Raw genomic sequence first — 114,439 nt, forward strand, 5'->3', positions numbered from 1 at the left:
GCGCGAGGACCGCATCATCGCGGTCGACGCCAACCCGGACCGCGGCACGCTCTCCGAGCGCGTCCCCAAGCAGACCCGCGCCACGGTGCGCGACGTCGTGCACAAGGCGGCCAGCATCGGCGGCTTCACCGACTTCTCCGCGCTCGTGTCGCGGGACGAGACCCGGCTCGACATCCTGGCGTCCGACACCGACCCGCTGCTGTCGGAGGCGTTCGACGAGAACGACTACAACGTCGTCGCCGACCTCGCGGCCCGGTTCTACTCGATCGTGCTGACCGACTGCGGCACCGGCATCGTCCACTCGGTCATGCGGGCGACCCTGCAGCGCGCCGATGAGATCGTGATCGTCTCCGGTGGCAGCGTCGACGAGGCGCGGCTGGCGTCCGAGACGCTCACCTGGCTGGAGGCGAACGGCTACACGGACCTGGTCCGCAACGCCGTCGTCGCCCTCAACACCGCCACGCACGCGACCAACCTGGTGAAGCTCGAGGAGATCGAGTCGCACTTCCGCTCGCGCGTGCGCGAGATCGTCCGCATCCCGTACGACCCGCAGCTCGCCGCCGGCTCCGTGGTCAACTGGAAGGACCTCAAGCCCCTGACCAAGCTGTCCGCCCGGGCGCTCGCCGCGCTCGTGGTGGAGGGCCTGCCCGCCGAGCGCGCCTGAACCCGCTCCCGTCCCACCCCGCGCTCTAGGAGACCCCTGTGACCGAACGTCAGATCCGCCTGTTCGGCGACCCCGTCCTGAAGACCCCGTCCGAGCCCGTCGGCGACATCGACGAGGGCGTCCGCGGCCTGGTCGAGGACCTGATCGACAGCGTCATCCCGCCGGGGCGCGCGGGCGTCGCCGCCCCGCAGATCGGCGTCGGCCTGCGCGCGTTCAGCTACAACGTGGACGGCGAGGTCGGCTACATCATCAACCCCGAGCTGGTGGAGGTCTCCGGCGAGCCCGAGCTGGTGGACGAGGGCTGCCTGTCGGTGCCCGGCCTGTGGTTCAAGACCTCCCGCTACCCGTTCGCGCGGGTGCGCGGCGTCGACCTGGACGGCAACGAGATCGAGCTCTCCGGCACCGGCGTGATGGCGCAGGCGCTGCAGCACGAGACCGACCACCTCGACGGGAAGCTCTACCTCGACCGCCTGGACAACGACACCCGCCGCGAGGCGATGCGGCAGGTGCGGGAGAGCGACTGGTTCTGAGTCCGTAGACTCGGTGGCATGGACATCGCAGTCACCGGAGGATCCGGCAAGCTCGGGCGCACCGTCGTGCGCGAACTACGCGCGGCGGGCCACACCGTCATCAACCTGGACGCGACAGGGGAGCGCGGCCGCGGCTTCATCCGCGTCGACCTGACCGACTACGGCCAGACGCTCGACGCGATCCTCGGCGTGGACGACCTGCACGACGGCTTCGACGCCATCGTGCACCTGGCCGCCATCCCGGCGCCGGGCATCCTCCCCGACGTCGCCACCTTCCACAACAACATCCGCGTCACCTACAACGTCTTCCAGGCCGCGCGCCGCGCCGGCATCAAGAACATCGTCTACGCGTCCAGCGAGACGGTCCTCGGCTTGCCGTTCGACGTCCCGCCGCCCTACATCCCGGTGGACGAGGACTACCCGGCCCGCCCGGAGTCGACCTACTCGCTGGTCAAGCACCTCGAGGAGCAGATGGCGATCGAGCTGGTCCGCTGGGACCCGTCGCTGAAGATCGTGGCGCTGCGCTTCTCGAACGTGATGGAGCCGGCCGACTACGCGGCCTTCCCGTCTTACGACGCGGACGCGCGCGGCCGGAAGTGGAACCTCTGGGGCTACATCGACGCCCGCGACGGCGCCCAGGCCATCCAGAAGGCGCTGGAGTGGGACACCACCGGCTTCGACCGCTTCATCATCGCGGCCGCCGACACCGTGATGAGCCGCTCCAACGCCGAGCTCGTCGCCGAGGTCTTCCCCGGCGTCCCGCTGAAGCGCGACGACCTCGACAACAACGAGACCCTGCTGTCGATCGACAAGGCCCGCCGGGTGCTGGGCTACGACCCCCAGCACTCCTGGCGCGACGAGGTGTAGCCGCGGGGCGGCCCCACGATTCGTGCCGAATGTCGCGTCTCACGCGGCGATTCCCACGATTCGTCACGAATCTCGCGTTGGCGCGGCGGCGTCGACATTCGTCACGAATGTCGCATTTCGCGGGGCGATTCGCGCGATTCGTGACGAATCGTGCGGGCGCGCTGAGGTGTGGGGAACTCGGGTTGTCCACTGATTCGCTGCGCGCGCGACGTGCGGCACGCTCGACGCCTCGTGGCGGGTGGGAGACCATCTCGTCGGCGCGCGCAAGCCCCCCGCTCTCGCCATCATCGACGAACTCGTCGTCGCCGCAGATGAGCTTCGCCGCACGAAGGGGGCTCGGGCTCGTGCCTGGGCCCTCCCTCGTATCCGCCCCGGAGCGGATTCGCGTCCCGAGACGCTGCTGCGCCTGTTCCTGGAGTCTCGCGGCTATGGCGGGTTGGAGGTCAACCATCCGGTGCCGGTGGGTCGACGCGGCGTCGTGCTGCATCCGGACCTCTCCATCCCGGGCCGGCGGCTCGCGTTCGAGTACGAGGGCGACGGGCACCGCGTGGAACGTCGGCAGTGGCACGCGGACATCGAGCGCCGCGACCTCCTCGAGGCCGAAGGCTGGCGCGTCGCCCGGGTCACCGCGCACGACCTGTTCGGCGACCGCGATGCGTTCGCTGAACGCCACGAATCGTGGAGCGGCTAGTGCGCCAGCGAGATGCCCTGCGTGCTCGGGTTGTCGCTGTACACGCCGTCGATCACGTCGGCGAAGTCGGCGAGGATCACGTTGCGCTTGATGCTCAGCTTGGGCGTGAGGTGGCCGCTGGCCTCCGTCAGCTCCGTGGCGAGGATGACGAATTTGCGGATGCTCTCCGCGCGCGAGACTCCCTGGTTGGCCGCGTCGATCGCGCGCTGGATCTCGGCGTTCACCGCCGGGTTCACGGAGGCCTCGGCGAGCGTCATGTCCTTGTCCTCGCCGTTGTTCGCCAGCCAGGTCGGCAGCATCTCGGTGTCGAGGGTGACAAGTGCCGCGATGAACGGCTTCTGGTCGCCGACCACGATCACCTGGCCGACCAGCGGGTTGGCGCGGATCGGGTCCTCCAGCACCGCCGGGGAGACGTTCTTGCCGCCGGCGGTGACGATGATCTCCTTCTTGCGGCCTGTGATGGTCAGGTAGCCATCCTCGTCGAACGAGCCGAGGTCGCCGGTGCGGAACCAGCCGTCGTCGAACGCCGCGGCGGTCGCCTCCGGGTTCTTCCAGTACTCCTTGAAGACGTTCACGCCCCTGACCTGGATCTCACCGTCGGCCGCGAGGCGCAGGTCGACGCCGGGGAGGGCGGGGCCGACGGTGCCGATCTTGAACATGTCGGGACGGTTGACGGTGGCCGGCGCCGTGGTCTCGGTGAGGCCGTAGCCCTCCAGGATCTTGATGCCGAGGCTGTGGAAGAAGTGGCCCAGGTGCGCCCCGAGCGGGGCGGAGCCGGAGACGGCGTACTTCACCCGGCCTCCCATGGCGGCGCGCAGCCTCGAGAACACCAGCCGGTCGTAGAGGGCGAACTTGAGCTTGAGCCCGAACGGCACCGAGCCGGCCTCCACGGCCTTGGAGTGCTCGACGGCGACCTCGGCCGCCGCGCGGAAGATCTTGCCGCGCCCGCCGGCCTCGGCCTTCTGCTCAGCCGAGTTGTACACCTTCTCGAACACGCGCGGCACCGCGAGCAGGAAGGTGGGCTTGAAGCTCGCCAGCGCGGGCAGGAGCTGCTTGGTGTCGGACTGGTGCCCGACCTTGACGCCCGCGGTGACGCACAGCACGGCGATGAACCGGGCGAAGACGTGCGCCGTGGTGATGAAGAGCAGCGTGGAGGCGCCGCCCGGCTGCATCACGACCTCCTTCAGCGCCTCGGCGGAGTTGCGGGACAGCTCGACGAAGTTGGAGTGCGTGAGCACGCAGCCCTTGGGGCGGCCGGTCGAGCCGGAGGTGTAGATCAGGGTGCCGATGTCCTCGCCGCGGGCCAGGTTCCTGCGGCGCTCGATCTCGGCGTCGGGCACGTCGACGCCGGCGGCGACGAGCTTGTCCAGGTCGCCGAGGTGGAGCTGCCAGACATCCTCGATGAGCGGGAGGTCGGCGTGCACCTCGTCGAACCGGGAGAACATCTCCGCGGTCTCCAGGATGACGGCCTTCGCGCCCGAGTCGGACATGTTCCACTGCACCTGCGCGGGCGAGGACGTCTCGTAGATCGGAACGAGCACGGCGCCGGCGAACCAGGTGGCGAAGTCGATCAGCGTCCACTCGTAGCGGGTCTTGCACATCAGGCCGATCATGTCGCCCGGCTGGATGCCGGCGGCGACCAGGCCCTTGGCGAGCGCGATGACCTGACGGTAGAACTCCGCCGCGGTCACATCCCGCCAGCCGTCGCCGTCCGGGACGCTGAACAGGGCGGCGTCCGGGGTCGCGGCGACCCGCTGCACGAGCAGGTCGGTGGCGTTGGCCTCCGGGTCGGCGGGGACGACTGCGGGGGTTTCGAACTGGTTCAACGGTAGCTCCCTCGATACCGGGCGGGCAGGTAATCGGGCCGAATCGCTCCGGCTCGCAGTGGTTGATTACACTCTAGATGGTGCGGCGGGGAGTCTTCCGAGACGCCCTGGTCCGCTCTCTTCATCCTCGCCCGACTCTCACGCTCCCGGAAGGGGCCCGCCTGTGCACGCCATCGGAATCGACATCGGCGGGACCAAGATCGCCGGAGCGGTCGTCGACGAACTCGGCGCGATCGTCCGCGAGGACCGCGTGCCGACCGACGCGAGCCGCCCCGAGGAGATCGAGAACGCCGTCGTCGCGATGATCGAGCGACTGTCCGACGGGCCGGAGCAGATCGCGGGCGCGGGCGTCGCCGCGGCCGGCTTCATCGACGCGGCGCAGTCCACGGTGTACTACGCGCCGAACATCAACTGGCGGCACGAGCCGTTCCGGGAGAAGCTCGAGAAGCGCATCGACCTCCCCGTGCTCATCGAGAACGACGCCAACGCGGCGGGCTGGGCGGAGTTCCGCTACGGCGCCGGCCGCTTGGTCAGCGACATGGTCATCCTCACCATCGGCACGGGCGTCGGCGGCGCGATCGTCAGCAACGACCGGCTGTTCCGCGGCGGCTTCGGCGCTGGCGCGGAGATCGGCCACATGCGCGTGGTGCCGGGCGGCCTGCCCTGCGGCTGCGGCGCGCACGGCTGCATCGAGCAGTACGGCTCCGGCCGGGCGCTGCAGCGGATGGCGAACGAGCTCGCCGACGCGGGCGGCATCGGGCAGTCCCTCGCCGACATCCGCAGCCGGAAGGGCGAGCTGAGCGGCTCCGACATCTCGGGGCTCATCATGGCGGGGGACCCGGGCGCGCTCGCCGCGCTGCGCCAGCTCGGCGACTGGCTCGGCCAGGCCTGCGCGAGCCTCGGCGCCATCCTCGACCCGCAGCTGTTCGTCTTCGGCGGCGGCGTCGCGCAGGCGGGGGAGCTGCTGCTGGAGCCGATCCGGCAGGCGTACCTGGAGAACCTGCCGGCGCGCGGCTACCACCCGGAGCCTGAGTTCAGGATCGCCGAGCTGGTCAACGACGCCGGCGTGGTCGGCGCGGCCGACCTCGCACGCCTGCACGCGGCGCTCTGACCGGGGCCGCGCGTGAGGCGGTCCTCCCGGTGAGCGTGGCGGGGCACTAGGATTTCGATCGATGTTCTACTGGCTGATGAAGAACCTGATCGCGGGGCCGCTGCTCCGGGGGATCTTCCGTCCCTGGGTGGTGGGGCTGGAGAACGTCCCGGCGACCGGTGCGGTCATCCTCGCCAGCAACCACCTGTCGTTCATCGACTCGATCTTCCTGCCGATCGTCGTGGACCGGCACGTCTCCTTCCTCGCCAAGAGCGACTACTTCACCCGGCGCGGCCTGAAAGGCTGGGCGACCAGGGCCTTCATGAACGCCACCGGCCAGCTCCCCATCGACCGGTCGGGCGGCAAGGCCTCCGAGGCGTCGCTCAACACCGGGCTGGCCGTCCTCGCGCGCGGCGAGATCCTCGGCATCTACCCGGAGGGCACCCGCAGCCCCGACGGCAAGCTGTACCGCGGACGCACCGGCGTCGCGCGGATGATCCTGGAGGCGGGCGTCCCGGTCGTCCCGGTCGCGATGGTCGACACCGCGGAGGTCATGCCGATCGGCAAGCGGCTGCCGCGGATCGGGCGCATCGGCATCATCATCGGCGAGCCGCTCGACTTCAGCCGGTTCGAGGGAATGGAGGGCGACCGCTTCATCCTCCGCTCGGTCACCGACGAGATCATGTACGCGCTGCACGCTCTGGGCGAGCAGGAGTACGTCGACGTCTACGCCAGTACGGTCAAGGAGAAGCGTGCGGCGCTCGCCGCCGACGCCACACCGACCCCGCCGGCAGCCGCCCCGGTCGCGGTCCCGTCACAATCAGCTCCCACGACGCCGGAGGCCCGTCCGGCGCGATAGGCTCGGGTATCCCAATACACCCGACCGAGCGGAACCAGAACAGTGCTGCAGACCACAGATCCCGTCGTGAAACCTGACGACTCCGTGATCGAGGGCCTGGACTATTGGCGCACGCTCCCGATCAAGCAGCAGCCGCAGTGGCCCGACCCGGAGGCCGCCGCTGCGGCGTCCGCGGAGATCGCCACCCTGCCCCCGCTGGTTTTCGCCGGCGAGGTGGACCAGCTGCGCTCGCGGCTCGCCAGGGCGGCGCAGGGCAAGGCGTTCCTGCTCCAGGGCGGCGACTGCGCCGAGACGTTCGCGGGAGCGACGGCGGACCAGATCCGCAACCGCGTCAAGACTGTGCTGCAGATGGCCGTCGTGCTGACTTACGGCGCCTCCGTCCCCGTCATCAAGATGGGCCGGATGGCCGGGCAGTTCGCCAAGCCGCGCTCCAGCGACACCGAGACCCGGGGCGGCGTCACGCTGCCGGCCTACCGCGGCGACATCGTCAACGGCTACGACTTCACGCCGGAGTCGCGCGCGGCCGACCCGCGCCGGCTGATCCAGGGCTACCACACGGCGGCCTCGACGCTGAATCTCATCCGCGCGTTCACGCAGGGTGGCTTCGCCGACCTGCGCGAGGTGCACAGCTGGAACAAGGGCTTCGCCGCGAACCCGGCCAACCAGCGCTACGAGGGCCTGGCCCGCGAGATCGACCGCGCCATCAAGTTCATGGAGGCTGCTGGCGCGGACTTCGATGAGCTGACCCGCGTGGAGTTCTACAGCAGCCACGAGGCGCTCCTGATGGACTACGAGCGTCCGATGACGCGCATCGACTCCCGCACCGGTACGCCGTACAACACGTCGGCGCACTTCGTCTGGATCGGCGAGCGGACCCGCGACCTCGACGGCGCGCACGTGGACTTCCTGTCGCGCGTCCGCAACCCGATCGGCGTCAAGCTCGGCCCGACCACGACGGCCGACGACATGCGCCGGCTGATCGACGCGCTCGACCCGGAGCGCGAGCCCGGCCGCCTGACCTTCATCACGCGGATGGGCGCGGGCAAGATCCGCGACGCCCTGCCGCCGCTGCTGGAGGCCGTGAAGGTCTCCGACGCCAACCCGCTCTGGGTCACCGACCCGATGCACGGCAACGGCCTGACCACGCCGAACGGCTACAAGACGCGCCGCTTCGACGACGTGGTCGACGAGGTCAAGGGCTTCTTCGAGGCGCACCGCGCCGCGGGCACCCACCCGGGCGGCATCCACGTCGAGCTCACCGGCGACGACGTCACCGAGTGCCTGGGCGGCTCCGAGCACATCGACGAGGAGACCCTCGCCACCCGGTACGAGTCGCTGTGCGACCCGCGGCTCAACCACATGCAGTCGCTGGAGCTGGCCTTCCTGGTCGCCGAGGAGCTCAGCCGCGGCTGAGCCTCCCGCACGTGCGAAACGCCCTCGTCCCGTGTGGATGGGGGCGTTTCCCGTTCGCGCGTGCGCGGCTCAGAAGCCGGCGAAGTTGACGCTCACGGTCGATCCCTTGGGCGCCTCCGTGCCCGCGGAGGGGGACACCTTGGACACCACGAACCCGCCGGGCAGGAGGTCCGCGGCCGGACTGTAGTTGAGCTGGAAGCCGGCCGCCTGCAGCGCAGCCTTCGCCTTGTCCCAGGTCTGCCCGACCACGTCGGGCACCGGCACCGGAGCGGGGCCGCGGGACGTCTCGAGCGCGAGCGTGTCGCCCGGGCGCACCGGCTGTCCCTGCGGCTGGGCGGAGATCACGTCGCCCTTGTCGATCGTGTCGCTGTAGCTCTGCGGTCCCGCCGTCGCGTGCAGGCCGACCTTCTCGAGCGCGGCCGTCGCGCTGGAGACCGACTTGCCGGTGACGTCGGGGATGGGCCCGACCGACACGACGAGGTTCACCGCGGCCGCCTGGAAGTAGCCGCCACCTCCGGAGATGTCGCTGCCGTCCGAGGCGCGGGCCGCGGACATGACCGTATTCGCAGGAACCTTCGCGTCGAACTGCTGCGCGACGTCGCCGACTTTCGCTCCCGCGCCCGTGATCGCGGACTTCGCCGCGTCGAGGCTCGTCCCGGCGAGAGCGGGGATGGTGACCGGCTTCGGCCCCTGCGAGACGCGGATCGTCACCGTGCTCCCGCGATTGGCCGACGCGCCGGCCTTCGGGTCGGTGCTGGACACCCGTCCGGCGGGGATCGTGACGCTGTACTCCGGCGCCTGAGCCGTCTTGAAGCCCAGGTTCGTCAGCGTCGTGGAGGCCGCAGCCGGCGCCTGCGAGACGAGGTTCGGGACCGTCACGAACGAGCCGGGCCCCGAGCCGAAGTACCAGCCCGTGCCGCCGGCGACGGCCGCCAGCACCAGCACGAGCGCGAAGAGCCACCAGCCCTTGCCGCGGCGGCGCCGGGCTGCCCTGGTCAGCGTGTCCGCCGCCGTCGGCGTGCTGGAGGCGACCTGCTGGCGGATGGCCGGGTTGATGATCTGGGTGTCCCCGTCCGCGATGTCGAACGCGGGAGGCAGCACCATCGTGGACTGCATCACCACGTCGCCGCGGATCGACTTCTCGGCCTCGATGAGCCGGTCGAGCATCTCGCGCGCGTCGGAGGGCCGGCGGTCCGGGTCCTTCTCGGTCGCCCACAGCACGAGCTCGTCCAGCTCCGGCGGGACGGCCGGGTTGGCGCTGCTCGGCGCCGGGACGGGGTCGTTGGCGTGCTGGTACGCGATCTGCATCGGCTGCTCGCCGTGGAACGGCTGGGTGCCGGTCAGCATCTCGTACATCATGATGCCGAGCGCGTAGATGTCGCTGCGCGCGTCGGCGACGCCGCGGGTGACGAGCTCGGGGGAGAGGTAGGCGATCGTGCCGAGCAGCGCCTGCCCGGTCGCCGTGTTGGCGCTGGCGGCGCGCGCGAGGCCGAAGTCGCCGATCTTGATCCGGCCGTCGTCGGCGAGGAGGACGTTCTCGGGCTTGAGGTCGCGGTGCACGATGCCGGCCTTGTGCGCGGCGGCCAGGCCGCTGAGCACCGCCTCCATGATGTCGATGGTCTGCTCGGGCGTCAGCTTGCCGTAGTCCTTGAGCAGGTCGCGCAGCGTGATCCCGGGCAGGTACTCCATGACCAGGTAGGCCATGTCGGAGTCCTGGCCCTGGTCGAAGACGTTGACCACGTTGGGGTGGGCGAGCCGGGCCGCCGAGCGGGCCTCCTGCACGAAGCGGCTCTTGAAGGTGTTGTCGTCGGCGAGGTGGCCGTGCATGACCTTGATCGCGACGCGTCGTTCCAGCCGCAGATCGGTGGCCAGATACACCGTGGCCATGCCGCCCCGGGCGATCCGCGAGCGCACCTGATAACGGCCGTCGATGAGACGTCCGATCATCGGGTCTGTTTGGCTCGTGGTCACGGATCGAGTCTAGGGAACGAGGCGGCCGGGAAACCTGCAAAACACCGGTGTGCGGCGGGCCCGTGACCGGGCTGTGACCTTCGCAGGCGGCACGCCCGTCAGCCCAGCTGGGCCAGCCACGCGCGCGCCGACGTCTCCCACTTGGCGTAGGCGGTGGGGAAGGCCGAGATCTGCACCGCCTGGGCGGCCTGGGTGACGGTCATCGACGTCCAGCCGGGGATGTCGAGGAGGCCGCGCGTGTGGCCCTTGTTGGGGTTGTTCGCTCCGCCGTAGAAGGCCAGCGTCGCGCGCGCAGGATCGAGCACCTGGGCGGGGGTGCCCCAGCCGGTGCTCGGGCGCTGCTGGAACAGGCCGAGGGAGTCGCGGTCGCCGTAGCGCACGTTCCTCAGGCCGGACTCCTGGGCGGCGGCGGCGAGGGCGACTACGATGCCCTGGGTGGGCACGCCCTGCTGGCGTCCGATGCGGATGATGAGCTGCGCGTTGGCGCGCATCTCGTCGCTGAGCGCGACGACCTGACCCGGCTGGATGACCGGGGCCGGCGCGGGGGCGGGGGCGGTGACGATGGGGGCGGGCGCCGCGATCGGGGTGTTCACCGCTGCCGTGGTCATGCCGGGGATGCCGAGCTTCTGGCCCGGGTAGATGATGCTGGCCCCCGTGAGGCCGTTAGCGGCGAGGACGGCGGAGGTGTGCAGCCCGAACTTGGCCGCGATGCCGCTGACGGTGTCGCCGCGAGCGACGGTGTAGGTCATCCCTGCCCGAGCGGGAGCCGCGGCCGAGGCCGGCGCCGCGGGGGCGGCGGGTTTCGGCGCGGCGCACAGCGCCAGGACCTGGCCGGGGAAGATCAGACTCTTCCAGCTCAGCCCGTTGAGCGCGAGCACGGCGGCGGTGGACATCCCGAACCGGGCGGCGATGCCGGACACGGTGTCCCCGGTCTGCACCCGATAGCTGGCGGGAGCGGCCGTCACCTCGAGCCGGGCGGGGGAGGCCGTCGTGGCCTCCGGGGACACGGCGCTGCGGATGGTGTTCCGCGGCCCCGTCGCATCGCGCTTCGCTGGCATCCGGCTCTCCGGTGCCCGGTCGCGCACCTCACCGGTCGCGGCCTGCGCGGGGGCGAGGAGATTGAGCGTCACCGCGATGGAGCCGGCGATCGCGATCGGCACCGTCCCCAGCATCCGCCGGTTGGTGCTCTCGCTCAGAGACATGGTCGACCCCCTTATGCGTGACAAAGCCGTTGTCCACGCTGACACACTGTGAGTAAGGAGTCAACCAATGTGGCGGCTGTGACAACAGTTAACACAACCGTAACATTCGCCGGATCGTGTGATCGCCCGCCGGACGTGGCACGCTTGTCTGTGTGAACGAGCAGGTCCAGGCCACCGAGTGGCTCACCATCCCCGACCTCGTGGAGCAGCTCGGGCTCGGCGTCAGCCGGGTCCGCCGCCTCATCGAGGACCGTCATCTCGCTGCGAAGCGCATCGACGGGGTCCTCAAGGTCCCCGCCGTGTTCCTCCGAGACGGGGAGCCGCTCGGCGAGCTGCACGGCACGCTCATCGTGCTGGCGGACAACGGCTTCGACGACGACGAGGCCGTGGATTGGCTGCTCACCGAGGAGGACAGCCTCGGCGCCGCGCCCATCGAGGCGTTGCGCGCCGGCCGCAAGGCCGAGGTGCGCCGGGTCGCCCAAGCACTGGCCTGAGCCGGCGACTGCCTGAGCCGGCCGGTCAGGACGCCCGCCGGGTGACCGTCACGGCGAGCTCGCGGAGCTGAGCCCGGGCCGCCGGGCCGATCGTCGCCTCGTCGAGGGCCGCGACAGCGGCAGCGACGTTGTCCGCGATCATGCGCTCCACCTTCTCGACCGCGCCGGAGTCCCTGATCGTCATCTGCAGGGTCTGTACCTGCTGCGGCGTCAGGTCGGGGTCGCCGAGCAGCTCGTCCAGCGTCGCCCGCGCGCCGGCCGGGATGGCCTGCCGGGTGAGCGCGATGAGGACGGTGCGCTTGCCCTCGCGCAGGTCGTCGCCGCTCGGCTTGCCGGTGACCTCTGCGTCGCCGAAGACGCCGAGCAGGTCGTCGCGCAGCTGGTAGGCGATGCCGAGCGGGAGGCCGAAGCGGCGGAGCGCGTCGAGCTGGCCGACCGTTGCGCCGGCGAGGCTGGCGCCGATCAGCAGCGGCGACTCGATCGAGTACTTGGCCGACTTGTAGACGATGACGCGCTCGGCACGGGCGAGCTGGTCGGCGTCCGGCCGGCCGGCCCAGCCGATCTCCTCGAAGATGTCGAGATACTGGCCGGCGGTCACGTCCAGACGCATCCGGTTGAACTCGGCTCGCGCGGAACGCCGGGCCGATGAGCTGACGGTCTGGGTGAGGCCCTCGTCGAAGAGCTCATCGCTCAGGATGAGCAGATAGTCGCCGAGCAGCGTGGCCGCCCCGGTGCCGAACGTCGCGCCGGAGCCCTGCCAGCCCTCCTCGTCGTGCAGCCGCTCGAAGCGGCGGTGCGCCGACGGGGCGCCGCGGCGGGTGTCGGAGTTGTCGATGAGGTCGTCGTGCACGAGTGCGGCGGCGTGGAACAGCTCGAGCGCCGAGGCGACGCTGACGACCGCGTCGAGCGGTCCTCCCGCGGTCACCGCGGCGGTTTCGCCCGGCTCGTCGCCGGCCGTGCGCACCGCCTGCCATCCCCAGAAGCAGAACAGCGCCCTGAAGCGCTTGCCGCCGCTGAGAAAATCCCTCGAAAAAGCCGCGATCGGGGCGAGTTCGTCGGCGATGGAGGTGAGAATGGATGCACGCGCATCGAAGAATCCATCGATTCTTGACTGGATGAGGTCGACGAATCGGATGCTTTCTGACACACGTATAGCCTAGTCAGAGTGGTGCGGCTACAATCAGCCACACAACGCCTAGAACCCGCTAGAAAGAGGGGGATCCGGATGCCGCTTTCAGAACATGAGCAGCGCCTCCTCGAAGAGATGGAACGCAGTCTCTACCAGAACGACGCGGACTTCGTAGCGAAGGTCGGAGGCAAGCGGGCCCGCCCCGCGTATCGTTCGATCGTCCTCGGGATCCTCGTCGCCGTCATCGGCGTGGCGGTCCTCGTGACCGGCGTCTTCGTCCAGCTCCCCATCGTCGGGATCCTCGGATTCGTGGTGATGTTCGGCGGCGTGCTCCTGGCCATCGCGCCGGGCAAGCGCGTGGCGATCGATCCAGACGCAGCGGCTTCCGGCTCGTCCGGCAAGCCCACCCGGGGTCAGCCCGGCTTCATGGACCGCATGAACGACCGCTGGGACAAGCGGCAGGACGGGCAGCAGTAGCCCCTCCACCGCACTCCACCCCGCACCCAACGTGAGGGCCGATCTTCGGATCGGCCCTTTTTCGTGCGCTCGGCACTCCCTGGGGGTGTTCTCACCCTCCATTTCCCTCCACCGCGTTCTGCCGCGTGATTCCGCGGCACAAACCCCCCTAAACGGGCCAATATTCCCGATTCTGCTGATTTTGTGGATGAGAGTGGAGTAAAGTGGAGGTACACCGCAACCGTGGCCGGGAGAGTGGGGGTGGCACCGATGTTCCTCGGCACCTATGCCCCCAAGCTGGACGACAAGGGGCGCATCATCCTGCCGGCCAAATTCCGGGATGAGCTCGCGTCCGGACTCGTCCTGACCCGCGGTCAGGAGCACTGCGTCTACGTCTTCTCGCAGCGTGAGTTCGAATCGCTCCACGAGAAGATCCGGCAGGCGCCGGTGACCAGCAAGCAAGCTCGCGACTACCTGCGCGTCTTCCTCTCGGGGGCGAGCGCGGAGGTCCCGGACAAGCAGAACCGGGTCACCATCCCGACCTCGTTGCGGTCGTATGCGGGTCTCGACAGGGACCTGGTGGTGATCGGCGCGGGAAGCCGTGCCGAGATCTGGGACGCCGAGGCATGGGAGACCTACCTCGCCGAGCAGGAGGCAGCATTCGCGAACACGGAGGAGGAGGTGATCCCGGGACTGTTCTAGCGCCTGGCACCGGACTCCCAGCCATACGCCCTGAGACCACTTCCCCGGTGGCAGGTCGGAATGGATGGGGATCCGGAATCAGGAGCCGGTCCACCCGGATGCGGACATGACAGACGACATCCACACCCCGGTCCTCCTCGAGCGCTGCATCGAGCTGCTCGGCCCCGCCCTCCAGGAGCAGGGCGCCGTCTTCGTGGACGCGACCCTCGGCATGGGCGGCCACTCGGCCGGCGTGCTGGAGCGCTTCCCCGGCGTCACCCTGGTCGGGCTCGACCGCGACCCGGAGGCGCTGGCCATCGCCGGCGCCCGGCTAGCCCGCTTCGGCGACCGCGTGCACCTGGTGCACACCGTGTACGACGGCATCCGCGAGGCGCTCGACGGCCTCGGCATCGACACGATCGACGGTGTGCTGTTCGACCTCGGTGTCTCGTCGCTGCAGCTCGACCGCGTCGAGCGCGGCTTCTCGTACTCCAAGGACGCGCCGCTCGACATGCGGATGGACGGCACCAGCGAGCTCACCGCCGAGGTCGTGCTCGCCACCTACTCCGAGGCCGACCTGCGCCGGATCTTCCGCGACTACGGCGAGGAGAAGCTCGCCGCCCGCTACGCGCGCCGCATCGTGGAGGAGCGGCAGAACGCGCCGATCGTCCGCTCCGGCCAGCTCGTCGACATCCTGCAGAAGGCTACGCCCGCCGCGATCTCGCGGCAGGGGCACCCGGCCAAGCGCGTCTTCCAGGCGCTGCGCATCGAGGTGAACCAGGAGCTGGCCGTGCTGGAGCGCGCCATCCCGGCCGCCATCGACGCCCTGGCGGTGGGCGGCCGGATCGTCGTGGAGTCGTACCAGTCGCTGGAGGACCGCATCGTCAAGCGCGAGCTGCAGACGCGGTCCCGCTCCAGCGCGCCGGCGGGGCTTCCCGTCGAGCTGCCCGAGCACCGGCCGGAGCTGAAGCTCCTGATCCGGGGCGCGGAACTGGCGGACGACGAGGAGAAGGCCGCGAACCCGAGGGCGACCCCGGTGCGCCTGCGCGCGGCCGAACGAGTGAGGAGGGACTCGTGAGCAGCAACACGATGGCGACGGGGGTGCGCCGACGGCCCACGATGACCTGGCACGCGCCGGCGTCGACCGCGGCGACCGCGGCCAAGCTGGACGAGCCCGCGCCGCTACTTGACAGGCCGGAGCAGCCGGCCCGCGGACGGCGCTCCCACCTCGAGGTGGTCTCGACCCGCAGCCAGCGCCGGGCGCGTCCGCGCACCCTGTACGCCGTCACCGCGGTGTCCTCGTTGCTCGTGATCGTGGTCGCTCAGCTCCTGCTCAGCATCGGCGTCTCCCAGGGCGCCTACCAGCTCAGCTCGCTGCAGAGCCAGCAGACGCAGCTCCAGCGCAGCTACCAGGCCGCCTCGGAGGACCTCAACCGGCTGACGTCGCCGCAGAACCTCGCCGCCAACGCCAACGCGCTCGGGATGGTGAGCAACAGCAACCCCGCCTACCTGCGCCTCTCGGACGGCGCGGTCCTCGGCGCGCCCCTCGCGGCGACCGGAGCGGCGGGCACGGTGACGGGAGGCCAGGGCAACCTGGTCCCGAACTCGCAGCTCAGCGGTGTGCCCCTCGTGGCGGCGCCGGGACAGACCGTGACCGGCGCTCCGGCCGCCGCGGGCGCGGCCGCGCAAGCTGGGAGTTCCGCAAGCGCGGGTGCGGCGTCCACGCCTGCGGCCCAGCCGTCCGTACCGTTGCAGGGAGCGTTGCCCACACCGGTGACGCACTGACGACGGTTCGACGGGACGGGCGCTGCGCGTGATCAACAGGAAGATGCTGCGGAGGCGGACGGCCCTCACCGTCGTCGCCGTCGCGGCCTTCGTCGCCATCCTCGGCGGCAAGCTGGTCGACATCCAGGTGGTCCGCGCCGACGCCCTGCAGAAGCAGTCGGTGCACGCCAAGGAGGACTCGACCACCCTGTACGGCAACCGCGGGAACATCGTCGACGCGAGCGGCAAGATCCTGGCGACGACGATCTACACGTACACCGCGCAGGCCTCGCCGTCCGACGCGATCGCCGGCGGCCGCGACAAGATGGTGGAGGCCGCCGCCAAGATCGGCGCCATCACCGGCCAGGGCGGCGACGCCGTGGTCAAGCTCTTCGACGACGCGCTGAAGGCGAATCCGAAGTCCCAGTACGTGCTGATCAAGTCGGGCATGGACGTGGCGGCCTTCGACAAGCTCGACAAGCTGCCCTATCCGTGGCTCACCTTCAGCAAGACCCAGGCGCGCAGCTACCCGAACGGCGCCGTCGCCGGCAACCTGATCGGCTACGTCTCGCAGGGCGGCAACGGCGGCCTGGAGGAGAGCGAGAACGGCTGCCTGGCCGGCAAGAACGGTCTGGAGACCTACCAGCGCGGCGCGGACGGGGTCGCCATCCCCGGAAGCACGGTCGTGCAGCAGAAGGCGAAGGACGGCGGTACGCTCGAGCTCACCGTCGACAGCGACCTGCAGTGGTTCGCCGAGCAGACGCTGGCCCAGCAGGTCACGGCGACCGGGTCGAAGTTCGGCTTCGTCACCGTGGCCGAGGCGAAGACCGGCAGGATCAAGGCGATCGCGCAGTGGCCCGCGCTCGACCCGAACAACATCGACGCCACGGACCCGGGGTTCTGGCGGCTCCAGTCGCTCACCGACCCGCGCGAGCCGGGCTCGACGTTCAAGGCGCTCACGGCCGCGATGCTCATCGACCAGGGCAAGGCGACGCCCACCAGTCAGGTGCTGGCTCCGTACGAGTGGAAGTCCGGCAACGGCGCCGACCTGCACGACTCGGGCTACCACGCGCCGGAGCGGCTGACCCTCACTGGCGTCCTGATGAACTCGTCGAACACCGGCATGTCCCAGCTGGGCAGGGCGCTCACCGACCAGACCCGCTACGACTACCTGAAGAAGTTCGGCATCGGCGACTCCACCGGGCTCCCGTATCCCGGTGAGTCCTCCGGCATCCTGAACCCCGTCAAGAACTGGGACGACCAGACCAAGTACGCCACCATGTTCGGCCAGGGCGTCTCGGCGACCCAGCTGCAGATGGTCAGCGCCTACCAGGCGCTCGCCAACGGCGGCACCCGCATCCCGCTCTCGATGGTGGCCGGCTGCAAGCAGGCGGACGGCACCGTCACCGACGTCCCGAAGCCCGCCGCCGAGAAGGTCGTCTCCGCCGGCGCGGCCGGCACGACGCTCGCGATGCTGGAGTCCGTCACCACTCAGGGCGAGCTGTCGAAACAGCTCAAGATCCCCGGCTACAACGTCGCGGCGAAGACCGGAACGGCCCAGCAGCCAGACGGCAAGGGCGGCTATCTGCCGTCGTACTACGTATCGGTCATGGGCATCGCCCCGGTGGACGATCCGCAGTACGTCGTTTCGGTCAACCTCGGGTTCCCGACTACCATTACTTCGTCGGCTGCTGCCGCTCCGCTGTTCCACACGATCATGAGCCAGGTGCTGAAGACCTACCGGGTGAAGCCGTCGACGACGAGCCCGGCCGACTACCCGCCCTACTACTGAACCCCACCGAGACGCCGTTCCCGAGACCGTCTCGCGATACAGAACCCCCGAGTGAAAGTGAGCCCCGTGACAGGACCGGCGCCCTCCTCCCTGCGCCCCGAGCATCCCGTCGCCCGCCCGCTTGCACAGCTGGTCGCGGAGTTCGGGCTGGATGTGCGGGGAGACCTCGACGCCGTCGAGGTGACCGGAGCAGCCCTCGCGAGCTCGGCGGTCGCGCCGGGCGACCTGTACGTCGGCGTGCCGGGCAAGAACGCGCACGGCGCGAGCTACGCCGCCGCCGCGGTCGAGGCCGGAGCGGTCGCGGTCCTGACCGACCCTGCCGGGGCCGAGCTGGCGGCCGACGCCGGCGTCCCCGTCATCGTCACCTCCGACCCGCGGGCCGCGCTCGGCGCGGTGGCGAGGTGGGTCTACCGCACCGACGAGAACTCCGCCACGCTGTTCGGCGTCACCGGCACCAACGGCAAGACGAGCGTCGTCTACCTGCTCTACGGGATCCTGGGCCAGCTCGGCGTTGTGGCGGGGCTGTCCTCGACCGCGGAACGCCGCATCGGGGAGCACGCGATCACCAGCAAGCTGACCACCCCGGAGGCCAGCGAGCTGCACGCGCTGCTCGCCCGGATGCGCGAGGAGGGCGTCCGCGCCGTCGCGGTCGAGGTCTCGGCGCAGGCCCTGAGCCGGCACCGCGTCGACGGCATCGAGTTCGACGTGGTCGGCTTCACGAACCTCAGCCACGACCACCTCGACGACTACGCGGCGATGGACGACTACTTCGCCGCCAAGCTGGAGCTGTTCCAGCCCGACCGCGCGCGCCGCGGCGTCGTGACGGTCGACTCCGAGTGGGGCCGTGCCCTGGTCGAGCAGTCCCGCATCCCGGTCTCCACGCTCGCGAGCGTGCCGGGCGTCGACGCCGACTGGACCCTGACGGTGATCGAGGAGACCATCGGCGAGACGGTCTTCGAGTTGTGCGGACCCGACGGCCGCCGCCTGGAGACGCGAGTGCCGCTGCTCGGCGCGTACAACGCCGCCAACGCGGCGCTCGCGATCGTGATGCTGGTGGAGTCCGGCTACGACCTCGACGCCATCGGCGCCGCCCTGGAGCGCGACGGCGGGATCGACGCCTACGTGCCCGGCCGCACCGAGCGGCTCTCCGGCGACCGCGGCCCGGTCGTCTTCATCGACTACGGCCACACGCCCGACGCCTTCGTGTCGCTGCTCGGCGCGCTGCGCCGGGTCACCGACGGCCGGATCGTGATGGTCTTCGGCGCCGACGGCGACCGGGACACCACCAAGCGCGCCGACATGGGGGCGATCGCCGCGCGCGGTGCCGACGCGGTGGTCATCACCGACTTCCACCCGCGCTCGGAGGACCCGGCCCTGATCCGCGCCGCCCTGCTCGACGGGGCCCGCGCCGCTGTTCCGGACGCCGAGCTCTACGAGGTCGCCGACCCGCGCGCCGCCTTCCGCACGGCGCTCTCGCTCGCCGGCGAGGGCGACGTGGTGCTGTACGCCGGCCCCGGCCACGAGGACTACCAGGAGGTCGCCGGCCAGCGCCTCCCGTACTCGGCCCGCGACGATGCGCGGCTCGCGCTGCGAGAGGCCGGGTGGCTCTGATGATCGCGCTCACCCTCGCCGAGATCGCCGACGCCACCCGCGGCACGCTCCTGCTCGACGGCGCTGTCCTGCCCGACGGGACGGCCGCCACTCCCGAGACCGTCGTCTCCGGACTCTCCACCACCGACTCGCGGGAGGTCGTGCCCGGCACGATCTTCTTCGCCAAGCCCGGCGAGGTGACCGACGGCCACCTGTTCGCGCCGCAGGCCGTCGAGTCCGGCGCTGCCCTCCTGGTGGTCGACCACGCGCTCGACCTCCCGGTGCCGCAGCTCCTCGTCCCCGACACCGTCGTGGCGCTGGGCGACCTCGCCACCGAGGTGATCGCCCGCGTGCGCGCGCTCGGCACGCTGAAGATCGTGGGCGTCACCGGCTCCAACGGCAAGACCACCACCAAGAACCTGCTGCGCGAGATCCTGGAGCAGGTCGGCCCGACCATCGCCCCGCGCGCGTCCTTCAACAACGAGGTAGGCGCGCCGGTGACGATGCTGGAGGTCACCGAGGAGACCCAGTACCTCGTCGCCGAGATGGGCGCGAGCGGCATCGGCGAGATCGCCCGCCTGGTCCGGATGGCCCGTCCCGACATCGGCATCGTCCTCAAGGTGGGCCTCGCGCACGCCGGCGAGTTCGGCGGCATCGAGAAGACCCTGGCGGCCAAGACCGAGATGGTCAGCGACCTCCTGGAGTCGGACGTCGCGGTCCTCAACCTGGACGACCCGCGCGTCGCCTCCATGGCCGACAAGACCGTGGCCCGTGTGCTGTGGTTCGGCCTCGACGACCGCGCGGCGGTGCGGGCCACCGACGTGCGCTCGACCGCGCGCGGCACGTCGTTCGTGCTGCACCTGCCGCCGGCCGACGGCGGCGAGGGCGCGGGGGAGTCGCGTCCCGTGCAGTTCCGCGTGCTCGGCGAGCACCACGTCATGAACGCTCTGGCGGCCGCGGCGGCCGCGCACACTCTCGGCGTGGACATCGACACGATCGTCCGCGGACTGGAGACGGTGCAGCGCGCCGAGCGCTGGCGGATGGAGGTCATGGGCGGCGCCCGCGGCGTCACCGTCATCAACGACGCGTACAACGCGAGCCCGGACTCGATGGCCGCCGCGATCAAGACGCTGGCGCAGATCGCCGAGCCGGGGGAGCGCACCATCGCCGTCCTCGGCGAGATGAGCGAACTGGGCGAGTTCTCCGGCGAGGAGCACGACCGCATCGGCCTGCTGGCCGTCCGCCTGGGAATCGATCAGCTCGTCATCGTCGGTCCGTCCGCCCGCCGGATGCACATCACCGCCATCAACGAGGGCTCGTGGGACGGGGAGTCCCTGTACTTCGAGAGCCAGGACGCCGCGTTCGAGCACCTCAGCGGGGCGCTGCGCTCCGGCGACACGGTGCTGGTCAAGTCCTCCAACTCCGCTGGGCTGCGCTTCCTCGGCGACCGACTGGGAGAATTCTTCTCGTGAGAGCCCTTCTGACCTCCGGCGCGCTGTCGATGGCGTTCACGCTGTTCCTGACGCCGCTGTTCATCCGGTTGTTCCGGCGTCTGCAGTGGGGCCAGTTCATCCGCGACGACGGTCCGCAGAGCCACCACGCCAAGCGCGGCACCGCGACCATGGGCGGCATCGTCGTCATCCTCGGGACGCTGTTCGGCTACTTCACAGCGCTGCTGCTGACCGGCGACGAGACGAGCGTGTCGGCCCTCCTGGTGCTGTTCCTCATGGTCGGGCTCGGGATCGTCGGGTTCGTGGACGACTTCCTCAAGACCCGGCGGGAGCGCAGCCTCGGCCTGACCGGCTGGGCGAAGATCGCCGGCCAGGTCATCGTCGCGACCGCGTGGGCCTTCCTCGCCGTCCGGTTCCCCGACGCGCGCGGCTCGACGCCCGCCACCATGAGCGTCTCCTTCATCCGTGACCTCCCGATCGACTTCGGCTCGATCACCAAGTTCGGCGTGATCGGCGTCCTCGTCGGCTACGGCCTCTACCTGATCTGGATCAACTTCCTCGTCGCGGCGGCCTCGAACGGCGTGAACGTCACGGACGGCCTCGACGGGCTGGCGTCCGGCGCGAGCATCCTCGCCATCGGCGCCTACATCATCATCGGGTTCTGGCAGTCCATCCAGTCCTGCGCGAGCCCCAACCTCAACCCCGAGAACATCGCCAAGTGCTACGACGTGCGCGACCCGTTCGATCTGGCCATCGTCGCGACGGCGATCGTGGGCGCGGTGGTCGGGTTCCTCTGGTGGAACACCTCGCCCGCGCAGATCTTCCTCGGCGACACCGGCTCGCTCGCCCTCGGCGGCGCGGTCGCGGCGCTCGCGATCCTCAGCCGCACCGAGCTTCTGCTCATCCTGATCGGCGGCCTGTTCGTGATCGAGGCGGGCTCGGTGATCGTCCAACGGGCGTACTTCAAGATCACCAGGGGCAGGCGCATCTTCCTGATGAGTCCGATCCACCACCACTTCGAGCTGAAAGGCTGGGCGGAGGTGACGGTCGTGGTCCGGTTCTGGATCATCGGCGGCCTCCTCGTCGCGGCCGGCGTCGGGTCGTTCTACCTCGAATGGCTGGCGACGTGACCGGATCGCGGGAGCGGCTGGAGGCCCTGACGAGCTGGCACCACGACTGGTCGGGGCTGCGGGTCGCCGTGTTCGGCCTCGGCGTCACCGGCTTCTCGGTCGCCGACACCCTCGCCGAGCTCGGCGCGCAGGTGCTGGTCGTCGCCTCCCGCGCCGACGCCGAGCGCGCCATGCTGCTGGAGGTCATCGGCGCCGAACTGCTGGAGGAGCCCGACCTGAGCGCGCCGCCCGCGCGCCTGCTGGACTTCGACCCGGAGCTCGTGGTCGTCTCGCCCGGCTTCCACTGGGACCACCCGCTGCTGCTCTGGGCCGAGAAGGCCGGCATCCCGGTGTGGGGCGACATCGAGCTGGCCTGGCGGCTGCGCGACAAGGTCGGCGACCCGGCGGACTGGATCTGCGTCACCGGCACCAACGGCAAGACCACGACCGTCCAGCTCACCGCGACCATGCTGCTGGCCGGCGGCTCCCGGGTCGCACCGTGCGGCAACATCGGCGTTCCGGTGCTGGACGCCATCCGAGATCCGCAGGGCTTCGACGTCCTCGTGGTCGAGTTGTCGAGCTACCAGCTGCACTGGGTCAACCGGAACCGCGGCGGCGAGCTGTCGCCGTACTCCGCCGCGTGCCTGAACATCGCCGACGACCACCTCGACTGGCACGGCTCGCTGGAGGCGTACATCGCGGCCAAGGCGAAGGTCTACGACAACACCCAGGTCGCCTGCGTGTACAACCGTGCCGACCGGAACACCCTGCGCATGGTCGAGGAGGCCGACGTGGTCGAGGGCGCCCGCGCCATCGGCTTCGGCCTCGACATCCCCGGCCCGAGCGACTTCGGCATCGTGGACGGCATCCTCTGCGACCGCGCGTTCCTGGAGGACCGCCGCAACAGCGCCATCGAGCTGACCACGCTCGACGAGCTGGCTGAGGCCGGCCTCGCCGCCCCGCACGTCGTCGCCAACATCCTGGCCGCCAGCGCCCTCGCCCGCTCCTACGGGGTCGAGCCGCAGGTCATCCGCGACGTGCTCACCGCCTTCCGCCTCGACGCGCACCGCATCGAGCTGGTGCGGGTGGAGGCGGGCGTGAGCTGGGTGGACGACTCCAAGGCCACGAACCCGCACGCGGCGGACGCCTCGCTGCGCGCCTACCCGTCCGTCGTGTGGGTGGTCGGCGGCCTGCTCAAGGGCGTCGACATCGACCAGCTGGTCGCCGCGCACGCTGGCCGCCTGCGCGGCGCGGTGCTGATCGGGGTCGACCGCGCCGCCCTGCTGGCCGCATTCGAGCGACACGCCCCCGGGCTGCCGGTGCTGGAGGTGGTGGCCGACGAGACTGAAGGGGTCATGCCGACGGCGGTGCGGCTGGCCGGCGGTCTCGCCCGCGAGGGGGACACCGTCCTGCTGGCTCCGGCGGCGGCGTCGATGGACCAGTTCACCGACTACGCAGAGCGCGGGCGCCTCTTCCAGGCGGCCGTCAACGAGTTCTTTGGAGGTGGGGCGGATGACGACGAGCCCGCCTCGCGTCCGCCGAGGGCCTGAGCCGCACGAGTACGCGGAGCAGCCGGCCGACTCCCGCGCCGGTCTCACCGCCCGCATCTCGCTCGGCCGGGCGATGAACAGCGAGTCCTCGGACTACTTCCTGCTCCTCGGCATCACGCTGTTCATGGTCGTGTTCGGGCTGGTCATGGTGCTCTCGTCGTCGGCGGTCGAGTCGCACAACGACACCGACAACTTCTTCTCACGGTTCTGGTCGCAGGGCATGTACGCCCTCATCGGCCTCCCGCTGATGTTCATCGTCTCGCGCATCCCGATGACGTTCTGGAAGCGCTCGATCTGGTTCATCCTCGGCGCGGCGTGCTTCGTGCAGTTCCTGGTGCTGGTGACGCCGCTCGGCGTCGAGATCGGCGGCAACCGCAACTGGATCCGCATCGGCGGGTTCGTCGGCCAGCCCTCCGAGGCGATCAAGATCGCGCTCGTCGTCTGGCTCGGCGTCGTCCTGTCCCGCAAGCAGGACCTCCTCGACGACTGGCGGCATGTCGCCCTGCCGGTGCTCCCGATCGGCGGCGCAGCCATCGGCGTCGTCGTGCTCGGCGGCGACCTCGGCACGACCATCGTCATGTCGGCGTTCGTGCTCGGCGGCCTCTACTTCGCCGGCGTGAAGCTGCGCTACCTGTTCGCCGGCCTCGTCGGGGTCGCCATCGTGGCCGTCGTCGTGGCGATGTCGAGCGCCAGCCGGATGGGCCGCATAGCCGCGCTCTTCGGCGGCACGAGCGCCGCCAACCCCGACGTCAACTGGCAGATCGACAACGGCTTCTACGCCCTCGCCTCCGGCGGCGTGTTCGGCGTGGGCCTCGGCAACTCCCACTCGAAGTGGTCGTGGCTGCCCGCGGCCGACACTGACTTCATCTTCGCGATCATCGGCGAGGAGCTCGGCCTGATCGGCGCCATCGTGGTGCTGCTGCTGTTCGTGATGCTGGCGATCGTCTTCCTGCGGATCATCCACTCGTCCACCGACACCTTCCAGCGCGTCACCACCGCGGCCATCATGGTGTGGCTGATCTTCCAGGCGTTCGTGAACATCTCGGTGGTGCTCGGCGTCATCCCGGTGCTCGGCGTGCCGCTCCCACTGATCTCTGCGGGAGGGACTGCGATGATCAGTTCCATGATCGCTATCGGCATCGTGATGTCCTTCGCCCGTCAGAACGCCCGGAACTCTCGAAACGGCCAGGGCGCCCGCCGCGTCACAGGCAGCGCCCTGTGAGCCGCTATCTCCTGGCCGGCGGTGGGACTGCCGGCCACGTCAATCCGCTGCTCGCTGTCGCCGACCGCCTGCGTCGCGACGACCCGGCGGCGGAGGTCGTGGTCCTCGGCACGAAGGAGGGACTGGAGGCGCGCCTCGTCCCCGACCGCGGCTACGAGCTCGCGACCATCCCCAAGCTGCCCTTCCCGCGCCGCCCGAACGGCGCCGCGCTCCGCTTCCCCGGCGAGTACCGGCGCGCGGTGCGCTCGGTCGTCGACCTGATCCGCGAGCGCGGCATCGACGTCGTGGTGGGCTTCGGCGGCTACGCGGCCGCGCCCGCCTACTCGGCAGCCCGGAAGGCGCACGTGCCGTACGCGCTGCACGAGGCGAACGCCCGTCCGGGGCTCGCCAACCGGCTCGGCGCCCGCTCCACCCCGTGGGTGGGCGTCGCGTTCGAGGGCACGCCGCTGCCGCACTCCCGGTTCGTCGGGATGCCGCTGCGCCGCGAGATCGAGGAGCTCGACCGGGAGGCCGCGCGCCCGGCGGCCCTGGCCGAGTTCGGCCTCTCCGCCGACCGCCCGACCCTGCTGGTCACCGGAGGCTCGCTCGGCGCGCGACGGCTCAACGGCACCATCGCCGCGCGGGCGGCGGAGCTGACGGCCGCCGGCTGGCAGGTGCTGCACATCCAGGGCGGCCGCGGCGAGCTGACAGACCCCGGTATCGAGCACTACCGGTTGCTGGACTACTGCGACCGCATGGACCTCGCCTTCGCGCTGACTGACTTCGCCGTCGCCCGCGCCGGCGCCGCGACCGTCTGCGAGTTCGCCGCCCTCGGCATCCCCGCCGTCTACGTCCCGTTCCCGATCGGCAACGGCGAGCAGCGCTTCAACGCCGCGGGCGTGGTGGAGGCCGGCGGCGGCATCCTGGTGGACGACGCGGAGTTCCTGCCCGCGTGGGTGGACGGTCACCTGCTTCCGCTGCTGGCCGACCGTGCCGCGGTGGATGAGATGGCGCGCAAGGCCGCGATCACGGGCGTGCGCGACGGCTCCGACCGGATGGTCGCCCTGATCCGAAGCGCGCTGGGCCGGAGTGGGTTGGCGAAATCCTGAGGTTCGCCGCGTAGCCTGTACCCTGTCAACTCGACTCGCGGACCGAAAGCAGCACCTGTGACGATCAAACCCGACCTCAACGCCACCATTCCCGACGAACTGGGCACGCTCCACTTCGTCGGCATCGGCGGCTCGGGCATGAGCGGCATCGCGCGCCTGTTCCTGGAGTCCGGCCACACCGTCACCGGGTCCGACGTGCGCCACTCGGCCAACGTCGACGCGCTGCGCGCCCTCGGCGCCACCATCGCGATCGGCCACGACGCGGCGAACGTCGGCGACGCCGACACGCTCGTCGTCACCGGCGCGCTCTGGCAGGACAACCCGGAGTACCAGCTCGCCCTGGCCAATGGCATCCCGGTGCTGCACCGCTCGCAGGCGCTGGCCTGGCTGATCAACAAGAAGCGTCTCGTCGCGGTCGCCGGCGCGCACGGCAAGACCACGTCGACGGGCATGATCATCACCGGGCTGCTCGGCCTCGGCGAGGACCCGAGCTTCGTCAACGGCGGCGTCATCGCCTCCCTCGGCAAGAGCTCGCAGACCGGCAGCGGCGAGCTGTTCGTGGTGGAGGCCGACGAGTCGGACGGCTCGTTCCTGCTCTACGACACGGCGGTGGCCCTGATCACCAACGTCGACCCCGACCACCTCGACCACTACGGCTCGCTGGAGGCGTTCGAGGACGCCTTCGTGACCTTCGCCCGGGAGGCCGACGAGTTCGTGGTCGTGTCCTCCGACGACGCGGGAGCGCAGCACGTGCACCGCCGGCTCCTGGAGGTCGCCCCCGACAAGCGCGTCGTCACGTTCGGCGAGGCGGAGGACGCCGACGTGCGCGTCCACTCGATCGTCACCGACGGCCCGGTCGCCTTCACGCTGAGCTACGCCGGCGCCGAGTACTCGGCACGCCTGCGGGTGCCCGGACGGCACAACGCGATCAACGCAGGCGGCGCCTTCGCCGTGCTGACCGGCCTCGGGTTCCAGCCCGCCGCCGCGCTGGCCGCGATCGCCGAGTTCGGCGGCACCGAGCGGCGCTTCGAGCTGCACGGCAACGTGGGCGGCGTGAGCGTGTACGACGACTACGCCCACCACCCGACCGAGGTCGCCGCGGCGCTGTCGGCCGCGCGCACGGTCGTCGGCGATGGCCGCATCATCGCGGTTCACCAGCCGCACCTCTACAGCCGCACCCGCCTCTTCGCCCAGGAGTTCGCCGACACCCTGGAGACCTACGCCGACGAGACCGTCGTGCTCGACGTCTACGGCGCGCGCGAGGACCCGGAGCCCGGTGTGACCGGCGCGTTGGTCGCCGACCGCTTCCGGCATCCCGAGCACGTCGCGTTCATCGCCGACTGGCAGGAGGCCGCCGACCACACCGCGCGGATCGCGCGCGAGGGCGACTTCGTCATCACCCTCGGCTGCGGCGACGTGTACCGGATCGTCCCGCAGCTCCTCGACTCGCTCCGGCGCGTGCGGGAGTAGTCCGCCGTGAAGCGTCCGCAGGGGTTCGACCGATCGGCGGCACGGCAGGGCGGCGCTCCGGCGCCGTCGGCGGCGGAGGGCGTCGACCCGAATCGCCAGGAGCACGCTAGCCAGGAGCACGCGCGCGCCGCGGCCCCGGTCGCGACGATCACCGAACCGGTCCCGATCCTGCGCGCGCAGGAGCGAGTCCCGGAAAGCGGGCTCCGCCCGTCCCGCGCGACGGGTGACCACCTCCACACGGAGCGCGTGCCGAGCAACCGCGAGATCTCCAAGGCTCTGCGCGCCGCCCGCGCCGAGCGCCGCCGGGTGGAGCGCGGCGAGGTGCGCCGGTTCACCAAGCGCTCGCGCCGCCGCAGGATGGCGTGGCTGGGCGCGGCAGGCGTCGTCGTCGCGCTCGTGCTCGGCACGGTCCTGGTCGGCCTCTCTCCGCTGCTCGCGCTCCGGCACATCCAGGTGGTCGGCGCCTCGCGGCTCGACGCCGGCGCGATCGCGGCCAAGCTCGGCGACCAGGTCGGCAAGCCGCTCGCGCTGCTCGACCAGGCGGCGATCTCCAGCGACCTGGCCGCGTTCCCGCTGATCCGCAGCTACACGCTGGAGAGCCACCCGCCGGACACGCTCGTGGTGCGCATCGTCGAGCGCCAGGCGATCGGCGCCATCCAGCACGGGTCGGCCTTCGAACTCGTGGACGCGGCGAAGGTGCCGATCTCGTCCAGCTCGACCCGGCCGGCCGGCTACCCGATCATCGCCGCGACGGGGGCCGCGGCCGACGCGAACGCCGACTCCGGTTTCGCGGCGGCGGCCGCCGTGCTGTCGTCGCTGCCCGCCGACGTGCTGCGCCGCGTCGACACCATTTCGGCGAAGACGAAGGACGACGTGTCCTTCACGCTCCGCGACGGGGGCGCGACCGTGGTCTGGGGGAGCGCAGAGGACTCGGCGCTCAAGTCCGCCGACCTCGCCGCGCTGCTCAAGGGTGCACCCAAGGCGAGCCGTTTCGACGTCTCGTCGCCGCACAGCGTGACGACAGGATGACCGGGTTGACGGCGCATTTGCCGACACGCCTGCGAACTGCGGCAGCAGGGGCCTTCGCGCCTCTACCGTCGAATCGAGAATTGCATACTCAGCATAACTTTAAGCCTCGAGTTGAGGTTGAAGGTTCCCGTGGAGGCCGGACGTGACAGCAAACCAGAACTACCTCGCCGTGATCAAGGTCGTCGGCATCGGCGGTGGCGGCGTGAACGCCGTCAACCGGATGATCGAGCTCGGCCTGCGCGGCGTCGAGTTCATCGCCATCAACACGGACGCCCAGGCGCTCCTCATGAGCGACGCCGACGTCAAGCTCGACGTGGGCCGTGAGATCACCCGCGGCCTCGGCGCCGGAGCCGACCCCGAGGTCGGCCGCCGCGCCGCGGAGGACCACGCGGAAGAGATCGAGGAGGCCCTCGCGGGCGCCGACATGGTCTTCGTGACCGCGGGCGAGGGCGGCGGCACCGGTACCGGCGGCGCTCCCGTCGTGGCGCGCATCGCGAAGTCGATCGGCGCGCTGACCATCGGTGTCGTCACCAAGCCGTTCTCCTTCGAGGGCAAGCGCCGCCAGCAGCAGGCCGAGTCCGGCGTGCAGCGGCTCAAGGAAGAGGTCGACACCCTCATCGTCGTCCCGAACGACCGGCTGCTGGAGATCAGCGACCGCGGCATCAGCATGCTGGAGGCGTTCTCCACCGCCGACCAGGTGCTCCTCGCCGGTGTCCAGGGCATCACCGACCTGATCACCACCCCGGGACTCATCAACCTCGACTTCGCCGACGTCAAGTCGGTCATGCAGGGCGCGGGCTCCGCGCTCATGGGCATCGGCTCCTCGCGCGGCGCGGACCGGGCCATCAAGGCAGCGGAGCTGGCGGTCGCCTCCCCGCTGCTGGAGGCCTCCATCGACGGCGCCCACGGCGTGCTGCTCTCGATCCAGGGCGGATCGAACCTCGGCATCTTCGAGATCAACGACGCCGCCCGCCTGGTGCAGGAGGCCGTCCACCCTGAGGCGAACATCATCTTCGGTGCGGTCATCGACGACACCCTCGGCGACGAGGTCCGCGTCACGGTCATCGCGGCAGGGTTCGACGGCGGCGAGCCGAAGTCGGTCCAGGCCTCGGCGGCGGACGCCCGCCGCACCACGTTCGTGGAGGCGGGCTCCGAGGAGGCGTCCGTCGCCTCGTCCGCGGCCGTCGAGGCCGGCGCTGTCGAAGCCCCCGTCACGGAGTGGCACGCGACCGGCGAGGCCCCGGTGACCGAGACCGCGCAGAAGGACCCGGCGTTCGACGACGAGAATGACGACCTCGACATCCCCGACTTCCTCAAGTAGCCCGCTCGCCGAGCGGCTCGCCGCGGTCCGGGAGGGCGTCGCCGACGCCGCTCGGGCCGCCGGCCGTTCGCCGGACGAGCTGACGACGATCGTGGTGACCAAGTTCCACCCGGCGTCGCTCGTCCGCGAGCTCGCCGCCCTGGGCGTGCGCGACGTGGGGGAGAACCGGCACCAGGAGGCCCAGGAGAAGGCGGCGGAGCTCGCCGACCTCGACCTGCGCTGGCACTTCGTCGGGCAGCTGCAGAGCAAGAAGGCGCGCCAAGTGCGGCGCTACGCGTCCGTCATCCACTCGCTGGACCGGATCTCGCTGGTCGACGCGCTGAGGCTCGATGACGCGCCCCTTGTGGACGTCTTCGTCCAGCTCAACCTCACCGACGACCCCGCGCGCGGCGGCGTCGCCGACCGCGACCTGGAGCCGCTGGTCGAGCACGTGCTCGCCACGCCGGGCCTGAACCTGCTCGGCGTCATGGCGGTCGCCCCGCTGGACGAGGCGCCGGCGCGCGCGTTCGAGCGCGTGCGGCTCGCGTCCGAGCGCGTCCGCACGCTCGCCCCGGAGGCGACCTCCATCTCCGCTGGCATGTCCCAGGACTACCGCGAGGCGATCGCCGCCGGTGCGACACACCTTCGCATCGGCACCGCCATTACCGGGAATCGGCCGAGCCTTCGTTAATCTCGAAAGGGAAGAAGGTTCATTCAGTGCGTGCGAGGCGTCGGCGCACCGGTCTACACGGAGGAAGCGCATGGCCAACCCGCTGAAGAAGACGATGGTCTACCTGGGCCTCGCCGACGAGGAGCTGGAGTTCGACGAACCCCAGGAGCAGCACCAGCCGGTGCAGCACCAGCCGCGCCGCGAGGCTCCCGCCCCGTCGCCGGTCCAGCCCGTCCCGCACCCTGCACCGGTCGCTCCCGTGGCCGGCCGCGCTCCGGTGACCCCGCTGCGCAAATCGTCCACCGCACGGAATGTTTCGGTACAGGAAATGAACGAGATCCTCACAGTCCACCCCCGTCAGTACCGCGACGCGCAGGCGATCGCCGAGTCCTTCCGCGAGGGCATCCCGGTGATCATCAACCTGTCGCAGATGAGCGAGGGCGACGCCCGCCGCCTCATCGACTTCGCCAGCGGCCTCTCGCAGGGCCTGTACGGCAAGATCGAGCGGGTGACCCCGAAGGTGTTCCTGCTCTCGCCGTCGCACGTCGTCGTCTCCGGCGAGCACGGCGGCCAGGACGCCGACGTCGACGCCTCCTTCTTCGCGCAGGCCTGATCCGTTTCCTGCTCCGGCGTTTTTCTTTCTGCTAAAGCGCACCGTCCGGCCGGGCGGTGCGCTTTCGCGCATGCCGGGTCGTTCATACTGGTGAGGTGCTTGTCGTCTCGATCATCGCGAACGTGCTCTACTACGTCCTCCTGATCTACTTCTTCGTGCTCTGGGCCCGCTTCGTGCTCGACCTGGTGCGTACGTTCGCGCGGCAGTGGCGCCCGCGGGGCTTCGGACTCGTCCTCGCCGAGTCGACCTACGTGGTCACCGACCCGCCGATCCGGTTCTTCCGCCGCATCATCCCGCCGCTGTCGATGGGCCCGGTCGCGATCGACTTCGGCTGGAGCCTCACCATGCTCGTCGTCATCATCGGCCTCTACGTGACCCTGAGTTTCACCTGACGCACTGCGAGCGTCGGTTGGGGCCGGGCTGGGCTGCCGTTGTAATGTGGTCGAGGCCGACGCACCACGGGTGCGGCGGAGTGCGCGCCGGCCGTGCACTTTGCTAGCGTTGGCTGAACGCACTCAATGTTCGTCTTTTTCAAGATCTAAGGTGGCTTGCCATGGCGCTGACTCCGGAAGATGTAGTCAACAAGCGGTTCCAACCGACGAAGTTCCGTGAGGGCTACGACCAGGACGAGGTCGACGACTTCCTCGACGAGGTCGTCGTCGAGCTCCGACGACTGACCCAGGAGAGCGACGAGCTCAAGCAGCGCCTCGTGGCCGCCGACTCGCGCATCGCCGAGCTGCAGCGCAGCGGCGGCTCCGGACAGGCTCCGGCCGCCGCGGACAACGGCGAGGTGCAGCGCCTCCAGCAGGAGAACGAGGACCTCAAGAAGCGCCTGGCCGCCGCGCAGCAGGAGGCCGCGCAGGCCAAGCAGCAGGCTGCGGCCGCTCCGGCCGCCGCGGGCGCCGCAGCGGGCTTCGCCGCCGGGGCGACCGACGCGAACGACCCGAACGCGACCAACAACCTCCTTCAGCTCGCCCGCCGCCTCCACGAGGAGCACGTGCGCGAGGGCGTCGAGAAGCGCGACGCGCTCATCGCGGAGGGGCACGCCACCGCCGCCCGCATCGTCGCGGAGGCCGAGTCCAAGCAGCGCGCCCAGATCAGCGCCCTCGACCAGGAGCGTGCCGGCCTCGAGCGCCGCATCGACGAGCTCCGCGGCTTCGAGCGCGACTACCGTCAGGGCCTGAAGGGCTACATCGAGGGACAGCTCCGCGACCTCGACAGCCAGTCCGCCTCCTTCGGCGGCAACGCCCCCACCCCGGTGCCCGCGGGTTCCTCCGACGGCGGCAGCCAGGACCAGGGCGCCCAGCCTCCGGTCTTCCCGGGCTTTGGAGGCTAGTCCCCCGAAGACCGAGGTCGGCGACAGGGCCAAGGTCAGCATCAGGGCCTTGGCGATCCTGGCCGTGGTCGCGCTCTGCGTGTACCTCGTGGACCAGATCGCCAAGGTCCTGGTCGTCTCGAACCTCTACGAGGGCCAGCAGGTCGAGGTCCTCGGACAGCTCCTCCAGTTCCATTTCGTCAAGAACCCGGGCGCGGCCTTCTCGATCGGCAGCGGTACGACCTGGATCTTCTCGATCGTCGGCGTCGGCGTGCTCGGCTTCGTCATCTGGTACGCCCCGCGCATCCGCTCGATGGCGTGGGCCGTCCTCTTCGGCCTCCTGCTCGGCGGCCTGCTCGGCAACCTGACCGACCGGCTGTTCCGCGAGCCGGGCTTCGGCGTCGGGCACGTCGTGGACTTCCTGCAGATCCCGCTGCTGCCCGCCATCTTCAACCTCGCGGACGTCGCCATCGTCTCGAGCATGGTGCTGTTCCTCATCCTGTCGCTGCGAGGCATCGGTCTGGACGGCCGGCGCCCGGCGGAGGAGGCGGACGAGCAGGACGACGCCGTGGAGCACGAGGCGACGGAGGACGAGGTCGTCCCGGCCGAGCCCACCGCACTGCCGCGCGAGCCCCGGAACCCGCAGTCCTGATGGAGTCGCGCAGCCTCCCCATCCCCGACGGGCTCGAAGGCTCCCGCGTCGACGCGGGCCTCGCGAAGCTCCTCGGCTTCTCGCGCAGCTTCGCCGCCGAGATCGCCGAGGCCGGCGGCGTCACCATCGACGGCCGCGAGGCGGACAAGTCCGACCGCCTCTCCGCCGGCTCCTGGCTCGAGGTCTCCTGGCAGCCGCGCGAGGAGGCCCGCATCGTGCCCATCGCGGTCCCCGAGCTGACGATCGTCCACGACGACGACGACATCGTGGTCATCGACAAGCCGGTCGGCGTCGCCGCGCATCCCTCGGTCGGCTGGGAAGGTCCAACGGTCCTCGGCGCACTGGCCGCCGCGGGCTTCCGCATCTCGACCTCCGGCGCCGCCGAGCGCGCGGGCATCGTCCACCGCCTCGACGCCGGCACCAGCGGCCTGATGGTCGTGGCCAAGTCCGAGCACGCCTACACGGTCCTGAAACGCGCCTTCCACGACCGCACGGTGGAGAAGATCTACCACGCGGTCGTGCAGGGCCACCCCGATCCGCTCACCGGGACCATCGACGCGCCGATCGGCCGGCATCCCCGCAGCGACTGGAAGTTCGCCGTCGTCGCCGGCGGCAAGCCGTCCGTGACGCACTACGAGACCATCGAGGCGTTCCCGGCGGCCAGCCTGCTGGAGATCCACCTGGAGACCGGGCGCACCCACCAGATCCGCGTGCACATGGCGGCCCAGCGGCACCCGTGCGTCGGCGACGCGATGTACGGCGCGGACCCCGCGCTGTCCGCCCGGCTGGGTCTCACGCGGCAGTGGCTGCACGCGGTCCAGCTCGCCTTCGAGCACCCGGCGACGGGGGAGTGGGTGACGTTCACGACCACCTACCCGGAGGATCTGCAACACGCTCTCGACGTGCTCCGAGCGTCGTAGGTCCGACGTAGTCTTAAGCCCTCACCTCGACCCGGAGCAATAGTGCCGACCGACTCCTTCGTCCACCTCCACGTCCACAGCGAGTACTCGATGCTCGACGGGGCCGCACGCGTCAAGCCGCTCATCGAGGCGGCCGTCGAGCAGGGCATGCCCGCGGTGGCGATCACCGACCACGGCAACATGTTCGGCGCGTTCGACTTCTGGCGCACGGCGACGGACGCCGGCATCAAGCCGATCATCGGCACCGAGGCCTACCTGACCCCGCGCACCCACCGCACCGACAAGACCCGCGTGCGCTGGGGCGACGGCGGCGGCGACGACGTGTCGGGCTCCGGCGCGTACACGCACATGACGATGCTCGCGGCCACCACCGAGGGCATGCACAACCTGTTCCGGCTCTCGTCGTACGCCTCGATGGAGGGCTACTACTTCAAGCCGCGCATGGACCGCGAGCTGCTCCAGCGCTACTCCAAGGGCATCATCGCGACCACCGGCTGCCCGTCCGGCGAGGTCCAGACCCGGCTGCGGCTCGGTCAGTACGAGGAGGCCAAGAAGGCCGCCGCGGAGTTCCGCGACATCTTCGGCGCCGAGAACTTCTTCGCCGAGATCATGGACCACGGCCTCGGCATCGAGCGCCGCATCATGAGCGACCTGATCCGGCTCGCCAAGGAGCTCGGCCTGCCGCTCGTGGCGACGAACGACCTGCACTACACGCACGCTGCCGACGCGAAGAGCCACGCGGCGCTGCTCTGCGTGCAGTCCGGCTCGACGCTGGACGACCCCAACCGGTTCAAGTTCGACGCCGACGAGTTCTACCTCAAGACTCCCGCGGAGATGCGGCAGCTCTTCCGCGACCACCCGGACGCCTGCGACAACACCCTGGCGATCGCCGAGCGCGTCGACGTGAAGTTCGACACCGCGGCCAACTACATGCCGCGCTTCCCGGTTCCCGAGGGCGAGACCGAGCAGAGCTGGTTCGTCAAGGAGGTCGAGAAGGGCCTCCACGAGCGCTACCCGGGCGGCATCACCGAGGAGGTCCGCAAGCAGGCCGACTACGAGATCGGCGTCATCTCGCAGATGGGCTTCCCCGGCTACTTCCTCGTCGTCGCCGACTTCATCAACTGGTCGAAGCGCAACGGCATCCGGGTCGGCCCCGGGCGTGGCTCCGGCGCCGGTTCGATGGCCGCCTACGCGATGCGCATCACCGACCTCGACCCGCTGCGGCACGGCCTGATCTTCGAGCGCTTCCTCAACCCCGACCGCGTCTCCATGCCCGACTTCGACGTCGACTTCGACGACCGCCGCCGCGGCGAGGTCATCAAGTACGTGACAGAGAAGTACGGCTCGGAGCGCGTCGCGCAGATCGTCACCTACGGCACCATCAAGGCCAAGCAGGCGCTGAAGGACTCCGGCCGCGTGCTCGGCTTCCCGTTCTCGATGGGGGAGAAGCTCACCAAGGCGATGCCGCCGCCCGTGATGGGCAAGGACATCCCGCTCACGGGCATCTTCGACAAGGAGCACCCGCGCTACAAGGAGGCCGTCGACATCCGCGCGGTCGTCGAGAGCGACCCGGAGGCCAAGACGGTCTTCGACACCGCGCTCGGTCTCGAGAACCTCAAGCGCCAGTGGGGTGTGCACGCGGCCGGCGTCATCATGTCCTCCGACCCGCTGATCGACGTCATCCCGATCATGAAGCGCGAGCAGGACGGCCAGATCGTCACGCAGTTCGACTATCCGGCCTGCGAGTCGCTCGGCCTGATCAAGATGGACTTCCTCGGGCTACGCAACCTGACGATCATCAACGATGCGCTCGACAACATCCGCGACAACCGCGGCGAGAACCTGGTCCTCGAGGAGCTGGAGCTCGACGACCGCGGCGCGTACGAACTGCTCTCGCGCGGCGACACCCTGGGCGTCTTCCAGCTCGACGGCGGCCCGATGCGCTCGCTGCTGCGCCTGATGAAGCCGGACAACTTCGAGGACATCTCGGCGCTCATCGCGCTGTACCGGCCCGGCCCGATGGGCGCGAACTCGCACACCAACTACGCGCTCCGCAAGAACGGGCTGCAGGACATCACGCCGATCCACCCGGAGCTGGCGGAGCCGCTGCAGGAGATCCTCTCGACCAGCTACGGCCTGATCATCTATCAGGAGCAGGTCATGGCGATCGCGCAGAAGGTCGCCGGCTTCTCGCTCGGCCAAGCAGACATCCTGCGCCGCGCGATGGGCAAGAAGAAGAAGTCGGAGCTGGACAAGCAGTTCGAGGGCTTCTCGCAGGGCATGGTCGACCGCGGTTTCTCGATGGAGGCCGTCGGCAAGCTGTGGGAGATCCTGCTGCCGTTCTCGGACTACGCGTTCAACAAAGCGCACTCGGCCGCGTACGGTGTCATCTCCTACTGGACCGCCTACCTCAAGGCGCACTACCCGGCCGAGTACATGGCGGCGCTGCTGACGAGCGTCGGCGACTCCAAGGACAAGATGGCGCTCTACCTCAACGAGTGCCGCCGGATGGGCATCAAGGTGCTGCCGCCGGACGTCAACGAGTCCAACCTGTACTTCGCCGCCGTCGGCGAGGACATCCGCTTCGGCATGGGTGCGGTGCGCAACGTCGGCGCGAACGTGGTGGAGGGCGTGCGGGCGGCCCGCGAGAGCAAAGGCCGGTTCGAGTCGTTCCACGACTTCCTCAGCAAGGTCCCGATCCACGCCGCCAACAAGCGCACGGTCGAGTCGCTGATCAAGGCGGGCGCGTTCGACTCGCTCGGGCACACCCGGCGCGCGCTCGTGGAGGTGCACGAAGACGCGGTGGAGTCCGCGGTCAAGATCAAGCGCAGCGAGGCGAACGGCGACGTCGGCTTCGACTTCGACAGCCTTTGGGGCGAGGACGAGCAGAACCAGACCCAGCACCACATCCCGGACCGTCCCGAGTGGGTGAAGCGCGACAAGCTCGCCTTCGAGCGCGAGATGCTCGGCCTCTACGTGTCAGACCACCCGCTTGCCGGGCTGGAGTTGCAGCTCGCTAAGCTCGCGAGCACGTCGATCGCCGAACTGCTCGCCTCCGACAGCGTCCAGGACGGCGACACCGTCGTCATCGCGGGACTCGTCACGAGCGTGCAGCACCGCGTGGCCAAGGCCTCCGGCAACCAGTACGGCATGATCCAGGTCGAGGACTTCGGCGGCGAGATGACCGTCATGTTCATGGGCAAGGCGTACCAGGAGTTCTCGCCGATGATGCAGGGCGACTCGATCGTCGTCGTCCGCGGCCGGGTCTCGATGCGCGACGACGGGATGAACCTGCACGCCTTCAGCCTGATGGTGCCCGACCTCGGCCAGGCCGACGACATCGGGACGCTGATGATCACGATGGCCGACCAGCGCGCGACGACCGACACGGTTTCCTCGCTCGCGGAGGTGCTGTCGCGGCATCCCGGCGACAGCGAGGTGCGCTTGCGGCTCGTGAAGGGCCAGGTCGCGCGCGTGTTCGAGGTTCCGAAGCCGGTGAAGGTGTCGCCGGACCTCTACGGCGAGCTCAAAGGCCTGCTCGGCCCCAACTGCCTGGTCTAGCCGCGCACATTCGTGCCGAATGTCGACTTTTGCGCCGCCAAACGCGACATTCGGCACGAATGTGCAGGGGGTCAGTCGAGTTCGCTCGGCCGGTGGTAGCGGCGCTCGTGGTAGAGCAACGGCTCGTCGGAGGCGCCGAGCTCGCCCTCCTCGATCTGGACGACCACCACGGCGCTGTTGTGCACGGGGAAGCGGTCCACGATGCGGCCGACCATCCAGGCGGTGACGTCGTTGACGACCGGGAGGCCGTGGGGCCCGCGGCGCCAGTGGTCGCCGAGGAACCGGCGCGTGTTGTCGGCCGAGAGGATCTCCGCCACGCCCTTGTTCCGCACGCCGAGCATGTGGATGACCACGCGGTCGGTCTCCGCGATCGCCGGCCAGCTCGACGCCGACAGCGCCATGTTGAACGTCGCGAGCGGAGGGACGGCCGAGAGCGAGGCGAGCGAGGTCGCGGTGAACCCGACCGGCGTGCCGTCGGGGGCTTGCGCGGTGATGATCGCCACACCGGCGGCGTGCCGGCGGAACGCCTGCCGGAAGGCGGAGAGGTCGGGAGTCGCGTCAGTCATACGCAGTTATCAAGCGCCGTTCGGGGTGAGGAATTCCGCGTCAGCTTCGGGGCTGGGCGGAGCGGGTCGCGCGGATCCGGGTCGCAGCCACCGGTCAGTAGACTTGACCGGTCATGATGCAGACCATCGATCTCCGCGGAGTCCAGCCTACCCGGGCCGCTTTCGAGCGCCTCGTCCCCCGTCCCGTCGTGGACATCCAGGTCGCCGTGCGCGTCGCGACCGAGCTGATCGACGACGTCCGGGCCAGGGGAGCGGCCGCCCTCGCCGAGCAGGCCGCGACGTTCGACGGCGGCGCGCCCGCCTCCGTGCGCGTGCCGGCCTCCGAGATCGCCGCGGCCGTCGCCGCGCTGCCGGCCGACGTCCGCGCGGCCCTGGAGGAGGCGATCGTCCGCGTCCGCGAGGCGACCGCCGCGCAGGTGCCGCCGCCCGCCGAGACGCGGATCGGTCCGGGCGCGACCATCGTGCAGCGCTGGCAGCCGGTGGAGCGGGCCGGGCTGTACGTCCCCGGGGGCAAGGCCGTCTACCCGTCGAGCGTGGTGATGAACGCCGTGCCCGCGCAGGTCGCCGGCGTCGCCTCCGTGGCCCTCGCCAGCCCGCCGCAGCGCGCGTTCGGCGGCGCGGTCCACCCGGTCATCCTCGGTGCGGCCGGACTGCTCGGCATCGACGAGGTCTACGCGATGGGCGGGGCCGGCGCGATCGGCGCGCTCGCCTGGGGTGTGGAGGACATCGGCCTCGACCCGGTGCAGGTCATCACGGGCCCGGGAAACATCTACGTCGCCGCCGCCAAGCGCGTCGTGCGCGGTCAGGCCGGCATCGACTCGGAGGCGGGGACCACCGAGATCCTGGTGATCGCCGACGACACCGCCGACGCCCGGTTCGTCGCGGCCGACCTGATCAGCCAGGCCGAGCACGACGAGGCCGCGGCCTCCCTGCTCGTCACCGACAGTCCGGCCTTCGCCGAGCGGGTCGCCGCGGAGCTGGAGACGCTGGCCGGCGCGACCAAGCACGCCGAGCGGGTGCGCACGGCCCTGGGCGGCCAGCAGTCGGCCCTCGTGCTGGTGGACGACCTCGCCGCGGCCGCCGCGTTCAGCAACGCGTACGGCCCGGAGCACCTCGAACTGCAGACCGCCGACCCGGACGCGCTGCTCGCGCTCATCCAGAACGCCGGCGCGATCTTCGTCGGCCCGAGCGCGCCGGTCAGCCTCGGCGACTACCTCGCCGGCTCCAACCACGTGCTCCCGACCGGCGGCCAGGCCCGGTTCTCGCCCGGCCTCGGCGCGTACTCGTTCCTCAGGCCGCAGCAGGTCATCCGGTACGACCGCGACGCGCTGCGCACGGTCGCGGACCGGATCGTCGCGCTATCGACGGCGGAGGACCTGCCGGCGCACGGCGAGGCGGTCACGATCCGCTTCGAGTGAGGGGGAGGCCGGCCCGGCGTTCTCCCGTGTTTCGCAGGTAGGATTTCCCTCATGTTCTGCCCCTTCTGCCGCCACCCGGACTCCCGCGTCATCGACTCCCGCACGAGCGACGACGGGCTCTCGATCCGGCGCCGCCGGCAGTGCCCCGAGTGCGGTCGCCGGTTCTCCACGACGGAGACCGCGAGCCTCAGCGTCATCAAGCGCAGCGGGGTCGTGGAGCCGTTCAGCCGCGAGAAGATCGTCCTCGGCGTGCGCAAGGCCTGCCAGGGCCGGCCGGTGACCGATTCCGACCTGGCGGTGCTCGCGCAGAAGGTGGAAGAGACAATCCGCTCCACCGGCGCCTCTCAGATCGAGGCGAACGACATCGGCCTCGCCATCCTGCCGGAGCTCCGCGAGCTCGACGAGGTCGCCTACCTGCGCTTCGCGAGCGTCTACCAGGCGTTCGACTCGCTGGAGGACTTCGAGGAGGCCATCCAGCAGCTCCGCGTCGAGCACCAGGGCGAGCCGGCGGACGTTCAAAGCTGACGCTGTTTCTCAAAACCTCGGTCGCATGCTCGGTCCTCGGTCGCAGGCTCCCTCGGCGCTGGGGTCGCGGCGTCGCTGCGCGCCGCCCTTGAGCTCCACCGCGCGGCGCTGGGGTCGCGGGCATCGCTCCGCGCTGCCCTTAGCTCCACCGCGCGGTATTCTCGAACCGGCATGTATCGCACACTCTTCTCCCTCGTCCTGTCGAAGCTCGACCCGGAGCGCGCGCACCACCTCGCCTTCCTGGTGATCCGGGCCCTTCCCGCGCTCGGCCTCGGCGGCCTCGTCCGCCGGTTCACCGCACCGGACCGGTCGCTCGCCGTGGAGGCCCTCGGGCTGCGGTTCGACTCCCCGTTCGGCGTCGCCGCCGGCTTCGACAAGGACGGCGAGGCGGTCCTCGGCCTCGGCGACCTGGGATTCGGCCACGTCGAGGTGGGCACCATCACCGCCCTCCCTCAGCCGGGCAACGACCGGCCGCGCCTGTTCCGGCTGATCCCCGACCGGGCCGTGATCAACCGGATGGGCTTCAACAACCACGGCGCAGGGGAGGCCGCCAACCGGCTGCTGCGCGTGCGACGCGCCCGCCGCCGCCCGGTGCTCGGCGTCAACATCGGCAAGAGCCGCGTGGTCGCCGTCGAGGACGCCACCCAGGACTACCTGACCAGCGCCCGTGCCCTCGCCCCGGTCGCCGACTACCTCGTCGTCAACGTGAGCTCGCCGAATACGCCCGGCCTCCGCGGCCTCCAGGAGCTGGAGCTGCTGGCGCCGCTGCTGACCGCGGTCAAACAGGTGGCGGGGCAGACACCCCTGCTGGTGAAGATCGCGCCCGACCTCACGGACGAGCAGGTCGAGAAGATCGCGGGGCTCGCCGTGGAGCTGGGCCTCGCCGGGATCATCGCGACGAACACCACGATCTCCCGCGACGGCCTCGTGACCGACCCCGCCGTGGTGGAGGCCGCCGGGGCCGGCGGACTGTCCGGCGCCCCGCTCGCCCCGCGCTCGCTGGAGGTGCTGCGCCTGATCCGCGCGCACGTCCCCGCCGAGCTGTGCGTGATCTCCGTCGGCGGCGTCGAGACCGCGGAGGACGTGCAGCAGCGCCTGGACGCGGGCGCAACGCTGGTGCAGGGCTACACCGCGTTCCTCTACCGCGGCCCGCTCTGGGCGCGGCAGATCAACCGCGGGCTGCTACGCCTCCGGCGTTCCCTGGTGGAAGCGTAGGCGCCAGCGGCCTCCCACGCGCAGCCAGAGCGAACTGCGCAGGCTGGCGCCGCGGTCGTCCACCGTGCGCGCCGTGAGCAGGATGGCGTCCGCGCCGATCCGCTCGGTGCCCAGTACAGCGAGCTCGGCCGCGGGGGCGTCCTCCTCGGCCAGGGCCTCCAGGATCGCGTCGCGGCCCCAGAGCCGGCCGGAGCGGCCGATCTCCTCGAAGTCGGGGTGCAGCAGCGCGGCGACGCGGGCGGAGTCCGAGCGGACCGCCGGCTCGACAAGTTCGCGCTCGAGTCGCTTGACGACGTCCTCGTCGGTCTCGGCCGCGGTGAGCAGGTCGTCGAAGAGGTCGAACTCGACAGGCCCATTGGCGAGGACGGGCTCGGCGGCGGGCGAGGGCGCCATCTTCTCGGCCACCGCCAGGGCAGGCGCAGGCTCGTGGACCGCCGCGCCAGGCCAGCCGGGACCGATCGGGATCGCGTCGCCGTCCCGGTAGGCCGTCGCGGCCGCGCGCGCCCGCAGGTCGGCCGCCTCGTTCAGCTCGTGCCCGGCGTGGCCCTTGACCCATTCGAATGTGTACGTCCGGCCCTGCAGCGCCCGGTCCAGCCGTTCCAGCAGCTCGCGGTTGAGCACAGGGGAGCCGTCCGACTTGCGCCAGCCCTTGCGCTTCCAGCCCGGCATCCATTTCGTGACCGAGTTGATCACGTACTGGCTGTCGCACAGGATGCGCAGGTCGTCGTCCACGTGGGCGGTCGACTCCAGCAGGTCGATGACCGCCATGAGCTCGCCCATGTTGTTGGTGCCGTGCGGCCAGCCGCCCGCCGACCAGTGCTCGTCGTCGACGTACCAGGACCAGCCCGCAGGGCCGGGATTACCGAGGGCGGAGCCGTCCGCCGCTGCGACGATCGTCACGTCAGGCGGGGTACTGGCCGCGCTTGACCTGCGGCTTCGGGAGGCGCATGACGCGCAGCTGCAGCGCGCGCATGGCGGCGTACCACCTGAGCCCGCGCTCGACCTTGGTCTTGCCGAACTTGTCGCCGATCTTCCTGGTCACCAGGAAGCCGAGGACGATGCAGTCGAGGACGGCGATCAGGAAGAACGCCCACAGGGCCACGAGGCCCCAGACCTGCATGAACGCCCACGGCAGGAAGCTGAGCACGATGACCAGCAGCATGACCGGGATGAGGAACTCGCCGATGCTGAACCGGGCGTCGACGTAGTCGCGGACGTACCGGCGCTGCGGCCCGCGGTCGCGCTGTGTCAGGTAGCGCTCGTCGCCCGCCGCCATGCCGACGCGGGCCTTCTCGCGCGCTTCGGCCTGATGGGCACGGGCCGCCTTGGCCGCCTCTTTGCGGTCGGTCGGCACCAGTGGCCGCTTGCGCGCGGCCTCCTGCTCGCGGCGGGAGGGCGTCGGGGCGCCCTTGCCCTGCAGCCGGGCCGTGGTCTGTTCGGGGGTCTCGGGGGCAGGCGTCTGCGCCTCGGCCGCCGGGTTCTGTCGTTTCGCCAACGCTTGAGCCTTCGTTCTGGGGTCCGTTTAAGATTACCCGCATGACAGACACCCAGCAGACTCCTTCCGGCCGATCCGCAGCCGGGGACCGGCCGGAGGTGGAGGAGCGGATCCGCTCCTCCGTCGAGACTGGCCTCCCGTCGACCATCGCCGAGCTCTCGCGCCTCGTGCGCATCCCCTCGGTCTCATGGACCGCCTACGATCCGGGCAACGTCCGCAAGAGTGCGGAGGCCGTGGCGGAGCTGCTGCGCGACACCGGCGCGTTCGAGAGCGTCGAGGTCAAGCAGGCGCCGATCTCCGGTCCGTCGACCGGCGCGGGGGAGAGCCTCGGCCAGCCGGCGGTGCTCGCCACGCGCGCCGCGAAGAACGGCCGCCCGACCGTCCTCCTCTACGCCCACCACGACGTCCAGCCGCAGGGCGACGCCGAGAACTGGGACACCCCGCCCTTCGAGCCGACCGTGCGAGGCGACCGGCTCTACGGTCGTGGCGCCGCGGACGACAAGGCCGGCGTGATGGCGCACGTCGCCAGCGTCCGCGCGCTCGTGGACGTCCTCGGCTCCGACTTCGACCTCGGTCTCGCCGTGTTCATCGAGGGCGAGGAGGAGTTCGGCTCGCGGTCGTTCGCGAACTTCCTGGAGCAGAACAAGACGGCGCTCGCCGCCGATGTGATCGTGGTCGCCGACTCCGACAACGTCGACATCGACACGCCTGCCCTCACCGTGTCGCTGCGCGGCAACGTGACCTTCAAGCTCACGGTCTCGACGCTGGAGCACGCATCGCACTCCGGCATGTACGGCGGCGCCGCCCCCGACGCGATGCTCGCGCTCGTCGCGCTGCTCGCGACGCTGCACGACGAGAACGGCTCCGTCGCCGTGGAGGGCATGCGTTCGCACGACGACGCGGCCGAGCCGCCGGCGCTGAGCGAGGAGCAGTTCCGCGAGGAGGCCGCCCTGCTGCCCGGGGTGACTCCGATCGGCACCGGCCCCATCCTGTCCCGGATGTGGTCGCAGCCGACCGTCACGATCACCGGCATCGACGCGCCCAGCGTCGTGGACGCCTCCAACACCCTCCTGCCGAGCGTCGCTGTGCGCCTCAGCGCCCGGGTCGCGCCCGGCCAGCCCGCCACGGAGGCCTACGAGGCCCTGGAGCGCCACCTGCGGGCGCACGCGCCGTTCGGAGCGCACGTGGAGATCAGCGACGTCGACACCGGGGACGCCTTCCTGGTCGACACCGCGGGCTGGGCGGCCACCGAGGCCAAGCGCGCCTTGACGGACGCGTGGGGCAAGGAGGCGGTCGAGACCGGTGTCGGTGGGTCCATCCCGTTCATCGCCGACCTGGTCCGCGAGTTCCCGGAGGCGCAGATCCTGGTCACCGGCGTCGAGGACCCGGACACCCGCGCCCACAGCCCCAACGAGTCGCTCCACCTCGGGGTGTTCAAGAGGGCGATTCTGGCCGAAGCACTGTTGCTCGCCCGCCTGGACGCCCGGAACTGAGCGATCTCGCGGAATCACGACGTACAATCGAGCCAGATTTCGTAATCCGTATCCTGAACCACGTGTGAGGAGTCCCATGACCGACACAACGCTGACCGCGACCAAGGCCCACGGCGTCGGCCTGACCGACACCGCAGCGGGCAAGGTCAAGAGCCTGCTCGAGCAGGAGGGCCGCGACGACCTGCGTCTGCGCGTCGCCGTCCAGCCCGGCGGATGCTCGGGGCTGATCTACCAGCTCTACTTCGACGAGCGCATGCTCGACGGGGACGCGACCGTCGATTTCGACGGCGTGGAGGTCATCGTCGACAAGATGAGCGTGCCCTACCTGGACGGCGCCACGATCGACTTCGAGGACACCATCCAGAAGCAGGGATTCACGATCGACAACCCCAACGCGACGGGCTCCTGCGCCTGTGGAGACTCGTTCCACTGAGCCGTCCATAACACAAAAAACAGCTCTGGGCCGCCCCTTGTGGGCGGCCCTTTGTGTTCGAATCCGGGTGTCCGGCGGAGTAGGGTAGAGAACGCCACATACAGTTGCATGTGAACTGTCCCCGAGTCTCTCGAAAGGTCACCGGTGCGTCACAATCGCCGTTTCCGATGGGTTGCAATCCCGATCGCAGCGACACTTGCCATCGTCCTCGCGGGCTGCACGCAGGCCCAGCTCCACGGATTCCTGCCGGGCTTCGTCGAGGGCCAGCAGCCCGTCACCAACCACACCGACCGCATCAGCGGCCTCTGGGTGACCAGCTGGATCGTTCTGCTCATCGTCGGAATCGTCGTCTGGGGCCTCATCCTCTGGGCGGTCGTCGTGTACCGCCGCCGCAGGGGACAGACCGGCCTGCCGGTGCAGCTGCGCTACAACATGCCGATCGAGATCTTCTACACGATCGTGCCGCTCATCCTGGTCCTCGGCTTCTTCGCCTTCACGGCGCGCGACCAGAACGCCATCGAGCAGCCGTACGCGAACCCCGACCTCAAGATCCAGGTCTACGCCAAGCAGTGGGCGTGGGACTTCAACTACGTCACCGACAACGTGTACGACCCGGGCATCCAGGCACAGCCGACCGACTCGAACGCCACGCCGGGCTCGGTCCAGGAGAGCCAGATCCCCACGCTCTACCTCCCCGAGAACAAGAAGATCACGATCCAGCTCGACTCGCGCGACGTGATCCACTCCTTCTGGGTGCCGGCGTTCCTCTACAAGAAGGACGTGATCCCGGGCAAGACCAACTACATGTACTTCTCGACCACCGGCCGCACCGGCACCTTCGTCGGCAAGTGCGCTGAGCTGTGCGGCGAGTACCACTCGGCGATGCTCTTCAACGTGAAGATCGTGTCGCAGAGCGAGTACGACGCCCACATCCAGTCGCTGCGCGACAAGGGCTTCAAGGGCCAGCTCGGGTCTCAGTACGATCGCAACAACAACCTGCCCGGCACGGGCGCCCCGACGGGCAACGAGTGATTCCGGCAACGAGTAGGACAGACGCATGACGACGACAGCACCGGCGCCCGGAGCGACCACCGCGCCCGCTCCGAAGCCCACCCTCCTCACCGCCAACGGCGTTGAGCGCAAGGGCAACATCCTCGTGAACTACATCACGTCGACGGACCACAAGACGATCGGGTACATGTACCTGATCTCGTCGTTCATCTACTTCCTGATCGGCGGCGTGATGGCCCTCATCATCCGCGCCCAGCTCTTCGAGCCGGGTCTCGCGGTGGTGCAGACCAAGGAGCAGTACAACCAGCTCTTCACGATGCACGGCACGATCATGCTGCTGATGTTCGCGACGCCGCTGTTCGCAGGCTTCGCCAACGTGCTCATGCCGCTGCAGATCGGCGCCCCTGACGTGGCGTTCCCGCGTCTGAACGCGCTGGCGTACTGGTTCTACTCGTTCGGCTCGCTGATCGCGGTCGCCGGCTTCCTCACCCCGCAGGGTGCGGCCTCCTTCGGCTGGTTCGCCTATGCGCCGTTGTCGAGCACGACGTTCTCTCCGGGAATCGGAGGCAATCTCTGGGTGCTCGGCCTCGGCCTCTCGGGCTTCGGCACCATCCTCGGCGCCGTCAACTTCATCACCACCATCATCACGATGCGCGCGCCGGGCATGACCATGTTCCGGATGCCGATCTTCACCTGGAACACCCTGGTGACGTCGATCCTCGTGCTGATGGCCTTCCCGGTCCTGGCCGCCGCGCTGTTCGCCCTCGCCGCGGACCGCGTGTTCGACGCGCACATCTACGACGCCGCGAACGGCGGGGCGCTGCTCTGGCAGCACCTGTTCTGGTTCTTCGGCCACCCCGAGGTGTACATCATCGCGCTGCCGTTCTTCGGCATCGTGTCGGAGATCTTCCCGGTGTTCAGCCGTAAGCCGATCTTCGGGTACAAGACCCTGATCTACGCGACGATCGCGATCGCGGCCCTGTCCGTCACCGTGTGGGCGCACCACATGTACGTGACCGGCTCGGTCCTGCTGCCCTGGTTCTCGCTGATGACCATGCTCATCGCGGTCCCGACCGGCGTGAAGATCTTCAACTGGATCGGCACGATGTGGCGCGGCTCGCTGACCTTCGAGTCGCCGATGCTGTGGTCGATCGGCTTCCTGATCACCTTCACCTTCGGTGGCCTCACCGGCGTCATCCTGGCGTCGCCGCCGCTGGACTTCCACGTGTCCGACACCTACTTCGTGGTGGCGCACTTCCACTACGTCGTCTTCGGCACGGTCGTGTTCGCGATGTTCGCCGGCTTCTACTTCTGGTGGCCGAAGTGGACGGGCAAGATGCTCAACGACCGGCTCGGCAAGTGGCACTTCTGGCTGCTGTTCATCGGCTTCCACACGACGTTCCTCATCCAGCACTGGCTGGGCGTCGTGGGCATGCCCCGCCGGTACGCCACCTACCTGCCGTCCGACGGCTTCACCTGGATGAACCAGGTCTCCTCGATCGGCGCCGGCATCCTGGCGGTCTCGATGATCCCGTTCTTCGTGAACGTGTACCTGACGGCGCGCAACGCCCCGAAGGTCACGGTCAACGACCCGTGGGGCTACGGCCGCTCGCTCGAGTGGGCGACCTCCTGCCCGCCGCCGCGCCACAACTTCACGTCCATCCCGCGCATCCGCTCCGAGTCGCCGGCGTTCGACCTCAACCACCCCGAAGCCGGTATCCCGATCGGCGTCGGCGGCGGCAAGGACGCCCCGGACGCTCCCGTGCTCGACGTCTCGAACAACAAGGTGAAGTAACCCATGAGAGCCAATTCCATCCTCTTCTGGATCCTGTCGGTCTTCTTCATCCTCTCGGCGATCGTCTACACGCTGTGGAGCCTGCTCGACCCGATGCACCTGAAGGTCGAGTGGGTCGGCACCGTGGCGCTGACGCTCAGCGCCATCCTGGCCGCGTTCATCGCGTTCTACGTGGGCCGCTCGCACTCCGCCCAGGGCGGCGAGCTGCCGGAGGACCGCCTCGACGCGAACATCGACGACGGCGACCCGGAGCTCGGCCACTTCTCCCCGTGGAGCTGGTGGCCCGTCGCCCTCGCGACCGGCGCCGCGCTGGTCATGCTGGGCCTCGCGGTCGGCTTCTGGATCTGCTTCATCGGCGTGGCCTTCAGCATCGTCTGCATCGTCGGCTGGGTCTACGAGTACTACCGCGGCTACTTCGCGCGCTGACCCGCGCTGAGCCGTCCGAGGGCCGCCTCCCACTGGGAGGCGGCCCTCGTCGCGTCCCCTACGCCAACAAGATGGCAGGACATGCCGCGCACGCGGCCGTCGTGACGGCGTGTTCTGCCAGGCTGATGCCCCTCTCGCCAACGAGGTGGCAGGACATGCCGCGGAGGCGGCTGGCGTGACGGCGTGTTCTGCCAGGCGGATGCACGCAGGGGGTGGCAGCACGCAGCTAGGCCGCCGTGAGGGCGGCGTGTTGGGGCCCCTGTCGTGCCGGCGGGCGGTGCGTCAGCGCGGGGTGAAGGTGAGCACGTCGACGGAGACGGTCGTGGAGGCCGCCTCGGCGGGCGCGGCCGCCGCGTGGCGCGCAGACGGCCCCATGCCCGCCAGGGCGCGCCGGAGGTCGTCGTCGAGCGCGAGGTCGTAGCCGACATGTTCGCACGCCAGCGGGGCGTACAGCGCGTCTGCGGCGGCGATGACGTCCTCCGCCTTGTCGGTGGGGATGTCGAGCATTCCACCCGCTGACCGCAGGGACGCGAGGTGGTCGGTGCGCGGCACCACGACGGCGAGCGTGCCGCCCGGCCGCAGCACGCGGTGGAACTCTGCGAGGTTGCGCGGCGCGAACACGTCCAGCACCGCGTCGACGCTGTGCGAGCGCACCGGGAGCGGTCGCCAGGTGTCCGCGACCAGGCCGTCGATGTCCGGGGAGGAGCGCACGGCGCGGGCCACGGCGGCAGGGGAGAGGTCCATCGCCAGGCCGACCGCGTCGGGCGAGGCCGCCAGGACGGCGCGCAGGTAGTAGCCGGTGCCGGCGCCGGCGTCCAGGACGCGCCCGGCAGGGGCGACGGCGGCCGTCAGCGCGGCGGCGATCGGCGCGTAGGCGCCTCGTTCCAGCACCGCGTCGCGGGCGTCCAGCATCTCGGCCGTGTCGCCGACGAACTTGGTCCCGCCGCCGAGCAGCGAGACGTAGCCGCGCTTGTTGACGTCGTGACGGTGCGCGGACGCGCAACCCAGGGTGAGGCGGTCCACGGGCTCCAGGTCGGCTGCGCAGACGGGACAGCGCAGCCACGACGCCAGGCGGGTCAGGTCGGTCACAGCGGCCTCCGGAAGGGGCGGGAGCGAGGGGACGCGGATACGCGAAAGCGCCGGTGCAGAGACTGCACCGGCGCTCTCACAGTGGATCAGTGGTGGCCGTGGCCCGACTCGAGCTCCGCGCGGGTCGGCGGCACCAGCCGGTCCTCGAAGAACCAGCGGGAGAGGCTGGCGCGCATGCGCGTGCCTGCCGTGATCTTGCCGCGCTTGTTCGGGCGGATCATCAGCGGCTCGTAGGCCTCGTAGCTGATCAGGCGCCAGCGCTCGTAGTCGCTGAGCTGCTCGTGCACCTCGATGAACTCGCCACCGGGGAGCTTCACGATGCGGCCGGTCTCGTAGCCGTGCAGCGCGATCGAGCGGTCCTTCTTCGCCAGCGCGATGCAGATGCGCTTGGTGAGGAAGTACGCCACAACCGGGCCGACGAAGAGCAGCGCCTGGAGGGTGTGGATGACGCCCTCCATCGTGAGCTTGAAGTGCGTCGCGATGATGTCCGACGAGGCCGCCGCCCAGAACACCGCGTAGAAGGTCACGCCGGCGGCGCCGATGGCCGTGCGGGTGGCCGCGTTGCGCGGACGGTCCAGGATGTGGTGCTCGCGCTTGTCGCCGGTGACCCACGCCTCTATGAAGGGGTAGATCATCACGGTCACGATGAAGAGACCGAGGATGGCGACCGGGACGATGATGTTGAACGACCAGGTGCGGTTCAGCCAGACGAACTCCCAGCCCGGCGGGACGAGACGCAGCGCGCCGTCCGCGAAGCCGATGTACCAGTCCGGCTGGGTGCCGGCGGACACAGGGGAGGGGTCGTACGGGCCGTAGTTCCAGATCGGGTTGATGGTGAAGAACGACGCCATGAGCGCGACGACACCGAACACGATGAAGAAGAAGCCGCCGGCCTTCGCCGCGTACACCGGCAGGACCGGGTAGCCGACGACGTTGCCCTGCGTGCGGCCGGGAGCGGCGTACTGCGTGTGCTTGTGGACGACCACGAACACCAGGTGCAGCGCGATGAAGGCGACCACCAGAGCGGGCAGGAGCAGGATGTGCAGCGTGTAGAGGCGTCCGACGATCGCGGTGCCGGGGAACTCGCCGCCGAAGAGCAGGAACGAGATCCAGGTGCCGACGACGGGGAGACCCTTGATCAGACCGTCGATGATCCGGAGGCCGTTGCCCGAGAGCAGGTCGTCCGGGAGCGAGTAGCCGGTGAAGCCCTCGGCCATCGCCAGGATGAACAGCGTGAAGCCGATCACCCAGTTCAGCTCGCGCGGCTTGCGGAACGCGCCCGTGAAGAAGATGCGGAGCATGTGCAGGCCGATCGCGGCCACGAACAGCAGCGCCGCCCAGTGGTGGATCTGGCGCACGAGCAGGCCGCCGCGGACCTCGAACGAGATGTTGAGGGTGGACTCCATCGCCGCGGACATGTGGATGCCCTTGAGCGGCACGTACGAGCCGTTGTAGACGACCTCCGCCATCGACGCCTGGAAGAAGAACGTCAGGAACGTTCCGGTCAGCAGGATGACGATGAAGCTGTAGAGGGCGACCTCACCGAGCAGGAAGGACCAGTGGTCCGGGAAGATCTTGCGCCCGAACTCCTTGACCGCGCCCGAGATGCTGGTGCGGTCCTCGATGTAGTTGGCGGCGGCGGCGGTGAAGCCGCCGCTCTTGGCCGTGGCGGGTGCCGCAGGGGCTGCGGCGGTCGAGGTGGTCAATGACGCTCCCAGAAACTCGGGCCGACGGGCTCGTGGAAGTCGCTGCGGGCGACCAGGTAACCGTCGGCGTCAACGGTGATCGGCAGCTGCGGCAGAGGCCGCTTCGCCGGTCCGAAGATGACCTGCGCCTCGTGCGTGATGTCGAACTGCGACTGGTGGCACGGGCACAGCAGGTGGTGGGTCTGCTGCTCGTAGAGCGCCACGGGGCACCCGACGTGCGTGCAGATCTTGGAGTAGGCGACGATGCCGTCGTAGTTCCAGTTCTCGCGGCCCTTGGACACGTGCAGGTCCTCGGGCTTGAGGCGCATGAGCAGGACGGCCGCCTTGGCCTTCTGCTCCAGCATGTCGGGGGCGTCGTTGAGGCCCTCGGGGATGACGTGGAAGGCGCTGCCGAGCGTGACGTCGGAGGCCTTGATCGGGGTGCCGGACGGGTCGCGGGTGAGGCGGATGCCCTTGGCCCACATGGTCTGCGACAGCAGCTCGGCCGGGTCCTGGCCCTGCGGCGCGAGACCGCGGAAGAGGACGATGCCGGGCAGGGGGAAGGCGATCAGCGCGCCGATGAGGCTGTTGCGGATCAGGACCCGGCGGTTGAAGCCGGACTCCTCGTCGGCCTGGCGGAAGATCTCCGCGGCCCGCTCGGTGGTCTGCTCGGAGCCGCGCACCGGGTGGCGAAGGTCGACGCCCTCCTTCTCGTGCATGAGGGCCTTGCCCCAGTGCACAGCGCCGATGCCGATCGCGAGGAGGGCCAGCGTGATGCCGATGCCGATGAACAGGTTGTTCAGGCGGACCGAACCCGGGTCGTTGTCGTTGATCGGGAACGCCATGTAGGCGGCGACCGCCCAGACCGAGCCCGCGATCGACAGGTAGAACAGCGTGTAGACGGTGCGCTCGGCGCGCCGTTCCTTGCGGGGGTCGAGGTCGGTCACCCGGGGCCGGTGCGGCGGGAAGCCGGGGTTCTCCACGGCGTCGCGGATGACCACCGCCGTTCCGGGGTCGCCGGTCCGGTGCACGTCGACGGCCGACGAACTGGCTGGCGTCAGCTCGTGACCGCCGTTCTCGTCCTGTGCCATTGTTCTCCTTCTTACGCTGTGCTTCTACAAGTACGACAGAACGGTCAGTTGGACTTCGCCGTGATCCACACGGTCAGGGCGACGATGGCGCCCAGACCGAAGATCCAGAGGAAGAGTCCCTCGGCCACCGGGCCGAGCGAGCCGAGCTCGATGCCGCCCGGGGACGGGTTGTTCTGGATGTACTTGAGGTACGTGATGATGTCGGCCTTGCCCTGGGGCGTGATGTTCAGGTCGTTGAAGACCGGCATGTTCTGCGGGCCCGTGATCATGGCCTCGTAGATGTGCTTGGCGCTGACACCGGTGAGCGGCGGGGCGTACTTGCCCTCGGTGAGGGCGCCACCGGCGCCGGCGACGTTGTGGCACATCGCGCAGTTGATCCGGAACAGCTGGGCGCCGTTGGCGGCGTTGCCCTTGCCATCGAGGTACTTCTGCTCGGGGATCGACGGCCCGGGAGCGAGCGAGGCGACGTAGTCGGCCAGGGCCGCGACCTCTTCGTTCGAGAACTGGACCGGCTTCTGCTCGGCCTGCGGGCCCTGCATCTGCATGGGCATGCGGCCGGTGCCGACCTGGAAGTCGACCGCGGCGGCGCCGACGCCGATCAGGGACGGCGCGTTGACCGTGCCCTGGGCGTCCATGCCGTGGCAGGTGGCGCAGTTGGCCTGGAAGAGCTTCTCGCCCTGCGAGACCGACGACGTCGAGGCCGTCTGGGCCTGCGGGGTCTCGGCGGAGGCCGTGGTGGTGGTGAACGCGGCGTAGGCTCCGCCGGTCAGGCCGAGGCCGATGGCGAGCAGGGCGACGGTGGCGAGCGGGTGGCGGCGACCGGTCTTGCGCGCGGCCTTCGCGTTACGCGAGGGCGCTGCTGCGCGGGACTTCTGGGTGCCGGGGACGCGGGGACGCATGAGGTGAGGTCAGCTCCTGTTGATCTATCGGATGATGTAGATGACCGCGAACAGTCCGATCCACACGACGTCGACGAAGTGCCAGTAGTACGACACGACGATGGCGCTCGTGGCCTCTTTGTGGCCGAAGGTCTTGACCGCGAAGGCGCGGCCGATGACGAGGAGGAAGGCGATGAGGCCGCCGGTGACGTGGAGGGCGTGGAAGCCGGTCGTCAGATAGAAGGCGGAGCCATAGGCGTTGGCGTCGAGCGAGATGCCCTCGGAGACGAGCGTGGCGTACTCGAGGACCTGGCCCGAGACGAAGACGGCGCCCATGATGTAGGAGAGGGCGAACCACTCGACCATGCCCCACTTCCAGAACTTCAGCACGCCGGCCGAGTGGCGCGGCTGGAGCCGCTCCGCTGCGAAGACGCCCATCTGGCAGGTCACCGAGCTCAGCACGAGGATGATCGTGTTGGTGAGCGCGTACGGGACGTTGAGGTGCGCCGTCTCGGCTGCCCACAGACCGGGCGACGTCGACTTGAGCGTGAAGTAGATCGCGAAGAGACCCGCGAAGAACATCACCTCGGAGCCGAGCCAGACGATCGTGCCGACGGCCACGACATTGGGCCGGTTGATCGCCGGCGCACTCGTTGCAGGGGAAATGGAGGTGCTCGTCACAGTTCCCATTATGGCTGAAAAGAAGCCGTGGTTTTCTCACCTGAATGGCAGGAATCTGCTCCGATTCGGTTACGGACCGGCGTTCACCTGGTACAAACGGGCGGCTCCCCGTGGCGTGTCGCCTCCCCATAGGATCGCTGTATGACGGAAATGCAGTCCTGGTCGTCCGTGCTCACCTCCCTCCTCGCCCGCGAGGACCTGAGTGTGGCGGACGCGGCGTGGGCGATGGACCAGGTCATGACGGGCGAGGCCACGGAGGCCCAGCTCGCCGCTTTCCTCATCGCTCTGCGGGCCAAGGGCGAGACCGTCGACGAGATCGTGGGCTTCCGCGACGCCATCCTCGACCACGCGGTCCCGCTGCCGGTGGACCCGATGGCGCTCGACATCGTCGGCACCGGCGGCGACCGGTTCGGCACCGTGAACGTCTCGACCACGGCCTCCATCGTCGCCGCGGCCACGGGCGTGCCCGTCATCAAGCACGGCAACAGGGCGGCCAGCTCGTCGTCCGGATCGTCCGATGTGCTGGCGGCGCTCGGCATCGACCTGACGCTGCCGCCGGAGCGTGTCGCCGAGGTGCTGAGGAGCACCGGGATCACCTTCGCGTTCGCGAGCGCCTTCCACCCGGGGTTCGCCAACGCCGGGCCGGTGCGGTCGCAGCTCGGCGTGCCGACCGTGTTCAACTTCCTCGGGCCGCTGTGCAACCCGGCGCGCCCCGAGGCGTCAGCGGTCGGCGTCGCGACGCTCGACCGCATCCCGCTGATCGTCGGCGTGTTCCAGACCCGCGGCGCGACCGCGTTGGTCTTCCGCGGCGACGACGGCCTCGACGAGCTGTCGACCACCGGTCACAGCCACGTCTGGGAGGTCTCCAGGGGCCTCGTCACCGAGCACGACATCGATCCGCGCGATCTGGGCATCCCGCGCGCCAGGATCGAGGACCTGCTCGGGAAGGACGCCGCGTACAACGCGGCTGTCGTGCGTGCCGTGCTCGCGGGCCAGGAGGGCCCCGTGCGCGACATCGTCCTGCTCAACGCGGCGGCCGGGCTCGTGTCCTACGAGCTCGCGTCCGACCCGTCGAGGGTCCAGGTGTCCATCCTGGATCGGTTCCGTTCGCACATGGCGGTCGCCGCCCAGGCGATCGACTCCGGGGCTGCGGCCGCGAAGCTCGAGGAATGGGTCGAGGCGACGCACTGACAGCAAGTGGAAGGAAGGGTTTTCGATGAAGAAGCTCATCAACGACGTACCCGACGTCGTGACCGAGTCCCTCGCGGGGTTCGGACGGGCTCACGCGGACATCGTCACGGTGTCGCAGGACCCCCGCTTCGTCTCCCGGGCCGACGGCCCGGTGCGCGGCAAGGTCGGCCTGGTCAGCGGTGGAGGCAGCGGCCACGAGCCGCTGCACGCCGGCTTCGTGGGCAAGGGCATGCTCGACGCCGCGGTTCCGGGTGAGGTCTTCACCTCGCCGACGCCGATCCCGATCGTGGAGGCCACCAAGGCCGCGGACGGCGGTGCGGGCGTGCTCCACATCGTCAAGAACTACACGGGGGACGTGCTGAACTTCGAGACGGCCGCCGATCTGGTGGGCGCCGAGGGTATCACGGTGCGGGCCGTCGTCACCAACGACGACGTCGCCGTCCAGGACTCCCTCTACACCGCGGGCCGCCGCGGCGTCGCCGGCACCGTGCTGGTGGAGAAGATCGCGGGAGCCGCGGCCGACCGGGGCGACGACCTCGACGCCGTCACCGCGGTGGCCGAGAAGGTCAACGCGAACGTGCGCTCGATCGGCCTCGCGCTGACCGACGGGACCGTCCCGCACGCGGGCGAGCCCGGCTTCGTGCTTCCCGAGGACGAGATCGAGTTCGGCGTCGGCATCCACGGCGAGCCGGGCCGCGAGCGCATCAAGCTCGAGCCCGCCGACCGGCTGGTCGACCGGATGATGGACGCGATCCTCTCGGACCTGCCGTTCTCGTCGGGCGACACCGTGCTGCTGTTCGTCAACGGCATGGGCGGCACCCCGCTCTCGGAGCTCTACATCCTGTTCCGGCGCGCGGCGGAGATTCTCGACGAGAAGGGGATCGTCCTCGGCCGGTCGCTGGTCGGGAACTACGTCACCTCGCTGGAGATGCAGGGCGCCTCGATCTCGGTGCTGAAGCTGGACGACGAGCTGACCACCCTGTGGGACGCGCCGGTGCACACCGCCGCACTCCGCTGGGGCGTGTGAGCCGGCGTACGCTCACACACCGGATGACACGACACGAGGAAGGATGCGCTGATGGCGCTGGACACGAACTGGGTCACCTCCTGGATCTCGGCCGCGGCGACGACCGTGGGCGAGCACAAGGGTGAGCTGAACACGCTCGACCGGGAGATCGGCGACGGCGATCACGGCGAGAACATGGACCGCGGGATGCGCGCGTCCGTGGACGCGCTCGCGAAGCTGCCCGCCGACGCGACGCCGTCCGCGGCGCTGCGCTCGATCGCGATGACCCTGATCTCCACGGTCGGCGGCGCGTCCGGCCCGCTGTACGGGACGGCCTTCCTCAAGGCGGCCGAACCGGTCGGCGCGGCGGACGCGATCGACGGGGAGACCCTGGTCGCGCTGCTCACGGCCGCGCGCGACGGGATCGTGTCCCGCGGCAAGGCGGAGTCCGGCGACAAGACGATGGTCGACGCCTGGACGCCCGCGGTGGAGGCGGCCTCTGCCGCGCTCGCCGCGGGGTCCGACCCGGCGGCGATCCTCGACGCGGCGGCCGCGGCGGCCGAGCAGGGGTCGGACGCCACGATCCCGCTGGTCGCCCGCAAGGGCCGCGCCAGCTACCTGGGCGAGCGGTCCGCCGGCCACAGGGACCCGGGCGCGCAGTCGACGGCCCTGATCCTGCGGGCCGCCGTCGAGGCGGCCGGATGACCGGCCGCGTCGGGCTCGTCTTCGTCTCGCACAGCTCGCAGCTCGCCGCCGGCGCCGTCGCCCTCGCCGGGCAGATGGCGCCGTCGGTGACGCTGCTGGCCGCGGGCGGCACCGACGACGACGGGATCGGCACCAGCTTCGGCAAGGTGATGACCGCGGTGGGGGAGGCCGACCAGGGCTCCGGCGTCGTGGTCGTCAGCGACCTGGGCTCGGCGCTGCTGACCGCGGAGACGGTGCTCGACATGCTGCCGGAGGATGAGCGCGCCCGCGTGCGCGTCGTCGACGGGCCCTTCGTGGAGGGCGGCGTCGCCGCGGCCGTGGCCGCGGAGACCGGCGCCGACCTCGCGGGGGTCGCGGCCGCGGTGGAGGGCGCGCGGTCGGCGTGGGCCGAGACCGAGCCGGCGCCCCCGGCGGCGGCCGACACCGCTCCCGCTCCGGCCGGCACGCGAGGCGCGGACGGCTACACGCGCGAGGTGCTCGTGCGCAACCCGCAGGGTCTCCACGCCCGGCCGGCCGCCGAGTTCGTCAAGCTCGCCAACACCTTCCCGGTGAAGCTGACCGTGAACGGCAAGGACGCCAAGAGCCTGCTCGGCGTGATGTCCCTCGGGCTCACCGCCGGCGCGACGGCCTCCATCGGGTCCCCGGACAGCGAGGGCGAGGCGGCGGTGGACGCTCTGGTCGACCTGGTCGAGAGCGGATTCGGGGAGGTCTGACATGACATCGGCGGTGCGCAGCCTCATCCCGTCGTCGTTCACCCCGGTCCCGTCGTACCGCCCGGAGCGGGTCGTCGGCTTCGAAGCGGTGACGTCGTTCGCGCGGGGCGAGGAAGAGGGACTCGACGCGATCGGGATCGCGGTCGGCACGGAGGGTCCGGTCGACGCCGACCTCGGCCTCGACCGGGACGCGCTCGCCCGCGCCGGGTTCGAAGGCAAGGCAGGCCAGACCCTGCTGATCCCGACAGAGGCCGTCCCGCTGCTCTACGCGGTCGGCGCGGGCGACCCCGAGGACATCACCGCCGACACCATCCGCGATCTCGCCGCCACTTTCGCTCGTTCGGCGTCGTCCTCGGCCGCGCTCGGGCTGCGCCTGTCCGACACCGGGGCCGTTCCTCCCGAGAGGGTCGGCCAGGTCGTGGCCGAGGGCGTGCTGCTCGGCCGCTACCGGTACACCGAGCTGAAGTCGGCGCCGACCGTCACCGAGCTCACCCGACTCGAAGTGGTCGTGGACGAGGCGCCGTCCTCAGCCGTGGCCGAGGGCCTGCCCGCCGGTGCCGTCGCCGCACGCGGCGCCGCCCTCGCCCGCGACCTCGCCAACACCCCGCCCGGCCACCTGACCGCCACCGACTTCGGCACGCTCGCCGAGGAGCTGGCGGGCGACTTCGGCCTGGAGGTGGAGGTCTTCGACCGGCAGCAGCTCGTCGAGCTCGGCTGCGGCGGCCTGCTCGGCGTCAACGCCGGCAGCGCGGAGGAGCCGCGGATGATCCGGCTCCGCTACGTCCCGGACGGCGAGCCGACCGGGCACCTGGCGTTCGTCGGCAAGGGCATCATGTACGACTCCGGCGGCATCAGCCTGAAGCCGTCCGACCCGATGCACCTGCTGATGAAGATGGACATGGGCGGCGCCGCGGCGATCTTCGGGGCGCTGTCCAGCCTCCAGGACCTCGGCTGCACGACGATGGTCACGGCGTTCCTGATGTGCACCGACAACATGCCCTCCGGCTCGGCATACAAGCTTGGTGACGTGCTCACCGCGCGCGGCGGAACGACCGTCGAGGTCAAGAACACGGACGCCGAGGGTCGCCTGGTGCTGATGGACGGCCTCGTCCTCGCCACGGAGGAGGAGCCCGACGCCGTCGTGGACATCGCGACCCTCACGGGCGGGGCGCTGCTGGCGCTCGGGCCGGCCCGGGCGGCGCTGTTCGCGTCCGACCAGGGACTGGCCGACGCGATCGTGACGGCCTCCCGCAGCACCGATGAGAAGGTCTGGCAGCTTCCGCTGGAGACCGCCTACCGGAAGCTGCTGGACTCCGACATCGCCGACATCGCCAATGTCGGCGGGCCCTACGCGGGCGCGACGACGGCCGCGCTTTTCCTCAAGGAGTTCGTCGGCGAGACGCCGTGGGCGCACCTCGACATCGCGGGCACCATGAACGCCGACAGCGACGACGCCTGGCGCTCCAAGGGCGCGACCGGCTTCGGCGCCCGCCTCCTCACCGAGCTCGCCCTCCGCTTCCGCCGCTGACCCGCCGCCAACGGAGGAGTTCGGCCACCCCCCGAGCCCGGATGTCCTCCGCTCACTGCCGACACGCCGCTTGCGCGGCCGGATCTCCTCCGCTCCCACCGCCCCCGGTGTCGACTACAGGTCGGCCGCCATCTCCAGCTCCAGGGCTGTGCGGTCGAGCGGGTACGGCTGCGTGCGGCCCGTGAAGGCGAACCCGCGCCGCTCGTAGTAGCGGATCGCCGCCGCGTTGTGCTCGTGGACCTCCAGCAGCAGTCGCCCCGAGCGGAGGCGCGCCCAGTCGACGACCGCGTCGAGCAGTGCGTCGGTGACGCCGTGCTCCCGTCCGCGCAGGGCCGGCGTGACGTACACGCCGACCAGGTGCGGGTCGCGGGAGCCGGACGCGTGGAAGCCGCCCATCGTGCCCAGCCAGCGTCCGTCGGACGCGACCGCGGCGAACAGCCTGCTGCTCGGCGACGCGTTCGCCGCGCGCCGCCGCCAGTGCTCGTCGGAGTGGGCCCGGGCGTCCGCCAGCGTCTCGAGGAACGCGATGGGCGTGTCCTCCAGCATCTCCAGCCGGATCGCGCGGTAGGCGGTCCAGTCGGCCTCGACGCTCGGGCGGACGACCCAGGCCGTCATGTCAGTTCCGTTCGGCCAGCAGCGCCTCGGTCTCGGCCAGCAGGATCGCCGTGCAGAGTCCGTCGAGCGCCGCCCGGAGCTCCGCCAGCGGCGGGAAGGTCGGCGCGATGCGGATGTTCGCGTCGCGCGGGTCCTCGCCGTACGGGAAGGTCGCCCCGGCCGGCGTCACCGCGATGCCCGCCTCCTTGGCGAGCTGGACGGCCCGCTTGGCGCAGCCGTCGAGCACGTCCAGGCTCACGAAGTAGCCGCCGTGCGGCGCGTTCCAGGCGCCGGCGCCCCACGGCTCCAGCCGGGCGCGGAAGGCCTCGTCGACCGCGGCGAACTTGGGCTCCAGGATCGCGCGGTGCTTCTCCATGTGAGCCGCCAGGCCCTCCTGGTCGCGGAGGAACTGCACGTGACGGAGCTGGTTGATCTTGTCCGGGCCGATGCTCTGCGCCGCCGAGTTGTGCTGGAACCAGGCGATGTTGGCCTCCGAAGCGCCGATGAACGCGACGCCCGCCCCCGGGAAGGTCACCTTGGAGGTGGAGGCGAAGATCAGCGGGCGGTCCGGGTTGCCCGCCTCGGCGGCCAGCGCCAGGATGTCGATCGGCTCCGGGCGATCGTCGCTGAGGTGGTGGACGACATAGGCGTTGTCCCAGAACAGCCGGAAATCGGGCGCCGCGGGCAGCGACACCAGCGCACGGGCGACCTCCTCGCTGTAGACCGCGCCGGTCGGGTTGGAATACACCGGCACGCACCACATGCCCTTGATGCTGTCGTCCGTCGCCAGCAGCGTCTCGATCGTCGCGATGTCCGGCCCGTCGTCGTTCATCGGCACCGCGATCATCCGGATGCCGAATCGCTCGCAGATCGTGAAGTGCCGGTCGTAGCCCGGCACCGGCGCGAGGAAACTGATCGACTGGTGGCCCCAGGGCAGGTCGCCGCCCGGGACGCCGTGCAGCAGCGCCTGCGCGACGCTGTCGTGCATGACCGTGAGGCTGGAGTTCCCGAGCGCGAGGAGCTGCGCGACCGGCACCCGCAGCGCGTCCGCGAAGATCGCCCGCAGCTCGGGGAGGCCGTTCGGGCCGCCGTAGTTGCGCAGGTCCGTGCCCGCGGCGTCGCGGTAGGACCCGTCGGGGAGGTGCAGGAGGTCGTTCGAGAGGTCGAGCTGCTCGGCTGACGGCTTGCCGCGCGTGATGTCGAGCGCGAGGCCGGCGGCCTTCAGCTCGTCGTAGGCGCGCGCGAAATCGGCGTGCGCGGCGCGGAGCGCTTCGGTGTCGAGGTCTGCGAGAGGTGCGGGAGCGGTGGTCACAAACCGATCGTACCGGCGCGCTGACGTCGGCGTCCTGGTACGACGTGCGAACATCCGTTGTGTGACGGACGATCTGAAGCGCGGACGCGGGCACACCCGCGTGAAGCTGTACGTGGCCCTGGGGGTCGGCATTGCGGTCGCCGTAGTGGCCGCCTTCTTCGAGGTGCTGCACCACGCGCTCCTCACCGGCTGGGCGGCGGCGTGCCTGATCTACGTCGTGTGGGTCTGGTCGACGGTCTGGCGCATGGATGCGGGCCAGACGCGCAGCCACGCGACGCTGGAGGACCCGGGCCGGCGGACCGTTGACCTGGTGCTGACCATCACGGCGCTGGTGAGCGTGTTCGCGGTCGTGTGGGTGCTCGTCGAGGCGCGGAGTCTCAAGGGCGGCGCGCAGCTCGCGGTCGCCCTGCTCGCGATCGTGAGCATCGCGCTGTCGTGGGTGCTCGTCCACACGCTCTACACGCTGCGCTACGCGCGGATCTACTACCGCAGGGACGGCGGCGTCGACTTCAACCAGAAGGAGCCGCCGCAGTACAGCGACTTCGCCTACCTCTCGTTCACGCTCGGGATGACGTTCCAGGTGTCGGACACGGATATCACGAGCTCGTATCTGCGCCGGACGATCATCCGCCACACGCTGCTGTCGTACGTGTTCGGCACGGTCATCGTCGGCGCGACCGTGAACCTGGTGGCGGGGCTGACCTAGCGCCCGGCCTGGTCGTCGCGCTCGTAGCGGACGAAGCGGTAGCGCATCCCGTTCGCGGCCTCCAGCCACGGGCCGGGGTCGCCACGCCACTCGGGGCCGAGGGCGGGTGCGAACGTGTCGCCCGCCACGGCGAGGTCGATCTCGGTCACCTCGACCCGGTCGGCCAGCGGCAGGGACTGCGTGTAGAGCTCGGCGCCGCCCATGACCCACACGGTGCCGTCGCCGCCGGCGCTGAGCGCGCGGTCGAGCGAGTGGACGACCTCCGCGCCGGGAGCCTCATACGCCGGCTCGCGCGTCACGACGACGTTCGCCCGGCCGGGGAGGGGCCGGAACCGCTCCGGCAGCGACTCCCAGGTGCGGCGGCCCATGATCACCGGGTCGCCGTCGGTCAGCTCGCGGAAGTGCTTGAGGTCCTCGGGCAGGTGCCACGGCATGACGCCGCCGGCGCCGATCACACGGTCGTGGGCCTGGGCCCAGATCAGGGCGAGCGTGCCGCTCCGGGCGAGCGTCATACGGCCACGGCCGCGCGGATCGCGGGGTGGTGCTGGTAGTCCTCCACCACGAAGTCCTCGTAGCGGTAGTCGAAGATGCTCTCCGGCTTCCGGGCGAACCGCAGTGTCGGCGCGGGATAGGGATCGCGCGTGAGCTGCTCGGTCACCTGCTCGACGTGGTTGTCGTAGATGTGGCAGTCGCCGCCGGTCCAGACGAACTCGCCCGGCTCGAGGCCGACCTGCTGGGCGACCATCAGCGTGAGCAGGGCGTAGCTGGCGATGTTGAACGGGACGCCGAGGAACATGTCCGCGCTGCGCTGGTAGAGCTGGCAGGAGAGCCGGCCGTCAGCGACGTAGAACTGGAAGAACGCGTGGCACGGCGCGAGCGCCATGTCCGGGATGGCGGCGACGTTCCAGGCGGAGACGATGATCCGGCGGGAGTCCGGGTCCCGGCGCAGGGTGTCGATGACCTGCTGGATCTGGTCGATGTGGGTCCCGTCGGGCGCCGGCCACGACCTCCACTGCACGCCGTAGACCGGGCCGAGCTCGCCGCGCTCGTCGGCCCACTCGTCCCAGATCGTGACGCCGTTGTCGCGCAGCCAGCCGACGTTGCTCTCACCGCGCAGGAACCACAGCAGCTCATAGGCGATGGACTTGAAGTGCACCCGCTTGGTGGTGATCAGCGGGAAGCCTTCGGCGAGGTCGAACCGGAGCTGGCGGCCGAAGACGCTGCGCGTCCCGGTGCCCGTGCGGTCGGACTTGTGGCTGCCGTTCGCGAGGACGTCGCGCAGCAGGTCTTCGTACGGAGTCGGGATCGGCGTGCTCATCGAGACGATGGTACTTCTCCGGCGGCGCCCGTGCGGGCTGGACCCGCGGTTGCCCCCTGACCCGCCGACCGTTCGGGTCGTAGGCTCGGAGCATGGAGCGGTCCGATGGCGTGAAGGGCGGCGGCGTCGCGGAGCCGGGCGGAGCACGCCACAGCGACGACGAGCTCGCCGACGCCCTCCAGGTGGAGGTCGACCGCGCGACGGCGGCCATCCCGATCGTGGCCGGGCCGCCTGTCGCGCAGGGGGACGGTGCGGCGATCCTCAGCGACGCCGAGGTCACGGCGATCGTGAACGCCGACCTCCGGATCCACGACACGTCCGGGGCGATCCAGCATCTGCAGAACGCGCTGCGGGCGCGGGCGACGGCGGCGATCCCGATGGCGGGGGAGCCGGCGGACGGTGTCGGCGGGGACGCTGAGGACGCCGTGGGAGACGAGGGGGAGGACGACTGGGTCGGGCCGCCGACGCAGTTGATCAGCTTCGACGACCTCCCGTCGCGGCGCCGGGACGAGGGGCCGCAGCCGACGTACAGCGCGTGGGTGGGGGCGGCCGTGGCGCAGCCCGTGGCGCCGGAGCCAGTGTCGCCGGAGCCAGCGACGACGGAGCAGCCGGCGCCGGAGCGCTCGGCGTCGCAGCCGCCTGGGGCGACGCCGCCGGTGGCGCCGCCGCCGGTCGCGCCGCCCAAGTTCCCGACGATCGCGCTCGACGTGGCGCCATCCGCGCCGGAGCAGCCGCCGACTCCCGCACCGCGCGTCGAGCCGCTCGGCCTCGTTCCCGAGGAGTACGCGCCGCGCGAGTCCCAGCCCGTCCCGCTGGTCCCGGGCGCCCTCCCCGTGGCGCTCACCGCCCCGGTCGCCGGAGCCGCCGAGACCGCCGAGGCCGCCGAGGCCGCCGGGGAGCCCGCACCGTCGGTCGCCCAGGATCTCGGCCCGAGCGCGGCCGCCCCCGGCCACGTCGGCGGCGACACGCGCAGCGGCCCCGCGCCGGTCGCGGCTGCGCGGCCCGGCGACGACGCACTCCCGCACACCGGTCCGGTCGCGCCCGCCGCGTTCGTCCCGGAGTCCGTGGATCTGGAGCCCACCCCGCTCGAACAGAGAGCGGGGCACGCGTCCCGGCTGTTCTGGCTCTGGTTCGCCGGCACCTCCTCCCTGATCAGCGTGGGCGTCGGCGCGACGCTCTTCCTGCTCGGGCTGAGCCTCCGCCAGCTCCTCGTCGCGACGCTGTTCGGAGTCGCGCTGTCGTTCCTCCCGCTCGGGCTCGGCACGCTCGCCGGCAAGTGGAGCGGTCAGCCGACGATGGTCGTGTCGCGCGCCACCTTCGGCCTGCGCGGCAACGCCCTCCCGACCGTGCTCGCGCTGGTCACAAAGCTGTTCTGGGGCGCCGTGCTGCTCTGGCTGGCCGGGTCGGCCGCCGGCTCGCTGGCCGTCTCGGAAGGCTGGTCGCACGGCGCCGCTATCCCGACCGCGGTCGCGCTGATCGTGACGATCGTCGCTGCCGGCGTCGTGGCCTTCTTCGGCTACGGGCTGGTCTCCCGCGTCCAGCTCGTGCTCACGATCGCGTCGGCGGTGCTCATCGCCGTGACGATCGCCGCCACCTGGCAGCACGTCGACATGTCCCGCGCGCTCGCCGTGCCCGACGCCCTCTGGACGCACGTCGTCACCGGCGCCGTCCTCGTGTTCAGCTACGTCGGGCTGGCCTGGGCGATGAGCAGCGCGGAGGTCGCCCGCTACCAGCGCCGGCGCTCCTCCGGCGCGGCCGGGATGCTGTGGGCGACGTTCGGGGCCGGGGTCCCGCCGTTCGTCCTCGTCTCCTACGGCGGCCTGCTCGCGGCCTCCGACCCCCACCTGGCCGCCGAGCTTGCCAGCGACCCGGTAGGAGGGTTCGTGCAGCTCGGTCTCCCGGCCTGGTATCCGGTGCCGTTGCTGCTGGCGGTCGGGCTCAGCCTGGTCTCCGCGCTGGTGCTCACGATCTACTCCGGGGGCTTCACCCTCGACGCGTTCGGCGTGCGGATCGGCCGGCGCTGGAGCACGGTGGTCGTCGGCGCCGTGATCGCGGCCGCTGGCGTCGTGCTCGCCCTCACCGTGAGCGACCTGGACGAGGTCATCCGCGGCGTCCCGACCGCCCTGTCCGTGCCGGTCGCGGCCTGGTCGGGGCTGTTCGCCGGCGAGATGATGCTGCGCACGCGCCGCTTCCACCACGTCTCCCTGCTGAACCGCGGCGGCGTCTACCCGGACTGGCGCTGGCTGAACCTCACAATGCTCGTGGTCGCGAGCGCGATCGGGCTCGGCTTCGTCAGCTCGCCGCTGCCGTGGCTGGCCTGGGAGGGCTACCTGTTCCGGCTGCTGGGCGCCGATCCGCACGCCGGGATCGGTACGAGCAACGTCGGCGTCCTGCTCGCGCTCGGCATCGGGCTGGTGACGCCGATGGTCGCGGGCGTGCGCGCAGTGCGCAGGCAGGAGGCCGCGCAGGCCTGACCCCCGCCTCCCACGGCCCGCGGGCAGCGGAGGAGATTCGGCCCGAAATCGGTCTCATGTCCTCCGGCGGCTGCGGGTGGGCGGCGTGTCGTGCGGAAGTCCGCCGCGACCCGGCCGGTCCCGGGCGGGGCTCGATCACGTAGGCTCTACTGCGTGCCGCACACTCTCCGTTCCGTCTGCGAGGTCGTCGAGTCGCTCTGGCCACTGGCCGGTGCGGAGGGGTGGGACGCGCCGGGGCTCGTGTCCGGCGACCCGGCCGCGAGTGTGGAGCGCATCCTCCTTTCGGTGGACGCCGTGGCCTCAACGGTCGACGAGGCCGTGGGCCTCGACGCCGACCTGCTCATCGCCCACCACCCGCTGCTGCTGCGCGGCGTGACGTCCGTCGCCGAGGACCGCTACAAGGGCTCGCTGCTGGCCACCCTGATCCGCAGCGACTGCGCACTGATCGCGGCGCACACGAACGCCGACGTGGTCGCCGACGGCACCAGCGCCGTCCTCGCCGCCGCCCTCGGCCTCCGCGACACCGCGCCGATCGCCCCGGCGTCCGACGGCGTCACCGGGATCGGCCGGGTCGGCACGCTCGCCGAGCCGACGACGCTCGGCGCGTTCGCCCGCGCGGTCGCCGACCTGCTGCCGCCGACCGCCGGGGGAGTCCGCGCGGCCGGCGACTACCACCAGCCCGTCTCCCGTGTCGCCGTCTGCGGTGGCGCCGGCGACTCGCTGCTCGCCAGCGAGGCCGTCCGCGGCGCCGACGTCTACATCACCGCCGACCTGCGCCACCACCCCGCGTCGGAGGCCCGCGAGCAGGCCGTCCTCGGCGGCGGCCCCGCCCTCCTCGACGTCTCGCACTGGGCGAGCGAGTGGCTGTGGCTCGACACCGCGGCCGAGCAGCTGCGCCGCGAGCTCCCCGGCGTGGAGGTCGTCGTCAGCGAGCTGCGCACCGACCCCTGGGATTTCGCGATCCTGCAATGATGGACCGCACGACGACAGCCCGAACGAACACAGCCCGAACGAAGACAGCAGAGAGCACAGCATGAAAGCCAGCCCCGCCGACCAGAACGAGCTCCTCCGGCTGCAGGCCGCCGACACCCGGCTCAGCCAGCTCGACCACACCGTCCGCAACCTCCCGCAGGCCGCCCAGCTCGCCGCGCTGCAGCCCGAAGTGGACGCCCTGCGCGCCCGCTGGATCGCCGCGACCGGCGAGGTGGAGGACGCCCGCGCCGAACTGAAGCGCATCGAGTCCGACGTCGAGCTGGTGGAGGCACGAACGCGCCGCGACAGCGAGCGGCTGCAGCACACGTCGTCCGTGAAGGACGTGCAGGCGCTGGAGGCCGAGCTCACGTCGCTCGCGAAGCGCCAGGGCGACCTGGAGGAGATCGAGCTGACGGTCATGGAGCGACTGGAGGGGCTGGAGGCGGCGCTGGCCGGCATCGACGCCGAGCGTGGCGAGCTGGAAGCCCGGGTGCAGGAGCTGGAGGCCTCCCGCGACGGCGAGGCCGCCACGGTCGGCGCCCAGCGCGACGCCCTGGCCCGCGACCGCGCCACGATCGCCGGGGCGCTGCCCGCCGACCTGGTCGCGCTCTACGAGCGGCAGCGCTCCCGGTACGGCGTCGGCGCCGCGCTGCTGCTGCGCGGGGTGTCGATGGGATCGAACGTGAAGCTCACCGAGTCCGACCTCGCGGAGATCCGCCGGGCGGCGGACGACGACGTGGTGCTCTGCCCGGACAGCGGCGCGATCCTGATCCGCAACGAGGAGTCCGGCCTCTGAGGTCCTTGCGCTGGGGCCCGTGCGCTAGTGTGGGGGCCGGAACGGGTCGGCCAGACGGTCGCGTCGGTCCGCGCGAGCGGGCCGCCGAGGAACGTCCGGGCTCCGCAGAGCAGGGTGGTGGGTAACACCCACCCGGGGCAACCCGCGAGAAAGTGCAACAGAAAGCAGACCGCCTCGCACGCGAGTGCGCGGTAAGGGTGAAACGGTGGTGTAAGAGACCACCAGCGGCCGGGGTGACCCGGCCGGCTGGGTAAACCTCACCCGGAGCAAGGTCAGACAGGGGACCATGAGGCTGCTCGTCTCGTCCCCGGGTAGACCGCTAGAGGGCGGCGGCGACGTCGTCCCGAGAGAGATGGCCGTCCGCGGCGCGCGAGCGTCGTGACAGAACCCGGCGTATCGGCCGACCCGTTCCCTCCGCCGATCGCGCCGATCCCGCCGATCCCGCCCGCCCGGGCACCTCGCGAGTACGCGAATTGTCTGCGTACTCGACCGTTTCAGGCTGACTTTCCGCGTACTCGGCGGTTACTCGGGGTCGGGGTCGGGGTCGGGGTCAGGGTCGGGGGTGAAGCGGTAGCCCATGCCGGGCTCGGTGAGGAGGTAGCGCGGAGTGGAGGGGACGGGCTCCAGCTTCTTCCGGAGCTGCGCCAGGTAGAGCCGCAGGTAGCCGGTGTCGTTCGTGTACTGCGGACCCCAGACCTGCGTGAGCAGCGACTGGCGCGTGACCAGCCGGCGCGGGTTGCGCACGAGTACCTCGAGGATCGCCCACTCGGTCGGCGTCAGCCGCACCGGCGACTCGCCGTCGACCGTGCGCCTCAGCACCTGGTGGGCGGCCAGGTCAACGGTGATGTCGCCGAACCGCACCGCCGGCTCGTCGGCCGGCCCTGACTGACGTCGGGTCAGCGCCCGGATTCTCGCGAGCAGCTCGTCGGCCGCGAACGGCTTGGTCACGTAGTCGTCGGCGCCCGCGTCGAGCGCGTCCACCTTGTCGACCGAGCCGGTGCGGCCGGAGACGACCAGGATGGGGACCGTCGACCAGCCGCGCAGCCCTTCGATCACCTCGACGCCGTTCAGCTCGGGCATCCCGAGGTCGAGCATGACCAGGTCGGGATGGTGCTCCACCGCCTGCGTCAGCGCCTCGGCGCCGGTGCGGGCGGTGAGCACGTCGTAGCCGCGCGCCGAGAGGAGGATGCGCAGGGCGCGCAGTATCTGCGGGTCGTCGTCGGCGATCAGAATCCTCATGGCGTCTCCTCCGTACTCTCGGTGCCGGCGGGGCTCTCCGTGCCGGCGGGGCTCTCGGCGCCGGCGGGGTGCGCATTCGCCGCCGGCAGCGACACCACCATGGTGAGCCCGCCGCCCGGGGTGTCCTCGGCCTCCAACGTGCCGCCCATCCCCTCGGTGAACCCCTTGGAGAGCGCGAGTCCCAGTCCGATCCCGGTGTCGTTGTCCGTGTCGCCCAGCCGCTGGAACGGCAGGAAGACGGCCTCGCGGCGCTCGCCGGGGATGCCGGGCCCGTGGTCGATCACGCGCAGCTGGACGGTCCCGCCGAACTCGCTGGCCGCGATCACGGGAGGCCGGCCGTCCGGCGAGAACCGCAGGGCGTTGCCCAGCAGGTTCACCAGCACGCGCTGGAGCAGCACGCCGTCGGCGAGCACGGGAGGGACGTCCTCCGCCAGGTCCAGCTCCACGTTGGCGGGGCCGAGCCCCAGCTCTTCGAGCGCTGCAGGGATGATGTCGTCCAGCTCGGTCGGCGCGAGCGATACCCCGAGCACGCCCGCCTGCACCCGGCTGACGTCGAGGAGGTTGGTGACCAGGGTGGCGAGCCCGTCCAGGCTGTCCTCCGCCGTCTCCAGGAGCGCCTCCCGGTCGCCGTCGCTGAGGACGAGGTCGCGCTGACGCAGCGTGGTGACGGCGGCGGTCGCCGCGGCGAGCGGGCGGCGCAGGTCGTGGCCGACGGCGGCGAGCAGCGCGCTGCGGACCCGGTCGGCCTCCGCGAGCGGGCCGAGCTCGCTCGCGGTCGCGGCGAGTTCGCGGTGCTCCAGCGCCGCGTCCAGCTGGGCGACGATCGCCGCCAGCAGGCGTCGGTCGGCCGCCTCCAGGTCGCGCCCGGACAGTTCGAGCGTGCCGCGGCCGCCCACAGGGATGCGCTGGGTGTGCGCCGAATCCACGGGCTCGCCGTCGGTGGACACCACCTCGTCGCCGTCCAGGAGGCGCACGCCGGCGAGGCCGAACGCTTCGCGCGTGCGGGTCACGAGCGCCTGGAGCGCGTCCTCGCCGCGGATGACGCCGCCGGCGACCGTCGCCAGCAGCTCGGCCTCCGCCGCTGCGCGCTGGGCGGCGCGGGTGCGCCGGGCCGCTTGGTCCACCACCAGGCTGACGAGCGCGGCGATGATCAGGTAGAGGATCAGCGCCAGCAGGTGGAGCGGTTCGGCGATCGTGATCGTGTAGAGCGGGGCGACGAAGAAGTAGTCGAGCGTCAGTCCGGAGAGCAGCGCCGCGAACAGCGCCGGCCAGATCCCGCCGACCAGCGAGACGACGACGACCAGGAGCTGGTAGCTGAGCACGTCGGCCGTCATGGCCTGGTCCGAGCGCATGGTCACCAGCAGCAGCGTCAGCAGCGGGCCGCCGATCAGCGCCAGCAGGAACCCGTAGACCTGCCGCCGCGTCGTGAGGCCGCCGCGCGGCCGCGGGAGGGAGAAGCGTCCGCCTGCCCGGGAGTGCGTGACGATGTGCACGTCGATGTCGCCGGACTCCCGCACCACGGTCGAGCCGATCCCCGGCCCGGTCAGCAGCGCCGACAGCCGGCTGCGCCGGGAGACGCCGATGACGAGCTGGGTGGCGTTCTCGCCGCGCGCGAACTCGACCAGCGCCTGCGGGATGTCGCTGCCGACCACCTGGTGGTAGCTGCCGCCGAGCTGCTCCACCAGCGCGCGCTGCGACGCGAGGGCGCCGGGGTTCGCCTCGCGGAGGCCGTCCTGGCTGGTGACGTGCACGGCGAGCAGCTCGCCGCCGGTCGAGCGCGCTGCGATCCGGGCGCCGCGCCGCAGCAGCGTCTCGCCCTCCGGGCCGCCGGTGAGGGCGACGACCACGCGCTCTCTGGCCTCCCACGTGCCGGCGATCCCGTGCTCGGCGCGGTACTGCTGCAGCGCGCTGTCGACTTCGTCGGCGAGCCAGAGCAGCGCGAGTTCGCGCAGCGCCGTCAGGTTGCCGAGCCGGAAGTAGTTGGAGAGGGCGGCGTCCACGCGCACGGCCGGGTAGACCACGCCCTCGGCGAGCCGGTCGCGGAGCGCCTGCGGAGCGAGGTCGACCACCTCGATCTGGTCGGCGCGGCGCAGCACGGCGTCCGGGATGGTCTCGCGCTGCTGCACGCCGGTGATCTGCTCGACCACGTCGTTCAGCGATTCGATGTGCTGGATGTTGACCGTCGACATCACGTCGATGCCGGCGGCGAGCATCTGCTCGACGTCCTCCCAGCGCTTGGCATTGCTGTGTGATCCGTCGTCGGGGCCCGGCGCGTTGGTGTGGGCGAGCTCGTCCACGAGCGCGAGCTGCGGCGCCCGGGCGAGAACGGCGTCGAGGTCCAGCTCGGTGAGCTCCACTCCGCGGTGCTCGACCGTGCGGCGCGGGACGACCTCCAAACCCTCCAGCATGGCGGCGGTGGCGGCGCGGCCATGGGTCTCCACGACCGCGACCACCACGTCCTTGCCCAGGGCCTTCAGCCGCTTGCCCTCCTCGAGCATCGCGTAGGTCTTGCCGACGCCGGGCGCCGCGCCGAGCATGACCCGGAGGTGGCCACGCGCCATCGCCTCTCGATCCTTCTCTCGATGTCGGCCGGTCAGCGGCCGAGCTGCTGCTAGTTGTCGGGGCTGACGCCGACCTCCGCCGACCGTCCGCGGGCCCCTGCGTCCCGCCGCTCGCCGCGGACGGCGAGTGCCGCGGCGCCGAGGATTCCCGCGTTGTTGCGGTGCACCGCCGGGACGATCTCTGTGTTGAGCTCCAGGAGCGGCAGGAACTCCTCGTAGTTCTTGGAGACGCCGCCTCCGACGATGAAGAGGTCGGGTGTGAACAGGAACTCCAGGGTGGAGTAGTACTTCTGGAGGCGCTTCGCCCATTTCTCCCAGGAGAGGTCCTCGCGCTCCTTCGCCGAGTAGGCGGCCCGCGACTCGGCGTCGTAGCCGTCGATCTCCAGATGCCCGAGCTCCGCGTTCGGGATCAGCACGCCGTCGTAGATGAGCGCCGAGCCGATGCCGGTGCCGAGCGTGGTCATCATGACCAGGCCGTCCTTGCCCTTCGCCGCGCCGAACCGGGTCTCGGCGTAGCCCGCGGCGTCAGCGTCGTTCACGAAGTGGATGTTGCGGCCGAGCGCCTTCTCGAACAGCTCCTCGGCGTGCAGCCCGATCCACTTCTTGGACACGTTGGCGGCCGAGAGGGTGACGCCGTGGCTGACGATCGCGGGGAAGCACACGCCGACCGGCGCGTCCGGCTCCTCGGAGGCCAGCCGCTTCACGATCTCGGAGGTGGTCTCGATGATGTCGTCCGGCTTGCCGCCCTCGGGGGTGGGGAGCTTGATGCGGTCGCTGACCAGCTCGCCGCTGTCGAGGTCGACCAGCGCCCCCTTGATGCCCGTTCCGCCGACGTCGATCCCGATTGCGTGGTTCTGCGCGCTCATGCTGTCGAATCTACCCCGCGGCGGCGGCCCGCCGCAGCGCGCCGCTCACGGCAGCGTCAGGATCTCCGCGCCGCGCTCGGTGACCACGAGGGTGTGCTCGAACTGCGCCGTGATGCTGCGGTCGCGTGTGACGACCGTCCAGTCGTCCGCCCACATGTCCCAGTCGCTCGTGCCGAGCGTGAGCATCGGCTCGATGGTGAAGACCATCCCGACCTCCATCACGTCGTCGAACGCGGGGGCGGCGTCGTAGTGCGGGATGATCAGGCCGGAGTGGAAGGCGGCGCCGACGCCGTGCCCGGTGAAGTCGCGCACCACGCCGTAGCCGAAGCGCTTGGCGTACGACTCGATGGCACGGCCGATCACGTTGACCTCGCGGCCTGGGGCGACCGCCTTGATGCCGCGGTTCAGCGCCTCCCTGGTCCGCTCGACCAGGAGGGTGACCTCCTGCGACGCCGTGCCGACGATGAACGTCTGGTTGCTGTCGCCGTGGAAGCCGTTCTTGTAGGCGGTGATGTCGATGTTGACGATGTCGCCGTCGGCGAGCACCGTGTCGTCCGGGATGCCGTGGCAGACCACCTCGTTGACCGAGCTGCAGATGGACTTGGGGTAGCCGCGGTAGCCGAGCGTCGACGGGTAGGCGTCGTGCTCGATCAGGAACTCGTGGCCGATCGCGTCCAGCTCCTCGGTGGTGATGCCGGGACGCACCGCCTGGCCGACCCGTTCGATGGCCCGCGCGGCGATCCGTCCGGACTCCCGGATCAGCTCGATCTCCGCCGGGGAGTAGACGTCGCCGCGGTCCGAGAGGGTGGGACCCGGCTTGCCGACGTACTCCGGCCGCGGGATGCGCGACGGGACGGAGCGCATCGCGGTGACACGTCCCGGGACCAGGTGACCGGCGGAATCCTTGGGCATAGGATCAAGCTTATGACCGGCGAGAACGACTACGGGATCCAGCAGGATGCCGAGCACAAGTACTGGTACAACATGAAGACCGGCCAGGTCGAGCAGGGTTTCCTCTCGCCCGCCCCCGACCGCGTCGGCCCGTTCGACACCCGCGTGGAGGCCGAGCACGCGCTCGAGAAGCTCCGCGAGAACAGCGCCAAGTGGGCCGAGGAGGACGCCGAAGAGGGTCGCTAGCACCCGCCGAGTACGCGGATTGTCTGCGTACTCGGCCGGTTACGGCTGATTATTCGCGTACTCGCGGGTTCTAGAAGCTGTGCTCCGGCCCGGGGAAGACGCCGCCCTGCACCTCCGACTTGTAGGTGCGCGCTGCTTCCGACAGTGCGCCCTTCAGGTCCGCGTACTGCTTCACGAAGCGCGGGATGCGGCCCGTCGTGAAGCCGGCCCAGTCCGTCCACACCAGCAGCTGGCCGTCCACGTGCGGGCCCGCGCCGACACCGATCGTCGGGATGCGCAGCTCTTGGGTGACCCGTCGGGCAACGTCCGCCGGCACCATCTCCATCACGACGGCGAACGCACCGGCCTCCTGGACCGCCTGGGCGTCGGCGAGGAGCTGCTCGGCGCCTGCGCCGCGGCCCTGCACGATGTGGCCGCCCAGGCCGTGCTCGCTCTGCGGGGTGAAACCGATGTGCGCCATCACCGGGATCCCGGCGTCGACGATGCGGCGGATCTGCTTGGCGCTGCGCTGCCCGCCCTCCAGCTTGACCGCGTGCGCCCCGGTCTCTTTCATGAACCGCACGGCGGTGTGCAGCGCGTCTTGCGGGCCCGTCTCGTAAGAGCCGAACGGCATGTCGGCGACGACGAACGCGCGCTTGACCGCCTTCGCGACCGCGCGGGTCAGCGGGATCAGGTCGTCCACGGTGACAGGAAGCGTCGTGTCGTAGCCGAGGACGTTGTTGCCGGCCGAGTCGCCGACCAGCAGGAAGTCGATGCCCGCCTCGTCGAAGATCTGGGCGGTCAGCATGTCGTAGCTGGTCAGCCCGGTGAACGGTTCGCCCGCCTCCTTCGCCGACTGGAAGTGGCGGGTCCGCACCCGCTTCAGCGACTCCATCGACGGGGTGGACGGGTGGACGGAGGGCACCGGTGACTGGTCGCTCATGCGCCTCAGTCTAGTGACGCGGCCGCGGCGGTCATCGGGCGGGTTTCCGCCCGCGGAGCCACTAGTCTGGAATGGCCGACGAAAGGGGCAGGATGGACAAGCAGCGCGACTTCGTTCTTCGCACCATCGAGGAGCGCGGCGTCAAGTTCGTGAGGCTGTGGTTCACCGACGTGGTCGGCACGCTCAAATCCGTGGCGATCGCGCCGGCCGAAGTGGAGGGCGCGTTCACCGAGGGCCTCGGCTTCGACGGCTCCGCCATCGAGGGTCTGACCCGCGCGTTCGAGTCCGACCTGCTGGCGCACCCCGACCCCACCACGTTCCAGATCCTGCCGTGGCGTGGGGAGATCGACCCGACCGCCCGCATGTTCTGCGACATCACGACGCCCGACGGCCAGCCGTCGGTGTCCGACCCGCGCAACGTGCTCAAGCGCACGCTGGAGAAGGCGGCCGACCGCGGTTTCACCTTCTACACGCACCCGGAGATCGAGTTCTACCTGCTCAAGTCCTCGACGTTCGGCGACGAGGGCCCGGAGCCCGTGGACTCGGCCGGCTACTTCGACAACGTCCCCGGCGGCACGGCGCACGACTTCCGCCGCCGCTCGGTGCGGATGCTGGAAGACCTCGGCATCTCGGTGGAGTTCAGCCACCACGAGGCCGGCCCCGGCCAGAACGAGATCGACCTCCGCTACGCCGACGCGCTGACCACCGCCGACAACATCATGACGTTCCGGACGGTCATCAAAGAGGTGGCGATCGAGCAGGGCGTCTACGCGACGTTCATGCCGAAGCCCCTCTCCGGCCACCCCGGCTCGGGCATGCACACCCACATGTCGCTGTTCGAGGGCGACACCAACGCGTTCTTCGAGGCGGGCGCGCAGTACCAGCTCTCGAAGACCGGGCGCCAGTTCATCGCCGGCCTGCTCAAGCACGCGCCAGAGATCACCGCCGTCACCAACCAATTCGTCAACTCCTACAAGCGGCTCTGGGGTGGCGATGAGGCCCCGAGCTTCGTCTGCTGGGGTCACAACAACCGCTCCGCGCTGGTGCGCGTCCCGCTCTACAAGCCGAACAAGGGCCAGAGCTCGCGCGTCGAGTACCGCGCCATCGACTCCGCAGCGAACCCCTACCTGGCCTTCTCGCTGATGCTGGCGGCCGGCCTCAAGGGCATCGAGGGCCAGTACGAGCTGCCGCCGGAGGCCGAGGACAACGTCTGGGCGCTGTCCGACGCCGAGCGGCGCGCGCTCGGCTACAGCCAGCTCCCCGCCAGCCTCGACCACGCCATCTCGCTGATGGAGGACTCCGAACTGGTCGCCGAGACGCTCGGCGAGTCGGTCTTCAACTACGTGCTGCTGAACAAGCGGCGCGAGTGGGCGGAGTACCGGGCGCAGGTGACGCCGTTCGAGCTGCGATCGAACCTCGAGATCCTCTGATCCGCACGTGACCCGCGAGCAGCTCTCCCTCACGACGCTGGCTCGCGCCGGTTTCGTGGGGCTCAGCTCGGTCCGCGGCGAGCTGGACGAGCTCGTCGAGCTGACCGGGTTCGACGTCGACGACCTCCTGCCCGCGCTGTCGGCGGCGGCCGACCCCGACACCGCGCTCGCCCTGGCCGTGCGGCTGCTACGGCACGCACCGGTGCAGACTGCGCGCTACGTGCCCTCGCGGAACGACGCGCGCCGGGTCTTCCGGGTGATCGGCGCGTCGGAGGGCGCCGCCGAGTTCTTCCTCCGGCAGCCCGCCGAGCTGAGCGCGCTCGACTACCCGATCACGGCGCTGCCGACCGCCGGCGAGCTGCGCGCCGACCTGCTCGACGCCGTAGGAGCGGTGGACGGCGTCGCCGCGATTGAGGACGACGCCGCCCGGATCGCCCTCCGGGTGCGCTACCGTCGCCGGCTGGTGCAGATCGCGAGCTTCGACCTCGAGCAGGATGACCCGGTCGCCGGGCTCGGCGCCGTCGCCGCGGCGTTGTCCGACCTGGCCGCCGCCGCGCTGGAGGCCTCGCTGGCGGTGGCCCGTCGGCAGACGATCGGCACCGGGCCGGGACGCTTCCCCGAGGCCGAGGTGCGCGCCACCCGCTTCGGTGTGATCGGCATGGGCAAGGCCGGCGCGCGCGAGCTCAACTATGTCAGCGACGTCGACGTCATCTACGTCACCGAGGGCGACGAGGAGGCCGGGCTCAGCTCCGGCCGGGCCGTGGACATCGCAACGCGGCTGGCGATGCTGACGCAGCGCGGCATCCACGAGCCCGCGATCGAGCCGGGCCTCTGGGAGGTCGACCCCAACCTGCGACCGGAGGGCAAGGACGGCGCGCTCGTGCGCACCCTGGAGTCGCACATCGCCTACTACGACCGCTGGGCGAAGGGCTGGGAGTTCCAGGCGCTGCTGAAGGCGCGCCCGCTCGCCGGTGACCTCGAACTGGGGGAGCGCTACGTCGCCGCGCTCGCGCCGAAGGTGTGGAGCAGCGCCTCCCGCGAGAACTTCGTGGAGTCGGTGCAGCGGATGCGCGAGCGCGTCACCGACAACATCCCGGACGACGAGACCCCCTACCAGCTCAAGCTCGGGCCGGGCGGCCTGCGCGACGTGGAGTTCACCGTGCAGCTCCTCCAGCTCGTCCACGGCCAGACCGACGAGCGGGTGCGCCAGCGCGACACGCTGTCCGCTCTCGCCGCGCTGGCGCAGCAGGGCTACATCGGCCGGGACGAGGCCGCTGCGTTCGCGCAGGACTACCGGACTCTGCGCCTGATGGAGCACCGCCTCCAGCTCCGCCACCTCAGCCGCACCCACCTGATGCCGCGCGACGAGGGCGACGTGCGCATCCTCGCCCGCGCCACCGGGCTCGCGCCGAGCGCCGAGCAGCTGCTGGTGCGCTGGAACGCGATCAAGCACCGCGTGCGCGGCCTCCACGAGCGGCTGTTCTACCGCCCGCTGCTCAGCGCCGTCGCCGCAATGCCCACCGACGACACCGGGCTGACCGGGGGAGCCGGGCTGACCAGCGAGCAGGCCGAGGCGCGCCTGGCCGCGATCGGCTTCCGCGACCCGCGCGGCGCCCTCGGCCACATCGCCGCGCTCACCGCCGGGGTCTCGCGACGGGCGACCATCCAGCGCCACCTGCTGCCCGTTCTGCTGCAGTGGTTCGCCGCCGGGGCGGACCCGGACTACGGCCTGCTGACCTTCCGCCGGCTCAGCGAGGACCTCGGCACGACGCACTGGTACCTGAAGATGCTGCGCGACTCCACCGGCGCCGCCGAGCGGCTCACCCGGGTGCTGTCCGGGTCGCGGTTCGCCGGCGAGCTGCTCGGCCGCATCCCGGAGTCCGTCGCGTGGCTGGAGTCGGAGGAGGAGCTGCGCCCGCGGTCGGCGGAGATGCTGCGCGAGGAGACCGCCGCGATCCTCGGCCGGCACCAGTCCGCGGCGACCGCGGCCGCGTCGCTGCGCGCCGTGCGCCGCCGCGAGGTGCTGCGCCTGGCCTTCTCGGCGATCCTCGGTTTCGCCACGATCGAGGAGCTGGCCCGCGGGTTGACCGCCGTCAACGAGAACGTGATCGAGGGCGTCCTGTCCGCGATCCGCGCCGAGCGGGGAGACGCGGCCGACCTGGAGTTCGCGATCATCGGCATGGGCCGCTTCGGCGGCCGCGAGCTCGGCTTCGGCTCCGACCTCGACGTGATGTACGTCTTCCGCCCGCTCGCCGCCGACCAGGACGTCGCGCACAAGGCCGCGCTGGCGATCGTCGCCGACCTCAACCGGCTGACCGAGGACAACCGCCTTCCGCTCGACCTCGACATCGGCCTGCGCCCGGAGGGGAAGAACGGCCCGCCGGTCCGCTCGCTGGACGCGTACCGCGCGTACTACAAGCGCTGGTCGCTCACGTGGGAGGCCCAGGCGCTGCTGCGCGCCCGCGGCGTCGCGGGCGACGAGGCACTGCTCGCCGACTTCGACGCGGTGGCCGACGAGGTCCGCTACCCGGCCGCGATCGCCGAGCAGGAGGTCCGCGAGGTCAAGCGCATCAAGGCCCGCGTGGAGAACGAGCGCCTGCCGCAGGGCGCGGACCCGGCCCGCCACCTGAAACTCGGCCGCGGCTCCCTGAGCGACGTGGAGTGGTTCGTGCAGCTCATCCAGCTCCAACACGCCGCGGCGATCCCGGCACTGCGCACGACGTCGACCCTGGATGCGCTCGCCGTCGCCGTCGATCACGACCTGGTGGCGGAGGACGATGCGGCCAAGCTCCGCGACGCGTGGCTGCTGGCCTCCCGGGCCCGCTCGGCGATGACGCTCTGGACCAACAAGACCGCCGACGTCCTCCCGGCCGACCGGGTCGCGTTGGAGGGCGTCGCCCGCCTCCTGGAGTACCCGCCGGGGTCGGCGAGCCGGCTGGAGGAGGACTACCTGGCGGTGACCCGCCGCGCGCGGGCGGTGTTCGAGCGCGCGTTCTACGGCGTGCCGCAACGGCCGGCGCCGACCGGGTGAATAGTAACGCTACGCGTTAATAACGTCTTGCGTTCATGAATGCGGCGCGTTACTGTTGACCATGCTCCAATCATTCGTCGACCGCGACGCCGAGGCAGTCTGGCTCGGTCTGCCGTCTCGGCGAATCCATCCCGATATCCACCGGATCGCCCGAAGGAAACTGGCGATGCTCAACGCGGCGGCAGTGCTCGAAGACTGCAGGGTGCCGCCAGGCAACAGACTCGAGAAGCTCCGGGGAGACCGGAGCGGCCGATACAGCATCCGCATCAACAACCAGTTCCGGATCTGCTTCACCTGGACGGACGGAGGTCCGGCGGATGTCGAGATCGTCGATTATCACTGAACACGAGACGCAAGGAGGTAGCACGATGACCGATGCGATCACCGATCCGATCACTCCCGGGGAGATCCTCGCCGAGGAGTTCATGGCGCCGCTCGGGCTCACGAAGTACGCGCTCGCGAAGGCCGTCCACGTCCCCGCGCAACGCATCGGGGACATCGTGAATGGAAAGCGTGCGATCACGCCGGACACGGCGCTCCGCTTCGCCCGGGCGTTCGGGACGACGGCCGAGTTCTGGCTCAACCTGCAGGCGCACCACGACATCGAGCTCGCCCTCGCCACGCACCGGGCCGAGTTCGACGAGATCGTGCCGCTGGCCGGCTGAGCACACGGACCGTCCCGGCCCGCGCGCCGCTTGCACCGCACGGGCCTGGACGGCTCGTCGTCACATCCCGGGCACAGGCGTCAGCTCATACACGTCGATGGTGCCGCCCATCGCGCGGTGCGGGTGGCCGGTGAGGAGGCCTTCCACTGAGTCCGCGTCGGCGGCCTCGATGAGGGAGTAGCCGCCGACGCTGCGGTCGGCGCCATCGGAGACGGCGGCCGTCGGCGCGCCGAAGTCGAGGAGGCCGGCGCCGACCTGCTGGGCCCAGGCGTTCCACGCGGCGTTCATCTGCTCGGCCTGCTCGGGCGTGGGCTCCGGCATCGAGGCCATCGCCTCGGGGTCGGCGCGGTAGAGGAGGAGGTAGCGGGCCATCGTCGGATTCCTTCCGTTCGCGCACGGGCCGGTGCGGCCCGGGCGCCACCGAATCTAGTGCTGCGCCGCCCGCGTGGGAACAGCGCGGGCGAGCTTTTCATCCGGACGATCACCAGCGGTTTCTGGGAGTTCATCGGGCGTCCGCTGACCACGGCGGATTTCGGTGGGACGATCGGGAGGCCCCCAGTACGCCCGACCCGTGCACCCGACCCGCGACGCCCCCGAAGCGCCGCGGAGCGCGTCCGAGCAGCCCCGCATCCTCGAGGAGACCCGACCATGACCCCGCCCCGCCAGCCCGACCCGGCTTTTCCGGACGGCGACCGCGGCGCCGCCGAGCCCGTCCGCCGGAACGTCGCGCACGCCCAGCGCAGCCGCTCCTCCGTGAGCAAGCGGATCCTGCTCTCTGTGGCCGGCGCGGTCGCTGCCGTCGCGGTCGCCGTCGGAGCGTTCGCCGCCTACTCGTACGTGGACCTGTCGAACGGCCTCCACCGCTCGAACATCACCCTCCCCGGCGCCGGCAAGAAGAAGGACGTCGCCGAGAGCAACATCCTCGTCATGGGACTCGACAGCAGGCTGGACGAGAACGGCAACGCGCTCCCGGCCGACGTCTACAACGCGCTGCACGCCGGAAACCAGGGCGACGGCGGCTACAACGCGAACGTGCTGATGCTGATCCACATCCCGGCCGGCGGCAAGAAGGCCGTGGGCATCTCGATCCCGCGCGACGACTACGCGCCGCTGTCCGGGAGCCCGGACGGCGTGTCCGACTCGAAGATCAAGGAGGCGTACGGCCTCGCCCTCGACCAGAAGCTGACGGAGCTGACGAAGGCCGGCGTCGCGCAGAGCGACGCCTACCAGCAGGCGCGAACGTTCGCGCGCCAGACGGAGATCCAGACGGTGTCGGACTTCTTGGGCGGCGTGCGGATCGACCACTTCATCGAAGTCACGATGGCCGCGTTCTACCAGGTGGCCCAGGCGGTCCAGCCGGTCACCGTCTGCATCGCCGAGGACACCAAGGACCCGTACTCCGGAGCCGACTTCAAGGCCGGCGTCCAGCAGCTCTCGGCCTCCCAAGCCGTGAGCTTCGTCCGCCAGCGCCGCGACGAGAACAACCCCGCCCTGAACTTCACCGATCTCGACCGCGAGCGCCGGCAGCAGGCGTTCATCGTCTCGCTCGCGACGAAGCTGAAGAAGGCCGACACTTTCGCCAACCCGGCGACGCTGGAGTCCCTGATCTCGGCGGCGAAGCAGAACATTGCCCTCGATTCGGGCTTCGACCTCCTCAGCTTCGCGTCGGAGGCGCAGCACCTGGCGGGAGGCAACATCACCTTCACGACGCTGCCGATCACCGGTTACGGCGTGAAGGACGGCAAGGACGTCAACCTCGTCGACCCGAACCAGATCCACGCGGTGGTGCAGCAGCTGCTGAACCCCGGCGCCGCGGCGGCGACGCCGACGGCGACGGCGACACCGGGAGCGACCGCTCCCACGCCCACGGCGACCGCGCCTGCGCCCTCCCCGTCCCCGACGGCCTCCAAGCCGGCCGGCCCGAACGGCACCTACACCGACCCGACGGCGCCGCTGCCGTCCGGGGGAGTGCCCTGCGTGAAGTGAGCTATTCGCCGAGCGCGTCGATGAGCGCGGCATAGAGCGCGCTGAAGCGGGCCCGATGGTCGTCGGTCTCGATCGGACTCAGCGGGAAGGTCACCTTCGTCCCGTAGGACCATTCCGCGGTCACGGTGAAGTCGCCGGGCCACGGGTCGAACAGGTCGCGCCGGAACGCCGAGTTCGCGTCCGAGATCGTCAGCTGGGCGAGCCCGGCGCGCGGCCGCGCGACGACGACGGTCTCGACATCGTACGGCTCGGCGCTGCGCCCCGCGGCGTCGGCGAACACGATGGTCTTGTCGGTGAACACGACGACTTTGCCGGAGAACACCCCGGCGTCGTCGATGCGCACGCCGGAGTCCAGATGCTCGATCGGCCGCAGCCCGACCGCGAGAGCGATGCCGCTGACGAAGTGCCCGAACCACTCGGCCCGGTCATCGCTGCGGATGCGCATCCAGGCCGGCGAGGAGAGCCTCATCCCGACCTCCTCGAGCACCTCGTTCAGGTTCCTGTCGGCCATACGACTCCCTCCGTCACCTGCTCCATCGCGGGCACAGGGACAACCGTAGCCGCGCGAGGGCGGTAACGCATCGTGGACGCGGGAAGGGCCGCACCCCGAGGGGATGCGGCCCTTCCACGACCAGCCGAGGCTCAGACCCCGTAGTACAGCTCGTACTCGAACGGGTGCGGGCGCTGCGCGAGGGGCTTGATCTCCTTCTCGCGCTTGTACTCGATCCAGGTCTCGATGAGCTCCGGGGTGAACACGCCGCCTGCGGTGAGGAAGTCGTGGTCGGCCTCGAGCGCGTCGAGGGCCTCGCCCAGCGACGCCGGGACCTGCGGGATGTTCCGGGCCTCCTCGGGCGGGAGCTCGTAGAGGTCCTTGTCGACCGGCTCGTGCGGCTCGATGCGGTTCTTGATGCCGTCGAGGCCCGCCATCAGCTGGGCGGCGAACGCGAGGTACGGGTTGCCCGAGGCGTCCGGCGCGCGGAACTCGATGCGCTTGGCCTTCGGGTTGGTGCCCGTGATCGGGATGCGGATGGACGCCGAGCGGTTGCCGGCCGAGTAGACCAGGTTGACCGGGGCCTCGAAGCCGGGGACCAGGCGGTGGAACGAGTTCACCGTCGGGTTCGTGAAGGCCAGCACCGCCGGGGCGTGCTTGAGGAGGCCGCCGATGTACCAGCGGGCGATGTCGGACAGGCCGCCGTAGCCGGCCTCGTCGTAGAACAGCGGCTTGCCGTCGTTCCACAGCGACTGGTGGGTGTGCATGCCCGAGCCGTTGTCGCCGAAGAGCGGCTTCGGCATGAACGTCGCGGTCTTGCCCCACTGCTCGGCCGTGTTCTTGACGATGTACTTGAACTTCAGGATGTCGTCCGCCGCGTGCACCATCGTGTCGAAGCGGTAGTTGATCTCGGCCTGGCCGCCGGTGCCCACCTCGTGGTGCGCGCGCTCCAGGATGAGGCCGGCGTCGATCAGCTTCAGCGAGATGTCGTCGCGCAGGTCGGCCTGCTTGTCGACCGGGCTCACCGGGAAGTAGCCGCCCTTGTACGGAGTCTTGTTGCCGAGGTTGCCGCCCTCTTCGACGCGGCCGGAGTTCCAGGCGCCCTCCTCGGAGTCCACGGCGTAGAAGCTGGAGTTCTGCTTCACCTCGTAGCGGACGTCGTCGAAGATGTAGAACTCGGCCTCTGGTGCGAAGAACGCCGTGTCCGCGATGCCCGTCGAGGCGAGGTACTTCTCCGCCTTCTTGGCGACCTGACGAGGGTCCTTCGCGTAGATCTCGCCGTTGCGGGGGTTGTAGATGTCGAAGACCATGATCAGCGTGCGCTCGGCGCGGAACGGATCGATGTAGGCGGTCGACACATCCGGGATGAGCTGCATGTCCGACTCGTGGATCGACGCGAAGCCGCGGATCGAGGAACCGTCGAACAGCTGGCCGACGGAGAAGAACTCCTCGTCGACGGTCGCTGCGGGGATGTTGAAGTGCTGCTGCACACCGGGCAGATCGGTGAAGCGGATATCAAGGAACTTGACGTCGGTGTCCTTGATGTACTTGAGCACCTCGGAAGAATCACGGAACATACGGAGGACTCCCAATGGCTGGCGGTGATGGACTGCGCGTGCAGCCCAAGCTACACGGTAGGGGGAGGCCGTTTCCCTCCGGTGACGCAAATGTTTCCGGCATGTTACGCCGTCCGCTGCCTGCACGGGCGGCCCGCGGGGAGCGGTCAGGCCCGACCGGTAAACTCGGAGGGTGCCGCAGAACACCCCTCCGTCCCGTTTCGGCGACCTCGCCCCCAGCCGTTACCCGGGCGAGCGACTCGGCCTCCCGGAGGCAGGCCCGCGGTCGGTCGGGCGGCTCGGCCGCCGCCTCGGCGCGATCGTGGTGGACTGGGCGCTCGCGTCGCTGATCTCCCTGGCGTTCTTCCACTACGACTCGTGGGCGAACATCGGCATCTTCGCGCTGATGCAGGTGGTGTTCATCCCGACGATCGGCGGCAGCATCGGGCACCGGATCTTCGGGATGCGGGTGGTCGCGCTCGCCGGCGGCTGGGTCGGCGTATGGCGGCCAGTGGTCCGCACGGTGCTGCTGTGCATCGTGATCCCGGCGCTGGTGTGGGACTCGGACCAGCGCGGGTTCCACGACAAGGTCGCCGGGACCGTCCTCATCCGCGCCTAGTCAGGGCGCTCGTCCTGCGCGCCAGCGCTGCGTGCCGTGCGCGGGCGCACTCGTCGCAGGCGCGCCTTCCACGCAGGCGCCACAAAGCGCCGACGACGTCAGCGGAAGTCGATCAGCGCGCCCGCTGCGCGCGCACCTTCATCGGGTCGACGCCCTTGGGGATCGGCATCGCGTTCTCGAGCGACGCGAGGCGGTTGCTGATCGCGATGACCTCCGCCTTGGTGAGGGTCGGCTTGATCTTGGCCAGGGTGCGCGGGACCTTGTGCAGCGGCACGGAGTCGGAGTCCGGACCCACGGAGATGACCGTGACGGGCACGTTCGGCAGCACGCGGTTGATCTTGCGGCGCTCCTCGTCGACCATCCGCTGGGTGCGGGTCTTGGGGCCTTCGCTGATCAGCACGACGCCGCCGCGGCCCGTGGCACGGTAGACCGCGTCCTGGGTCTTGCCGTTGACGGCGATCGGCATCTCCGAGCCGCGCCAGCTGCGCTTGAGCGAGCTGCGCAGCACCGCGCCGACCGCGCCCGGCTGGCCTTCGATCTGGGAGTAGGCGGCCCGCTCGGCGCGACGGCCGAGGATGATGAGGCCCAGCAGCACGCCGGCGAGGACGCCCGCGACGATCCAGAGGACCATCGTGAAGACGTTGCCGCCCGACAGGAACACTGCCACCGCGATGCCCGCGAGGATCGGCAGCACGACTCCGCCCACGATGTAGAGCAGCGCGCGGTCGTCGTAGCGGCGGGTCATCTGCAAGACCTGCCACATCTGCTTCAGCCGACCGGGCTCCTTGGTGGACTTGTCCTTACGTGCCATAGAGACAAGGATACCGGCTCGACCGGCCCCCGGATGACCTGTTCACGGCAGGCGTAGCGCCGATCGGGAGGCCGCGCTCAGACGGTCGCGCGGCCTCCCGGATCGGCGTGCGGGGAGGCGTCAGGAGACGGCCTGGGCGAAGCCCGCTGACGCGTCGGCGAGGTGCTGGAGCTCGGCCGGGACCTCGCGTCCCTTGGCCGCCATCGACTGCGCCCACAGTCGTCCCGCGCGGTACGACGAGCGAACCAGCGGGCCGGACAGCACGCCGAGGAACCCGATCTCCTCGGCCTCCTGCTTGAGCTCGACGAACTCGTCCGGGTGCACCCAGCGTGCGACCGGGAGGTGGCGCGGGCTCGGCCGCAGGTACTGCGTGATCGTGATGATGTCGGTGCCGGCGTCGTGCAGGTCGCGCAGGGCCTGGCTGATCTCCTCGCGCTCCTCGCCCATCCCGAGGATGAGGTTGGACTTGGTGATCAGCCCGGCGTGGCGGCCCTGCGTGATCACGTCGAGCGAGCGCTCGTAGCGGAACGCCGGACGGATGCGCTTGAAGATGCGCGGGACCGTCTCGACGTTGTGGGCGAACACCTCCGGGCGCGCTGAGAAGACCTCGCCCAGGTACTCCGGGTTGCCCGAGAAGTCCGGCACCAGGATCTCGACGCCCGTGCCGGGGCTCTGCCGGTGGATCTCGCGGATCGTCTCCGCGTACAGCCAGGAGCCCTCGTCGGGGAGGTCGTCCCGCGCGACGCCGGTCACCGTGGAGTATCGCAGGCCCATCTTCGCGACCGACTCGCCGACGCGACGGGGCTCGTCCCTGTCGAACTCGGCGGGCTTGCCGGTATCGATCTGGCAGAAGTCGCAGCGCCGGGTGCACTGCGAGCCGCCGATCAGGAAGGTCGCCTCGCGGTCCTCCCAGCACTCGTAGATGTTCGGGCAGCCGGCCTCCTGGCAGACCGTGTGCAGCTCCTCGGACTTCACGAGGTTCTGGAGCTGGCGGTACTCGGGGCCCATCTTCGCCTTGGTCTTGATCCAGGCGGGCTTGCGCTCGATCGGGGTCTGCGCGTTGCGGACCTCGAGGCGGAGCATGCGGCGGCCCTGGGGAGCGGTGGCATGGTGTCCGGCGGCCTGGGGAGCGGCGGCCTGGGGTCCGGTGGGGGCGGGACCGGTGGCCTGGGGACCGGTGGCCTGGGGGCCGGTGGTCGGGGTCTCGGTGGTCCGGGCGTCGGCGGTCATGCGGCGACCTCCGTCGCGGTCGTGGCGGTGGCTGCGCGTGCGGCGGCGACCGGGCTGGTGGCGGGGTCGACGAGGGCCCGGTCGAGCGCGGCCTGGATGAGCGGAGCGACGTCCTGGGGCGTGACGGTGCGGCCGAGGACGCGGGAGATCGTGGTCACGCCCGCGTCGCGGATGCCGCACGCGACGATCTTCTCGTAGGGGTCCAGGCTGTTGGAGCAGTTCAGCGCGAAGCCGTGCATGGTGACGCCCTCGGCGACGCGGATGCCGATGGCGGCGATCTTCTCGTCCGCCGGGCTCCCGTCCGGCGTCGTGCCGTAGCCGGGCAGCCACACGCCGGAGCGGCCCTCCACGCGCTCTCCCGGGACGCCGAGCTCGGCCAGCACCTCGATGAGCACGCCTTCGAGCCAGCGCACGTAGCCCACCACGTCGATCGGCTCCGCCAGCCGGAGGATGGGGTAACCCACGAGTTGCCCCGGTCCGTGCCAGGTGATCTTGCCACCGCGGTCGACGTCGATCACGGGGGTGCCGTCGGCGGGGCGTTCGTCGGGGGAGGTGCGCTTGCCCGCGGTGAAGACCGGGGCGTGCTCGAGCAGGAGGACCGTGTCGGGCGCGCGCCGTGCCGTCACGTCGGCGTGCGTGGCGCGCTGACGGGCGAGGCCGTCGTCGTACGGGACGTGCTGCCCGTCGAGCCCGGAGACATCGAAGATCGTCATAGAGGCATCCTAAATGGACTGAGTACAGAAAATGTCCATCAGCGGCGGACACGGCCGAATTCCTGCACAGGGACCAAGTGAGAATGCGTTGTCCACGGATCTGCCGAAGGCGACGCCTGGGCGGCTGGGCGTGGCGTCTACTGGGGGCATGGTGCGGAGGCGGAGACCGGGGGATGCGGAAAGGTGCGCGGCAGGGATCGTGGCGGCGGAAGGGTGGATGGTGGTGGAATGGCGGGCGCGCCGGGAGGAGACGAGCGGGGACGACCTCGGGGTCGCGGGGAATCGGTCGAGGGCGCCGACCGGCGGGCCGGACGAGGCGTCGGTCGTCGTCGCGGGCGGTGAGTTGCCAGGGCAGGCGGTGCTCACGGTGAGGAGTCCGGTGCCCGTGAGCACTGCAGGTACGCGGAGGAGATCTCAGCCCGACACGGCGGCAGGAGCGCGGAGGGAGGCTCAGCCTGACGCGGGGGAGGTCCGGCATGCGTCGCGCGACGCAGCGGCGGGCGCGCGGAGCGGCGCTCAGCCGGACGCGCGGCAGGCGCGAAGGGCGGGACGTGGCGCGGCGGCCGACGGCGAGATGGCGTGGGACGGCGAGATGGCGTGGGACGGCGTTGCGTCGTCGCACCTCCCGCGGTCGCTGTCTCCGCCGAGCGGCCGTCGGGGCCGCCGGGGCGACGTGGTGGTCCGGCTGCGCGAGCATCCGCCGGGTGGGACACTCCACGACGTACTCGCCGCCGGCCACGGGCTGACCGCGGGCGAGGCGGTCACGGTGCTCGCAGCTGTGGCGCGCGGCCTCTCGGAATTGCACAGGGCGGGCTTCGGCGGGGTCGGGCTCGAGCTGCGGGACGTCGGCCTCCGGGAGGACGGGTGCCCGGTCCTGACAGACATCGACCGGCTGCGGGAACTCGACCAGCGGACGATGGGCGAGGACGTCGCCGGGTTCGCGGCGCTGGCGGCCACGCTGTGCGGCGCGGTGAGCCAGGACGGCGGCGGGGCCGTTCTCGCCGCGGCCACCGACCGGCGGCACCGGAGCTGGGAGGACGTGGTGGCGGGAGTGCTGCGGGCTGCCGACCCCACGGCAGTGCGTCCGCTAGGTCCGGTGGGCCCGGTCGGTCCAGTGGGTCGGGCGGGTCCGGTGAATCATGTGGGAAGCGGCGGTGCCGGCATCTCCGATCCAATGGTGCGGGGCGACCCGGCGGCGGACGCCGGCCGCGTTGTCGATCGGGGCTGGCGACATGGCGCGCGCGGAGGGCTGCACGACCTCCTCGGCGTGCTGGAGCGGGCGCTCGACGTGTTGGGCGATCGTCCTATCGCGCGTGGCGTGGCTGTGGCGCGGGAGTGGATCGCGGCGCGGCCGAAAGTCGTCGCTGTCGCGTGCTCGCCGTTGGTGGCCGTCGTCGTGCTGTTGGTGTTCGTGCCCGGTCAGGAGGGGCCGAGCTGACGGTGGATCGTCCAGCATCCACGGGAGTCGTGACGGCGCGAGGAGCGAGACCGCTCAGCGAGCGAAGCCGCGCCGGAGTGATCCGGCAGGTCGGTGCACGTCGGGGAAACGCGGAACGGCCCGGCTCCTCGCAGGAGCCGGGCCGTTCCGTCAGGTGGTTCAGATGCCGAGGTTTGCCTCGAACGCGCCACCCTCGAGGCGGTTCTTCACCGCGACGAGGAAGCGGGCCGCGTCGGCGCCGTCGACGATCCGGTGGTCGTACGACAGGGCGAGGTACACCGTGGAGCGGATCGCGATGGAGTCCGTGCCGTCGGCCGTGATCACGACCGGCTTCTTGGTGACGATGCCCGTGCCCAGGATCGCGACCTGGGGGAGGAACACGACCGGGGTGTCGAACAGCGCGCCGCGCGAACCCGTGTTGGTCAGCGTGAACGTGCCGCCGGCGAGCTCGTCCGGCTTCAGGCGGTTGTCGCGGGTGCGCTCGGCGAGGTCCGCGATCTCGCGGGCGAGGCCGGCGATGTCGAGGTCAGAGGCGTTGCGGATGACCGGGGTCAGCAGGCCGCGCTCGGTGTCGACCGCGATCGACATGTTCTCGTGGTCCGGGTAGACGATGCTGTCGCCGTCGACCGTGGCGTTGATGACCGGGTAGGCCTTCAGCGCCTCGGCGGCCGCGAGGGCGAAGAACGGCAGGAAGGAGAGCTTGGTGCCGGTCTTGGCCTGGAAGTCGGCCTTCACGCGGTCGCGCAGCGCTGCGACCTTGGTCACGTCGACCTCGACCACGGTGGTGAGCTGAGCCGTCGACTGCATCGAGACGACGGCGCGCTCGGCGACGACCTTGCGCAGGCGGGACATCTGCTGCGTCGTGCCGCGGAGCGGGGAGACCTCGACCACGGGAGCGGCGGCGGCCGGAGCCGAGGCGGCAGCGGCCGGAGCGGCGGCCGCCAGGATGTCCTCCTTGCGGATGCGTCCACCGACGCCGGTGCCGGTCACGTTCGCCAGGTCGACGCCGTGCTCGTTGGCGAGCTTGCGGACGATCGGGGTCACGTAGCCGGAGGTGCCGGCGTGCGCGCCCGACGTGGCGGGAGCCTCTGCGGCGGGAGCGGGAGCGGCGGCCGGAGCCGCGGCCGGAGCGGCGGCCGGGGCCGGAGCCGCGGCCGGGGCCGGAGCCGGAGCGGCGGCCGGGGCCGGCTCTGCAGCCGGGGCGGGAGCGGCGGCAGGCGCCTCCTGAACGGGCGCGGCCGGAGCGGCCTCCGCGGCGGGGGCCGGAGCCTCCTGAGCCGGAGCGGCCTCAGCAGCCGGAGCAGCAGCCTCAGCCGGCGCAGCCTCAGCCGGCGCGGCGGCCGGAGCCTCGCCCGCACCGGAGCCGTCGCCGATCGTCACGAGCGCAGTGCCCACCTCGACCGTCTCGTCCTCCTGCACCAGGATCGCCTCGATGACGCCCGCGACGGGCGAGGGGATCTCGGTGTCGACCTTGTCGGTCGAGACTTCGAGCAAGGGCTCGTCCACCTCGACACGGTCGCCAACGTTCTTCAGCCAGCGGGTGACCGTGCCTTCCGTGACACTCTCGCCGAGTGCCGGGAGGCTGACGGATTCGCTCATGAGCTTCTCTCCTTCAAAACCTGATCGTTCAGTAGCTTATTGCAGCCGCTCGCGCGGCGGACGCCTTAGAGGGTGTGCAGCGGCTTGCCCGCGAGGTACAGGAACGCCTCGCCCAGGGACTCGTTCTGCGTCGGGTGCGCGTGCACGAACGGAGCGATATCCTCCGGGTACGCCTCCCAGTTCACCGCGAGCTGCGCCTCGCCGATGAGCTCGCCGACCCGCGCTCCGATCATGTGCACGCCGACGACCGGGCCGTCGTTGACGCGGACGACCTTGACGGTGCCGCTCGTGCCGATGATCTCGCTCTTGCCGTTGCCGGCCAGGCTGTAGTCGTAGCTCGTGATCGCGTCGGCGCCGTACTGCTCCGCCGCCTTGGCCTCGCTGAGGCCGATCGAGGCGACCTCGGGGTCGCAGTAGGTGACCTTCGGGATGTTGACGTCGGGGACGACGATCGGGTTGAGGCCCGCGATCTCCTCGGCCACGAAGATGCCCTGCTGGAAGCCGCGGTGCGCCAGCTGCAGGCCGGGGACGATGTCGCCGACGGCGTAGACACCCGGGATGTTGGTGTGCAGGCGCTCGTCGGTGATGACGAAGCCGCGGTCGAGCGTGACGCCGACCTCGTCGTAGCCCATGCCGGCCGTGAGCGGGCCGCGGCCGACCGCGACGAGCAGCAGCTCGGCCTCGACCGTGCTGCCGTCCTCGAGCGAGACGACGACGCCGTTCTCGTTCTGGGTGACGCCGGAGAACCGGACGCCGAGGCGGTAGTCGATGCCGCGGCGGCGGAAGGCGCGCTCCAGGCCCTTGCTGAGGGTCTCGTCCTCGTTGGGGACCAGGTGCGGGAGGGCCTCGATGATGGTGACGTCGGCGCCGAAGGACTTCCAGACGCTGGCGAACTCGACGCCGATGACGCCGCCGCCGAGGACGGCGACCTTCTTGGGCACGTAGTCGAGCTCGAGGGCCTGCTCGCTGGTGATGACGCGGCCGCCGATCTCGAGGCCGGGGAGGCTGCGCGAGTAGGAGCCGGTGGCGAGGACGATGTTCTTGCCGGTGATGGTGTCGTCGCCGACCTGCACCGTCGTCGGGGAGGTCAGCTTGCCCTCGCCCTCGATGACGGTGATGCCGCGGGCCTTGACCAGGCCCTGCAGACCCTTGTACTTCTTGGCGACGATGCTCTGGCGGTACTCGGTCACGCCGTTGATGTCGACGCCCTGGAGCTGGGTGATGATGCCGTACTTGGCGGACTCGCGCGAGTAGTCCGCGACCTCGGCCGCGTGCAGCAGCGCCTTGGTCGGGATACAGCCGCGGTGCAGGCAGGTGCCGCCGACCTTGTCCTTCTCGATCATGCCGACGGTGAAACCGAGCTCGGCCGCACGCAGCGCTGCTGCGTAGCCTCCGCTCCCACCGCCGAGCACCACAATGTCAAAGTTCTGCTCAGACACCCAGCTACTCCTCGCGCATCAGGATTCGTGACACGATCCTGCCCCGGGGGATGACGTGGGGCAGGCGTTGCATGGGCAGGATTTTCCTGCCCATACGACCCTACTACCTCTGGGAAAAGTCCTCGGCCAAACGGATGAGCGCACGTACGCTGACGGCGGACGGGCCCTTGCCGGTGAAGCCGTAGGGAGCCGACGGGCCCTTGGCCGGGCCTGCGATGTCGAGGTGCGCCCACGGGATGCGCGGCGCGTCGTCCTCGTCGCCGGTGCGGCCGATGAACTCCTGGAGGAAGACGCCGGCCAGCAGCATCCCGCCCGCGGTGACGCCCGGGTTGGCGTTGGCGATGTCGGCGACGTCGGAGTTGATGGTGGCGCGCAGCTCGCTCGCGAGCGGCATCGGCCAGAGCAGCTCGCCGGAGGCCTTGGCGGCGGCGAGCACGTCGCCGACCAGGTCGTCGGAGCCCATGACCGCGGCGTAGCGGGTGCCGAGCGCGACCATCGCGGCGCCGGTCAGGGTGGCGACGTCCACGATGGCGTCGGGGTGCTCCTCGCCGGCGACGACCAGTCCGTCCGCGAGCACGAGCCGGCCCTCCGCGTCGGTGTTGAGCACCTCCACGGTGCGGCCGCCGCGCATGCGCAGCACGTCGTTGGGGCGGATGGCGGAGCCGGACGGCATGTTCTCGGCGAGGCACAGCCACGCCGTCACGCGCACCGGGAGGGCGAGACGGGCGGCGGCGAGGGCGACGGCGAGCACCGTGGCCGCGCCGGTCATGTCGTACTTCATCCCGACCATCCCGGAGGCCGGCTTGAGCGAGAGGCCGCCCGAGTCGAAGGTGATGCCCTTGCCGACCAGTGCCAGGTGCTTCGCCGCGCCGGCGGGCGCGTAGTCGACCTTCACCAGCCGCGGCGGGCGGACCGAGCCCTGCCCGACGCCGAGGATGCCGCCGAAGCCCTCCGACTCGAGCCGGCGCTCGTCCCACACCTCGACCGTGACCGGCAGCCCCTCGACGGCCTCCTCGACCCGGGAGACGAACGACGCCGGGTAGAGGTCGATCGGGGGAGTGTTGACCAGGTCCTTCACCAGTGCGGCGGCGCCAGAGACGGCGGCGGCGCGCGCGACGAGCGCAGCGCCCTCGGCCGACTCCCCGACGACCTCGATGGTCTCGACCGGGGTCTTGACACCCGCGCGGCTCGCGGAGCGGTAGTCGGTGAACGCGTACGCGCCGAGCGCCGCGCCCTCCAGAACCGCGCCGAGCCGGGCGTCGTCCTCGGCGGGCAGGTCGAGCGCGACGTGGCCGACGCCGGCGAGCTGGCGGATAGCGGTGCCCGCTGCGTAGCGCAGCGCGTCCTCGTCCACCTGCTCCGGGAGGCCCACCACGGCGAGCCCCGGACCGCCTGCCGCGCCGGGGAGGCGCACCAGCTCGTCCTTGCCGCCGCCGAAGCCGACCGCCGCGAGCCCGTCGCCCAGACCCTCCGGCGCCGAGGCCGACAGCACGGCGACGCCGTCGGCGCCGGAGCGCGCGGCGAGCACGAGGACGTCGGCGGAGGACGAGGGGGCGGGTGAGAGGCTGAGGGCGGGAGGCGTCATGTCTCGACCCTAACCGCTGAACGGCGCGCGACGGCGGAGGCCGCATGTTCGCTGTGGGCGTGCTGCGAGCGGGCCTGCGCGCCACGACCGACTCCGGTCGGCGGCCTAGAGTTGATGTATGCGAGACCCCGGCGAACTGTACGAGCTCAACCCGGCACTGGTGGTGCCGGAGGGCCTGCCGCTGATCGCGGGGCTCACCGGGTTCGCCGACGCCGGCTCGGGCGTCAGCCAGCTCGGCACCTACCTGCTGGGCACGCTCGACAGCGAGGTCGTCGCGACCTTCGACGCCGACATCCTGCTCGACTACCGCGCTCGCCGGCCGATCATCTACTTCGACCAGGACCACCTGGCCGACTACCAGCCGTCCACGCTGAAGCTGCACCTGGTCTACGACGAGCTGCGTCAGCCGTTCCTCTTCCTCTCCGGGTTCGAGCCCGACTTCCGCTGGGAGGCGTTCACGGAGGCCGTGCTCGGGCTCATCGAGCGCTACAAGGTCAAGAGCGTCACCTGGGTGCACTCCATCCCGATGCCGGTGCCGCACACCCGGCCCATCGGGGTCACGGTCAGTGGCAACCGTGCCGACCTGATCGACGCGATGTCGATCTGGAAGCCGCAGACGCAGGTGCCCGGCAACGCACTGCACCTGCTCGAGTACCGGCTGCAGCAGCTCTCGTATCCGATCGCCGGGTTCGTCCTGCTCATCCCGCACTACCTCGCCGACACCGAGTACCCGGCCGCCGCGATCGCGGGGCTGGAGAGCATCAGCGCGGCGACGGGCCTGATCTTCCCGACCGACCGCCTGCGCGAGGAGGACCGCGAGTTCGTCGCGAACATCGACGAGCAGGTCGCCGGCAACGCCGAGCTCGGCAAACTGGTCGGCACTCTGGAGGAGCGGCACGACACGTACATGGAGGACACCCAGCTCCGCTCGCCGCTGACCGACCGGGACGGCGAGCTGCCCAGCGCCGACGAGATCGCCGCCGAGCTGGAGAACTTCCTGGCGTTCCGCCGCCACGGCGACGACCGCCGCGGCGACGACGAGAACCCGCGCACCGAGCGCTGACCGCGCCTGCGGCGCCGCTCCCGTGACGGGGTGGCGTCTGCGGCGGGCGTAGGATCGTCTGGTGAATTCGCGTCGGTCCTGGGTCATCTTCGGGATCGGGGTCTTCGCCTACCTCGTCGCCGTCATGCAGCGCACGAGCATCGGCGTCGCGGGTGTCGCCGCGACCGAGCGCTTCCACGTCTCCGCCGCCGTCCTCTCCTCGATGGCGGTGGTCCAGCTCATCGTCTACGCGGGGATGCAGGTGCCGGTCGGCGTCCTGATCGACCGCGTGGGATCGCGGGCGCTGATGATCGCGGGCACCGCACTGATGGTCGTCGGGCAGGTGACGGTCGCGTTCGCACCGACCATCACGCTGGCGATCGTCGGCCGAATCCTGGTCGGGGCGGGCGACGCCACCGTGTTCACCTCGCTCATGCGGCTGGTGAACTCGTGGTTCCGCGGCCGGATCGTCCCGCAGCTCTCGCAGTGGATCGGCAACATCGGCCAGCTCGGCCAGGTGCTGTCCGCCATCCCGTTCGCGCTGCTGCTCCACCAGTCCGGCTGGACGACCGCGTTCCTCAGCGCTGCGTCGCTCTCGGTCGTCGCACTGATCGGCATCGTCGCCACCATCCGGGACCGGCCGGCCGGCTCCAGCGAGGGGCCGCGCCCGGCCACCTGGGGCGAGTCGTTGCGCCAGCTCCGGATCAGCCTCGCCAGGCCCGGGACGCAGCTCGGCTTCTGGTCGCACTTCACCACGCAGTCCTCCGGCACGGTGTTCAGCCTGATGTGGGGCCTGCCGTTCATGGTGTTCGCTCTCGGCATCGGCCCGGCGGAGGCCAGCGGCCTGCTCATCGTCTCCGTCGTCGCGGGTCTGATCGCGGGCCCGATCCTCGGCCTGCTGACCGCGCGCTTCCCGCTGCGGCGCAGCAACCTGGTGCTCGCGATCGTCGGGATGATGGGGATCGTCTGGGCGCTCCTCCTGCTCTGGCCGGGGACGCCGCCGCTCTGGCTGCTCATCCTCGTGCTGGTGGCGATCGGGATCGGCGGCCCCGGCTCGCTGATCGGGTTCGACTTCGCCCGCACCTCCAACCCGCTGCACAGCCTCGGCTCCGCCAACGGCATCGTGAACGTCGGCGGCTTCCTGGCGAGCTTCGTGATGATGTTCCTCATCGGCCTGGCCCTGGACGCCCAGAACACCGCGCACACCGTCGCCGGGCTCTACGCGCTCGACTCCTTCCGCTGGGCGTTCGCCGTGCAGTACGTGATCATCGGCCTCGGCGTCGTCTTCCTCGTCCGCGCCCGCCGGCGCACCCGCCGCCTCCTCGCGGAGGAGGAGGGAATAGAAGTGGCCCCGTTGTGGGTTGCACTCGTAGACGTTCGGCGCAGGCGGGATGGTCGGGAGCCCGGCGAGAACGTGCAATAATTGATACCTGGACCCGTTCATGTCCTTGGGGTCGGAGCACTCGATGGTGCCCGGCGCAACAGCCCAAGACTTGACATGGGTCTTAGTAATGTCCGCACGCGACATCAGGCAGGCGTTACGGGGGACGCACCGACGTTCTCCCACCCGGTTTGAAAGCCTCGCTTGTATGGAAGGTAGGCACATGGCAACCCGTGCAGCAACCAAGGCCCGTGAGGCCGAGGCGGTCGAGGAGACCGAGGAGACCGCTGCGGCCAGCAAGCCGGCGGCGAAGAAGACGACGGCGAAGGCGCCGGCGAAGAAGGCTGCGCCCAAGAAGGCCACCAAGGCCAAGGGCGACGACGACGAGCTCGACGAGGAGGCCGAGGTCGAGATCGACGAGGACGACACCGCAGACGTGGCAGACGACGCCGCCGAGGGCGACGACGCCGAGGAGTCCGAGGGCGACGACGCCGAGGCGGACGACGCCGAGGAGACCGGCCCGAAGGGCGAGGCCGCGGCCGTCCAGGCCGCAGCGGACGCCCCGCTGCCGACCGACGCGCTCGTGCTGCGCGCCGTGGACGAGGATGACGACATCCCCGTGTACTCCACGACGATCACCGGCGCGACCGCCGACCCGGTCAAGGACTACCTCAAGCAGATCGGCAAGGTCCCGCTGCTGAACGCCGCGGAGGAGGTCGAGCTCGCGATGCGCATCGAGGCCGGCCTGTTCGCGGAGGACAAGCTCGCGAACACCCCGAACATGCCCAAGGAGCTCGAGCGCGAGCTCCGCTGGGTCGCCCGCGACGGCCAGCGCGCGAAGAGCCACCTGCTCGGCGCCAACCTGCGCCTCGTGGTCAGCCTCGCCAAGCGCTACACCGGCCGCGGCATGCAGTTCCTGGACCTCATCCAGGAGGGCAACCTCGGTCTGATCCGCGCCGTCGAGAAGTTCGACTACACCAAGGGCTTCAAGTTCTCGACCTACGCCACGTGGTGGATCCGTCAGGCGATCACGCGCGCGATGGCCGACCAGGCCCGCACCATCCGCATCCCGGTGCACATGGTCGAGGTCATCAACAAGCTCGCCCGCGTCCAGCGCCAGATGCTGCAGGACCTCGGCCGCGAGCCCACCCCGGAAGAGCTCTCCAAGGAGCTCGACATGACCCCGGAGAAGGTCATCGAGGTGCAGAAGTACGGTCGCGAGCCCATCTCGCTGCACACGCCCCTCGGCGAGGACGGCGACAGCGAGTTCGGCGACCTGATCGAGGACACCGAGGCGGTCGTGCCGGCCGACGCGGTCGGCTTCACCATGCTGCAGAAGCAGCTGGAGAGTCTCCTCGACTCGCTCTCCGAGCGCGAGGCGGGCGTGATCCGCATGCGCTTCGGCCTGGGCGACGGCATGCCGAAGACGCTCGACCAGATCGGCGACACCTTCGGCGTGACGCGGGAGCGCATCCGGCAGATCGAGTCGAAGACGATGGCGAAGCTGCGCCACCCGTCCCGCTCGCAGTCGCTGCGCGACTACCTCGAGTAAGGTGCGCTACCGACTGGCGGTCATCGCCGGCCGCCTCGCCCGCTGGCTGCTGCGCCTGCGGGGAGGCGGCTCCGCGGTGCCGGGGCGGGTCGCGCTCGCGATCGCGCCGAAGTTCCTCGAGCGTGCGGTCAGCCGCCTCCCGCTCGGCGTGGTGTTCGTCTCCGGATCGAACGGCAAGTCGACGACCACCAACATGCTCACAGCGATCCTGCGCGAGCACGGGCTGAACGTCTTCACCAACCCGTCCGGCGGCAACCTGCCGCAGGGGATCGCCTCCGCCCTGCTGGCGGACGTGCCGCTCGACGGCTACGTCCGCGGCGACGTCGGGGTGATCGAGGTGGACGAGGCGTACGGCGTCGACCTGGCGAACGTCCTGAAGCCGCGCGGCTCGCTGCTGCTCAACGTTCAGATCGACCAGCTCAACCGCTTCTTCGAGCCCACCCGCGTGATCGGGATGCTGCGCACGATCGCGGAGCGGTCGAGCGAGTTCGTCGTGGTGAACGCCGACGACGACAGCCTGTCCCGCGTGGGCGCCGAGCTCGCCGCCGCGGGGCGCGACGTGACGACGTTCGCGGTGGCCCCGGCCATCATCGAGTCGTCGCCGAACGGCCTCGCCAATGTGGCCGACCTCTCCGGAGTCGCCGCCGGAACGCTGCCGGTGCCCGCGGTCTTCGTCAGCAAGCTGGAGACGCAGAGCGCGCAGCTCACGATGGGCGGCGAGTCCATCCGGATCGGCCTGCCCGCTCGCGGCCTGCACTACGCGGTGGACGCCGCCGGCGCGACCGCGATGGCCCGGCGTGTGCTCGGCGACCGCTTCCGCTCGGAGGCTGTCGTTGCGGCCATGGGGTCGCTGCGCACGGTCTACGGCCGCGGCGAGACCCTGAGGGTCGGCGACGAGGACATCGAGATCATCATGATGAAGAACCCGCCGAGCCTACAGCTCAACCTCGACTACCTGAGCCACAGCCCGGAGCAGGTCTTCGTCGCGGTCGACGAGGGCACGCCCGACCCGTCCTGGGTCTACGACATCGACCTCTCCAAGCTGGAGCACGTGGACATCGTGTCCGGCACCAAGGCCTGGCAGTTCGCGACCCGGTTCGCCTATGCGGGCATCGAGGTCGACCAGGTGATGCCGGAGCTCCGGCCCGCGCTGCAGGCGTTCCTCGCCCTCCCGAAGCCGTCGCGCGGCACCAAGACGATGATCGTGAACTACGAGCAGATGATGGCCATCCGCAAGCAGCTCGGGTTCCTCGACCTGGAAGGCGGCGACAAGTGACCGTCCTCCGCATCCTGCATCTCTACCCGCGCGAGCTCGGGATCAACGGCGACGCCGGTAACGTGCTCGCCCTGGCCGAGCGCGCGCGCTGGCGCGGCGTGGACGTCGACGTCGTCACCCATGCGCCCGGCGCGGAACTCCCGGCCAGCGCCGACATCGTGCACATCGGCTCGGGCCCGCTGTCGTCGCAGCGTGCGGTCGTCGGCGATGTGGCGCGGATCGCGCCGCGGCTGCGGCAGTGGCGCGACGCCGGCGTCCCCATCCTCGCGATCGCGGGCGGCTGGCAGCTGCTCGGCGAGGAGATCGAGACGCCGGACGGCGAGACGCTCGCCGGCGCCGGGGTGTTCCCGACCCGTGCGGTGCTGGGATCGCGGCGGCACGTCGCCGAGGTCGTCGTGCGCATGGCCGACGGCGTCGCGCTCGCGGGCTTCGAGAACCACTCGGCCACCACGACGTTCACCGCGGAGGCCGTGGGCGCGGTCCCGCTCGGCGAGGTCGTGAGCGGCTTCGGCAATGGCGACCGGACGGAGGGCGTCGTGCTCGGGAGCGCGATCGGCACCCACCTGCACGGCCCGCTCCTGCCGATGAACCCGGTGCTGGCCGACCGCATGCTGGGGACCGCGCTGCGCGGCGAGGTCGCTCCGGTCCCGCAGACCGAGCGCGTCGACCGCTACGCCGCGAACGCGCGCCGCGCCATCGCCGCCCGCCTCAACGTCGCACTCTAACGCTGGTCCGCCGCCATCCGTTCCGGAGTTGTGCACGCGACACGCCGCGTCGCCCCGTGCATAACTCCGGAACGGATGGAGTGGGTCGTCAGTTCTCGTAGATGCGGGGGACGCGGGGGGAGACGCCGGTGATCATTTCGTCTGCGATGGTTTCGGCCCAGTCGGCGTACTTCTCGGCGGTGACCGTGCCGTCGCGGCCGGACCCGAAGAGCACGGCGGTGTCGCCGACGGCCACGCGCGCGAGACCGGGGTCCACGATCATGGTGTCCACCCCGACGTCGATTACGCGGCAGCGCTGCCCGGCGAGGAGGACGGAGGTCTTGGCGATGCCGAGCACCGGCACGCCGTCGCCGTAGCCGATGCCGAGCCGGGCGTGCGTGGTGCCGCCGACGTGGCTCTCCACGACCGGGGCCTCCAGCCGCATCACCGGCTCCAGCCCGAGCTCGGCGCCTGTGCAGTCGTCGAACGGCGAGAAGCCGTAGGCGGCGATCCCGAACCGGACCAGATCGAAGCGGGCCTCGGGCATCCGGATGCCGGCCGAGCTCGCCGCCAGGTGCAGGATCTCGAACCGGGCGCCGCGCTCCTCGGCCCCGGCGACCGCGCTGCGGAACTCCGCCAGGGCGGCCTCGTCGTCCGCGATCGAGGCGTCGGCCAGGTGCGACCAGGCCGCGCGGACGCGCACGACGCCCTGCCGCTCCAGCTCGAGGGCGGCGTCGATGAGGTGCGGCCACTGCTCGCGGGTGGCGCCGTTGCGGCTGAGGCCGGTGTCCACCTTGAGGTGCACGACGGCCGGCCGGTCTGCGCGCGCGGCCGCGATGGCCTCCAGTTGCCAGACGGCGGAGATGCCGAGCTCGATGTCGGCGTCGATCGCGGCGCGCCAGTCGGTGTCCTCGCCGTGCAGCCAGGCCAGCAGCGGGACGGTGATGCCGGCGGAGCGCAGAACGAGACCGGCGGGGACCTCCAGCACGGCGAGCGAGGTCGCGCCCGCCTCCAGCCCGGCCTCGGCGATCGGCAGCAGGCCGTGGCCGTAGGCGTCGGCCTTGACGGCGAGCATGGTCTCGGCGGGGGCGATCAGCGCAGAGAGGTGGGCGACGTTCCGCCGCAGCGCGGCCAGGTCGATGACCGCGCGGGGGAGCGGCTCCGCGATCGCGTCCACGATGGTCACTGCGCTCTCCTCGTCCAGTGTCCGTACATCCGCTCGATGCGGCGGCCCAGCCGGCTGGTGATGACCGGAGCGGCCGCGCCGAGCGCGGCCTCCCAGTCCAGCACGGACGGCTCGCCGCGGGCCGGGTCGCCGAACAGCACGACCGGATCGCCTGGCTGCGCTTCGGCGTCGCCGATGTCGACGACGAACTGGTCCATCGCGATGCGGCCGGTGATCCGGCCGGTGGTCTCGCCGACCAGCACCGGCGCCTTGTTTGAAGCGACGCGCAGGATGCCGTCGGCGTAGCCGAGCGCGACCAGCACGAGGGTGCTGGGGCGGGCGGTGCGGTAGGTGTAGCCGTAGGAGACGCCGCGATCGGCGCCGACGCGCTTGACCGCGATGATCTCGGCGGTGAGGCGCAGTGCGGGTGCGACGCCGGCGGCGTCGGTGAGCCCGAGCAGTTCGGGGCCGAGCAGGTGGGCGGGGCCGCTGGCGTGCCGACCGGCCGGGAAGCCGACGGTCACCGGCAGCGCGATGCCCTCGTCCGCGATGGCGGCGGCGTCCTCCACCCGGGAGACGAGAAGACCGCCGACCCCCGCGTCGGTCAGCGCCCGGGCGACGGGCATGAGCCCGTGCCCGTACGCGTCCGCGCGGAGATCAGCGGTGCAGTCGGGGAGCGGCGCGGTGGCCGCTGCGGTGGCGTTCGAACGGATGGCTTCGAGGTCGACGAAGGCGCGCCTGCGCACGCCGGTGGCTCCTGCCATCGCTCGGTCAGCCCGTTCGCGTGGGTCGCGGGGACCTAGGCGCGCTGCTCTTCGAAGAGACGAGCCGTCTCGTCGTGCCAGCTGTGCGCGATCTGCGAGAGCTTCTCCTGGTGCTTCTTGCCGTGGTGGGCGCAGAAGAGGAGTTCGCCGTTGTTGACGACGACGCGGATGTACGCCTGAGCGCCACAGCTGTCGCAGCGGTCCGCGGCCGTGAGTTGCGGCCCCGACTCGAGCTCGTCAACCGCACCGTTCTCCGAGGTGATAGTAGACATGTGATGCTCCTTTCCGTCGCAACCGGTGAACTCGGTACGTCTATAGAACCACGTAATCCCTGTGACGAGGCGCGGATCGCCTGCTATTTCGCTCAACGCGAAGCATCTCGGCCCGTGGGTGTCGGGGCGGGGAACGTCGCGGGCAGCACGTAACCTGGAGAATGCACGGCGCGTCACCGCACGCGCCGCGACCCGGAACACCGCACGGAACACAAGGAGCGCTCGTGGCGAGCTCGGACTATTCGGCGAGGCACCTGTCGGTGCTCGAGGGCCTGGAGGCCGTTCGCAAGCGCCCAGGCATGTACATCGGCTCCACCGACTCGCGTGGGCTGATGCACTGCCTGTGGGAGATCATCGACAACTCCGTCGACGAGGCGCTGGCCGGGCACGGCACCGCGATCGAGGTCATCCTGCACCCGGACGACAGCGTGGAGGTCCGCGACAAAGCGCGCGGCATCCCGGTCGACGTCGAGCCGAAGACCGGGCTGACCGGCGTGGAGGTCGTCTTCACCAAGCTGCACGCCGGCGGCAAGTTCGGCAGCGGCTCCTACGCCGCCTCCGGCGGCCTGCACGGTGTCGGCGCGTCGGTCGTCAACGCGCTCTCCGAGCGGCTCGACGTGGAGGTCGACCGCGACGGCAAGACCTGGGCGATGTCCTTCCACCGCGGCGAGCCGGGCGTGTTCGACGACGGCAAAGCAGCGCCGAGCCCCGACGCGAAGTTCTCGCCGTTCGTCAGCGGCAGCGAGCTGCGGGTCGCGGGCAAGGTCGCCAAGGGCGTCACCGGCACGCGCATCCGGTACTGGGCGGATCGCCAGGTGTTCACCGCGGGCGCCGAGTTCTCGGTGGACGACCTCGTCGGCCGCGCGCGGCAGACGGCGTTCCTCGTCCCCGGGCTCGCGATCACGATCGACGACCAGCGCTCCCCGGAGGGCGAGCGGACCACCTTCAGCTACGACGGCGGCATCTCGGAGTTCGTGGACTTCCTGGCGCCGGACAGCCCGATCACGGAGACCTGGCGGCTCACCGGCGAGGGCCACTTCACCGAGACGGTGCCGGTGCTCTCCGACGGCGGCGCGATGGTGCCGACCGAACTCAAGCGCGAGTGCCAGGTCGACATCGCGCTGCGCTGGGGGACCGGCTACGACACCGTGATGCGCTCCTTCGTCAACATCATCGCGACCCCGAAGGGCGGCAGCCACCAGACCGGCTTCGACCAGGGGCTGCTCAAGTTCCTGCGCCAGCAGGTGGAGCTGAACGCGCGCCGGCTGAAGGCGGGGACGGACAAGCTGGAGAAGGACGACGTGATGGCGGGGCTCACCGCCGTGCTGACCGTCCGCCTCCCGGAGCCGCAGTTCGAGGGGCAGACCAAGGAGGTCCTGGGAACGCCGGCGGTCCGCACGATCGTGGCGAACGTCATCCAGAAGGCCCTCGCCGAGCGGTTCGGGTCGACCAAGCGGGACGACAAGGCGCAGTCGGCGCTCGTGCTCGACAAGGTCGTGGCGGAGATGAAGTCCCGCATCTCGGCCCGCGCCCACAAGGAGACGCAGCGCCGCAAGAACGCGCTGGAGACCTCCTCGCTGCCGGCGAAGCTGGTGGACTGCCGGTCGAGCGACGTGGCGAACAGCGAACTGTTCATCGTGGAGGGCGACTCGGCGCTCGGCACCGCGCGGCGCGCCCGCGACAGCGAGTACCAGGCGCTGCTGCCGATCCGCGGCAAGATCCTCAACGTGCAGAAGGCGTCGGTCTCCGACATGCTCTCCAACGCCGAGTGCGCGGCGATCATCCAGGTCATCGGCGCGGGTTCCGGCCGCACGTTCGAGCTCGGCTCGGCGCGGTACGGCAAGGTCATCATCATGTCGGACGCGGACGTCGACGGCGCCCACATCCGGACGCTGCTGCTCACACTCTTCTTCCGCTACATGCGGCCGATGATCGAGGAGGGCCGGGTATTCGCGGCCGTGCCTCCGCTGCACCGGGTGGTCGCGATCAACCCCGGCTCGAAGCCGAACGAGACGATCTACACCTACTCGGAGGCGGAGCTGCAGGCCGTCCTCGCCGACCTGAAGAAGCGCGGCCGCAAGTACCAGGAGCCCATCCAGCGCTACAAGGGCCTGGGCGAGATGGACGCCGACCAGCTCGCGACGACGACGATGGACCGCGCCCACCGCACCCTGCGCCGCGTGCGCGTCTCCGACGCCGAGGCGGCCAACCGCGTCTTCGAGCTGCTGATGGGGAACGACGTGGCGCCCCGCAAGGAGTTCATCATCGCGGGCGCGGACGACCTGTCCCGCGCGCGCATCGACGCGTAGGCAGCGGAGGAGCTCCGGCGCGACACGCCGTCTGGAAGCAGTTGACGGAGGAGATCCCGGCCGGGATGGCCGGGATCTCCTCCGTTAACTGCAGCCCCGCGCACTGACTTCAGCCCCGCGCGCGTCGGTAGCGGAGGAGATGCGGGGCTGGGAGGGGTGGATGTCCTCCGTTAGCTGCCGACACGCCGGGGGCCGGAGTGGATGTCCTCCGTTGGCGTCAGGCGAGGCGGCGGCCGATGGAGGCGACCACCATGTCGAGGGGGGTGCCGGAGCCGTCGCGGCGGGCGCCGCCCTCGGGGAGGACGCGCGCGGCGCCGTCGGCGCCGACCGCCAGCGCGGGAGCGGCGCCGACCCAGGCGAGCGCCAGCTCGGTCTCGCCCTTGAGGAAGCGCTGCGAACGGACGCCGCCGGTCGCGCGGCCCTTGGCCGGGAACTCGGCGAAGTCGCTCACCTTGCCGCTGCCGGGGTCCGCGCCGGGGAGGGTCTGGTCGCTGACCGCGACCGTGACGACGACCGCCTCCTCGCGCTCCGCGGCCTCCACCGCACCGAAGAACACCACGTGGGCGTCCGCGGCCAGGTTGATGCCCGCCATGCCGCCCGCCGCCCGGCCCTGCGGGCGCACCGAGCCGGCGGAGAACCGCAGCAGCTGGGAGTCGCTGGACACGAAGACGAGCTCCGCGTCGTCGGCCGACTGCACGGCGCCGACGAGGGCGTCGCCGGCCTTCAGCGCGATGATCTCGAACTCCGGCTTGTTGGCCCAGTCGCCTGGCGTCACCCGCTTGACCACGCCCTGCCGCGTGCCGAGCGCGATCGCGCGCGGCGCGTCGAGCGACACCAGCGCGAGCACCCGCTCCTTGCGGTCCGCCAGCGCGAGGTAGTCGCCCACCTTTACGCCCGCGCCGAGCTGCACCGAGTTGAGCGGGGCGGCCGGGAGGTCGACGGGGGAGAACCGGATGAGGCGTCCGCGGTCGGTGACGGCGCCGATCTCGCTGCGGCTCGTGGTGTCGAGCCGCGACAGGATCGCGTCGTGCTTGCTGCGCCGGGCCGGCGGCTGGATGCGGTCGAGGCCCTCGCCCTCCCCGGCGCCCGCGTCGACGCGCAGGATGCGGCCGGTGGTCGAGAGGTAGACCCGGCAGGGGACGTCGGCGACCTCCAGCTGCACCGTCATCGCTTTGCTGCGCGAGCCCGCGCCCGCGATCGACGGCTTCGCCTCGGTGAGCAGCGTGCGGCGCGGCGTGCCGAACTTCACGGCGACCTGCTCCAGCTCGTCGGAGACGAGTCCCTCGATGCGCGCCTTGCTGCCGAGGATCTCCTCGAGCTCGGCGATCTCCGCTCGCAGCTGGTCGCGCTCGGTCTCCAGTTCGATGCGCGAGAACTTGGTGAGCCGGCGCAGCCGCAGTTCGAGGATGTAGTCGGCCTGCAGCGTGCTCAGGTCGAACACCTGCTGCAGCCGCGTGCGCGCCTGGTCGGTGTCGTCGGAGGTGCGGATGACCTGGATGACCTCGTCGATGTCGAGGATCGCGATGAGGAGGCCCTCGACCAGGTGCAGGCGCTCCTTGCGGCGCGCGAGCCGGAACTCCGAGCGCCGCGTGACCACGCTGATCCGGTGGTCGAGGTACACCCGCAGCAGCTCGCGCAGCCCGAGGGTCTGCGGGCCGCCGGCGACGAGCGCGACGTTGTTGATCGCGAAGCCCTCTTCCAGCGGCGTGTGGCGGTAGAGCTGCTCGAGGACGGCCTCCGGGCTGAACCCGGTCTTGATGCCGATGACGAGGCGGAGGCCGTGCTGCCGGTCGGAGAGGTCGGTGACGTCGGAGATGCCGTTCAGCTTCTTCGCGTTGACGCCGTCCTTGATCTTTTCGATCACGCGCTCCGGGCCGACGCCGTAGGGCAGCTCGGTGACGACCAGGCCGCTCTTGCGTGCCGTGATCGACTCGACGCCGACCTTGGCGCGCATCCGGAAGCTGCCGCGGCCGGTCGCGTACGCGTCGCGCACGCCGGCGAGGCCTGCGATGGTGCCGCCGCTCGGGAGGTCGGGGCCGGGGACGTAGTCCATCAGCTCGTCGAGCGTGGCGTCCGGGTTGGCCAGGAGGTGGCGGGCTGCGCCGACGACCTCCACCAGGTTGTGCGGGGCCATGTTGGTGGCCATGCCGACCGCGATGCCGCTGGCGCCGTTGACCAGGAGGTTGGGGAACGCGGCGGGCAGCACGTCGGGCTGCAGGAGCTGGTTGTCGTAGTTGGGGACGAAGTCGACGACGTCCTCGTCGAGGTCCTCGGTCAGCGCGAGCGCGGCGGCGGCGAGGCGCGCCTCCGTGTACCGGGCGGCGGCCGGGCCGTCGTCCAGCGAGCCGAAGTTGCCGTGGCCGTCGACCAGCGGGACGCGCAGGGTGAAGTCCTGGGCCATCCGCACGAGCGCGTCGTAGATGGCGCTGTCTCCGTGCGGGTGCAGCTTTCCCATCACCTCGCCGGTGACGCGCGCCGACTTGACGTGGCCGCGGTCCGGGCGCAGGCCCATCTCGGTCATCATGTAGAGGATGCGCCGCTGAACGGGCTTCAGGCCGTCCCGGGCGTCGGGGAGCGCACGCGAGTAGATGACGGAGTACGCGTACTCCAGGAACGAACCCTGCATCTCGGTCGTGACGTCGACGTCTTCGATGCGTTCGGTGGTGGCGGCCTGATCGTCTGCTGGTGTCATTCGTGCATTCGGTGATGTGGGGCGGCAGGGAGCGCCGGTTCGACGGCTCCCGTCCGTCCAGCTGTGACAGACTGGGCCGGATGCCCCCCATGCTACCGGCCGCGTTCACCACCCGAGCGAGCCTCGCCACGGTAATGCCGAGTTCTCTCGGGGCGCTGCGCGGGGAGGGCAACGACCTCGGGCTGCCTCCGCTGGAGCACGCGGTCGTCGTCGTGGTCGACGGCCTCGGCGCCGCGGCACTTCGCGCCCGCGAGGGGCACGCACGGACCCTGGCCTCCCGGCTCGCGAAGGCGACGACGATCGACGCCGGCTTCCCGACCACCACGGCCGCCGCGCTCGCGACGCTGACGACCGGAACGACGCCGGGGGAGCATGGCCTGGTCGGCTACCGCGTCCGGGACGGCGCGGGCCGGCTGACCAACCAGCTGAACGGCTGGGACGACCGGATGGACCCCGCCACCTGGCAGCGCGCCGAGACGGTCTTCGAGCGCGCGGCGGCGTCAGGCGTCGCCTCCTACGCGCTCGGCGTCCCCGCATACGCGGACTCCGGCTTCACGCACGCCGTGCTGCGCGGCGCGGAGTTCATCGGCGGCCGCACGATGGCCGACCGCTTCGACGCCGCGCGGGAGGTGCTCCGCGCGCCCGGGCCCGCGCTCACCTATCTCTATGTGGCCGAGCTCGACCAGGCCGCCCACGCGCGCGGCTGGGAGTCGCCCCGCTGGACGGCCGAGCTGGAGACGCTGGACGCGCTGGTGGGACAGCTCGCGGCCTCCCTCGGCCTGGGCCAGGGCATGCTCGTCACCGCCGACCACGGCATCATCGACATCCCGGAGAGCGGGCACGTGCTCTACGACACCGCGCCGGAGCTGCTGGACGGCGTCGCAGAGGTCGCCGGGGAGCCGCGCATGCTGCACCTCTATACAGGGGAGTACGCCCGCGCCGACGACGTGGCGGCGCGCTGGCGCGAGGTGGAGGGCGCCCGCTCGTGGGTCGCGACGCGTGCCGAGGCGATCGAGGCGGGCTGGTTCGGACCCGTCGTCGCGCCGGAGGTCGCGCCGCGGATCGGCGATGTGCTGGTCGCCGCGCGCAAACGCATCGCCTACTACGACTCGCGCGACCCGCAGCGCACCGGGCGCAGCATGATCGGCCAGCACGGCTCGCTCACGGCCGAGGAGACCCGGGTGCCGCTGCTGCGGTTCGGGGCGGCGGCCTAGAGCTCCGGAGGTGGCTCAGGCCAGGTCGTCGTCTGTGCGCGCGCCGAACACGATCTCGTCCCAGCTGGGCATCGCGGCGCGGCCCTTGCGGCGGCCTGTCGCGACCTGCGTCTGCTCCTGCGTGGAGGACAGCGGTGCGGGCGGGGGAGGCGTGGGCGGGCCGGAGGTCGGCGCCGCCGGCGGCGGGCCGAACTCCTCGATGACCGCGATCGTCTCCTCGACCACCCGGAACGGCGTGATCGGGTCGAGGAGCGTCGGCTGCTCGACCTGCTCGTGGCGGCCGTTGCGGTCGGCGCGCTCGCCGCGGTCGGTGCGCGTGGCGGGCTCCTCGTAGCCGGCGGCCTCGCGCTCGCCCCGGCGGCGGCGCAGCGCCTCCAGGAGGTCGGCGGTCTGGTGCAGGTCGCGCGGCGTCTCGTCCGCGCGCTTGATCGCGGAGATCGCGATGGAGTTGCTGGCGCGGCCCGGGGTGTGCGGCTCGAGCGGCTCGAGCGGCTGGGTGACCTCGGGCCCCAGGAGGTCGACTCCGGGTGCGGGGAAGGTGAACGCGCCGCTGTCGAAGCGGGAGTCGTCCGGCTCCTCGTGCGGCAGGACGGCCCGCAGGCGCGGGATGAGGGCGCCGCCGCGCAGTTCGCCGGCCTGGGAGAGCGTGGTCGCCTCCGAGTTGAGCGGGGCGAGGGCGTGCTTGCGGAGGTCGTAGCTCCAGCGGGCGTCGTGGTCGATCTCGTCCGCGGTGAACTCCAGCTTGATCACCCAGCCGGTCTCCGCGTCCTTCCAGCTCGCCCAGCGCTCGCCGGCGACGCCGAGCGAGGCGAGGCGGTCGCGGATGACGGAGCCGAACGTGTCGGGGTCGCCCAGCGGGTCGACCTCGGCGGCCGTGCGGACGGGGACGCTGAGTGCGCTCGCGACGACGTGCTCGCGCTCGGCCACGATCGGGCCTTCGAAGCGCTGGACGTAGTCCAGGGGCGCGCCCGTGACGGCGGCGACGTCCTCGGCGGACATGCCGGAGCGGATGTGCGCCTGGATCTCGCGCGGCGACAGTTTGGGGACTTCGGCGGACGCCTGCTGACGCACCTGCCGGATCTTCGACTGCAACGTGTCGTCGACGGCGATGCGGAAGCGTTCACCGTCGTCGCCGACGGCGACGATGGCACCGTTCTCGACTCCGATGACCTTCAAATCCTGCATTGTGATGCCTTCCGAGCTCGCGTTCGTTCCGGCCCAGAATGCCACGGGAACGGGGGACATCCGGGGAATACCGCGGGCGTGCCGGAAGTTGAACACCGAGCAAACGCTGAGAGGCTCCTGCGCGGTTTTGCTATTCGCAGGCGATTGATGCAAACTATGGCCGCCGATTGCGAGAATCGGCCGTTACGACGAGAAGTGGATGGGCATGGCAACGGATTACGACGCACCGCGGAAGACCGAGGACGACTCCGAGTCGATCGAGGCCCTCAAGGAGCGAGTTCCGGACAAGATGTCTGGTGTTGTCGACGTCGAAGACGCCGACAACCCGGGCGGCTACGAGCTCCCTGGCGCCGACCTGTCGGACCTCGACCTCGATGTCGTGGTGCTGCCTCCCCAGGCCGACGAGTTCACCTGTGTGAGCTGCTTCCTGGTGAAGCACCGCTCGCAGATCGACCACGAAACGAAGCTCGGACCGATCTGCATGGAATGCGCCGCCTGAGCGACGCACCGCACCGCCACGACGCCCGGTAGCCCTGAGAGGGACCACAGAGGCCCCGCGAGGAGCTACAGAGGACGTCGGGCCTCATCGAGAACCCGGACCAGCTGGTCCGGGTTTCTTGTCGAGATCAGCCAGTAGGGCGCCGGGTCGTCCACGTCGAGCACGGGGACCTTCACGACCGGCTTGATCCAGCCGCGGATGAGCAGCCAGGCGCGCGCGTCCAGCCGCTGACCGCGCTCCAATGTCGCCTCCTCGCCGGAGAACGCCTGCGGCTCGCCGATGAACTCCAGCGGGATCTTCGCGTTCCCCGCGGCGAGCTCGGTCGACGTCACCCGGATCACGGGGGCGGAGACCAGCAACGCGATCACGATCGCGGCGTAGAAGACGATCGCCAGCACGACGCCGACGGCGAAGTTGATCGGGGCGAAGACGAGCATCACGGCGGGCACGACGAGGATGGTGGAGACGAAGAGCCAGGGGGTCGCCCAGAGCCGTTCTCGGTAGAGGTCCATAGGACTATTCGATCATCCTTCGTGCACTACCCTCGACACGTGACCGAAACCGTGGACGTCCCGATCGTCGCCGACCGCATCCCCGTGTACGCCCACCCCGGTGACGCGGGAGCCGACCTGTGCGCGGCGGAGCCCGTGACGCTGGCCCCGGGGGAGCGGCACACCGTCCCGACCGGCGTCTCGATCGCGCTGCCGGAGGGCTACCTCGGCTTCGTCGTCCCCCGCAGCGGCCTGGCCATGCGCCACGGCATCACCATCGTGAACGCGCCGGGCACCGTGGACGCGGGCTATCGCGGCGAGATCAAGGTGACCGTCCTGAACACGGACAGGTCCATGTCGTACGATATCGCCGTCGGCGACAGGATCGCGCAGCTGATCGTCATGCCGGTCGCGCAGGCCCGGTTCGTCCCCGTCGACACCCTCCCGGACAGCCACCGCGGCACCGCGGGCTTCGGCTCGTCCGGCTACACCGTCACCCAGGCAGGAGAGCACGCGTGACCGACAGTATCGACACCCCCGGCGAGGCCGAGCCTCAGGACATCGAGAAGTCCGCACCGGAGGATCGGGAGACCGAAGGTCCCCTCGACGACAGCGAGGCGAACCCGGTCCGTCCCTACGTCGACCTCGGCGGCGTCAAGATCCTCCCGCGCGAGGGCCTGCACCTGCGCCTGGAGGTCGAGGAGGAGTCCCAGCGCGTCGTGGCCGTGGGGCTCGACTACGCCAACTCCACGCTGCAGGTGCAGCCGTTCGCCGCGCCGCGCTCGACCGGGCTGTGGCACGAGATCCGCGGCCAGATCGCGGAGCAGGTGCAGCGCCAGGGCGGCCGCGTGAGCGAGCGCGACGGCGTGTTCGGCCCGGAGCTGGTCGCCGAGATCCCCGTCGCCCCGCCGCACGGCGCCCCGGGCGAGACCCGCGTCGCGCGCTTCGTGGGCGTGGACGGCCCGCGCTGGTTCCTGCGCGGCGTGATCGCCGGCGACGCGGCCGTGAAGCCGGAGGCCGCCGCGCTGGTCGAAGACCTCTTCCGCAGCATCGTCGTCGTGCGCGGCACCACCCCGATGCCGCCGCGCGACCTCATCCCGCTGCGCATGCCGTCGGCCCCCACCACCGGCGACAGCGGATACAGCTCGCTGTGAGCGGAAGCCGTGACGTGACCGACCAGCACCACGAGCCCGCGCAGCCGGAGTCCGCCCAGCCCGGCGACGAGGAGCGCGACCCCGTCGCGTCCACGCTCGGCGAGAGCCTGGCGAAGGCTGCGCGCAACTCGGGCATGGGGCAGCTCGTCGACGGCGAGACGCCGACCGGGACCGCCCTGCTCTCTGCCCTCGGCGGTGTGCGCGGTCTGCTGGAGACCATCCTCCCCGGCCTGGTCTTCCTCATCGTCTTCACGTTCACGCAGAACGTCCCCCTGTCGATCGGCATCTCGGTGGCGGTCGCGGTCGTGTTCACCGTGGTGCGCATCGTCGGGAAGACCCCGGTCACGCAGGCGCTGGCCGGACTGATCGGCGTCGGGCTCTCCGCGATCTTCGCGCTCATCACCGGTCGCGGCGAGGACAACTTCATCCTGGGGATCTGGACGAACGCCGCCTACGCCGCCGCCCTGCTCATCTCGATCCTGCTGCGCTGGCCGCTGATCGGCCTCGCGGCCGGCTACCTGATGGGCGACGGGCTCGCCTGGCGCTCGGTGAAGTCGAAGTTCCGGGTGATGCAGGCGCTCACCTTTCTCTGGTTCCTGCTCTTCGCCGCGCGGTTGCTCGTCCAGGTGCCGCTCTACCTGGCGCACTCCGACGCGGCCACCAGCGCGCTCGCCCTCACCAAGCTGCTGATGGGCGTTCCCCTCTATGCGCCGCTGCTGCTGATCACCTGGTTCGTGGTGAAGGGGCAGTTCCCGCAGAAGCCGCAGTCGCCGCCGCAGTCTCCATCCGCGAAGCCGCAAGGCGACAGCGCCGGCTAGGCGCGCACACCGTCCAGGAGGGGGATGATGCTCGACGCCCGCACCAGGGAGGGGCTGAGCGCCGCGCAGGTCGCAGAGCGCCGCGCAGACGGCCGCGTCAACCTCCAGCGCCAGCCGGGGTCGCGGTCGATCCCCGACATCCTGCGCGAGAACATCTTCACGCTGTTCAACGGCATCCTCAACGGCTGCTTCATCGCGGTGCTGCTCCTCGGCGACCTGCGGGACGGCTTCTTCTACGGCGTCGTCGTCGTGAACGCCCTGATCGGCATCGTGCAGGAGCTGCGCGCGAAGCGGGTGCTCGACCGCGCGGCGCTGCTCGCGGCGCCGGAGAGCCGGGTGCGCCGCGACGGGCAGGTGGTCGCGATCGCGCTGGAGGACGTCGTCCTCGACGACCTCCTGGTGCTGCGCCCCGGCGATCAGATCCCCGCCGACGCGGTCGTGGCCGAGAGCACCGGGCTCTCGCTGGACGAGTCGCTGCTGACGGGGGAGTCCGACCCGGTTTTCAAGGACGAAGGCGCGCAGCTGCTCTCCGGCTCGCATGTCGCGACCGGCACCGGGTACGCGATCGTCACCGCGGTGGGCGCCGACTCCTACGCGAGCAAGCTGACCAGCGAGATCCGGCGGCACTCGCTGGTGCACTCCGAGCTGCGCGACGCGACCAACCGCATCCTCGTCTACCTCTCCTGGATCCTCGGCCCGATCATCCTGGTGACCATCATCGGACGGGTGCTCGCCTACGGCGGCTTCAACGAGCTCTTCACGGACTCGCGCTGGCGGCGCGCGCTGCTCGACGCGGTGGCGGCCGTGGTCGGGATGATCCCGGAAGGCCTCGTGCTGCTGACGAGCCTGGCGTTCGGCGTCGCCGCCATCCAGCTCGCCGCGCGCAAGGTGCTCGTGCAGGAGCTCGCGGCCGTGGAGGTGCTCGCGCGCGTCGACGTGCTCTGCCTGGACAAGACCGGGACGCTCACCACCGGGGAGCTGGTGCTGGAGGGCACGGAGCCGATCGGCGACGTCCCGGGCGAGCTCGCGGAGATCGCGCTCGCCGCGTTCGGGGCCGACGAGACGGGGAACGCGACGTCCGGGATCCTCTCCACCGGCTTCCGGAGCGACCGGTTCCGGGTCGAGCGGCGCATCCCGTTCAGCTCGGCCACCAAGTACAGCGGACTCGTCATGCGCGTGGCGGACGAGGAGACGGCGTGGGTGCTCGGCGCCCCCGAGCGCGTGCTCGCCGGTCACGAGGAGGCGCTGCGGCGCGCGACCTCCATCGCCTCGACCGGGCGCAGGACGCTGGCGCTGGCCCGGGCGATCGACCCGCTCCCGCACGGCACGCACGTGCCGCTCGAAGGCGTGCGCGTGCAGCCGGCGCTGCTGGTCGTGCTCGGCGAGACGCTTCGGCCGGAGGCCCGGGAGACCCTCGGCTACTTCGGCGAGCAGGCCGTCCGCGTGGTCGTGATGTCCGGCGACAACCCGGTGACTGTCGAAGCTGTCGCCCGGGCGCTGAACATGGAGGGCGAGGCCGTGGACGCCTCCACCCTGGAGACCGACGACGACCTGGCTGCGGCGCTGGAGCGCTCCAGCATCTTCGGGCGCGTCAGCCCGGAGCAGAAGCGCACGGCCGTCGGCCTCCTGCAGCGTCAAGGGCGGACGGTCGCGATGACCGGCGACGGCGTCAACGACGCGATGGCGATCAAGGACGCGAACCTCGGCATCGCGATGGGGACCGCGACGGCGGCGACCAAGGCCGTCTCCCGGCTCGTGCTGCTCGACAACCGGTTCGACCGGCTGCCGGACGTGCTCGCATCCGGCCGCCGGGTGATCGCCAACGTGGAGCGGGTCTCCAACATCTTCCTCGCGAAGACGGTCTACGGCATCCTGCTCGCGCTGTTCAGCGCCGTGGTGCTCTGGCCGTTCCCCTTCCTGCCGCGTCAGCTCACGCTGGTCTCGACGCTCGCCATCGGCATCCCCTCCTTCTTCCTGGCGCTGGCGCCGAACAAGCGCATCTACACGCCGGGCGTGCTCTCGCGCATCCTGCGCTACTCCATCCCGACCGGGATCATCGCCGGGCTGACCGCGGTCGTGGCGTACGCGCCGCTGCACAGTTCCATCCCGCTGCGCGAGGCGCGCAGCGTGACCACGCTCGCGCTGTTCTGCGTGTCGCTCTGGATCCTCTGCGTGCTCACCCGCCCGCTGACGATCTGGCGGTGGTTCCTGCTCGGCGGGGTGGCGGCGGCGTTCGTGCTGGTGTGCGTCATCCCGGCGACGGCGAGCTTCTTCGAGATGCACCTCTCGCTGGACACGGCGCTGCTCTGGGGGATCGCGGTGGGCGCCGTCGGATCGGCCGGAATCGAGCTGTTCTACCGCTTCGCGCGGCGGCGTGGCCTGGTGTTCGACCGGGTCTGAACGTGCTAGATTTTATCTCGACGTCAAGATACTTTCCCGAGTCGATGACTTAGGGTTACCTTGCTGGAACGGGACGTCGACGCATGACGAAGATGGACACGGCGCGCGGGATCTCGCCTGCCGACGAAGGAGAAGGCACAGTGTCAGCTGTAAACACTTTCGGTGCGAAAAGCACCCTGACGGTGGGGTCGAAGGACTACACGATCTTCAAGATCGACACGGTCGACGGCTACAAGAGGCTCCCGTTCAGCCTCAAGGTGCTGCTGGAGAACCTGCTGCGCACGGAGGACGGCGCCAACATCACCGCCGAGCACATCAACGCCCTCGGCGGCTGGGACCCGGAGGCGGAGCCCGACACCGAGATCCAGTTCACGCCGGCCCGCGTGATCATGCAGGACTTCACCGGCGTCCCCTGCATCGTCGACCTCGCCACCATGCGCGAGGCCGTGTCCTCGCTCGGCGGGGACCCGGACAAGATCAACCCGCTCGCCCCGGCCGAGATGGTCATCGACCACTCCGTCATCGCCGACCTGTTCGGCACGGAGGACGCGCTGGAGCGCAACACCGACATCGAGTACGAGCGCAACGGCGAGCGCTACCAGTTCCTGCGCTGGGGCCAGACCGCGTTCGACGACTTCAAGGTCGTCCCGCCGGGAACCGGCATCGTCCACCAGGTGAACATCGAGTACCTGGCGCGCGTCACCATGACCCGCGAGGTCGGCGGCGAGCTCCTGGCCTACCCGGACACCTGCGTCGGCACCGACTCGCACACCACCATGGTCAACGGCCTCGGCGTGCTCGGCTGGGGCGTCGGCGGCATCGAGGCGGAGGCGGCCATGCTCGGCCAGCCCGTCTCCATGCTCATCCCCAAGGTCGTCGGCTTCAAGCTCACCGGCGCCATCCCGACCGGCGTGACCGCGACCGACGTCGTGCTCACCATCACGCAGATGCTGCGCAAGCACGGCGTGGTCGGCAAGTTCGTGGAGTTCTACGGCGCCGGCGTCGCGGAGGTCCCGCTCGCCAACCGCGCCACCATCGGCAACATGAGCCCGGAGTTCGGCTCGACCGCCGCCATGTTCCCGATCGACGACGTCACCCTCGATTACCTGCGCCTCACCGGCCGCAGCGAGGAGCAGATCGCCCTCGTCGAGGAGTACTCGAAGGCGCAGAGCCTGTGGCACGACCCGGCCAACGAGCCGGTGTTCTCCGAGTACCTGGAGCTCGACCTCTCGACGGTCGTCCCCTCGATCGCCGGCCCGAAGCGCCCCCAGGACCGCATCGAGCTGAGCAAGGCGAAGGGCCAGTTCGAGAAGGACCTGGTCGACTACGCCGACATCTCCCACGACCTGGTCGACCTGACCATCTCGGAGTCCTTCCCGGCCTCCGACCCGGGCGAGCTGTCGCCGGAGGACGGCCACAGCCACCACGTCCACACGCACCACAGCCACGCGCCGAAGACGGCCTCCAGCCCCACCCCGGTGAAGCTGCAGGACGGCACGGACTTCGTGATCGACCACGGCGCGGTCGCCATCGCGGCGATCACCTCGTGCACGAACACGTCGAACCCGTCGGTCATGCTGGCCGCCGGCCTGCTGGCGCGCAACGCCGCCGCGAAGGGCCTCAAGGCCAAGCCGTGGGTCAAGACCACGCTGGCTCCTGGCTCCAAGGTCGTCACCGACTACTACGAGAAGGCCGGCCTCACCAAGGACCTGGAGGCCCTCGGCTTCTACACGGTCGGCTACGGCTGCACCACCTGCATCGGCAACTCGGGCCCGCTGCTGGACGAGATCTCGGCGGCGGTCAACGACAGCGACCTCGCCGTCACGGCCGTCCTCTCGGGCAACCGCAACTTCGAGGGCCGCATCAACCCCGACGTGAAGATGAACTACCTGGCCAGCCCGCCGCTGGTCATCGCCTACGCGCTCGCCGGGTCGATGAACTTCGACTTCGAGGTGGACCCGCTGGGCACCGACGCCGACGGCAACGACGTGTTCCTGAAGGACATCTGGCCGGACGCTGCCGAGGTGCAGCAGACGATCGACTCCTCCATCAACGAGGGCATGTTCGTCCACCAGTACGCGTCGGTCTTCGAGGGCGACGAGCGCTGGAAGTCGCTGGC

103 protein-coding genes and 1 other RNA gene (2 of these 104 cut by a window edge) are annotated in these 114,439 nt (G+C 70.7%); 68 read left to right on the forward strand and 36 right to left on the reverse strand.

What is annotated here, in order from left to right:
* From AC1ROW_RS00280 to AC1ROW_RS00295, 4 genes are all read left to right on the forward strand, one after another.
* A protein-coding gene (locus AC1ROW_RS00280) for a MinD/ParA family ATP-binding protein (protein ID WP_493016896.1) crosses the window boundary here: on the forward strand, window positions 1-664 show its 3' portion. It extends 650 nt beyond the left edge of the window; 664 of the gene's 1,314 nt are visible here — the last part of the coding sequence; its start codon lies off the left edge, out of view; it ends in the stop codon at window positions 662-664.
* Between the two features lie 38 nt (window positions 665-702).
* Entirely contained in the window at window positions 703-1,194 is a 492-nt protein-coding gene (gene def / locus AC1ROW_RS00285) for a peptide deformylase (RefSeq protein ID WP_493016897.1), read from the forward strand.
* Window positions 1,195-1,212: 18 nt separating this feature from the next.
* On the forward strand, window positions 1,213-2,061 hold the full coding sequence (locus AC1ROW_RS00290; protein ID WP_493016898.1) for an NAD-dependent epimerase/dehydratase family protein: 849 nt from the start codon (window positions 1,213-1,215) through the stop codon (window positions 2,059-2,061).
* 238 nt (window positions 2,062-2,299) lie between these two features.
* Window positions 2,300-2,752 carry an endonuclease domain-containing protein gene (locus AC1ROW_RS00295; protein WP_493016899.1) on the forward strand — a complete coding sequence of 151 codons (453 nt, stop codon included), beginning with the start codon at window positions 2,300-2,302 and terminating at the stop codon, window positions 2,750-2,752.
* Here AC1ROW_RS00295 and AC1ROW_RS00300 read toward each other — a convergent pair.
* Window positions 2,749-4,578, reverse strand: coding sequence for an AMP-dependent synthetase/ligase (locus AC1ROW_RS00300; RefSeq protein WP_493016900.1), 1,830 nt, complete (start codon window positions 4,576-4,578; stop codon window positions 2,749-2,751). The genes AC1ROW_RS00295 and AC1ROW_RS00300 overlap by 4 nt on opposite strands.
* A 163-nt stretch (window positions 4,579-4,741) precedes the next feature.
* Here AC1ROW_RS00300 and AC1ROW_RS00305 point away from each other — a divergent pair, with 163 nt between their 5' ends.
* The 3 genes from AC1ROW_RS00305 (at window position 4,742) to AC1ROW_RS00315 (ending at window position 7,940) form a co-directional block, all read left to right on the forward strand.
* Window positions 4,742-5,689, forward strand: a complete 948-nt coding sequence (locus AC1ROW_RS00305; protein WP_493016901.1) for an ROK family glucokinase — start codon at window positions 4,742-4,744, stop codon at window positions 5,687-5,689.
* A 61-nt stretch (window positions 5,690-5,750) separates the two neighbouring features.
* On the forward strand, window positions 5,751-6,527 hold the full coding sequence (locus AC1ROW_RS00310) for a lysophospholipid acyltransferase family protein (RefSeq protein WP_493016902.1): 777 nt from the start codon (window positions 5,751-5,753) through the stop codon (window positions 6,525-6,527).
* Between the two features lie 84 nt (window positions 6,528-6,611).
* Complete coding sequence (locus tag AC1ROW_RS00315) at window positions 6,612-7,940, forward strand: class II 3-deoxy-7-phosphoheptulonate synthase (protein WP_493018325.1); 1,329 nt, start codon at window positions 6,612-6,614, stop codon at window positions 7,938-7,940.
* 69 nt (window positions 7,941-8,009) lie between these two features.
* Here AC1ROW_RS00315 and pknB read toward each other — a convergent pair whose 3' ends face one another.
* On the reverse strand, window positions 8,010-9,911 hold the full coding sequence (gene pknB / locus AC1ROW_RS00320) for a Stk1 family PASTA domain-containing Ser/Thr kinase (protein ID WP_493016903.1): 1,902 nt from the start codon (window positions 9,909-9,911) through the stop codon (window positions 8,010-8,012).
* A 98-nt stretch (window positions 9,912-10,009) separates the two neighbouring features.
* Window positions 10,010-11,113 carry a LysM peptidoglycan-binding domain-containing protein gene (locus AC1ROW_RS00325; RefSeq protein WP_493016904.1) on the reverse strand — a complete coding sequence of 368 codons (1,104 nt, stop codon included), beginning with the start codon at window positions 11,111-11,113 and terminating at the stop codon, window positions 10,010-10,012.
* Between the two features lie 152 nt (window positions 11,114-11,265).
* On the opposite strand from AC1ROW_RS00325, the gene AC1ROW_RS00330 reads away from it, so the two are divergent.
* Complete coding sequence (locus AC1ROW_RS00330; protein ID WP_493016905.1) at window positions 11,266-11,607, forward strand: Rv2175c family DNA-binding protein; 342 nt, start codon at window positions 11,266-11,268, stop codon at window positions 11,605-11,607.
* Between the two features lie 25 nt (window positions 11,608-11,632).
* Here AC1ROW_RS00330 and AC1ROW_RS00335 read toward each other — a convergent pair whose 3' ends face one another.
* Complete coding sequence (locus tag AC1ROW_RS00335) at window positions 11,633-12,754, reverse strand: polyprenyl synthetase family protein (protein WP_493016906.1); 1,122 nt, start codon at window positions 12,752-12,754, stop codon at window positions 11,633-11,635.
* Between the two features lie 78 nt (window positions 12,755-12,832).
* Between AC1ROW_RS00335 and AC1ROW_RS00340 the strand changes: the two genes are divergently transcribed.
* From AC1ROW_RS00340 to dnaE, 21 genes are all read left to right on the forward strand, one after another.
* On the forward strand, window positions 12,833-13,213 hold the full coding sequence (locus tag AC1ROW_RS00340; protein ID WP_493016907.1) for an SCO2097 family morphological protein: 381 nt from the start codon (window positions 12,833-12,835) through the stop codon (window positions 13,211-13,213).
* Window positions 13,214-13,462: 249 nt separating this feature from the next.
* Window positions 13,463-13,894: a division/cell wall cluster transcriptional repressor MraZ gene (gene mraZ, locus AC1ROW_RS00345; protein ID WP_493018326.1), complete on the forward strand. Its 432-nt coding sequence runs from the start codon at window positions 13,463-13,465 to the stop codon at window positions 13,892-13,894.
* 106 nt (window positions 13,895-14,000) lie between these two features.
* The gene (rsmH, locus tag AC1ROW_RS00350) at window positions 14,001-14,951 is read left to right on the forward strand and encodes a 16S rRNA (cytosine(1402)-N(4))-methyltransferase RsmH (protein WP_493016908.1); all 951 of its coding nucleotides are present in this window, start codon (window positions 14,001-14,003) and stop codon (window positions 14,949-14,951) included.
* A complete protein-coding gene (gene ftsL, locus AC1ROW_RS00355; protein WP_493016909.1) occupies window positions 14,948-15,658 on the forward strand; it encodes a cell division protein FtsL in 711 nt (236 codons plus the stop codon). Before rsmH ends, ftsL begins: the two co-directional genes overlap by 4 nt.
* Window positions 15,659-15,686: 28 nt before the next feature.
* The gene (locus AC1ROW_RS00360; RefSeq protein WP_493016910.1) at window positions 15,687-17,429 is read left to right on the forward strand and encodes a peptidoglycan D,D-transpeptidase FtsI family protein; all 1,743 of its coding nucleotides are present in this window, start codon (window positions 15,687-15,689) and stop codon (window positions 17,427-17,429) included.
* Window positions 17,430-17,495: 66 nt separating this feature from the next.
* Entirely contained in the window at window positions 17,496-19,040 is a 1,545-nt protein-coding gene (locus tag AC1ROW_RS00365) for a Mur ligase family protein (RefSeq protein ID WP_493016911.1), read from the forward strand.
* Window positions 19,040-20,491 (forward strand): UDP-N-acetylmuramoyl-tripeptide--D-alanyl-D-alanine ligase, encoded by a 1,452-nt coding sequence (locus AC1ROW_RS00370; protein ID WP_493018327.1) that lies wholly within the window; start codon window positions 19,040-19,042, stop codon window positions 20,489-20,491. The genes AC1ROW_RS00365 and AC1ROW_RS00370 overlap by 1 nt, the downstream gene beginning before the upstream one ends.
* Window positions 20,488-21,600 carry a phospho-N-acetylmuramoyl-pentapeptide-transferase gene (gene mraY / locus AC1ROW_RS00375; protein WP_493016912.1) on the forward strand — a complete coding sequence of 371 codons (1,113 nt, stop codon included), beginning with the start codon at window positions 20,488-20,490 and terminating at the stop codon, window positions 21,598-21,600. Before AC1ROW_RS00370 ends, mraY begins: the two co-directional genes overlap by 4 nt.
* Window positions 21,597-23,129, forward strand: a complete 1,533-nt coding sequence (gene murD / locus AC1ROW_RS00380; RefSeq protein WP_493016913.1) for a UDP-N-acetylmuramoyl-L-alanine--D-glutamate ligase — start codon at window positions 21,597-21,599, stop codon at window positions 23,127-23,129. The genes mraY and murD overlap by 4 nt, the downstream gene beginning before the upstream one ends.
* Window positions 23,092-24,351: a putative lipid II flippase FtsW gene (gene ftsW / locus AC1ROW_RS00385; RefSeq protein ID WP_493016914.1), complete on the forward strand. Its 1,260-nt coding sequence runs from the start codon at window positions 23,092-23,094 to the stop codon at window positions 24,349-24,351. Before murD ends, ftsW begins: the two co-directional genes overlap by 38 nt.
* Window positions 24,348-25,439 (forward strand): UDP-N-acetylglucosamine--N-acetylmuramyl-(pentapeptide) pyrophosphoryl-undecaprenol N-acetylglucosamine transferase, encoded by a 1,092-nt coding sequence (locus tag AC1ROW_RS00390; RefSeq protein ID WP_493016915.1) that lies wholly within the window; start codon window positions 24,348-24,350, stop codon window positions 25,437-25,439. The genes ftsW and AC1ROW_RS00390 overlap by 4 nt, the downstream gene beginning before the upstream one ends.
* Window positions 25,440-25,496: 57 nt before the next feature.
* A complete protein-coding gene (gene murC / locus AC1ROW_RS00395) occupies window positions 25,497-26,909 on the forward strand; it encodes a UDP-N-acetylmuramate--L-alanine ligase (protein ID WP_493016916.1) in 1,413 nt (470 codons plus the stop codon).
* A 6-nt stretch (window positions 26,910-26,915) separates the two neighbouring features.
* On the forward strand, window positions 26,916-27,938 hold the full coding sequence (locus AC1ROW_RS00400; RefSeq protein ID WP_493016917.1) for an FtsQ-type POTRA domain-containing protein: 1,023 nt from the start codon (window positions 26,916-26,918) through the stop codon (window positions 27,936-27,938).
* Between the two features lie 142 nt (window positions 27,939-28,080).
* Entirely contained in the window at window positions 28,081-29,259 is a 1,179-nt protein-coding gene (gene ftsZ / locus AC1ROW_RS00405) for a cell division protein FtsZ (RefSeq protein ID WP_493016918.1), read from the forward strand.
* Window positions 29,225-29,929, forward strand: a complete 705-nt coding sequence (locus AC1ROW_RS00410) for a YggS family pyridoxal phosphate-dependent enzyme (RefSeq protein WP_493016919.1) — start codon at window positions 29,225-29,227, stop codon at window positions 29,927-29,929. The genes ftsZ and AC1ROW_RS00410 overlap by 35 nt, the downstream gene beginning before the upstream one ends.
* Before the next feature lie 70 nt (window positions 29,930-29,999).
* Window positions 30,000-30,521 (forward strand): cell division protein SepF, encoded by a 522-nt coding sequence (locus AC1ROW_RS00415; protein WP_454108640.1) that lies wholly within the window; start codon window positions 30,000-30,002, stop codon window positions 30,519-30,521.
* 95 nt (window positions 30,522-30,616) lie between these two features.
* The gene (locus AC1ROW_RS00420) at window positions 30,617-30,913 is read left to right on the forward strand and encodes a YggT family protein (protein WP_179605620.1); all 297 of its coding nucleotides are present in this window, start codon (window positions 30,617-30,619) and stop codon (window positions 30,911-30,913) included.
* Between the two features lie 161 nt (window positions 30,914-31,074).
* On the forward strand, window positions 31,075-31,857 hold the full coding sequence (locus tag AC1ROW_RS00425; RefSeq protein ID WP_493016920.1) for a DivIVA domain-containing protein: 783 nt from the start codon (window positions 31,075-31,077) through the stop codon (window positions 31,855-31,857).
* A 49-nt stretch (window positions 31,858-31,906) separates the two neighbouring features.
* Window positions 31,907-32,488, forward strand: a complete 582-nt coding sequence (gene lspA / locus AC1ROW_RS00430) for a signal peptidase II (protein WP_493016921.1) — start codon at window positions 31,907-31,909, stop codon at window positions 32,486-32,488.
* On the forward strand, window positions 32,488-33,408 hold the full coding sequence (locus tag AC1ROW_RS00435; protein WP_493016922.1) for an RluA family pseudouridine synthase: 921 nt from the start codon (window positions 32,488-32,490) through the stop codon (window positions 33,406-33,408). Before lspA ends, AC1ROW_RS00435 begins: the two co-directional genes overlap by 1 nt.
* Window positions 33,409-33,498: 90 nt before the next feature.
* Window positions 33,499-36,969 carry a DNA polymerase III subunit alpha gene (dnaE, locus tag AC1ROW_RS00440; protein ID WP_493018328.1) on the forward strand — a complete coding sequence of 1,157 codons (3,471 nt, stop codon included), beginning with the start codon at window positions 33,499-33,501 and terminating at the stop codon, window positions 36,967-36,969.
* A 71-nt stretch (window positions 36,970-37,040) separates the two neighbouring features.
* On the opposite strand, the gene AC1ROW_RS00445 is transcribed toward dnaE, so the two are convergent.
* Window positions 37,041-37,535 (reverse strand): flavin reductase family protein, encoded by a 495-nt coding sequence (locus tag AC1ROW_RS00445; RefSeq protein ID WP_493016923.1) that lies wholly within the window; start codon window positions 37,533-37,535, stop codon window positions 37,041-37,043.
* Window positions 37,536-37,648: 113 nt separating this feature from the next.
* Here AC1ROW_RS00445 and hisD point away from each other — a divergent pair, with 113 nt between their 5' ends.
* From hisD to AC1ROW_RS00460, 3 genes are all read left to right on the forward strand, one after another.
* Window positions 37,649-38,953: a histidinol dehydrogenase gene (gene hisD, locus AC1ROW_RS00450; protein ID WP_493016924.1), complete on the forward strand. Its 1,305-nt coding sequence runs from the start codon at window positions 37,649-37,651 to the stop codon at window positions 38,951-38,953.
* Between the two features lie 51 nt (window positions 38,954-39,004).
* Window positions 39,005-39,478 carry a transcriptional regulator NrdR gene (nrdR, locus tag AC1ROW_RS00455; RefSeq protein WP_493016925.1) on the forward strand — a complete coding sequence of 158 codons (474 nt, stop codon included), beginning with the start codon at window positions 39,005-39,007 and terminating at the stop codon, window positions 39,476-39,478.
* 171 nt (window positions 39,479-39,649) lie between these two features.
* Entirely contained in the window at window positions 39,650-40,693 is a 1,044-nt protein-coding gene (locus AC1ROW_RS00460; protein ID WP_493016926.1) for a quinone-dependent dihydroorotate dehydrogenase, read from the forward strand.
* Here AC1ROW_RS00460 and AC1ROW_RS00465 read toward each other — a convergent pair.
* Both AC1ROW_RS00465 and AC1ROW_RS00470 read right to left on the reverse strand, forming a co-directional pair.
* Entirely contained in the window at window positions 40,661-41,593 is a 933-nt protein-coding gene (locus AC1ROW_RS00465; protein ID WP_493016927.1) for an RNase H family protein, read from the reverse strand. The genes AC1ROW_RS00460 and AC1ROW_RS00465 overlap by 33 nt on opposite strands.
* Window position 41,594: 1 nt before the next feature.
* Complete coding sequence (locus tag AC1ROW_RS00470) at window positions 41,595-42,188, reverse strand: DUF3043 domain-containing protein (RefSeq protein WP_493016928.1); 594 nt, start codon at window positions 42,186-42,188, stop codon at window positions 41,595-41,597.
* Window positions 42,189-42,229: 41 nt separating this feature from the next.
* Here AC1ROW_RS00470 and AC1ROW_RS00475 point away from each other — a divergent pair, with 41 nt between their 5' ends.
* The 5 genes from AC1ROW_RS00475 (at window position 42,230) to AC1ROW_RS00495 (ending at window position 47,346) form a co-directional block, all read left to right on the forward strand.
* Entirely contained in the window at window positions 42,230-43,681 is a 1,452-nt protein-coding gene (locus AC1ROW_RS00475; protein WP_493016929.1) for a dipeptidase, read from the forward strand.
* A gap of 76 nt (window positions 43,682-43,757) precedes the next feature.
* Window positions 43,758-44,114, forward strand: a complete 357-nt coding sequence (erpA, locus tag AC1ROW_RS00480) for an iron-sulfur cluster insertion protein ErpA (protein ID WP_493016930.1) — start codon at window positions 43,758-43,760, stop codon at window positions 44,112-44,114.
* Window positions 44,115-44,258: 144 nt separating this feature from the next.
* On the forward strand, window positions 44,259-45,146 hold the full coding sequence (gene ctaC / locus AC1ROW_RS00485; RefSeq protein WP_493016931.1) for an aa3-type cytochrome oxidase subunit II: 888 nt from the start codon (window positions 44,259-44,261) through the stop codon (window positions 45,144-45,146).
* Window positions 45,147-45,171: 25 nt separating this feature from the next.
* Window positions 45,172-46,920, forward strand: a complete 1,749-nt coding sequence (gene ctaD / locus AC1ROW_RS00490; RefSeq protein WP_493016932.1) for an aa3-type cytochrome oxidase subunit I — start codon at window positions 45,172-45,174, stop codon at window positions 46,918-46,920.
* 3 nt (window positions 46,921-46,923) lie between these two features.
* Window positions 46,924-47,346 carry a cytochrome c oxidase subunit 4 gene (locus AC1ROW_RS00495; RefSeq protein WP_493016933.1) on the forward strand — a complete coding sequence of 141 codons (423 nt, stop codon included), beginning with the start codon at window positions 46,924-46,926 and terminating at the stop codon, window positions 47,344-47,346.
* Window positions 47,347-47,628: 282 nt separating this feature from the next.
* Here AC1ROW_RS00495 and AC1ROW_RS00500 read toward each other — a convergent pair whose 3' ends face one another.
* The 5 genes from AC1ROW_RS00500 to ctaE all read right to left on the reverse strand — a co-directional run bounded on the left by AC1ROW_RS00500 (window position 47,629) and on the right by ctaE (window position 52,779).
* Window positions 47,629-48,435 carry a methyltransferase domain-containing protein gene (locus AC1ROW_RS00500; protein ID WP_493016934.1) on the reverse strand — a complete coding sequence of 269 codons (807 nt, stop codon included), beginning with the start codon at window positions 48,433-48,435 and terminating at the stop codon, window positions 47,629-47,631.
* Between the two features lie 86 nt (window positions 48,436-48,521).
* Window positions 48,522-50,141 carry a cytochrome bc1 complex cytochrome b subunit gene (gene qcrB, locus AC1ROW_RS00505; protein WP_493016935.1) on the reverse strand — a complete coding sequence of 540 codons (1,620 nt, stop codon included), beginning with the start codon at window positions 50,139-50,141 and terminating at the stop codon, window positions 48,522-48,524.
* The gene (gene qcrA / locus AC1ROW_RS00510) at window positions 50,138-51,211 is read right to left on the reverse strand and encodes a cytochrome bc1 complex Rieske iron-sulfur subunit (protein ID WP_493016936.1); all 1,074 of its coding nucleotides are present in this window, start codon (window positions 51,209-51,211) and stop codon (window positions 50,138-50,140) included. Before qcrA ends, qcrB begins: the two co-directional genes overlap by 4 nt.
* Window positions 51,212-51,255: 44 nt before the next feature.
* Window positions 51,256-52,110: a cytochrome bc1 complex diheme cytochrome c subunit gene (gene qcrC / locus AC1ROW_RS00515; protein WP_493016937.1), complete on the reverse strand. Its 855-nt coding sequence runs from the start codon at window positions 52,108-52,110 to the stop codon at window positions 51,256-51,258.
* Between the two features lie 24 nt (window positions 52,111-52,134).
* Window positions 52,135-52,779, reverse strand: a complete 645-nt coding sequence (gene ctaE, locus AC1ROW_RS00520; RefSeq protein WP_493016938.1) for an aa3-type cytochrome oxidase subunit III — start codon at window positions 52,777-52,779, stop codon at window positions 52,135-52,137.
* A 132-nt stretch (window positions 52,780-52,911) separates the two neighbouring features.
* On the opposite strand from ctaE, the gene trpD reads away from it, so the two are divergent.
* Genes trpD through AC1ROW_RS00545 form a run of 5 tightly spaced genes read left to right on the forward strand, consistent with a single transcriptional unit; the run spans window position 52,912 to window position 57,913 of the window.
* Window positions 52,912-53,961 carry an anthranilate phosphoribosyltransferase gene (trpD, locus tag AC1ROW_RS00525; protein ID WP_493016939.1) on the forward strand — a complete coding sequence of 350 codons (1,050 nt, stop codon included), beginning with the start codon at window positions 52,912-52,914 and terminating at the stop codon, window positions 53,959-53,961.
* A 25-nt stretch (window positions 53,962-53,986) separates the two neighbouring features.
* Window positions 53,987-54,988: a dihydroxyacetone kinase subunit DhaK gene (gene dhaK, locus AC1ROW_RS00530; protein ID WP_493016940.1), complete on the forward strand. Its 1,002-nt coding sequence runs from the start codon at window positions 53,987-53,989 to the stop codon at window positions 54,986-54,988.
* Between the two features lie 51 nt (window positions 54,989-55,039).
* Window positions 55,040-55,672 carry a dihydroxyacetone kinase subunit DhaL gene (gene dhaL / locus AC1ROW_RS00535; RefSeq protein WP_493016941.1) on the forward strand — a complete coding sequence of 211 codons (633 nt, stop codon included), beginning with the start codon at window positions 55,040-55,042 and terminating at the stop codon, window positions 55,670-55,672.
* Window positions 55,669-56,385 carry a dihydroxyacetone kinase phosphoryl donor subunit DhaM gene (gene dhaM / locus AC1ROW_RS00540; protein ID WP_493016942.1) on the forward strand — a complete coding sequence of 239 codons (717 nt, stop codon included), beginning with the start codon at window positions 55,669-55,671 and terminating at the stop codon, window positions 56,383-56,385. Before dhaL ends, dhaM begins: the two co-directional genes overlap by 4 nt.
* A gap of 1 nt (window position 56,386) precedes the next feature.
* On the forward strand, window positions 56,387-57,913 hold the full coding sequence (locus AC1ROW_RS00545) for a leucyl aminopeptidase (protein ID WP_493016943.1): 1,527 nt from the start codon (window positions 56,387-56,389) through the stop codon (window positions 57,911-57,913).
* A 114-nt stretch (window positions 57,914-58,027) separates the two neighbouring features.
* Here the strand turns inward: AC1ROW_RS00545 and AC1ROW_RS00550 are convergent, their stop codons facing one another.
* Complete coding sequence (locus tag AC1ROW_RS00550; protein ID WP_493016944.1) at window positions 58,028-58,528, reverse strand: GNAT family N-acetyltransferase; 501 nt, start codon at window positions 58,526-58,528, stop codon at window positions 58,028-58,030.
* Between the two features lies 1 nt (window position 58,529).
* Complete coding sequence (locus tag AC1ROW_RS00555; protein WP_493016945.1) at window positions 58,530-59,819, reverse strand: aspartate aminotransferase type Ic; 1,290 nt, start codon at window positions 59,817-59,819, stop codon at window positions 58,530-58,532.
* Between the two features lie 61 nt (window positions 59,820-59,880).
* On the opposite strand from AC1ROW_RS00555, the gene AC1ROW_RS00560 reads away from it, so the two are divergent.
* Window positions 59,881-60,525: a DUF1345 domain-containing protein gene (locus tag AC1ROW_RS00560; RefSeq protein WP_493016946.1), complete on the forward strand. Its 645-nt coding sequence runs from the start codon at window positions 59,881-59,883 to the stop codon at window positions 60,523-60,525.
* On the opposite strand, the gene AC1ROW_RS00565 is transcribed toward AC1ROW_RS00560, so the two are convergent.
* Complete coding sequence (locus AC1ROW_RS00565; RefSeq protein ID WP_493016947.1) at window positions 60,522-61,037, reverse strand: dihydrofolate reductase; 516 nt, start codon at window positions 61,035-61,037, stop codon at window positions 60,522-60,524. The genes AC1ROW_RS00560 and AC1ROW_RS00565 overlap by 4 nt on opposite strands.
* Window positions 61,034-61,843, reverse strand: a complete 810-nt coding sequence (locus AC1ROW_RS00570) for a thymidylate synthase (protein WP_493016948.1) — start codon at window positions 61,841-61,843, stop codon at window positions 61,034-61,036. Before AC1ROW_RS00570 ends, AC1ROW_RS00565 begins: the two co-directional genes overlap by 4 nt.
* Before the next feature lie 92 nt (window positions 61,844-61,935).
* On the opposite strand from AC1ROW_RS00570, the gene AC1ROW_RS00575 reads away from it, so the two are divergent.
* From AC1ROW_RS00575 to rnpB, 4 genes are all read left to right on the forward strand, one after another.
* Window positions 61,936-64,317 carry a purine-cytosine permease family protein gene (locus AC1ROW_RS00575; protein ID WP_493016949.1) on the forward strand — a complete coding sequence of 794 codons (2,382 nt, stop codon included), beginning with the start codon at window positions 61,936-61,938 and terminating at the stop codon, window positions 64,315-64,317.
* A 153-nt stretch (window positions 64,318-64,470) separates the two neighbouring features.
* The gene (locus tag AC1ROW_RS00580; protein ID WP_493016950.1) at window positions 64,471-65,289 is read left to right on the forward strand and encodes a Nif3-like dinuclear metal center hexameric protein; all 819 of its coding nucleotides are present in this window, start codon (window positions 64,471-64,473) and stop codon (window positions 65,287-65,289) included.
* Between the two features lie 61 nt (window positions 65,290-65,350).
* Window positions 65,351-66,085: a zinc ribbon domain-containing protein gene (locus AC1ROW_RS00585; protein ID WP_493016951.1), complete on the forward strand. Its 735-nt coding sequence runs from the start codon at window positions 65,351-65,353 to the stop codon at window positions 66,083-66,085.
* Between the two features lie 42 nt (window positions 66,086-66,127).
* Window positions 66,128-66,497, forward strand: an RNA gene (gene rnpB, locus AC1ROW_RS00590) — RNase P RNA component class A.
* 110 nt (window positions 66,498-66,607) lie between these two features.
* Here rnpB and AC1ROW_RS00595 read toward each other — a convergent pair.
* From AC1ROW_RS00595 to map, 4 genes are read right to left on the reverse strand one after another with little or no spacing between them, the layout of a single operon-like run.
* Window positions 66,608-67,324 carry a response regulator gene (locus tag AC1ROW_RS00595; RefSeq protein ID WP_493016952.1) on the reverse strand — a complete coding sequence of 239 codons (717 nt, stop codon included), beginning with the start codon at window positions 67,322-67,324 and terminating at the stop codon, window positions 66,608-66,610.
* On the reverse strand, window positions 67,321-69,885 hold the full coding sequence (locus tag AC1ROW_RS00600) for a DUF4118 domain-containing protein (protein ID WP_493016953.1): 2,565 nt from the start codon (window positions 69,883-69,885) through the stop codon (window positions 67,321-67,323). Before AC1ROW_RS00600 ends, AC1ROW_RS00595 begins: the two co-directional genes overlap by 4 nt.
* Window positions 69,886-69,935: 50 nt before the next feature.
* Entirely contained in the window at window positions 69,936-70,751 is an 816-nt protein-coding gene (ppgK, locus tag AC1ROW_RS00605; protein WP_493016954.1) for a polyphosphate--glucose phosphotransferase, read from the reverse strand.
* Window positions 70,752-70,796: 45 nt separating this feature from the next.
* Window positions 70,797-71,663, reverse strand: a complete 867-nt coding sequence (map, locus tag AC1ROW_RS00610) for a type I methionyl aminopeptidase (protein WP_493016955.1) — start codon at window positions 71,661-71,663, stop codon at window positions 70,797-70,799.
* Window positions 71,664-71,675: 12 nt separating this feature from the next.
* Here map and AC1ROW_RS00615 point away from each other — a divergent pair, with 12 nt between their 5' ends.
* Complete coding sequence (locus AC1ROW_RS00615) at window positions 71,676-71,888, forward strand: SPOR domain-containing protein (RefSeq protein ID WP_493016956.1); 213 nt, start codon at window positions 71,676-71,678, stop codon at window positions 71,886-71,888.
* 70 nt (window positions 71,889-71,958) lie between these two features.
* On the opposite strand, the gene panB is transcribed toward AC1ROW_RS00615, so the two are convergent.
* On the reverse strand, window positions 71,959-72,810 hold the full coding sequence (gene panB / locus AC1ROW_RS00620) for a 3-methyl-2-oxobutanoate hydroxymethyltransferase (protein ID WP_493016957.1): 852 nt from the start codon (window positions 72,808-72,810) through the stop codon (window positions 71,959-71,961).
* Window positions 72,811-72,902: 92 nt separating this feature from the next.
* Between panB and glnA (AC1ROW_RS00625) the strand changes: the two genes are divergently transcribed.
* The 4 genes from glnA (AC1ROW_RS00625) to AC1ROW_RS00640 all read left to right on the forward strand — a co-directional run bounded on the left by glnA (AC1ROW_RS00625) (window position 72,903) and on the right by AC1ROW_RS00640 (window position 77,936).
* Complete coding sequence (gene glnA, locus AC1ROW_RS00625) at window positions 72,903-74,240, forward strand: type I glutamate--ammonia ligase (RefSeq protein WP_493016958.1); 1,338 nt, start codon at window positions 72,903-72,905, stop codon at window positions 74,238-74,240.
* A gap of 7 nt (window positions 74,241-74,247) precedes the next feature.
* The gene (locus tag AC1ROW_RS00630; RefSeq protein ID WP_493016959.1) at window positions 74,248-77,271 is read left to right on the forward strand and encodes a bifunctional [glutamine synthetase] adenylyltransferase/[glutamine synthetase]-adenylyl-L-tyrosine phosphorylase; all 3,024 of its coding nucleotides are present in this window, start codon (window positions 74,248-74,250) and stop codon (window positions 77,269-77,271) included.
* 61 nt (window positions 77,272-77,332) lie between these two features.
* Complete coding sequence (locus AC1ROW_RS00635; protein WP_493016960.1) at window positions 77,333-77,614, forward strand: type II toxin-antitoxin system RelE/ParE family toxin; 282 nt, start codon at window positions 77,333-77,335, stop codon at window positions 77,612-77,614.
* 25 nt (window positions 77,615-77,639) lie between these two features.
* Window positions 77,640-77,936 (forward strand): HigA family addiction module antitoxin, encoded by a 297-nt coding sequence (locus tag AC1ROW_RS00640; protein WP_493016961.1) that lies wholly within the window; start codon window positions 77,640-77,642, stop codon window positions 77,934-77,936.
* Window positions 77,937-77,996: 60 nt separating this feature from the next.
* On the opposite strand, the gene AC1ROW_RS00645 is transcribed toward AC1ROW_RS00640, so the two are convergent.
* Window positions 77,997-78,308, reverse strand: a complete 312-nt coding sequence (locus AC1ROW_RS00645; RefSeq protein WP_493016962.1) for a YciI family protein — start codon at window positions 78,306-78,308, stop codon at window positions 77,997-77,999.
* A gap of 276 nt (window positions 78,309-78,584) precedes the next feature.
* On the opposite strand from AC1ROW_RS00645, the gene AC1ROW_RS00650 reads away from it, so the two are divergent.
* Complete coding sequence (locus tag AC1ROW_RS00650) at window positions 78,585-79,922, forward strand: LCP family protein (RefSeq protein ID WP_493016963.1); 1,338 nt, start codon at window positions 78,585-78,587, stop codon at window positions 79,920-79,922.
* A 1-nt stretch (window position 79,923) separates the two neighbouring features.
* Here AC1ROW_RS00650 and AC1ROW_RS00655 read toward each other — a convergent pair whose 3' ends face one another.
* Both AC1ROW_RS00655 and glnA (AC1ROW_RS00660) read right to left on the reverse strand, forming a co-directional pair.
* Entirely contained in the window at window positions 79,924-80,433 is a 510-nt protein-coding gene (locus AC1ROW_RS00655; protein WP_493016964.1) for a hypothetical protein, read from the reverse strand.
* Between the two features lie 131 nt (window positions 80,434-80,564).
* Entirely contained in the window at window positions 80,565-81,989 is a 1,425-nt protein-coding gene (gene glnA, locus AC1ROW_RS00660; protein WP_345834753.1) for a type I glutamate--ammonia ligase, read from the reverse strand.
* Window positions 81,990-82,161: 172 nt separating this feature from the next.
* On the opposite strand from glnA (AC1ROW_RS00660), the gene AC1ROW_RS00665 reads away from it, so the two are divergent.
* Window positions 82,162-82,587, forward strand: coding sequence for an RDD family protein (locus AC1ROW_RS00665; RefSeq protein ID WP_493016965.1), 426 nt, complete (start codon window positions 82,162-82,164; stop codon window positions 82,585-82,587).
* 112 nt (window positions 82,588-82,699) lie between these two features.
* Here AC1ROW_RS00665 and AC1ROW_RS00670 read toward each other — a convergent pair whose 3' ends face one another.
* The 3 genes from AC1ROW_RS00670 to lipB form a co-directional block, all read right to left on the reverse strand.
* Window positions 82,700-83,398 carry a DUF4191 domain-containing protein gene (locus AC1ROW_RS00670; protein WP_493016966.1) on the reverse strand — a complete coding sequence of 233 codons (699 nt, stop codon included), beginning with the start codon at window positions 83,396-83,398 and terminating at the stop codon, window positions 82,700-82,702.
* 120 nt (window positions 83,399-83,518) lie between these two features.
* The gene (lipA, locus tag AC1ROW_RS00675) at window positions 83,519-84,481 is read right to left on the reverse strand and encodes a lipoyl synthase (RefSeq protein WP_493018330.1); all 963 of its coding nucleotides are present in this window, start codon (window positions 84,479-84,481) and stop codon (window positions 83,519-83,521) included.
* Between the two features lie 143 nt (window positions 84,482-84,624).
* The gene (lipB, locus tag AC1ROW_RS00680; RefSeq protein ID WP_493016967.1) at window positions 84,625-85,341 is read right to left on the reverse strand and encodes a lipoyl(octanoyl) transferase LipB; all 717 of its coding nucleotides are present in this window, start codon (window positions 85,339-85,341) and stop codon (window positions 84,625-84,627) included.
* A 385-nt stretch (window positions 85,342-85,726) separates the two neighbouring features.
* Here lipB and AC1ROW_RS00685 point away from each other — a divergent pair, with 385 nt between their 5' ends.
* Entirely contained in the window at window positions 85,727-86,779 is a 1,053-nt protein-coding gene (locus AC1ROW_RS00685; protein WP_493016968.1) for a hypothetical protein, read from the forward strand.
* 159 nt (window positions 86,780-86,938) lie between these two features.
* Here AC1ROW_RS00685 and sucB read toward each other — a convergent pair whose 3' ends face one another.
* The 3 genes from sucB to AC1ROW_RS00700 all read right to left on the reverse strand — a co-directional run bounded on the left by sucB (window position 86,939) and on the right by AC1ROW_RS00700 (window position 91,402).
* Window positions 86,939-88,378 carry a 2-oxoglutarate dehydrogenase, E2 component, dihydrolipoamide succinyltransferase gene (sucB, locus tag AC1ROW_RS00690; RefSeq protein ID WP_493016969.1) on the reverse strand — a complete coding sequence of 480 codons (1,440 nt, stop codon included), beginning with the start codon at window positions 88,376-88,378 and terminating at the stop codon, window positions 86,939-86,941.
* A 65-nt stretch (window positions 88,379-88,443) separates the two neighbouring features.
* Complete coding sequence (gene lpdA / locus AC1ROW_RS00695; RefSeq protein WP_493016970.1) at window positions 88,444-89,817, reverse strand: dihydrolipoyl dehydrogenase; 1,374 nt, start codon at window positions 89,815-89,817, stop codon at window positions 88,444-88,446.
* A 103-nt stretch (window positions 89,818-89,920) separates the two neighbouring features.
* Entirely contained in the window at window positions 89,921-91,402 is a 1,482-nt protein-coding gene (locus tag AC1ROW_RS00700; protein WP_493016971.1) for a leucyl aminopeptidase, read from the reverse strand.
* Window positions 91,403-91,520: 118 nt separating this feature from the next.
* Between AC1ROW_RS00700 and AC1ROW_RS00705 the strand changes: the two genes are divergently transcribed.
* The 5 genes from AC1ROW_RS00705 (at window position 91,521) to AC1ROW_RS00725 (ending at window position 97,378) form a co-directional block, all read left to right on the forward strand.
* Window positions 91,521-92,465 carry a proteasome assembly chaperone family protein gene (locus AC1ROW_RS00705; protein ID WP_493016972.1) on the forward strand — a complete coding sequence of 315 codons (945 nt, stop codon included), beginning with the start codon at window positions 91,521-91,523 and terminating at the stop codon, window positions 92,463-92,465.
* Between the two features lie 61 nt (window positions 92,466-92,526).
* The gene (locus AC1ROW_RS00710; protein WP_493016973.1) at window positions 92,527-93,867 is read left to right on the forward strand and encodes an MFS transporter; all 1,341 of its coding nucleotides are present in this window, start codon (window positions 92,527-92,529) and stop codon (window positions 93,865-93,867) included.
* 181 nt (window positions 93,868-94,048) lie between these two features.
* Complete coding sequence (locus AC1ROW_RS00715) at window positions 94,049-95,377, forward strand: RNA polymerase sigma factor (RefSeq protein ID WP_493016974.1); 1,329 nt, start codon at window positions 94,049-94,051, stop codon at window positions 95,375-95,377.
* A gap of 1 nt (window position 95,378) precedes the next feature.
* Complete coding sequence (locus AC1ROW_RS00720) at window positions 95,379-96,653, forward strand: MurT ligase domain-containing protein (protein WP_493016975.1); 1,275 nt, start codon at window positions 95,379-95,381, stop codon at window positions 96,651-96,653.
* Window positions 96,650-97,378, forward strand: a complete 729-nt coding sequence (locus tag AC1ROW_RS00725) for a type 1 glutamine amidotransferase (protein ID WP_493016976.1) — start codon at window positions 96,650-96,652, stop codon at window positions 97,376-97,378. The genes AC1ROW_RS00720 and AC1ROW_RS00725 overlap by 4 nt, the downstream gene beginning before the upstream one ends.
* Before the next feature lie 88 nt (window positions 97,379-97,466).
* On the opposite strand, the gene alr is transcribed toward AC1ROW_RS00725, so the two are convergent.
* Genes alr through AC1ROW_RS00740 form a run of 3 tightly spaced genes read right to left on the reverse strand, consistent with a single transcriptional unit; the run spans window position 97,467 to window position 99,558 of the window.
* Window positions 97,467-98,543 carry an alanine racemase gene (alr, locus tag AC1ROW_RS00730; RefSeq protein WP_493016977.1) on the reverse strand — a complete coding sequence of 359 codons (1,077 nt, stop codon included), beginning with the start codon at window positions 98,541-98,543 and terminating at the stop codon, window positions 97,467-97,469.
* The gene (locus AC1ROW_RS00735; RefSeq protein ID WP_493016978.1) at window positions 98,540-99,286 is read right to left on the reverse strand and encodes an alanine racemase C-terminal domain-containing protein; all 747 of its coding nucleotides are present in this window, start codon (window positions 99,284-99,286) and stop codon (window positions 98,540-98,542) included. Before AC1ROW_RS00735 ends, alr begins: the two co-directional genes overlap by 4 nt.
* Before the next feature lie 35 nt (window positions 99,287-99,321).
* Window positions 99,322-99,558: a DUF7455 domain-containing protein gene (locus AC1ROW_RS00740; RefSeq protein ID WP_055915732.1), complete on the reverse strand. Its 237-nt coding sequence runs from the start codon at window positions 99,556-99,558 to the stop codon at window positions 99,322-99,324.
* A 224-nt stretch (window positions 99,559-99,782) separates the two neighbouring features.
* Between AC1ROW_RS00740 and AC1ROW_RS00745 the strand changes: the two genes are divergently transcribed.
* Entirely contained in the window at window positions 99,783-101,867 is a 2,085-nt protein-coding gene (locus AC1ROW_RS00745) for a DNA gyrase/topoisomerase IV subunit B (protein ID WP_493016979.1), read from the forward strand.
* A 217-nt stretch (window positions 101,868-102,084) separates the two neighbouring features.
* Here AC1ROW_RS00745 and AC1ROW_RS00750 read toward each other — a convergent pair whose 3' ends face one another.
* Window positions 102,085-104,559, reverse strand: a complete 2,475-nt coding sequence (locus AC1ROW_RS00750) for a DNA gyrase/topoisomerase IV subunit A (protein ID WP_493016980.1) — start codon at window positions 104,557-104,559, stop codon at window positions 102,085-102,087.
* An 89-nt stretch (window positions 104,560-104,648) separates the two neighbouring features.
* On the opposite strand from AC1ROW_RS00750, the gene AC1ROW_RS00755 reads away from it, so the two are divergent.
* A complete protein-coding gene (locus AC1ROW_RS00755) occupies window positions 104,649-105,773 on the forward strand; it encodes an alkaline phosphatase family protein (RefSeq protein WP_493018331.1) in 1,125 nt (374 codons plus the stop codon).
* Between the two features lie 15 nt (window positions 105,774-105,788).
* Here AC1ROW_RS00755 and sepH read toward each other — a convergent pair whose 3' ends face one another.
* A complete protein-coding gene (gene sepH, locus AC1ROW_RS00760; RefSeq protein ID WP_493016981.1) occupies window positions 105,789-106,958 on the reverse strand; it encodes a septation protein SepH in 1,170 nt (389 codons plus the stop codon).
* Between the two features lie 205 nt (window positions 106,959-107,163).
* On the opposite strand from sepH, the gene AC1ROW_RS00765 reads away from it, so the two are divergent.
* Complete coding sequence (locus tag AC1ROW_RS00765; RefSeq protein WP_179605681.1) at window positions 107,164-107,457, forward strand: DUF4193 domain-containing protein; 294 nt, start codon at window positions 107,164-107,166, stop codon at window positions 107,455-107,457.
* A 65-nt stretch (window positions 107,458-107,522) separates the two neighbouring features.
* Here AC1ROW_RS00765 and AC1ROW_RS00770 read toward each other — a convergent pair whose 3' ends face one another.
* A complete protein-coding gene (locus AC1ROW_RS00770; protein ID WP_493016982.1) occupies window positions 107,523-107,969 on the reverse strand; it encodes a DUF3093 domain-containing protein in 447 nt (148 codons plus the stop codon).
* Window positions 107,970-108,008: 39 nt separating this feature from the next.
* On the opposite strand from AC1ROW_RS00770, the gene dut reads away from it, so the two are divergent.
* The 5 genes from dut to acnA form a co-directional block, all read left to right on the forward strand.
* Window positions 108,009-108,467: a dUTP diphosphatase gene (gene dut, locus AC1ROW_RS00775; RefSeq protein WP_493016983.1), complete on the forward strand. Its 459-nt coding sequence runs from the start codon at window positions 108,009-108,011 to the stop codon at window positions 108,465-108,467.
* Entirely contained in the window at window positions 108,464-109,102 is a 639-nt protein-coding gene (locus AC1ROW_RS00780) for a DUF3710 domain-containing protein (protein WP_493016984.1), read from the forward strand. Before dut ends, AC1ROW_RS00780 begins: the two co-directional genes overlap by 4 nt.
* Complete coding sequence (locus AC1ROW_RS00785) at window positions 109,099-109,920, forward strand: DUF3159 domain-containing protein (RefSeq protein WP_493016985.1); 822 nt, start codon at window positions 109,099-109,101, stop codon at window positions 109,918-109,920. Before AC1ROW_RS00780 ends, AC1ROW_RS00785 begins: the two co-directional genes overlap by 4 nt.
* A gap of 24 nt (window positions 109,921-109,944) precedes the next feature.
* Window positions 109,945-112,320: an HAD-IC family P-type ATPase gene (locus AC1ROW_RS00790; protein WP_493016986.1), complete on the forward strand. Its 2,376-nt coding sequence runs from the start codon at window positions 109,945-109,947 to the stop codon at window positions 112,318-112,320.
* A gap of 140 nt (window positions 112,321-112,460) precedes the next feature.
* Window positions 112,461-114,439, forward strand: the 5' portion of a protein-coding gene (gene acnA / locus AC1ROW_RS00795; RefSeq protein ID WP_493016987.1) for an aconitate hydratase AcnA. 832 nt of this gene lie beyond the right edge of the window; only the first 1,979 of its 2,811 coding nucleotides appear in the window; its start codon is at window positions 112,461-112,463; its stop codon lies beyond the right edge, outside the window.

It is taken from the genome of Leifsonia sp. GW821-FHT13C09, assembly GCF_058806435.1.

Coding starts and splice junctions, on each gene's coding strand:
- AC1ROW_RS00290 (WP_493016898.1), top strand. CDS start 1,213: ATGGACATCGCAGTCACCGGAGGATCCGGCAAGCTCGGGCGCACCGTC.
- AC1ROW_RS00310 (WP_493016902.1), top strand. CDS start 5,751: ATGTTCTACTGGCTGATGAAGAACCTGATCGCGGGGCCGCTGCTCCGG.
- AC1ROW_RS00325 (WP_493016904.1), bottom strand. CDS start 11,113: ATGTCTCTGAGCGAGAGCACCAACCGGCGGATGCTGGGGACGGTGCCG.
- AC1ROW_RS00340 (WP_493016907.1), top strand. CDS start 12,833: ATGCCGCTTTCAGAACATGAGCAGCGCCTCCTCGAAGAGATGGAACGC.
- mraZ (WP_493018326.1), top strand. CDS start 13,463: ATGTTCCTCGGCACCTATGCCCCCAAGCTGGACGACAAGGGGCGCATC.
- rsmH (WP_493016908.1), top strand. CDS start 14,001: ATGACAGACGACATCCACACCCCGGTCCTCCTCGAGCGCTGCATCGAG.
- AC1ROW_RS00370 (WP_493018327.1), top strand. CDS start 19,040: ATGATCGCGCTCACCCTCGCCGAGATCGCCGACGCCACCCGCGGCACG.
- ftsW (WP_493016914.1), top strand. CDS start 23,092: ATGACGACGAGCCCGCCTCGCGTCCGCCGAGGGCCTGAGCCGCACGAG.
- AC1ROW_RS00410 (WP_493016919.1), top strand. CDS start 29,225: ATGACGACCTCGACATCCCCGACTTCCTCAAGTAGCCCGCTCGCCGAG.
- AC1ROW_RS00415 (WP_454108640.1), top strand. CDS start 30,000: ATGGCCAACCCGCTGAAGAAGACGATGGTCTACCTGGGCCTCGCCGAC.
- AC1ROW_RS00425 (WP_493016920.1), top strand. CDS start 31,075: ATGGCGCTGACTCCGGAAGATGTAGTCAACAAGCGGTTCCAACCGACG.
- AC1ROW_RS00435 (WP_493016922.1), top strand. CDS start 32,488: ATGGAGTCGCGCAGCCTCCCCATCCCCGACGGGCTCGAAGGCTCCCGC.
- dnaE (WP_493018328.1), top strand. CDS start 33,499: ATGCTCGACGGGGCCGCACGCGTCAAGCCGCTCATCGAGGCGGCCGTC.
- AC1ROW_RS00445 (WP_493016923.1), bottom strand. CDS start 37,535: ATGACTGACGCGACTCCCGACCTCTCCGCCTTCCGGCAGGCGTTCCGC.
- hisD (WP_493016924.1), top strand. CDS start 37,649: ATGATGCAGACCATCGATCTCCGCGGAGTCCAGCCTACCCGGGCCGCT.
- nrdR (WP_493016925.1), top strand. CDS start 39,005: ATGTTCTGCCCCTTCTGCCGCCACCCGGACTCCCGCGTCATCGACTCC.
- AC1ROW_RS00460 (WP_493016926.1), top strand. CDS start 39,650: ATGTATCGCACACTCTTCTCCCTCGTCCTGTCGAAGCTCGACCCGGAG.
- AC1ROW_RS00475 (WP_493016929.1), top strand. CDS start 42,230: ATGACAGACACCCAGCAGACTCCTTCCGGCCGATCCGCAGCCGGGGAC.
- erpA (WP_493016930.1), top strand. CDS start 43,758: ATGACCGACACAACGCTGACCGCGACCAAGGCCCACGGCGTCGGCCTG.
- ctaD (WP_493016932.1), top strand. CDS start 45,172: ATGACGACGACAGCACCGGCGCCCGGAGCGACCACCGCGCCCGCTCCG.
- AC1ROW_RS00495 (WP_493016933.1), top strand. CDS start 46,924: ATGAGAGCCAATTCCATCCTCTTCTGGATCCTGTCGGTCTTCTTCATC.
- qcrA (WP_493016936.1), bottom strand. CDS start 51,211: ATGGCACAGGACGAGAACGGCGGTCACGAGCTGACGCCAGCCAGTTCG.
- qcrC (WP_493016937.1), bottom strand. CDS start 52,110: ATGCGTCCCCGCGTCCCCGGCACCCAGAAGTCCCGCGCAGCAGCGCCC.
- ctaE (WP_493016938.1), bottom strand. CDS start 52,779: ATGGGAACTGTGACGAGCACCTCCATTTCCCCTGCAACGAGTGCGCCG.
- trpD (WP_493016939.1), top strand. CDS start 52,912: ATGACGGAAATGCAGTCCTGGTCGTCCGTGCTCACCTCCCTCCTCGCC.
- dhaK (WP_493016940.1), top strand. CDS start 53,987: ATGAAGAAGCTCATCAACGACGTACCCGACGTCGTGACCGAGTCCCTC.
- dhaL (WP_493016941.1), top strand. CDS start 55,040: ATGGCGCTGGACACGAACTGGGTCACCTCCTGGATCTCGGCCGCGGCG.
- dhaM (WP_493016942.1), top strand. CDS start 55,669: ATGACCGGCCGCGTCGGGCTCGTCTTCGTCTCGCACAGCTCGCAGCTC.
- AC1ROW_RS00545 (WP_493016943.1), top strand. CDS start 56,387: ATGACATCGGCGGTGCGCAGCCTCATCCCGTCGTCGTTCACCCCGGTC.
- AC1ROW_RS00550 (WP_493016944.1), bottom strand. CDS start 58,528: ATGACGGCCTGGGTCGTCCGCCCGAGCGTCGAGGCCGACTGGACCGCC.
- AC1ROW_RS00565 (WP_493016947.1), bottom strand. CDS start 61,037: ATGACGCTCGCCCGGAGCGGCACGCTCGCCCTGATCTGGGCCCAGGCC.
- AC1ROW_RS00570 (WP_493016948.1), bottom strand. CDS start 61,843: ATGAGCACGCCGATCCCGACTCCGTACGAAGACCTGCTGCGCGACGTC.
- AC1ROW_RS00575 (WP_493016949.1), top strand. CDS start 61,936: ATGGAGCGGTCCGATGGCGTGAAGGGCGGCGGCGTCGCGGAGCCGGGC.
- AC1ROW_RS00585 (WP_493016951.1), top strand. CDS start 65,351: ATGAAAGCCAGCCCCGCCGACCAGAACGAGCTCCTCCGGCTGCAGGCC.
- AC1ROW_RS00595 (WP_493016952.1), bottom strand. CDS start 67,324: ATGAGGATTCTGATCGCCGACGACGACCCGCAGATACTGCGCGCCCTG.
- AC1ROW_RS00600 (WP_493016953.1), bottom strand. CDS start 69,885: ATGGCGCGTGGCCACCTCCGGGTCATGCTCGGCGCGGCGCCCGGCGTC.
- ppgK (WP_493016954.1), bottom strand. CDS start 70,751: ATGAGCGCGCAGAACCACGCAATCGGGATCGACGTCGGCGGAACGGGC.
- map (WP_493016955.1), bottom strand. CDS start 71,663: ATGCCCAAGGATTCCGCCGGTCACCTGGTCCCGGGACGTGTCACCGCG.
- AC1ROW_RS00615 (WP_493016956.1), top strand. CDS start 71,676: ATGACCGGCGAGAACGACTACGGGATCCAGCAGGATGCCGAGCACAAG.
- panB (WP_493016957.1), bottom strand. CDS start 72,810: ATGAGCGACCAGTCACCGGTGCCCTCCGTCCACCCGTCCACCCCGTCG.
- glnA (WP_493016958.1), top strand. CDS start 72,903: ATGGACAAGCAGCGCGACTTCGTTCTTCGCACCATCGAGGAGCGCGGC.
- AC1ROW_RS00635 (WP_493016960.1), top strand. CDS start 77,333: ATGCTCCAATCATTCGTCGACCGCGACGCCGAGGCAGTCTGGCTCGGT.
- AC1ROW_RS00640 (WP_493016961.1), top strand. CDS start 77,640: ATGACCGATGCGATCACCGATCCGATCACTCCCGGGGAGATCCTCGCC.
- AC1ROW_RS00645 (WP_493016962.1), bottom strand. CDS start 78,308: ATGGCCCGCTACCTCCTCCTCTACCGCGCCGACCCCGAGGCGATGGCC.
- AC1ROW_RS00650 (WP_493016963.1), top strand. CDS start 78,585: ATGACCCCGCCCCGCCAGCCCGACCCGGCTTTTCCGGACGGCGACCGC.
- AC1ROW_RS00655 (WP_493016964.1), bottom strand. CDS start 80,433: ATGGCCGACAGGAACCTGAACGAGGTGCTCGAGGAGGTCGGGATGAGG.
- glnA (WP_345834753.1), bottom strand. CDS start 81,989: ATGTTCCGTGATTCTTCCGAGGTGCTCAAGTACATCAAGGACACCGAC.
- AC1ROW_RS00670 (WP_493016966.1), bottom strand. CDS start 83,398: ATGGCACGTAAGGACAAGTCCACCAAGGAGCCCGGTCGGCTGAAGCAG.
- lipA (WP_493018330.1), bottom strand. CDS start 84,481: ATGCTCCGCCTCGAGGTCCGCAACGCGCAGACCCCGATCGAGCGCAAG.
- lipB (WP_493016967.1), bottom strand. CDS start 85,341: ATGACGATCTTCGATGTCTCCGGGCTCGACGGGCAGCACGTCCCGTAC.
- sucB (WP_493016969.1), bottom strand. CDS start 88,378: ATGAGCGAATCCGTCAGCCTCCCGGCACTCGGCGAGAGTGTCACGGAA.
- AC1ROW_RS00700 (WP_493016971.1), bottom strand. CDS start 91,402: ATGACGCCTCCCGCCCTCAGCCTCTCACCCGCCCCCTCGTCCTCCGCC.
- AC1ROW_RS00705 (WP_493016972.1), top strand. CDS start 91,521: ATGCGAGACCCCGGCGAACTGTACGAGCTCAACCCGGCACTGGTGGTG.
- AC1ROW_RS00715 (WP_493016974.1), top strand. CDS start 94,049: ATGGCAACCCGTGCAGCAACCAAGGCCCGTGAGGCCGAGGCGGTCGAG.
- AC1ROW_RS00735 (WP_493016978.1), bottom strand. CDS start 99,286: ATGGCAGGAGCCACCGGCGTGCGCAGGCGCGCCTTCGTCGACCTCGAA.
- AC1ROW_RS00740 (WP_055915732.1), bottom strand. CDS start 99,558: ATGTCTACTATCACCTCGGAGAACGGTGCGGTTGACGAGCTCGAGTCG.
- AC1ROW_RS00750 (WP_493016980.1), bottom strand. CDS start 104,559: ATGACACCAGCAGACGATCAGGCCGCCACCACCGAACGCATCGAAGAC.
- AC1ROW_RS00755 (WP_493018331.1), top strand. CDS start 104,649: ATGCTACCGGCCGCGTTCACCACCCGAGCGAGCCTCGCCACGGTAATG.
- sepH (WP_493016981.1), bottom strand. CDS start 106,958: ATGCAGGATTTGAAGGTCATCGGAGTCGAGAACGGTGCCATCGTCGCC.
- AC1ROW_RS00765 (WP_179605681.1), top strand. CDS start 107,164: ATGGCAACGGATTACGACGCACCGCGGAAGACCGAGGACGACTCCGAG.
- AC1ROW_RS00770 (WP_493016982.1), bottom strand. CDS start 107,969: ATGGACCTCTACCGAGAACGGCTCTGGGCGACCCCCTGGCTCTTCGTC.
- AC1ROW_RS00790 (WP_493016986.1), top strand. CDS start 109,945: ATGATGCTCGACGCCCGCACCAGGGAGGGGCTGAGCGCCGCGCAGGTC.